General features: G+C 66.7%; 106 protein-coding genes and 1 tRNA gene (2 of these 107 only partly in view). 56 read left to right on the forward strand and 51 right to left on the reverse strand.

The window, feature by feature from the left end; genetic code table 11:
• The 8 genes in view from trpD to ACFQPG_RS01575 are tightly spaced (at most 14 nt apart) and all read left to right on the forward strand, a layout consistent with a single transcriptional unit that may run on beyond the window.
• A protein-coding gene (trpD, locus tag ACFQPG_RS01540) for an anthranilate phosphoribosyltransferase (protein WP_380809699.1) crosses the window boundary here: on the forward strand, nt 1-878 show its 3' portion. It extends 190 nt beyond the left edge of the window; the window shows 878 of its 1068 coding nt (coding positions 191-1068); the start codon falls outside the window, past its left edge; the stop codon is at nt 876-878.
• The gene (gene trpCF / locus ACFQPG_RS01545; protein WP_380809700.1) at nt 871-2217 is read left to right on the forward strand and encodes a bifunctional indole-3-glycerol-phosphate synthase TrpC/phosphoribosylanthranilate isomerase TrpF; all 1347 of its coding nucleotides are present in this window, start codon (nt 871-873) and stop codon (nt 2215-2217) included. The genes trpD and trpCF overlap by 8 nt, the downstream gene beginning before the upstream one ends.
• On the forward strand, nt 2214-3389 hold the full coding sequence (gene trpB, locus ACFQPG_RS01550; RefSeq protein ID WP_380809702.1) for a tryptophan synthase subunit beta: 1176 nt from the start codon (nt 2214-2216) through the stop codon (nt 3387-3389). Before trpCF ends, trpB begins: the two co-directional genes overlap by 4 nt.
• Nucleotides 3386-4183: a tryptophan synthase subunit alpha gene (gene trpA, locus ACFQPG_RS01555; protein ID WP_380809704.1), complete on the forward strand. Its 798-nt coding sequence runs from the start codon at nt 3386-3388 to the stop codon at nt 4181-4183. Before trpB ends, trpA begins: the two co-directional genes overlap by 4 nt.
• A gap of 14 nt (nt 4184-4197) precedes the next feature.
• Entirely contained in the window at nt 4198-5076 is an 879-nt protein-coding gene (locus ACFQPG_RS01560; RefSeq protein WP_380809706.1) for an SDR family NAD(P)-dependent oxidoreductase, read from the forward strand.
• The gene (locus ACFQPG_RS01565; protein ID WP_380809707.1) at nt 5076-6254 is read left to right on the forward strand and encodes a 3-deoxy-7-phosphoheptulonate synthase; all 1179 of its coding nucleotides are present in this window, start codon (nt 5076-5078) and stop codon (nt 6252-6254) included. Before ACFQPG_RS01560 ends, ACFQPG_RS01565 begins: the two co-directional genes overlap by 1 nt.
• Nucleotides 6251-7537, forward strand: coding sequence for a 3-phosphoshikimate 1-carboxyvinyltransferase (gene aroA, locus ACFQPG_RS01570; protein WP_380809709.1), 1287 nt, complete (start codon nt 6251-6253; stop codon nt 7535-7537). The genes ACFQPG_RS01565 and aroA overlap by 4 nt, the downstream gene beginning before the upstream one ends.
• On the forward strand, nt 7534-8445 hold the full coding sequence (locus ACFQPG_RS01575; RefSeq protein ID WP_380809711.1) for a chorismate synthase: 912 nt from the start codon (nt 7534-7536) through the stop codon (nt 8443-8445). The genes aroA and ACFQPG_RS01575 overlap by 4 nt, the downstream gene beginning before the upstream one ends.
• On the opposite strand, the gene paaD is transcribed toward ACFQPG_RS01575, so the two are convergent.
• Genes paaD through hppD form a run of 3 tightly spaced genes read right to left on the reverse strand, consistent with a single transcriptional unit; the run spans nt 8442 to nt 11160 of the window.
• Complete coding sequence (gene paaD, locus ACFQPG_RS01580; RefSeq protein ID WP_380809713.1) at nt 8442-8873, reverse strand: 1,2-phenylacetyl-CoA epoxidase subunit PaaD; 432 nt, start codon at nt 8871-8873, stop codon at nt 8442-8444. The genes ACFQPG_RS01575 and paaD overlap by 4 nt on opposite strands.
• Nucleotides 8873-10075, reverse strand: coding sequence for a 3-oxoadipyl-CoA thiolase (pcaF, locus tag ACFQPG_RS01585; RefSeq protein ID WP_380809715.1), 1203 nt, complete (start codon nt 10073-10075; stop codon nt 8873-8875). The genes paaD and pcaF overlap by 1 nt, the downstream gene beginning before the upstream one ends.
• On the reverse strand, nt 10072-11160 hold the full coding sequence (hppD, locus tag ACFQPG_RS01590; RefSeq protein WP_380809717.1) for a 4-hydroxyphenylpyruvate dioxygenase: 1089 nt from the start codon (nt 11158-11160) through the stop codon (nt 10072-10074). The genes pcaF and hppD overlap by 4 nt, the downstream gene beginning before the upstream one ends.
• 184 nt (nt 11161-11344) lie before the next feature.
• On the opposite strand from hppD, the gene ACFQPG_RS01595 reads away from it, so the two are divergent.
• The gene (locus ACFQPG_RS01595) at nt 11345-11623 is read left to right on the forward strand and encodes a 4a-hydroxytetrahydrobiopterin dehydratase (protein ID WP_380809719.1); all 279 of its coding nucleotides are present in this window, start codon (nt 11345-11347) and stop codon (nt 11621-11623) included.
• Here ACFQPG_RS01595 and ACFQPG_RS01600 read toward each other — a convergent pair.
• The 7 genes from ACFQPG_RS01600 to serS form a co-directional block, all read right to left on the reverse strand.
• Nucleotides 11620-11862 (reverse strand): acyl carrier protein, encoded by a 243-nt coding sequence (locus ACFQPG_RS01600; RefSeq protein WP_380809720.1) that lies wholly within the window; start codon nt 11860-11862, stop codon nt 11620-11622. The genes ACFQPG_RS01595 and ACFQPG_RS01600 overlap by 4 nt on opposite strands.
• Nucleotides 11863-12222: 360 nt before the next feature.
• The gene (locus ACFQPG_RS01605) at nt 12223-13017 is read right to left on the reverse strand and encodes an SIMPL domain-containing protein (RefSeq protein ID WP_380809722.1); all 795 of its coding nucleotides are present in this window, start codon (nt 13015-13017) and stop codon (nt 12223-12225) included.
• A gap of 51 nt (nt 13018-13068) precedes the next feature.
• On the reverse strand, nt 13069-13644 hold the full coding sequence (locus ACFQPG_RS01610; RefSeq protein ID WP_380809724.1) for a dual specificity protein phosphatase family protein: 576 nt from the start codon (nt 13642-13644) through the stop codon (nt 13069-13071).
• Nucleotides 13614-15020 (reverse strand): Coenzyme F420 hydrogenase/dehydrogenase, beta subunit C-terminal domain, encoded by a 1407-nt coding sequence (locus tag ACFQPG_RS01615; RefSeq protein WP_380809726.1) that lies wholly within the window; start codon nt 15018-15020, stop codon nt 13614-13616. Before ACFQPG_RS01615 ends, ACFQPG_RS01610 begins: the two co-directional genes overlap by 31 nt.
• Nucleotides 15004-16071 (reverse strand): polysaccharide pyruvyl transferase family protein, encoded by a 1068-nt coding sequence (locus ACFQPG_RS01620; RefSeq protein ID WP_380809727.1) that lies wholly within the window; start codon nt 16069-16071, stop codon nt 15004-15006. Before ACFQPG_RS01620 ends, ACFQPG_RS01615 begins: the two co-directional genes overlap by 17 nt.
• Before the next feature lie 33 nt (nt 16072-16104).
• The gene (locus ACFQPG_RS01625; RefSeq protein WP_380809728.1) at nt 16105-16821 is read right to left on the reverse strand and encodes an alpha/beta hydrolase; all 717 of its coding nucleotides are present in this window, start codon (nt 16819-16821) and stop codon (nt 16105-16107) included.
• 87 nt (nt 16822-16908) lie between these two features.
• On the reverse strand, nt 16909-18171 hold the full coding sequence (gene serS, locus ACFQPG_RS01630; RefSeq protein WP_380809730.1) for a serine--tRNA ligase: 1263 nt from the start codon (nt 18169-18171) through the stop codon (nt 16909-16911).
• A gap of 87 nt (nt 18172-18258) precedes the next feature.
• Here serS and ACFQPG_RS01635 point away from each other — a divergent pair, with 87 nt between their 5' ends.
• The 3 genes from ACFQPG_RS01635 to crcB are packed head-to-tail and all read left to right on the forward strand — an operon-like array spanning nt 18259 to nt 20439.
• Nucleotides 18259-19101 (forward strand): hypothetical protein, encoded by an 843-nt coding sequence (locus ACFQPG_RS01635; RefSeq protein WP_380809731.1) that lies wholly within the window; start codon nt 18259-18261, stop codon nt 19099-19101.
• Between the two features lie 13 nt (nt 19102-19114).
• Nucleotides 19115-20068 (forward strand): DUF808 domain-containing protein, encoded by a 954-nt coding sequence (locus ACFQPG_RS01640; RefSeq protein ID WP_380809733.1) that lies wholly within the window; start codon nt 19115-19117, stop codon nt 20066-20068.
• Nucleotides 20068-20439: a fluoride efflux transporter CrcB gene (crcB, locus tag ACFQPG_RS01645; protein ID WP_380809734.1), complete on the forward strand. Its 372-nt coding sequence runs from the start codon at nt 20068-20070 to the stop codon at nt 20437-20439. Before ACFQPG_RS01640 ends, crcB begins: the two co-directional genes overlap by 1 nt.
• On the opposite strand, the gene ACFQPG_RS01650 is transcribed toward crcB, so the two are convergent.
• Both ACFQPG_RS01650 and ACFQPG_RS01655 read right to left on the reverse strand, forming a co-directional pair.
• Complete coding sequence (locus ACFQPG_RS01650) at nt 20436-20957, reverse strand: flavin reductase family protein (protein WP_380809736.1); 522 nt, start codon at nt 20955-20957, stop codon at nt 20436-20438. The genes crcB and ACFQPG_RS01650 overlap by 4 nt on opposite strands.
• A gap of 131 nt (nt 20958-21088) precedes the next feature.
• Nucleotides 21089-24253, reverse strand: a complete 3165-nt coding sequence (locus ACFQPG_RS01655) for a TonB-dependent receptor domain-containing protein (RefSeq protein ID WP_380809737.1) — start codon at nt 24251-24253, stop codon at nt 21089-21091.
• A gap of 233 nt (nt 24254-24486) precedes the next feature.
• Here ACFQPG_RS01655 and ACFQPG_RS01660 point away from each other — a divergent pair, with 233 nt between their 5' ends.
• On the forward strand, nt 24487-25011 hold the full coding sequence (locus ACFQPG_RS01660) for a hypothetical protein (RefSeq protein ID WP_380809738.1): 525 nt from the start codon (nt 24487-24489) through the stop codon (nt 25009-25011).
• A 3-nt stretch (nt 25012-25014) separates the two neighbouring features.
• Here the strand turns inward: ACFQPG_RS01660 and ACFQPG_RS01665 are convergent, their stop codons facing one another.
• Both ACFQPG_RS01665 and xseA read right to left on the reverse strand, forming a co-directional pair.
• Complete coding sequence (locus tag ACFQPG_RS01665) at nt 25015-25218, reverse strand: DUF2093 domain-containing protein (RefSeq protein ID WP_380809740.1); 204 nt, start codon at nt 25216-25218, stop codon at nt 25015-25017.
• A gap of 9 nt (nt 25219-25227) precedes the next feature.
• Nucleotides 25228-26607 carry an exodeoxyribonuclease VII large subunit gene (gene xseA / locus ACFQPG_RS01670; RefSeq protein ID WP_380809741.1) on the reverse strand — a complete coding sequence of 460 codons (1380 nt, stop codon included), beginning with the start codon at nt 26605-26607 and terminating at the stop codon, nt 25228-25230.
• Between xseA and purD the strand changes: the two genes are divergently transcribed.
• From purD to ACFQPG_RS01690, 4 genes are all read left to right on the forward strand, one after another.
• Entirely contained in the window at nt 26606-27883 is a 1278-nt protein-coding gene (gene purD / locus ACFQPG_RS01675) for a phosphoribosylamine--glycine ligase (protein WP_380809743.1), read from the forward strand. The two genes, xseA and purD, sit on opposite strands and share 2 nt — an antisense overlap.
• Before the next feature lie 158 nt (nt 27884-28041).
• Complete coding sequence (locus ACFQPG_RS01680) at nt 28042-28359, forward strand: hypothetical protein (RefSeq protein ID WP_380809745.1); 318 nt, start codon at nt 28042-28044, stop codon at nt 28357-28359.
• Nucleotides 28356-28496: a hypothetical protein gene (locus tag ACFQPG_RS01685; protein WP_380809747.1), complete on the forward strand. Its 141-nt coding sequence runs from the start codon at nt 28356-28358 to the stop codon at nt 28494-28496. The genes ACFQPG_RS01680 and ACFQPG_RS01685 overlap by 4 nt, the downstream gene beginning before the upstream one ends.
• Entirely contained in the window at nt 28493-29080 is a 588-nt protein-coding gene (locus tag ACFQPG_RS01690; RefSeq protein ID WP_380809749.1) for a hypothetical protein, read from the forward strand. Before ACFQPG_RS01685 ends, ACFQPG_RS01690 begins: the two co-directional genes overlap by 4 nt.
• Before the next feature lie 81 nt (nt 29081-29161).
• Here the strand turns inward: ACFQPG_RS01690 and ACFQPG_RS01695 are convergent, their stop codons facing one another.
• Nucleotides 29162-30499 carry a hemolysin family protein gene (locus tag ACFQPG_RS01695; RefSeq protein WP_380809751.1) on the reverse strand — a complete coding sequence of 446 codons (1338 nt, stop codon included), beginning with the start codon at nt 30497-30499 and terminating at the stop codon, nt 29162-29164.
• Between the two features lie 126 nt (nt 30500-30625).
• On the opposite strand from ACFQPG_RS01695, the gene ACFQPG_RS01700 reads away from it, so the two are divergent.
• Complete coding sequence (locus tag ACFQPG_RS01700; protein ID WP_380809753.1) at nt 30626-31291, forward strand: OmpA family protein; 666 nt, start codon at nt 30626-30628, stop codon at nt 31289-31291.
• Between the two features lie 115 nt (nt 31292-31406).
• On the opposite strand, the gene ACFQPG_RS01705 is transcribed toward ACFQPG_RS01700, so the two are convergent.
• Entirely contained in the window at nt 31407-31907 is a 501-nt protein-coding gene (locus ACFQPG_RS01705) for a nucleoside deaminase (RefSeq protein ID WP_380809754.1), read from the reverse strand.
• A 38-nt stretch (nt 31908-31945) separates the two neighbouring features.
• Entirely contained in the window at nt 31946-32299 is a 354-nt protein-coding gene (locus ACFQPG_RS01710; RefSeq protein WP_380809756.1) for a hypothetical protein, read from the reverse strand.
• 155 nt (nt 32300-32454) lie between these two features.
• Here ACFQPG_RS01710 and rpmB point away from each other — a divergent pair, with 155 nt between their 5' ends.
• Nucleotides 32455-32739: a 50S ribosomal protein L28 gene (gene rpmB / locus ACFQPG_RS01715; RefSeq protein ID WP_380809757.1), complete on the forward strand. Its 285-nt coding sequence runs from the start codon at nt 32455-32457 to the stop codon at nt 32737-32739.
• Between the two features lie 44 nt (nt 32740-32783).
• On the opposite strand, the gene ACFQPG_RS01720 is transcribed toward rpmB, so the two are convergent.
• A complete protein-coding gene (locus tag ACFQPG_RS01720) occupies nt 32784-33572 on the reverse strand; it encodes an esterase-like activity of phytase family protein (RefSeq protein WP_380809758.1) in 789 nt (262 codons plus the stop codon).
• 319 nt (nt 33573-33891) lie between these two features.
• The gene (gene cobT / locus ACFQPG_RS01725) at nt 33892-35712 is read right to left on the reverse strand and encodes a cobaltochelatase subunit CobT (RefSeq protein WP_380809759.1); all 1821 of its coding nucleotides are present in this window, start codon (nt 35710-35712) and stop codon (nt 33892-33894) included.
• Nucleotides 35713-35913: 201 nt separating this feature from the next.
• On the opposite strand from cobT, the gene ACFQPG_RS01730 reads away from it, so the two are divergent.
• Nucleotides 35914-37605 carry a M10 family metallopeptidase gene (locus tag ACFQPG_RS01730; RefSeq protein ID WP_380809761.1) on the forward strand — a complete coding sequence of 564 codons (1692 nt, stop codon included), beginning with the start codon at nt 35914-35916 and terminating at the stop codon, nt 37603-37605.
• A gap of 62 nt (nt 37606-37667) precedes the next feature.
• On the opposite strand, the gene cobS is transcribed toward ACFQPG_RS01730, so the two are convergent.
• Both cobS and ACFQPG_RS01740 read right to left on the reverse strand, forming a co-directional pair.
• Nucleotides 37668-38672 (reverse strand): cobaltochelatase subunit CobS, encoded by a 1005-nt coding sequence (cobS, locus tag ACFQPG_RS01735; protein WP_380809763.1) that lies wholly within the window; start codon nt 38670-38672, stop codon nt 37668-37670.
• Nucleotides 38673-38703: 31 nt separating this feature from the next.
• On the reverse strand, nt 38704-39381 hold the full coding sequence (locus ACFQPG_RS01740; protein ID WP_380809764.1) for a winged helix-turn-helix transcriptional regulator: 678 nt from the start codon (nt 39379-39381) through the stop codon (nt 38704-38706).
• Between the two features lie 116 nt (nt 39382-39497).
• Here ACFQPG_RS01740 and ACFQPG_RS01745 point away from each other — a divergent pair, with 116 nt between their 5' ends.
• From ACFQPG_RS01745 to ACFQPG_RS01770, 6 genes are read left to right on the forward strand one after another with little or no spacing between them, the layout of a single operon-like run.
• Complete coding sequence (locus ACFQPG_RS01745) at nt 39498-40223, forward strand: DUF1428 domain-containing protein (RefSeq protein WP_380809765.1); 726 nt, start codon at nt 39498-39500, stop codon at nt 40221-40223.
• 5 nt (nt 40224-40228) lie between these two features.
• Complete coding sequence (locus ACFQPG_RS01750; protein WP_380809767.1) at nt 40229-41011, forward strand: VOC family protein; 783 nt, start codon at nt 40229-40231, stop codon at nt 41009-41011.
• 12 nt (nt 41012-41023) lie between these two features.
• Complete coding sequence (locus tag ACFQPG_RS01755; RefSeq protein WP_380809769.1) at nt 41024-41521, forward strand: VOC family protein; 498 nt, start codon at nt 41024-41026, stop codon at nt 41519-41521.
• On the forward strand, nt 41514-42188 hold the full coding sequence (locus tag ACFQPG_RS01760; protein WP_380809771.1) for a dihydrofolate reductase family protein: 675 nt from the start codon (nt 41514-41516) through the stop codon (nt 42186-42188). Before ACFQPG_RS01755 ends, ACFQPG_RS01760 begins: the two co-directional genes overlap by 8 nt.
• Nucleotides 42185-42862: a glutathione S-transferase family protein gene (locus ACFQPG_RS01765; RefSeq protein ID WP_380809773.1), complete on the forward strand. Its 678-nt coding sequence runs from the start codon at nt 42185-42187 to the stop codon at nt 42860-42862. Before ACFQPG_RS01760 ends, ACFQPG_RS01765 begins: the two co-directional genes overlap by 4 nt.
• A gap of 57 nt (nt 42863-42919) precedes the next feature.
• Complete coding sequence (locus ACFQPG_RS01770) at nt 42920-43657, forward strand: SIMPL domain-containing protein (RefSeq protein WP_380809774.1); 738 nt, start codon at nt 42920-42922, stop codon at nt 43655-43657.
• A gap of 15 nt (nt 43658-43672) precedes the next feature.
• Here the strand turns inward: ACFQPG_RS01770 and ACFQPG_RS01775 are convergent, their stop codons facing one another.
• Nucleotides 43673-44251: a DnaJ domain-containing protein gene (locus ACFQPG_RS01775; protein WP_380809775.1), complete on the reverse strand. Its 579-nt coding sequence runs from the start codon at nt 44249-44251 to the stop codon at nt 43673-43675.
• A gap of 38 nt (nt 44252-44289) precedes the next feature.
• On the opposite strand from ACFQPG_RS01775, the gene ACFQPG_RS01780 reads away from it, so the two are divergent.
• The 6 genes from ACFQPG_RS01780 (at nt 44290) to ACFQPG_RS01805 (ending at nt 50234) form a co-directional block, all read left to right on the forward strand.
• Complete coding sequence (locus ACFQPG_RS01780) at nt 44290-44571, forward strand: BolA family protein (protein ID WP_380809777.1); 282 nt, start codon at nt 44290-44292, stop codon at nt 44569-44571.
• Nucleotides 44568-45470, forward strand: a complete 903-nt coding sequence (locus tag ACFQPG_RS01785) for a pirin family protein (protein WP_380809779.1) — start codon at nt 44568-44570, stop codon at nt 45468-45470. The genes ACFQPG_RS01780 and ACFQPG_RS01785 overlap by 4 nt, the downstream gene beginning before the upstream one ends.
• A gap of 84 nt (nt 45471-45554) precedes the next feature.
• A complete protein-coding gene (locus tag ACFQPG_RS01790) occupies nt 45555-46451 on the forward strand; it encodes an alpha/beta fold hydrolase (protein WP_380809780.1) in 897 nt (298 codons plus the stop codon).
• An 11-nt stretch (nt 46452-46462) separates the two neighbouring features.
• Nucleotides 46463-46912, forward strand: coding sequence for a transcription antitermination factor NusB (nusB, locus tag ACFQPG_RS01795; RefSeq protein ID WP_380809782.1), 450 nt, complete (start codon nt 46463-46465; stop codon nt 46910-46912).
• A 75-nt stretch (nt 46913-46987) separates the two neighbouring features.
• Complete coding sequence (gene thiL, locus ACFQPG_RS01800; protein ID WP_380809784.1) at nt 46988-47923, forward strand: thiamine-phosphate kinase; 936 nt, start codon at nt 46988-46990, stop codon at nt 47921-47923.
• Between the two features lie 145 nt (nt 47924-48068).
• Nucleotides 48069-50234 carry a sodium-translocating pyrophosphatase gene (locus ACFQPG_RS01805; protein WP_380809786.1) on the forward strand — a complete coding sequence of 722 codons (2166 nt, stop codon included), beginning with the start codon at nt 48069-48071 and terminating at the stop codon, nt 50232-50234.
• A 116-nt stretch (nt 50235-50350) separates the two neighbouring features.
• Here the strand turns inward: ACFQPG_RS01805 and ACFQPG_RS01810 are convergent, their stop codons facing one another.
• Nucleotides 50351-50803, reverse strand: coding sequence for a hypothetical protein (locus ACFQPG_RS01810; RefSeq protein ID WP_380809788.1), 453 nt, complete (start codon nt 50801-50803; stop codon nt 50351-50353).
• Between the two features lie 212 nt (nt 50804-51015).
• Here ACFQPG_RS01810 and ACFQPG_RS01815 point away from each other — a divergent pair, with 212 nt between their 5' ends.
• Nucleotides 51016-51723, forward strand: a complete 708-nt coding sequence (locus ACFQPG_RS01815) for a LytTR family DNA-binding domain-containing protein (RefSeq protein WP_380809789.1) — start codon at nt 51016-51018, stop codon at nt 51721-51723.
• Nucleotides 51724-51806: 83 nt separating this feature from the next.
• Here ACFQPG_RS01815 and ACFQPG_RS01820 read toward each other — a convergent pair whose 3' ends face one another.
• The 4 genes from ACFQPG_RS01820 to ACFQPG_RS01835 form a co-directional block, all read right to left on the reverse strand.
• Nucleotides 51807-51983: a hypothetical protein gene (locus ACFQPG_RS01820; RefSeq protein WP_380809791.1), complete on the reverse strand. Its 177-nt coding sequence runs from the start codon at nt 51981-51983 to the stop codon at nt 51807-51809.
• A 634-nt stretch (nt 51984-52617) separates the two neighbouring features.
• A complete protein-coding gene (locus ACFQPG_RS01825; RefSeq protein ID WP_380809793.1) occupies nt 52618-55842 on the reverse strand; it encodes a PAS domain S-box protein in 3225 nt (1074 codons plus the stop codon).
• A 318-nt stretch (nt 55843-56160) separates the two neighbouring features.
• A complete protein-coding gene (locus ACFQPG_RS01830) occupies nt 56161-57771 on the reverse strand; it encodes a M28 family peptidase (protein WP_380809795.1) in 1611 nt (536 codons plus the stop codon).
• Between the two features lie 203 nt (nt 57772-57974).
• Complete coding sequence (locus ACFQPG_RS01835) at nt 57975-59537, reverse strand: peptide chain release factor 3 (RefSeq protein WP_380811669.1); 1563 nt, start codon at nt 59535-59537, stop codon at nt 57975-57977.
• A gap of 561 nt (nt 59538-60098) precedes the next feature.
• Between ACFQPG_RS01835 and infA the strand changes: the two genes are divergently transcribed.
• The 6 genes from infA to ACFQPG_RS01865 all read left to right on the forward strand — a co-directional run bounded on the left by infA (nt 60099) and on the right by ACFQPG_RS01865 (nt 62857).
• Nucleotides 60099-60350 (forward strand): translation initiation factor IF-1, encoded by a 252-nt coding sequence (infA, locus tag ACFQPG_RS01840; RefSeq protein WP_029941555.1) that lies wholly within the window; start codon nt 60099-60101, stop codon nt 60348-60350.
• Nucleotides 60351-60359: 9 nt separating this feature from the next.
• Nucleotides 60360-60932 carry a Maf family protein gene (locus ACFQPG_RS01845; protein ID WP_380809796.1) on the forward strand — a complete coding sequence of 191 codons (573 nt, stop codon included), beginning with the start codon at nt 60360-60362 and terminating at the stop codon, nt 60930-60932.
• A complete protein-coding gene (locus tag ACFQPG_RS01850; protein WP_380809798.1) occupies nt 60925-61899 on the forward strand; it encodes a ribonuclease in 975 nt (324 codons plus the stop codon). The genes ACFQPG_RS01845 and ACFQPG_RS01850 overlap by 8 nt, the downstream gene beginning before the upstream one ends.
• The gene (locus ACFQPG_RS01855) at nt 61883-62071 is read left to right on the forward strand and encodes a DNA gyrase inhibitor YacG (protein ID WP_380809800.1); all 189 of its coding nucleotides are present in this window, start codon (nt 61883-61885) and stop codon (nt 62069-62071) included. The genes ACFQPG_RS01850 and ACFQPG_RS01855 overlap by 17 nt, the downstream gene beginning before the upstream one ends.
• 39 nt (nt 62072-62110) lie before the next feature.
• Nucleotides 62111-62186 (forward strand) — tRNA-Phe (locus ACFQPG_RS01860).
• 134 nt (nt 62187-62320) lie between these two features.
• Complete coding sequence (locus ACFQPG_RS01865; protein ID WP_380809802.1) at nt 62321-62857, forward strand: hypothetical protein; 537 nt, start codon at nt 62321-62323, stop codon at nt 62855-62857.
• 22 nt (nt 62858-62879) lie between these two features.
• Here the strand turns inward: ACFQPG_RS01865 and uvsE are convergent, their stop codons facing one another.
• A complete protein-coding gene (uvsE, locus tag ACFQPG_RS01870; RefSeq protein WP_380809804.1) occupies nt 62880-64052 on the reverse strand; it encodes a UV DNA damage repair endonuclease UvsE in 1173 nt (390 codons plus the stop codon).
• A gap of 195 nt (nt 64053-64247) precedes the next feature.
• Here uvsE and ACFQPG_RS01875 point away from each other — a divergent pair, with 195 nt between their 5' ends.
• The 4 genes from ACFQPG_RS01875 to ACFQPG_RS01890 are packed head-to-tail and all read left to right on the forward strand — an operon-like array spanning nt 64248 to nt 68168.
• Nucleotides 64248-64673, forward strand: a complete 426-nt coding sequence (locus ACFQPG_RS01875; protein WP_380809806.1) for an OsmC family protein — start codon at nt 64248-64250, stop codon at nt 64671-64673.
• Nucleotides 64674-64720: 47 nt separating this feature from the next.
• Complete coding sequence (gene nhaA / locus ACFQPG_RS01880) at nt 64721-65908, forward strand: Na+/H+ antiporter NhaA (RefSeq protein ID WP_380809808.1); 1188 nt, start codon at nt 64721-64723, stop codon at nt 65906-65908.
• A complete protein-coding gene (locus ACFQPG_RS01885; protein WP_380809810.1) occupies nt 65905-67197 on the forward strand; it encodes a hypothetical protein in 1293 nt (430 codons plus the stop codon). Before nhaA ends, ACFQPG_RS01885 begins: the two co-directional genes overlap by 4 nt.
• Entirely contained in the window at nt 67197-68168 is a 972-nt protein-coding gene (locus tag ACFQPG_RS01890; protein WP_380809812.1) for a histone deacetylase family protein, read from the forward strand. Before ACFQPG_RS01885 ends, ACFQPG_RS01890 begins: the two co-directional genes overlap by 1 nt.
• An 84-nt stretch (nt 68169-68252) precedes the next feature.
• Here the strand turns inward: ACFQPG_RS01890 and ACFQPG_RS01895 are convergent, their stop codons facing one another.
• The 3 genes from ACFQPG_RS01895 to sucC all read right to left on the reverse strand — a co-directional run bounded on the left by ACFQPG_RS01895 (nt 68253) and on the right by sucC (nt 71411).
• Complete coding sequence (locus tag ACFQPG_RS01895) at nt 68253-69185, reverse strand: electron transfer flavoprotein subunit alpha/FixB family protein (RefSeq protein ID WP_380809814.1); 933 nt, start codon at nt 69183-69185, stop codon at nt 68253-68255.
• A 134-nt stretch (nt 69186-69319) separates the two neighbouring features.
• Complete coding sequence (locus ACFQPG_RS01900; RefSeq protein WP_380809815.1) at nt 69320-70069, reverse strand: electron transfer flavoprotein subunit beta/FixA family protein; 750 nt, start codon at nt 70067-70069, stop codon at nt 69320-69322.
• A 142-nt stretch (nt 70070-70211) separates the two neighbouring features.
• Nucleotides 70212-71411 (reverse strand): ADP-forming succinate--CoA ligase subunit beta, encoded by a 1200-nt coding sequence (gene sucC / locus ACFQPG_RS01905; protein WP_380809817.1) that lies wholly within the window; start codon nt 71409-71411, stop codon nt 70212-70214.
• A 220-nt stretch (nt 71412-71631) separates the two neighbouring features.
• Here sucC and dinB point away from each other — a divergent pair, with 220 nt between their 5' ends.
• The 4 genes from dinB to ACFQPG_RS01925 all read left to right on the forward strand — a co-directional run bounded on the left by dinB (nt 71632) and on the right by ACFQPG_RS01925 (nt 74996).
• A complete protein-coding gene (gene dinB, locus ACFQPG_RS01910) occupies nt 71632-72714 on the forward strand; it encodes a DNA polymerase IV (RefSeq protein WP_380809819.1) in 1083 nt (360 codons plus the stop codon).
• Nucleotides 72715-72874: 160 nt separating this feature from the next.
• The gene (locus ACFQPG_RS01915) at nt 72875-73408 is read left to right on the forward strand and encodes a CarD family transcriptional regulator (protein ID WP_380809821.1); all 534 of its coding nucleotides are present in this window, start codon (nt 72875-72877) and stop codon (nt 73406-73408) included.
• 119 nt (nt 73409-73527) lie between these two features.
• Entirely contained in the window at nt 73528-74262 is a 735-nt protein-coding gene (locus tag ACFQPG_RS01920) for a head GIN domain-containing protein (protein WP_380809823.1), read from the forward strand.
• 35 nt (nt 74263-74297) lie between these two features.
• The gene (locus ACFQPG_RS01925) at nt 74298-74996 is read left to right on the forward strand and encodes a GIN domain-containing protein (protein ID WP_380809825.1); all 699 of its coding nucleotides are present in this window, start codon (nt 74298-74300) and stop codon (nt 74994-74996) included.
• Here ACFQPG_RS01925 and ACFQPG_RS01930 read toward each other — a convergent pair.
• Entirely contained in the window at nt 74993-75397 is a 405-nt protein-coding gene (locus tag ACFQPG_RS01930; RefSeq protein WP_380809827.1) for a DUF1489 family protein, read from the reverse strand. The two genes, ACFQPG_RS01925 and ACFQPG_RS01930, sit on opposite strands and share 4 nt — an antisense overlap.
• Before the next feature lie 58 nt (nt 75398-75455).
• Nucleotides 75456-76901 (reverse strand): magnesium transporter, encoded by a 1446-nt coding sequence (mgtE, locus tag ACFQPG_RS01935; protein WP_380809829.1) that lies wholly within the window; start codon nt 76899-76901, stop codon nt 75456-75458.
• Between the two features lie 219 nt (nt 76902-77120).
• On the opposite strand from mgtE, the gene ACFQPG_RS01940 reads away from it, so the two are divergent.
• From ACFQPG_RS01940 to ACFQPG_RS01950, 3 genes are all read left to right on the forward strand, one after another.
• Nucleotides 77121-77579: a peptidylprolyl isomerase gene (locus tag ACFQPG_RS01940; protein ID WP_380809830.1), complete on the forward strand. Its 459-nt coding sequence runs from the start codon at nt 77121-77123 to the stop codon at nt 77577-77579.
• A 116-nt stretch (nt 77580-77695) separates the two neighbouring features.
• Entirely contained in the window at nt 77696-78460 is a 765-nt protein-coding gene (locus ACFQPG_RS01945; protein WP_380809832.1) for an SDR family NAD(P)-dependent oxidoreductase, read from the forward strand.
• 85 nt (nt 78461-78545) lie between these two features.
• Nucleotides 78546-80855 carry a CDC48 family AAA ATPase gene (locus ACFQPG_RS01950; protein WP_380809834.1) on the forward strand — a complete coding sequence of 770 codons (2310 nt, stop codon included), beginning with the start codon at nt 78546-78548 and terminating at the stop codon, nt 80853-80855.
• A gap of 13 nt (nt 80856-80868) precedes the next feature.
• On the opposite strand, the gene ACFQPG_RS01955 is transcribed toward ACFQPG_RS01950, so the two are convergent.
• On the reverse strand, nt 80869-82167 hold the full coding sequence (locus ACFQPG_RS01955; protein WP_380809836.1) for an MFS transporter: 1299 nt from the start codon (nt 82165-82167) through the stop codon (nt 80869-80871).
• A gap of 113 nt (nt 82168-82280) precedes the next feature.
• On the opposite strand from ACFQPG_RS01955, the gene ACFQPG_RS01960 reads away from it, so the two are divergent.
• Nucleotides 82281-82916 (forward strand): class I SAM-dependent methyltransferase, encoded by a 636-nt coding sequence (locus tag ACFQPG_RS01960; protein WP_380809838.1) that lies wholly within the window; start codon nt 82281-82283, stop codon nt 82914-82916.
• A 3-nt stretch (nt 82917-82919) separates the two neighbouring features.
• Here ACFQPG_RS01960 and ACFQPG_RS01965 read toward each other — a convergent pair whose 3' ends face one another.
• Entirely contained in the window at nt 82920-84218 is a 1299-nt protein-coding gene (locus ACFQPG_RS01965) for a phosphatidylserine/phosphatidylglycerophosphate/cardiolipin synthase family protein (protein ID WP_380809839.1), read from the reverse strand.
• A gap of 35 nt (nt 84219-84253) precedes the next feature.
• Here ACFQPG_RS01965 and rpoZ point away from each other — a divergent pair, with 35 nt between their 5' ends.
• The gene (gene rpoZ, locus ACFQPG_RS01970; protein ID WP_380809841.1) at nt 84254-84595 is read left to right on the forward strand and encodes a DNA-directed RNA polymerase subunit omega; all 342 of its coding nucleotides are present in this window, start codon (nt 84254-84256) and stop codon (nt 84593-84595) included.
• 31 nt (nt 84596-84626) lie between these two features.
• Here the strand turns inward: rpoZ and ACFQPG_RS01975 are convergent, their stop codons facing one another.
• Nucleotides 84627-85157: a winged helix-turn-helix transcriptional regulator gene (locus tag ACFQPG_RS01975; RefSeq protein WP_380809843.1), complete on the reverse strand. Its 531-nt coding sequence runs from the start codon at nt 85155-85157 to the stop codon at nt 84627-84629.
• A gap of 142 nt (nt 85158-85299) precedes the next feature.
• On the opposite strand from ACFQPG_RS01975, the gene ACFQPG_RS01980 reads away from it, so the two are divergent.
• The gene (locus ACFQPG_RS01980; protein ID WP_380809845.1) at nt 85300-87390 is read left to right on the forward strand and encodes a RelA/SpoT family protein; all 2091 of its coding nucleotides are present in this window, start codon (nt 85300-85302) and stop codon (nt 87388-87390) included.
• Nucleotides 87391-87429: 39 nt separating this feature from the next.
• On the opposite strand, the gene ACFQPG_RS01985 is transcribed toward ACFQPG_RS01980, so the two are convergent.
• A complete protein-coding gene (locus ACFQPG_RS01985; protein WP_380809847.1) occupies nt 87430-89703 on the reverse strand; it encodes an NADP-dependent malic enzyme in 2274 nt (757 codons plus the stop codon).
• A 204-nt stretch (nt 89704-89907) separates the two neighbouring features.
• On the opposite strand from ACFQPG_RS01985, the gene mutS reads away from it, so the two are divergent.
• On the forward strand, nt 89908-92508 hold the full coding sequence (mutS, locus tag ACFQPG_RS01990) for a DNA mismatch repair protein MutS (protein ID WP_380809849.1): 2601 nt from the start codon (nt 89908-89910) through the stop codon (nt 92506-92508).
• Here mutS and ACFQPG_RS01995 read toward each other — a convergent pair.
• The gene (locus ACFQPG_RS01995) at nt 92493-93638 is read right to left on the reverse strand and encodes an aspartyl/asparaginyl beta-hydroxylase domain-containing protein (protein ID WP_380809851.1); all 1146 of its coding nucleotides are present in this window, start codon (nt 93636-93638) and stop codon (nt 92493-92495) included. The two genes, mutS and ACFQPG_RS01995, sit on opposite strands and share 16 nt — an antisense overlap.
• Before the next feature lie 74 nt (nt 93639-93712).
• On the opposite strand from ACFQPG_RS01995, the gene ACFQPG_RS02000 reads away from it, so the two are divergent.
• Nucleotides 93713-96442 (forward strand): [protein-PII] uridylyltransferase, encoded by a 2730-nt coding sequence (locus ACFQPG_RS02000; RefSeq protein WP_380809853.1) that lies wholly within the window; start codon nt 93713-93715, stop codon nt 96440-96442.
• Nucleotides 96443-96526: 84 nt separating this feature from the next.
• Here the strand turns inward: ACFQPG_RS02000 and ACFQPG_RS02005 are convergent, their stop codons facing one another.
• The 13 genes from ACFQPG_RS02005 to ACFQPG_RS02065 form a co-directional block, all read right to left on the reverse strand.
• On the reverse strand, nt 96527-99655 hold the full coding sequence (locus ACFQPG_RS02005; protein WP_380809855.1) for a TonB-dependent receptor: 3129 nt from the start codon (nt 99653-99655) through the stop codon (nt 96527-96529).
• Nucleotides 99656-99801: 146 nt separating this feature from the next.
• A complete protein-coding gene (gene infC / locus ACFQPG_RS02010; RefSeq protein WP_380811671.1) occupies nt 99802-100347 on the reverse strand; it encodes a translation initiation factor IF-3 in 546 nt (181 codons plus the stop codon).
• A gap of 173 nt (nt 100348-100520) precedes the next feature.
• On the reverse strand, nt 100521-102545 hold the full coding sequence (gene thrS, locus ACFQPG_RS02015; RefSeq protein ID WP_380809857.1) for a threonine--tRNA ligase: 2025 nt from the start codon (nt 102543-102545) through the stop codon (nt 100521-100523).
• A gap of 47 nt (nt 102546-102592) precedes the next feature.
• Complete coding sequence (locus ACFQPG_RS02020) at nt 102593-102931, reverse strand: hypothetical protein (RefSeq protein ID WP_380809859.1); 339 nt, start codon at nt 102929-102931, stop codon at nt 102593-102595.
• A 35-nt stretch (nt 102932-102966) separates the two neighbouring features.
• A complete protein-coding gene (locus ACFQPG_RS02025; RefSeq protein ID WP_380809860.1) occupies nt 102967-103323 on the reverse strand; it encodes a HesB/IscA family protein in 357 nt (118 codons plus the stop codon).
• Nucleotides 103324-103401: 78 nt separating this feature from the next.
• Nucleotides 103402-103872 carry an SUF system Fe-S cluster assembly protein gene (locus ACFQPG_RS02030; protein ID WP_380811673.1) on the reverse strand — a complete coding sequence of 157 codons (471 nt, stop codon included), beginning with the start codon at nt 103870-103872 and terminating at the stop codon, nt 103402-103404.
• On the reverse strand, nt 103872-105140 hold the full coding sequence (locus ACFQPG_RS02035; protein WP_380809862.1) for a cysteine desulfurase: 1269 nt from the start codon (nt 105138-105140) through the stop codon (nt 103872-103874). Before ACFQPG_RS02035 ends, ACFQPG_RS02030 begins: the two co-directional genes overlap by 1 nt.
• Nucleotides 105137-105985 carry a SufD family Fe-S cluster assembly protein gene (locus tag ACFQPG_RS02040; protein ID WP_380809864.1) on the reverse strand — a complete coding sequence of 283 codons (849 nt, stop codon included), beginning with the start codon at nt 105983-105985 and terminating at the stop codon, nt 105137-105139. The genes ACFQPG_RS02035 and ACFQPG_RS02040 overlap by 4 nt, the downstream gene beginning before the upstream one ends.
• On the reverse strand, nt 105982-106725 hold the full coding sequence (gene sufC, locus ACFQPG_RS02045; protein WP_380809866.1) for a Fe-S cluster assembly ATPase SufC: 744 nt from the start codon (nt 106723-106725) through the stop codon (nt 105982-105984). The genes ACFQPG_RS02040 and sufC overlap by 4 nt, the downstream gene beginning before the upstream one ends.
• 11 nt (nt 106726-106736) lie before the next feature.
• Nucleotides 106737-107087 carry a hypothetical protein gene (locus tag ACFQPG_RS02050; protein WP_380809868.1) on the reverse strand — a complete coding sequence of 117 codons (351 nt, stop codon included), beginning with the start codon at nt 107085-107087 and terminating at the stop codon, nt 106737-106739.
• Nucleotides 107087-108568: a Fe-S cluster assembly protein SufB gene (gene sufB, locus ACFQPG_RS02055; RefSeq protein ID WP_380809870.1), complete on the reverse strand. Its 1482-nt coding sequence runs from the start codon at nt 108566-108568 to the stop codon at nt 107087-107089. Before sufB ends, ACFQPG_RS02050 begins: the two co-directional genes overlap by 1 nt.
• Nucleotides 108565-109125 carry an RrF2 family transcriptional regulator gene (locus tag ACFQPG_RS02060; protein ID WP_380809872.1) on the reverse strand — a complete coding sequence of 187 codons (561 nt, stop codon included), beginning with the start codon at nt 109123-109125 and terminating at the stop codon, nt 108565-108567. Before ACFQPG_RS02060 ends, sufB begins: the two co-directional genes overlap by 4 nt.
• Before the next feature lie 180 nt (nt 109126-109305).
• The gene (locus ACFQPG_RS02065; protein WP_380809874.1) at nt 109306-111189 is read right to left on the reverse strand and encodes a DUF885 domain-containing protein; all 1884 of its coding nucleotides are present in this window, start codon (nt 111187-111189) and stop codon (nt 109306-109308) included.
• Between the two features lie 136 nt (nt 111190-111325).
• On the opposite strand from ACFQPG_RS02065, the gene ACFQPG_RS02070 reads away from it, so the two are divergent.
• Nucleotides 111326-111572: the 5' end (the start) of a quinone-dependent dihydroorotate dehydrogenase gene (locus ACFQPG_RS02070; RefSeq protein WP_380809875.1), read on the forward strand. It continues 788 nt past the right edge of the window; the window shows 247 of its 1035 coding nt (coding positions 1-247); the start codon lies at nt 111326-111328; its stop codon lies off the right edge, out of view.

Genomic DNA, 111572 nt, shown 5'->3' on the forward strand with positions numbered 1-111572 from the left:
GGATGAAGGGCGAAACGGCGGAGGAGATGGTCGGAGCGGCCCGGGCCCTTTCCGCCGCGGCCCTGCCGTTCGACCGCCCCGATTATCTGTTCGCCGATTGTTGCGGGACCGGGGGCGACGGGTCGGGCCTGATCAACGTCTCCACCGCCGCCGCCTTTGTCGCTGCGGCGTGCGGGCTGCCAATCGCCAAGCACGGCAACCGCAGCGTCAGCTCGCGCTGCGGCTCGGCGGATGTGCTGGAAGCGTTGGGCGCGCAGATCGAGGTTTCCCCGGACAAGGCGCGCGCGACCCTGGACCAGACCGGTTTCTGCTTCCTGTTCGCTCCCGCCTACCACCCGGGCATGAAGCATGCCGCTCCCGTGCGGCGACAGCTGCAGGTGCGGACGGTGATGAACTTGCTGGGGCCGTGCATCAATCCGGCGCGACCGCCGGTCCAGCTGCTCGGCGTCGCCGACCCGAAGATGCTCCGGCGGATCGCCCACACGCTCGATGCACTCGGCGTCCGCAACGCGCTCGTAGTGCACGGGTCCGGGCTCGACGAGGTGGCGCTGCACGCGGAAACCCGCGCGATCCGCTTGTGCGACGGGAAGCTCAGCGAGGTCGAGATGGCGCCGGAAGATGCCGGGCTCGAACGGGCTCCGCTGAAGGCGGTGGTCGGCGGCGACCCGACCGAGAATGCCGAGCGGCTGCGCCGCCTGCTGACTGGCGGCGGCACCTCTGCCGAGCAGGACATGGTGGCACTGAATACGGGAGCATTGCTGTTCACCGCCGGCAAGGCGCCCAGCATGCGCGAGGGCGCCGCCGCCGCGCTGGACGCCCTTCGCGGCGGACGCGCGGGAGCGGTTCTCGACGCCTTTGTGGAGGCGACCCGTGGCTGAAGTTCTTGACGAGATCATCGAGCGCAAGCGGGCGGACGTCGCCGAGCGCATGCGCGGGTTCGACGGAAGCGCGGCCGAGCCGACCCGCCGCAGCCTGCGCGACGTGCTCGCCCGCCCCGGCGCTCGCTTCATCATGGAAGTGAAGCGCGCCTCTCCATCCGGCCACCGCAGCGAGCATTCGCCCGAGACGGCGGTGGCGGCCTACGCCCCCGTAACCGATGCGATCAGCGTCCTGACCGATCTGCCGTTTTTCGGTGGTTCGCTGAACGATCTTGCCGCGGTTCGCGCCGGCTTTGACGGACCGATCCTCGCCAAGGATTTCGTGGTCGACCCACGGCAGGTGCGGGAGGCGCGGATCCATGGCGCCGACGCAGTGCTGGCGATGCTGTCCGTGCTGGATGATGCCGGCGCTCGCGCAGTGCTCGCCGAAGCCGAGCGGCTGAGAATGGACACGATCGTGGAGGTGCATGACGACCGCGAACTGGTCCGGGCGCTGGCGCTCGGCGCACGGATCCTCGGCATCAACAATCGCGACCTCAGGACGCTTCGGACCGACCTTGCCGTCACTGAGCGGCTGGCCGCGCGAGTTCCGGAGGATGTCCTCCTCGTCAGCGAGTCGGGAATCGGCAACCGGTCCGACGTCGAGCGTCTGTCGACCGCTGTCGATGCCTTTCTGGTGGGTTCGTCGCTGATGGCTGCGGATGATGTGGCGGAGGCTGCGCGGGCGATGGTGTTCGGCCGGGTCAAGATCTGCGGCCTGACCAGCGCGGACGATGCGTGGATTGCGGGCCTTGCCGGAGCGACCCATGCCGGCGTGGTGTTCGTCCCCGAGACACCGCGCGCGGTCGAGCCCCGGACAGCGGCGGCGTTGATTGACACGGTGCGGCGGGCCGGGATGAAGCCGGTCGGCGTGTTCCGCGACGCCCCTCCTCCCTACGTGATTGCCGCCGCCAACGACCTCGGCCTGGCGGCAGTGCAGCTTCATGGCCGAGAAGACGCGGCGACGATCGCGCGAATCAAGGCGGGCTTCGACGGCGAGGTGTGGACCGCCTGCGCTCCCGACGAGGACCGCGGCGGCGACCGGCCGCTGTTCGACAATGGCGGGGGCGGCACCGGCAGGACGTTCGACTGGGAGCGGATCGGCGAGCATTCCCGCCGCGCGGAGGCCTTTCTTGCCGGCGGCCTGGGCGCGGACAATGCTCGCGCGGCACAGGCAACGGGAGTGTACGGTATCGACGCCGGTTCGCGGCTGGAGCTGGAATCAGGGCGCAAGGACCCGGCCAAGGTCGCGGCGCTGTTCGATGCACTGCGACTGGGCGACCGGAGGCAGGCGGCATGAAGCTGGACGGACGCTTCGGACGGTTCGGGGGATGCTACGTTCCCGAGATCCTGGTGCCGGCGCTTGAGCAGCTGGAGGCGGCGTTCCTGGAGGCAGAGGAGGATCCTTCCTTCGCCTCTGAGCTGGAGCACCTCCTGACCACCTACGCCGGGCGGCCGACCCCGCTGACGCGCTGCCGCAACCTCGGATCGGAACACGCCCGCATCTACCTGAAGCGCGAGGATCTGCTGCACGGCGGAGCGCACAAGACCAACCAGGTGCTGGCACAGGGTCTGCTTGCCAGGCGCATGGGCAAGACCCGGTTGATCGCGGAAACGGGGGCAGGCCAGCACGGCGTTGCCACGGCGCTTGCGGGAGCGCTGTTCGGGCTGAAGACCCAGATCTACATGGGCGCGGAGGACGTCGCCCGGCAGCAGCTCAACGTGTTTCGCATGGAGCTGATGGGCGCGACCGTGATCCCCGTGGAAAGCGGCGGACGGACGCTCAAGGATGCGGTCAACGAAGCCTTGCGCGATTGGACCGCGAGCTTCACCGACACCCATTACCTGCTCGGCACGGCCGCTGGTCCGCACCCCTTCCCCTTGATGGTCCGCCAGTTCCAGCGGGTGATCGGCCGCGAAGCGCGCGCGCAACTGCTCGAAGCGGAGGGACGGCTGCCGGACGCAGTCGTGGCCTGCGTCGGCGGCGGCTCCAACGCGATCGGGATATTCAGTGACTTTGTGGGCGACGCCGGAGTCGAGCTGATCGGGGTCGAAGCCGCCGGCAAGGGCCTCGACGGTCACGAGCATGGCGCGACCATCCTGCGCGGCCGTCCCGGCATTCTGCACGGGGCCGAGACCCTGCTGCTTCACGACGACGACGGGCAGATCAGCGACAGCTGGTCGATCTCCGCGGGGCTCGACTACCCCGGCGTCGGACCCGAGCATGCCCACCTCAAGGACAGCGGGCGCGCGACCTATGTCGGAGTGGAGGATGGCGACGCGCTTGCTGCATTCCAGGCGCTTGCTCGCTCCGAGGGAATCATTCCCGCATTCGAGAGCGCGCACGCCGTCGCGCACGCGGTCACTTTGGCCGAGCAGGCCGAGCGGGACATGGTGATCGTGGTCAATCTCAGCGGGCGGGGCGACAAGGATATGGCGCAGGCGCGGACCTTGCTGGCGGCGGCCGCATGAGTCGCTACGATGCCATGTTCGGGCGCTTGCGTTCGAGTGGGGAGGGCGCGCTTGGGGCGTTCCTGATGCTCGGCGATCCCGACGTTACCACCAGCGCCCATCTGCTCGACGCCGCAGTTGCGGGCGGCGCGGACATGATCGAAGTCGGGATTCCCTACTCCGATCCGGTGGCCGACGGGCCGGTCATCCAGGCGGCGGCCCAGCGTGCGCTCCGCTCCGGCGCGCGGGTTGACGACAGCTTTGCGCTGATCCGCGGCCTGCGGGCGAGACATGCGGACGTACCGATCGGCATCCTCACCTACGCCAACCTCCTGGCCGCGCGTGGGCGGGAGCGCTTCATGCGCGACGCTGCCGAAGCGGGCGCGGACTCGGTCCTTGTGGCCGACGTTCCAAGTCTGGAGGCCGAGCCATACTCGGCAGCGGCGGCGGCGGAAGGCCTCGACCTTGTCATGATCGCCGCCCCGAACACGCCGGAGACGGTCGTGGACAGGATCGCGCGCCTGTCGGGCGGCTACACCTATTGCGTCGCCCGCGCCGGGGTCACCGGGGCCACCGAAACGCTCGCGCTCGACCACGACCGGTTGTTTGCCGCGCTGACGGAAGCGGGGGCACCGCCGCCGGTGGTCGGCTTCGGCATCTCAACGCCATGGCATGTGCGGCAGGCGCTCGCGGCGGGCGCCGCGGGGGTCATCGTCGGGTCGGCGATCGTCCGACTGATCGAGCAGGGTGAGGACGCGGAGCTGGCAATCTCCCGCTTTGTCTCCGAGCTGAAGGCCGCTACTGCCCCGGCCTGAACGAAGAGGTAGGCATGACGATCGATCTTGGCGGACGGACGGCGCTGGTCACCGGCGCAGGCGGCGGCCTCGGGCGCGCCCACGCACTTCTGCTGGCCCGCGCCGGAGCCCGGGTGATCGTCAACGACATTCCGCACAGCGGGGCCAAGGCCGAAAGCGTTGTTGACGAGATCCGCAGCGCCGGCGGTCGGGCAGAGGCGATTGCCGCTTCGGTCACTGATGAAGCTGCGGTGGCCGACATGGTAGGCCAGGCAGGGGCGATCGACATCCTCGTCAACAATGCCGGCATCCTGCGCGACAAGAGCTTCGCCAAGATGAGCATCGAGGAGTTCCGGCAGGTAGTCGACGTCCACCTGATGGGGAGCGTGATCTGCACCAAGGCGGTGTGGGACGGAATGCGCGAGCGCAACCATGGCCGTATCGTCATGACCACCTCATCGAGTGGGCTGTACGGCAACTTCGGTCAATCCAATTACGGCGCGGCAAAGATGGCGCTGGTCGGCCTGATGCAGACGCTCAGCCTGGAAGGCGCCAAGTACAACATCCGCGTCAACGCCCTCGCCCCAACCGCGGCCACCGGCATGACCGAGGGACTGATGCCGCCGACGATGCTGGACCTGTTCCGGTCGGAGCTGGTCAGCCCCGCGCTGCTCGCGCTCGTGGCGGAGGAGGCGCCCAGCCGGACCATTCTGTGCGCCGGAGCCGGCGGCGTGGAGCAGGCGCAGGTGACCCTCACCCGCGGCCTCAGCATCGCCGGACTGGATGGGTTGGAGGCCGCGCAGCTGATCCTTGATCGCCTAGGCGAGATTGGCGATCCGGCGACCGCAACGATCCCGCAGGCCGGCCTCGAGCAGGCCCAGCTTGAAGTCGCCAAGGCCAGCGCCACTCGCTGATGGACGCGGGGCGCGCCTGGCATCCCGGGAGCTGGCGCGGTTGCACTGCCGCCCAGCTGCCCCTCTATGCGGACGCGGCGGCGCTTGCGGAGGTCGAACGGACGTTGAGCCAAGCGGCCGCAGTTGCCGCCATCGATCAGAGCGAAGCGTTGAAATCGCTGCTGGCCGAGGCGGCGGCCGGACGCGCGCTGTTGCTGCAGGGGGGCGACTGCGCCGAAACGCTGGAGCCACCATCCCCCGCCCGGGTGCATGCTCTGGCCGAGCTGTTTGGGGCCATCGCAAGGCAGTTGGGGCGAGGCTTCGACCTGCCGCTCGTGCAGGTTGCCCGCATCGCCGGCCAGTTCGCCAAGCCGCGCAGCATGGCGACCGAACGCCAGGGCGACCGAAGCTTGCCGGCATGGCGCGGCGACAGCATCAACGCGCAACGGTTCGAGGGCACGGCGCGGGTGCCCGATCCCCGTCGCATGCTGCTCGCTCACGCCCACGCGCTGGCGACCCGCGCCCTGCTGCCGGATTGTCTGTTCACCAGCCATGAGGCCCTGCTCCTGCCTTACGAGGAGCCGTTGATTCGGCGCGACCCGACCACCGGACGGCATTGGTCCGTGTCCGGGCACATGCTGTGGGTCGGCGATCGCACCCGGCAGGTCGATGGGGCTCATGTCGAGTTCTTGAGCGGCATCGCAAACCCGGTCGGGATGAAGTGCGGGCCAGAACTCAGCGCCGAGGACTTGCTCACCTTGTGCGACCGGCTCGATCCCGCACGCGAACCAGGCCGGCTGACGCTGATCGTTCGGCTCGGCGCGGAGCGGATCGGCGACCTGCTGCCGGGCTGGCTGCGCGCTGTCGGGCGGGCGGGCCGCGCGCCGCTGTGGATCAGCGATCCGATGCACGGCAACACCGAGCGCGAGGCGGGTCGGAAGATCCGGCGGCTGGAACGCATTGCCGCCGAAGCGGAAGCGTTCTTCGCCATCGCCCGCAGCGAAGGGGCTTGGCCGGGCGGTCTCCATATCGAGATGGTGCCGGAACCTGTCACCGAGTGCCTCGGCGGACGAGGTCCCGCGACCATCGCCGAGATGGACGCGAACTTCCGCAGTGCCTGCGACCCGCGGCTCAATCCCGATCAGGCGTTGCAGCTGGCGGAAGTGGTCGCGCGCATCGGCCGGAAGGCGGCGGCGTGAATCTGAAGGCTTTGCCTCGCGGTCCGCTTTCGGGCCGGTTCCCGGTGCCTGGTGACAAGTCGCTGTCGCACCGGGCGCTGATCCTGGCAGCGTTGGCTGACGGCGAGAGCGTCATCTCCGGACTGCTGGAATCGGACGACGTGCTTCGGACCGCCGAGGCATTACGCGCATTCGGAGTGCGCGTGGAGCGTTTCGGACCGCAGCGCTGGCGAGTGATGGGCCGGAAATGGCGGTCCCCGGACGGGGCTATCGACTGCGGCAACAGCGGAACCGCCGCGCGGCTGCTGATCGGCGCGGCGGCGGGACAGGGCGTGAGCGCGACTTTCACCGGGGACGCATCGCTGAGCCGCCGTCCGATGGGCCGGGTCACGGCTCCGCTGGAGGCGATGGGAGCAAGCTTTGAAGGCGGTCCAATGCTTCCGATGACCCTACACGGGGCGCCGCTCCGAGGGATCCACCACGTCAATACGCCCGCGTCGGCGCAAGTGAAATCGGCCCTCCTGCTCGCCGGGCTCGGCACCGACCAGCCGGTCGACATTGCCGAGCCGCTGCCGAGCCGCGATCATAGCGAGATCATGCTTCGGACCTTCGGCGTCGATGTTGAACAGGACGGACGCGTGGTCCGCCTGGGGTCGCAACGGCGGCTGACCGGAGGGCTGGTGAGCATCCCGGGCGACCCCTCCTCCGCCGCGTTCGCATGGGGCGCCGCGGCGATCGTTCCGGACTCCGAAGTGAGGACGGACGGTGTGCTGCTGAACCCGTTGCGAGCAGGTTTCATCATGGCGCTGCAGCGGTTGGGCGGCGACCTTCGGCTCGACAATGTCCGGGGCTCCGGTGGCGAGACCATCGGCGACGTGCGGATCCGCCACTCTCGCCTGTTCGGCGCGGAGTTCACGGCCGTGGAAATCCCCTCGATGATCGACGAAATTCCGATCCTCGCGGCGGTTGCGGCATTCGCTCGCGGTGAGACGCGGATCGAAGGATTGGACGAGCTGCGCCACAAGGAAAGCGATCGGCTGTCGGGCATGGCGGAGGGCCTGTGCGCCTGCGGAGTGGATGCGAGCGCCGACGGCGACGCGCTGGTGATCCGCGGCGGCGCGGTTCGCGGTGGGGGCTTGGTCAGCACCCATGGCGACCATCGGGTGGCGATGGCGCATCTGGTGTTGGGCCTTGGCGCCGAGCAGCCGGTCGTAGTCGACCAGGCGGAGATGATCGCCACCAGCTTCCCGGCCTTCCGCGACGCCATGCGAACCATCGGCGGGACAATCGAGGAGACGGCGTGAGCGTCAATAGCTTCGGGCACCTGCTGCGGGTCACCACCTGGGGCGAAAGCCATGGGCCGGCGATCGGTTGCGTGGTGGACGGCTGCCCACCCGGGCTGGAACTGGACGAAGCGTGGGTGCAGCAATGGCTGGACCAGCGGCGGCCGGGAACCGGGCCGAACGTCTCGCCGCGGCAGGAACCGGATCGGGTGCGGATCCTGTCGGGCACGTTCGAAAGTCGGACGACGGGCACGCCGATCAGCCTCATCATCGATAATGTCGATGCGCGGTCCAGGGATTATGCCGGCCTTCCGCACCGGCCCGGTCACGCCGACTTCGCCTACGAGGCCAAGTACGGCATTCGCGATCCGCGCGGTGGTGGACGAGCGTCGGCGCGGGAAACAGCGTGCCGGGTAGCGGCCGCCGCGGTCGCGCGGCGGATCATTCCGGAGGTCACCGTAACCGCGCGAGTGGCCGAGATCGGCGGCGAGACGGATCACCGACGGTGGGACGAAATGCTCGCGGCGGCAAAGGCCGGCAGCGACAGCCTGGGCGCGGTGATCGAATGCGTTGCCACCGGCGTGCCGGCGGGCTGGGGTGCGCCGGTCTATGCCAAGCTGGACGCGGAGCTGGCCGGAGCGTGCATGGGCATCAATGCGGTAAAGGGCGTGGAGATCGGCGAAGGCTTCGCCGCCGGCCGGGCGCGGGGCCGGGAAAGCCTTGAGGCGATGACGGCGAGCGGAATCGACGGCGGCATTTCGACGGGCAGGTCGATCGTCGTGCGTGCCGCGTTCAAGCCGACCTCGAGCATCGGCATCGGTGGGCGGCACGACCCATGCGTCGGCATTCGCGGGGCGCCGGTGGTCGAAGCGATGGTCGCGCTGGTGCTGGCAGACCACAAGCTGCTGCACCGCGCCCAGTGCGGCTAATGACACTTGAAGCGGTCGAACGGCTCCAGGCAGGATTTGCAGCGATACTGGCTCTTGCAAGGCGTCGAGCCGAAACGGCTAACCTCCTCGACCTCTGTCGAGCCGCACTGTGGACAGGCCACCTCGCCTGACGGCGACGGCGGGGCGATGCCGTAACGGCGGAGTTTCTCGCGGCCCTCCGGCGTGATCCAGTCGGTGGTCCACGGCGGCGCGATCACTGTCTCGATCCCCATTGAGCGGTAGCCGGCCGCGTCCAGTGCGGCGCGGATGGCCTGCTCGATCGCGAGCGTCGCCGGGCAGCCGGAGTAGGTCGGGGTGATGATCACTCGCCCATCTTCGACCGCGCGGACGATGCCGAGTTCGACCACCGACACGGCGGGGATCTCCGGGTCAGGCACCTGGGCCAGCACCTCCCAGATCGGTTGCATCACACCCGCTCGATCACCATGGCGATACCCTGGCCGACACCGATGCACATCGTCGCCAGACCGTAGCGGCCGCCGTTGCGCTGCAGCTCTTCCGTCGCGGTCAGCGCCAAGCGGGCACCGGACATGCCGAGCGGATGGCCAAGCGCGATCGCGCCGCCATTGGGGTTCACTCGTGCATCGTCGTCGGGGACGCCCAGCTGACGCAGCACCGCTAGCCCCTGAGCGGCAAAAGCTTCGTTGAGTTCGATCACGTCAAGCTGGTCGAGCGACAGGCCTAGGCGCTTGAGCAGCTTCTGGGTCGCGGGTGCGGGTCCGATACCCATGATGCGCGGGGGCACGCCTGCGATCGCTGCGCCGAGGATGCGGGCACGGGGCCTCAAGCCATTGCGGCTGGCTGCGTCTTCCGAGGCGATGATCAATGCGGCCGCGCCATCGTTGACACCTGAGGCGTTGCCGGCGGTGACCGTGCCGTCCCTACGGGCGATCGGCTTCAGGCCGGCGAGCTTGTCCAGGCTGGTCAGGCGCGGGTGTTCGTCGCGCGCGATAACGGTGGGCTCACCCTTGCGGCTGGGAATGGTGACGGCGACGATCTCCGCATCGAAGCGGCCATTCGCCTGCGCCGCCGCCGTCTTCTGCTGGCTGCGGAGCGCAAAGGCGTCCTGGTCCTCGCGGGTGATCTGGAACTCCTCCGCCACATTTTCGGCCGTGCTGGGCATGGTGTCGTCGCCGTAGGCGTCCTTCATCTTGGGATTGACGAAGCGCCAGCCGATGGTGGTGTCGTAGATCTCGGCCGTGCGGTCGAACGCCGACGTAGCCTTGGGCATCACGAACGGAGCGCGGCTCATGCTTTCGCTGCCGCCGGCGATGATGAGGTCGCTCTCCCCGCCGCGGATGGCGCGAGCCGCCATGGCCACCGCGTCGAGGCCGGACCCGCACAGGCGATTTAGGGTGACCCCGCCGCTGCTGTCGGGCAGGCCGGCGAGCAGGCCCGCCATTCGCGCGAGGTTGCGATTGTCCTCCCCCGCCTGGTTGGCGCAGCCGAGGATCACGTCGTCGAGCTCGGCCCAGTCGACGTTGTGGTTGCGCTCGATCAGGGCCCGGATCGGAATTGCGGCAAGGTCGTCGGCGCGCACCGAGGACAAGGCTCCACCATAGCGGCCGACGGGAGTGCGGATGGCGTCGCAGATGTAGGCTTCGGTCATTCCGCCGAAATCACACCACGCCGGATCTGATCCAGTTCGATGCTCTCGAACAGCGCCTTGAAATTGCCCTCACCGAAGCCCTCATTCCCCTTGCGCTGGATGATTTCGTAGAAGATCGGGCCGATCACGTTCTGGGTGAAGATCTGCAGCAGCAGGCCCTGCCCTTCCGTTGGCGCTCCATCGACCAGTATGCGGCGCTTCTTGAGTTCGTCGAGCGGCTCGCCATGGTCCTTCACCCGCTCGTCGAGCAGGTCGTAATACGTGTCCGGCGTGTCCTGGAAGGGGATGCCGCGCTCCGACAGGATATCGACCGAGGCGTAGATGTTATCCGAGCCCAGCGCGATGTGCTGGATCCCCTCACCCTTATATTCGCGGAGGAACTCCTCGATTTGGCTCTTGTCGTCCTGGCTCTCGTTGAGCGGGATGCGGATCTTGCCGCAAGGGCTGGTCATCGCCTTGGAGAACAGTCCAGTGACCTTGCCCTCGATGTCGAAGTAGCGGATCTCGCGGAAGTTGAAGAGCCGCTCGTAGAAGTCCGCCCAGAAGCTCATCCGGCCGCGCTGGACGTTGTGGGTCAGGTGATCGAGGTAGGTAAGATGCGCATTGGCATCCCGCTCCTTGGCCTGCCAGCCATCCTCGAACTGCCAGTCGCCGTTCTTGTACGCCGACCCGTCCGTGCCATAACGATCTACCAGGTACAGCCGCGAGCCGCCGATGCCCTCGATCGCCGGAAATCCCAGGCCACCGCCGCTGGCGTCCGTCGCGCCAAGCTCCAGAGCCCGCGCGTGGGCCTTGGGGGCATCCTTGACCCGAAAGGCCATGGACGCGGCCGAGGGACCATGGGCGGCCGCGAACTCGGCAGCCGGGCCACTGGTTTCGGCATTGATCAGGAAGTTGATGTCGCCCTGCCGGTGCAAGGTGATGTTGAGGCGATTGTGCCGGGCGACCGCTGGGAAGCCGAGCTTGGCGAAGAGCGACCGTAGCAGTTCCGGATCGGGGGCGGCATATTCGACGAATTCGAAGCCGTCTGTCCCCATCGGGTTCTCGAGGCCGAGCGGCGACAGGTCAGCGGTGGCGGTGGCCATGGTTCAAACTCCTTCTCTCCCCTCCCCACTGCTCCCTTGACCCGACCGATTCAAGGGCGCGGAGTTTTGGAAGTTTAGCCCTCAACGTGCGCATTCGCCCACCCGCGTGCGTGGGCGACGCGCTGCTCCCGCCGGGCACGTTGTGCTAAACGCGCGAGAGACTTGTGGGACAGGAAGAACGATCATGGAGACGCCGGAAGGCTGGACCCGTAGCGACGATGCGCTGACCCGCACCTACCGTTTCCGCGACTTCGCCGAAGCGTTCGGGTTCCTGACGCGGGTCGCGCTGCACGCAGAGAAAGTGGATCACCACCCGGAGTTCTTCTCGTGCTGGAACCGGGTCGATTTCCGCCTCACCAGCCACGACGCCGGCGGGGTAACGGAGCGGGACGTGGCACTGGCGGCGGCGATCGACCGGTTGGCCGCGCAGATGCCGCCGCCAGCATCACGCAAGGCTGGTTAGGGGAGGATCAGCCCCTGGCGGACCAGCTGGACGCATTTGGCGATCGTTCGGTCCCGCTGGAGCGAATCGTCGCTCACTTGCACCCCGAACTCCTCTTCCAGGCGCATCGCGATCCTCATCAGGTCGAGGTCGTCGAAGCCGTGGTCGGCGCTCAGGTCGTCGGTGAAGCGAAGTGCGCTGCGATCGAACCCGAACTCTGCAGCGACCACGTCATGAACTCGGCTCGCGACCTCAGGCATTGCGCCAGCCCTCCTGAAGTTGCCGCAGCACTCCGCTCACTTCAGGTCGCGGAGTGTAAGGCCCGGACGCGACGCGCTTACGCTTACCACCATGGCCCAGATAGATCTGGACCGCCTTCAGAGCTTCAGTCACCTTGGCTAACCTCTCAGCTGACCATGAGAATGGGGGTGCTCGAGCAAAGCCGATTATAGCGGAATCGGCGCTAAATTTCTGCTCAAAGCGACCTAGTCCACCAACAGTTCACCGCAAGCTGGCGGCCGGAGCGAGGGCGTGAGGGAGCGGCCTTGCACCCGTGGCGCAGGAGATTGCCGCTCCCTCGACGCTCCGCCTGCTCTTCCTCGTCCCGACCGCGGCAGCCGTCAGCGGGTCAATTCGAACTGCATGGAAACGCTGGTGCCGAGGGTCAGCTCGCCTGGGGCCACCGGCGTAGGAGGCGGCGGAGGCGGCGGCGCGCCGTAGCCGCCCATGCGGCTGCCGGTGACGACGATCTCCTGGACCGGATAAACGCCGCCGCCTTCGCTGATCGACAGAATGCGGGCGACGCGCATGCCGGCGGCGCGGGCATAAAGCTCCGCGCGTTGGCGCCCGGTAGCCACCGCCTCCACCCGCGCCTCGTCGAGCGCGGCCTTGCTGTCGTCCAGGGTGAAGGAGGGTCCGTCGACCTGATTGGCGCCGCTTTCGATCAGCGTATCGATGATCCTGCCCATCTCCCCCAGGCGCCGGACATGGACCTGGACGTTGTTGCGCGCTTCATAGCCGATAATTCGTGGCGGATCGGGCTGGGCCGGCGGAACATACGGCTGGCGGAGCTCGCGCGCGCGGATCTGCGCCTCGCGCTCCGGATCGCTGTAGCGTGGCTGAAGGCTGATCGCGGCAGTCTGGATGTCGCGATCGGCGACGCCGGAGCGGCGCAGCCCGGCGATGACCGCCTCCATCCGGCGGCTGTTGCCAGCGATCGCCTCTGCCGCCGTGCGGCCTTGGGTGACCACGCCAGCGTTGAAGATTGCCAGGTCCGGGGTGCGCCGGCTGCGGCCCTCGGCCGAAATGCTCAGGAGCGCGCTGTTCGGGCCGAGCGGCGAGATTGCGGTGGCCGGGGTTTGAGCAATGGCGGCACCGCCGCCGAGCAGCAACGCGAACGCAACGAGACTCTTCATGATCACCTCCGGCTGGAGCCGGCAGTGTAACGTCCGCCCGGATGGTGCGGTTCAGCCGCCCGTCGAAAGGTGGCGATAGGCGATGCAGCCGAACTGATGGTAGCTCGGCACCGGGTGGCCGTGGCGGCGGAGCCAGCCTGCCCAGCCGCGATATTGCGACTCGCTGGGCGAGACGGCAAGGCGGCGGTCCTTGGCCTGGGCCAGCGCGTCGAGTGGCGTCATGCCGCCGTCGACCATGACGCAGAGCGCAAGCAAGGGTGAGCGGCCGATGCCGTGCTGGCAGTGGATCAGCACGCGCCGCCCGGCGTCCAGGTGCCTGCGCGCGAAGCCGACCCCGTGGTCAAGCCGGTCGAGCGTCGCCGGGTGGAGGTCCGGCGTCGGCAGGTGGAGAAAGGCAATCCCGACCTGCGCCAGCGCCTGGTGCTCGTCACGATCTTCCTCGCGCAGGTCGACGACCGCGCCGATGCCATGCTCCGCCGCAAGCGCCGGAGCGTAATGCATCGGAAAGCAGCCGCTGACTGCCAGCCCGTCCGCCAGCCAGTCGATGTCAGGCTCCCATCCCTCCGTCAGGATGGAGGCGGCGACTGGGGAAAGGGTCAGGGAAACCTCCGTTCGAGAGCGTCGCACAGCTTGCCGACGCGGCCGTGCGACCAGGCCAGGCCCTGGTAGGTGCGAAGCGAGAGCCGGGCCCAGCCGGTATAGAGACCGGGCTTGTCCATGGCCCGCGCGACCGCAAAGATTCGGTGGCTCCAGCGGGCGATCCACGCGCGCATCCGGTAGACCAGCCGGCGCCGCAGCGGCATCCCGGCGGCGGAGGGAGGCACCCGCTTGACTGCGCGCAACCCGCGCTTGGGCCAGGTCAGCCGGTACGCAAGGCCTTCGCGGCGGTGACGGAAGCCGGCTGCCTGGGTCTGGATGATGAAGTCGGCGCCGACCGGCTCAAGCTGCAAGCGGCCGTCCGTTCGCGCTTCCTCGATCAAGCGGTGGAGCTCGGGCGAGCGGACGATCGCGACGTTGGTGCCGCGGCCATCGGAGCTGTACGGCTCAACCCACGCATCGCCGAACGCGATGTCGGCGGTTTCGGCGACCACGTCGTCGCACCAGTTGCAGGCCGAGTTCTGGAAGAAACCGGCGCCCCAGTCCCCATCCGCCAGATGCCACCAGTCCTCGGACGCGGTGCTGCCGTCGTCGAGGGTGAGGTGGGCCCGGTACCAATTGGCGGGACGGCTCGCGTCCTTGATGCGGTAGTCGACCGCGCGGACGCGGCGCATCTCCTGGTCCAGTTGGGCGGCAAAGCTGTCGACTAGCCGGGCGCTCTTCATGTGACCGCAGAACAGGCCAAGCGTGTGGGTGATGCGCTCGCGCAGGACCGGGTCGGCGCGGCGGAGCAGGTGGACGGCCTTGATAAAGCAGGGGACGCCGACGACCGCATAGCGCCCCGGTGAGGCGCGGATCTCGGCCAGCACGGATGACAGCTCGATCGGATAATAGCGCGACTTGGCGCCGGCGTTCAGCGTGCCGAGGTCGCGCGAGATGCCGTAGCGGAAAAAGGCGCCGTCGGGCCGCGGATGGGCGGGCGACACGTGAGCGACACCGTCCACCGCCCCGCTACGCAGCAGCTCGGCGGCGACCCAGCTGACCAGCCCGCCCGAACTTCCGTTCATGCGGAAGCCCTCCTCCGCGACGTGGCCGACATAAGCGGCCTCGAAGCTGCCGATCTTGCCGTCGTGGTGAGCAGGGGCCGGGAAGCGCTGGTGAGCGATGTCGTCCTCGTTGGGCGCGGACGGCGAAAAGGGGCAGGCGCGGGCAAAGGCTGCGCTCTTGCCTTCGTACCAGCCGGTCGGGCCGTGCGGCTTGAGCTCGCCGAAGCGATCCCATTCCATCCGCGCGTCCGGCTCCCCGGCAACGCAGCCGCCGCAGCCGATGCACAGCCCCGAGCGCACGACTTCGGCCGGGCTGATGCTCTCGCCCGCCGTGTCGCGCGGGTCAGCAAAGTGCCGCATCGAGGAAGCTCTGGCTGCGCTGGCGATAGTCGCGGATGCGGTCGTGGACAGCCTGCTCGAGGGGGGTGTCGAGCAAGGCGTCAAAGGTATGCTGCGGCGTGTCGGACCCAACGATGCGGTGCGGCAGGGCGAGCTTGGCGGCGAGGTCGCGGACCTTGTTGAAGCGGTAGTCGCTCGGAGCGGTGGCGAGCGGCTTGCCGTTCAGCAGTGCGAACACGCAGCCATGGAAGAAGTTGGTCACCACGGCGCTGGCGCTCGCCATCAGGCCGGCGAACTCCTCCGGCCCGGCCTCGATGCGTTGCTCGTCGGCCCAGCCGGTGGCGTAGCCAACGCTGACCAGCCGGATTCCGCGCGCTTCGCTCCAGCGGCGGGTAGCGGCGCCGAGCCAGTCCGGAAAGCCGTGGCCATAGATCAATGCGTAGGGCCGCTCGGCCGGCACGGGCGCGGCGGTGATCGCGTCGGGAAATTGCAGGCAGGGGTCGAGCACCAGCGTCGGCTCGGTGCCCAAGCCGTCGCTCACCAGGCGGCGGCTGTTGTCGTCGCGTACCGAAATAGCGGCAAAGCGCTCGAGCCGGCTGGCCCAGTCGGAGCCCAGCCCCTGCTCCGCGTCATAATTGCCGAAGCTGGCGGCATAGGACACCAGCCGATCGGTCCGCAGCCCCTCGCCGAAGAAGATGGGGGCATTGCCGTACCAGGGGTGACGGTGGTTCCAGACTTCATCGCTGCCGATCACCACCGCGTCGAACGCGCCGGCATCCTGCGGCTGGTGAAGCGAGAAGCGGCGGGAAGTCGGGAGGCGCTCGAACGCATCGAAGAACTTGCGCGCCTTGGCCTTGTAGCGGGGAAGATCGCGTCGCGGCGTCCGTTCCGGCAGCGTTGGCTGGAGCGAACAGCGCAGCTCCGCCTCCCCCACCCGCGGGCAGTCATGCTCCAGCAGCACCGCCTGGTGACCACGGGAGCGCAGGCCTTCGACCAGACACCGGGCCTGCCAATAGCTGCCGTAGTTGATGCACTTGTGGAAGGTGAGAACCCCGATCTGCCGCGCCGCCATGCGATGCACAACCGGTCGGCGGGGTGCCGGTTCCTAGGGGACCGCGATGCCCCGGCTGGAAAGGAATGCGCGCGTTTCCGCGACCACCCGCCGGGTGCCGGATCGACCGACCGCAAAGCCCATATGGCTGCACCCGATCTCGACAGCGCAATCGCTCTCTTCCGGCAGCCCGTACGCCGCGCGGGGGGCGACAATCCCGTCGCGCCGCGACCACAAGGCGAGGGTCGGAACGGGCGGCTTGGCGTGGCTGCGCTCGATCGGCGGGCGGTCGACCGGATGGCCGGCGACCCACTCGTACAGGCGCCAGACATTGTTCCAGCGCGGATCACCGGAAAAGGGCGAGCCGAGGCTCACCACCGCCGACACCTCGTCCGGGCATTCACGCGCAAGCTCCCGCGCAAAGACGCCACCGAGGCTCCAGCCGACGAGCAGAACCGGCTGTCCCTCGCCGATCGAGCGGAGCCGCGCCAGCAGCACTTGCAGGATGTCGGGGCGAGCGCCCTTGTTGAGGCCCATGTTCCAGCCGTGGGTGCGCCACCCGCCCTCCGCAAAGGCGCGGCGAAGTTCCATGCTGGTCCGGTCGGTGGCGACGAAGCCGGGGATGACCAGGCAGCGGGGGCCGTCATCCGGTCCGCGGGGCCCGAGATGGCCGAACCCCCGCCAGACGCGCGGGGCGAGAGCGCCGAGTTCATGGAGCTTGGCGAGCTGCGAAGGCGGGCGTTCGTCGGGGTCCGCGGGGGTCACACTCACTCCGTAGTCCTGAGCCTGTCAGACGGCCGTCCATCTTAATGGATGCAATGGCAGTGCTTCAACAAGCTCAGTGCAGCGGTCCTGCCTCTAGAGGAACTCGCCCCCGCCCATGAATGGCCGAAGCGCCCCCGGCAGCCGTACCCGGCCGTCCTCGGTCTGATGGTTCTCCAGCAGCGGGACCAGGATACGCGGCGAGGCAAGCGCGGTGTTGTTGAGGGTGTGGGCGAAGCGGACCTTGCCGTCCCGATCGCGGTAGCGAAGGTTGGCGCGGCGAGCCTGCCAGTCGTGCAGCGTCGAGCAGCTGTGCGTCTCCCGATACTTGCCGAGCGACGGCACCCAGCTTTCGATATCGTTCATGCGATATTTGCCGAGGCCCATGTCGCCGGTCGAGGTTTCGATCACCTGGTAGGGGATCTTTAGGTCGCGCAGCAGCTCTTCGGCTAGACCGAGCAGCCTTGCATGCCATTCGGCCGAGATGGAATCGTCGGCTTCGCAGATGACATATTGTTCGACCTTGAGGAACTGGTGGACACGGAGCAGGCCGCGGACGTCGCGCCCGGCGCTGCCGGCCTCCCGCCGGAAGCAGGGCGAAGTGCCCGCATAGAGGATCGGTCCGGCGGACAGGTCGAGGATCTCGCCCGAATGAAGCGAGGTCAGCGCGACCTCCGCGGTCCCGGCCAGCCACAGGTCGTCGTTGGGAAGCTGGTAGGTTTCCTCACGGTGACCCGGGAATTGACCCTGGCGAACGAACGCATCCTCGCGGACGATGGCCGGCACGGTGATCGGGGTGAAGCCGGCGGCCGCGATCTTCTGCAGCGCCCAATTCATCAGCACGCCTTCAAGGATCGCGAGGCGACCTTTGAGGCAATAGGTGCGGCTGCCCGACACCTGCACGATTCGGGTAAGGTCTGCCCAGTCGTTCTTCTCGATCAGCGCGACATGGTCGAGCGGTTCGAAGGCGAACTCAGGCAGGGCGCCCTCGATGCGGACGACCGTGTTGAAGCTCTCGTCAGGGCCGACCGGAGCGCCTTCCCAAGGGATGTTGGGCAGGCGGAGCATCAGCTCGCGCAGCCCGGTTTCCTTCAGCGCAAGCTCTGCGTCCAGCTCTGATGCGCGAGCCCCAGCTTCCTTGGCGCGACGGCCGAGCTCCGCCTTTTCCGCGGGCGCGGCGGTCTTGAACGTTGCAGAGATGGCATTGCGCTCGGCCCGGAGCCCGTCGGTTTCCGTCTTCAGCGCGCGGATCTCGCCGTCCAGCCGCAGCAGAGCGTCCAGGTCGAGCGAGACCCCCTTTTCGGCAATGGCGCGTTCAACGACCGCGCGGTTTTCACGAATGGTTTGAATCGGAAGCATGGCCTTGCCGATGCGGCAACGCCAAGTCAGTGGCAAGAGGGCGGCGAGCAGGTTACAGCCCGTCAGCTTCGCGATCCTGGAGGTTTCATGCTGACGGCCGTGGTTTCATTGCTCCTGTTGACTGCCGCTCCGGCCTCGACCCCGCTGAAAGCATCAACTCCGCATCGTGCCGACACACCTACGACCATCGAGCTGCCGGCCACCGCCGGACGCAAGCTGTCAGTGACGGTGTTTCCCGCGGCCAAGAGCAAAGGTGTCATCATCTTCGGCCATGCGATGGGCGCGGAGCCCAGCACCTACCAAGCACTGATCAAACGCTGGCAGCAGGCGGGCTTTACTATCGTCGCCCCCTTATCCGTCGACAGCAAGGCGCATCCGTCCCGCAGCAAGTTCGATCTCAAGGCGGGCTTCGGCGCCAGGGCCGAGGACCTGGCCATTACCCGCGGCTTCGTTGCCGACCGTTTCCCGGGCCAAGACGTAGTGCTCGCCGGGCATAGCTATGGATCGTTGTTTGCGTTGATAGGCGCTGGCGCAAGCACTCCGGCCGGAACGCTGAGCGGACCACCGATCGTCGGGGTGCTGCTCTTCTCCTCCCCGGGCGCCATCCCCGGCATCGTGTCCCCTGGAGCCTTTTCCCAGTTGCGCGCACCGTTGCTGATGATCACGGGTGACAAGGACATCGTTGCTCCCTTCGCGCCGGATCCCAAAGTGCATCGGCTGGCGTTCGAGGAAGCGCCGGTCGGCCGGAACATGATGGTGACGGTGATCGGCGGCGACCATTTCCTCGCTGCCAAGCCTTCCGCATCGGCCTTTGAGGCGGTAGCCGCGATCAGCATCGACTTTGCTCGTTCGGTAACTGGAGACGGTGCGGCGGCAAAGCGGCTTGGTACCATTCGCGCGGGCAAACTCTTCAGCATCGAACGCCGCTAAGGATCACAAAAACATGCCGTCCGGTCTTATCGCCCTGCTCGATGACGTCGCTACCCTTACCAAGCTCGCCGCAGCATCGATCGACGACATTGGTTTGGCCGTTGGCAAGGCCGGGACCAAGGCAGCGGGCGTCGTGATCGACGATACCGCCGTGACGCCGCGCTATGTCACCGGGCTGTCGCCTGAGCGGGAGCTGCCGATCATCGGCAAGATCGCGCTGGGGTCCTTGAAGAACAAGCTGCTGATCCTGTTGCCGGTTGCAATGCTGCTTGCAGCGTTCGCCGAGTGGCTGATCACGCCGCTACTGATGATCGGCGGCGCTTACCTGGCGTTCGAAGCGACGGAGAAGATCTGGGAGAAGCTGTCCGGGGATCATCACGCGGAGGCTGAACTGCTGGCGGCCGATACGCCGCAGGAGCTGGAGGAACGGCAGGTCGCGGGAGCGATCCGGACCGACTTCATCCTGTCGGCCGAGATCATGGCCATTGCCCTCAACGAACTCGACGGCATGGGCCTGTGGATGCAAGGCGCCGCGCTGGCGGCGGTGGCGATAGCAATCACCGTCGCGGTCTATGGCGTCGTCGGGCTGATCGTGAAGCTGGACGATATCGGGCTGCACATGGCCGCTCGCAGCAACAGCGCCTCGCAGGCATTCGGCCGGCTGCTGGTCACTGGAGTGCCCAAGCTGCTCACCGCGCTGGCGGTGATCGGCACTGCGGCGATGCTGTGGGTCGGGGGACAGATCCTGCTGCACGGCATGGAGGAGCTCGGCGCCGACACGGTGGCGCACCTCGTCCATGACACGGCGCATCACCTGGCCGAGGGGCTGGGGTTCATGGTGGGCGCATGGGAATGGCTGTTCAATGCCATCGGCGGGGCGATTGCGGGGATCATCGTCGGCGGGATCATCGTCGCCGCGTTGCACCTGATGAAGCGCAAGCCTGCCGAAGAAGCGACCGCCCATTGATGCATTATCTGCTGGTGTTCGTCGGCGGCGGCCTTGGCGCGGCGCTGCGGCACGGGGTCAACCGATTGTGCATGTGGTTGGGGACCGGCTTTCCCGCCGGAACGCTGACGGTCAACGTGCTCGGATCGCTGCTGATGGGGCTGCTGATCAGCCTGCTGGCGGAAGGACCGCCGGCGTCGCAAGGATTGAGGCTGTTCCTCGCGACAGGCTTGCTGGGCGGTTTTACGACCTTTTCGGCCTTCAGTCTGGATGCCCTGACCTTGTGGGAGCGCGGGCAGCCGGCGCTTGCAGCGCTCTACGTTGCGGGGTCGGTGCTGCTGTCCCTGGCGGCCATCGCGGCGGGCTTCTGGAGCGCGCGGCTGCTGCCTTAGTCGAAGTGCAGCCGGCGATAACGGCCGCGGAAGTACAGCAAGGGATCGAGGACGGGGTCGAAGCTCGCGCGGAGCACCTGGCCGATCACGATATGGTGATCGCCGCCATTGTGGACGGCATGGGTGGCGCATTCGAACACGCCGAGCGATTCGCGCAGCACCGGCGGCCCGAACTCGCCCGGACTCCACGGGGTGCTCCCGAAACGATCCTGGTCCTTGGTGGCAAAGCGGCTCGAGGCGGGCTGCTGCCCGGTCTGGAGCACGTTCACGGCGAAATGACCTGCGGCAGTCAGCGCCCGAGCGCTGGCGGCGCGCTTGTCGACGCAGACTAGGAGCAGAGGGGGATCGAGCGACACGCTGGTGAAGCTGTTGGCGGTGAGGCCGACCGGCTCGTCGTTCTGATCGAGGCAGGTGACGATCGTCACGCCCGTCGCAAAGCAGCCGAGCGCCGCGCGCAGGGTGCGGGGGTCGGAACCGGTGCGATATTCGCCAGGATGGTGGGCGGCGGGCTCGGCCATGCCGATCGTATAGCGGTGCAATGAGGCGCGGGACAGGGCAGCCGCGCCGCCAGCCCCCAGTTGCGGGACAAACAGAAAAGGGCGGGCATTGCTGCCCGCCCTTCCCTGTCCCGTTGCCGGAGACGTGAAGCTTAGAACTTCACGCGGACGCCGGCGGCGAAGCGGCGGCCCAGCGCGTCGTAGGTCGACGGGAAGACATTGCCGCTGTTGAAGGTCGTCGAGCCGATCGAGTTCCCAACCACCTTCGGCTTGTTGTTCAACAGGTTCTGGATGTTGAACGTGAAGGTGATGTTGTCGGTCGCGTTGAAGCGGGTCGCGAAATCGAAATAGTGCTCCGCCCCGATCTTGCGGAACTCCGGCTCGACGATGCAGGCATCCGGATCGGCGCCCAGCGGATCTTCGCAACCGGCGTCTTCAGCGAAGGCCAGATCGTCCTGGAACTGACGCGGCTCAAACTTCACGGCATCGATCCAGCGCCACAGCAGCGACAGGTCGACCTTGCCGAAGGTCAGAGTGGTCCGCTGCGAGAACTGGAACTCCGGCTGGATGGAGCCGGTGAACGAGCAGTTCACGCTGTAGTAGCCGGCGCACTCACGGAAGAAGCTGTCCTCCGACTCAACGTTGGCATTGTACTCCGAGTTGCGGGTCCAGTTGCCGACGAACGACAGAGCCAGGTCTGCGAAGCCGAGGTCGCGGCGGTAGTTGGCAATCAGGTCGACACCGTCCGTGAACAGCTCACCCAAGTTGGTGGTTGCGAGGAACAGGCCCGGAGTCGTGGCCGGATCGCCGTCGAGACCGCCGGTGAACGGGTTACGCCCTATGCTGGTGCAGGCCGGGTTTGCAGCGCTGGCCGCGGTGATATTGCCGAAGCAGGCATTGATCACGTCACCCGGAAGCGCTGAACCGATCACGTCCTTGATGCGGATGTTGTAGTAATCGACCGACATCGAGAAGCGCGGCAGGAAGTCCGGCTGAAGCACCACACCCACGGTGTAGGTGTTGGCCTTTTCCGGCTGCAGTTCGAGGTTGCCGCCGAACACGGCATTGGCCTGGCCTGCCGTCGGGTTCGTAATCGAACCGATGGTGCCCACCGGAGCACCCTGTGCCAGGCAGATCGCACGGAGGTCCGCATTGGTGGTCGGAGCTGCACCGGCGCACGGATCGATGCCGAGGTTGGTCAGACCGGTAGTCTGTGGTGTGAACAGTTCACCGATGTTGGGTGCACGGACGGCGCGGCTGTAGTTACCGCGGAACTTGACGCCCGCACCCGGTTCCCAGCTGCCGCCAGCCTTGTACGTCCAGGTGTTGTATCCGCCGGCGCCAAGGATGTGGTAGTCCGAGTAACGCGCACCGGCTTCAAGGGTCAGGCTCTCGAAGAACGGACGATCCTCGATCAGCGGCGCGATCAGCTCGGCATAACCCTCGTAGACCTTGTACCCGGCCGGGTCGTTGACGCCGATATCCGGCGAAGCACCGCCGGCACCGCCGAGTTCACCCGGGGTCTTGGCCAGCGTATCGGACTCCGCGCGAGCGGTGTAGCGGCGATATTCGGCGCCGAGAGCGAAGCCGATTGGCTGAGTCGCCCACGGCAGTGCAAAACCGAAATCGCCGGAGACAATGCCGCGGCCCTGAGCCAAGGTCGTGTTGGTGATGCTGAAGCTGTTCTCCGAAAGGAAGTCAGCGGCAGCCGGAGTGATCGAGCCTTCCGGACCAAAAACGTTGACCGCAACGCACCCGTTCGATGGATCCTGACAGACCGGGTTGGCAAGCGTCCCGTTGACCAACACGCCCTGACGGAACCGCGACTGCAGGGTGTAGCCCTGAATGGTCTGGGTGTTCTTCGATTCGCCGTAGGCGCCCGAGACATCCCAGTCGATGGTGCTGGTGATCGGACCGCGAGCGCCGACACGCGCGTCGAAGATCTGCGTTTCATAGGCCGAGATGCGCGGACCCACTTCCACGGTACGACGGCTCAGGGTCGCTGTCACCGTGCGATAGTTCGGATCGGTTGGGCCGGTCGCCAGCGCCGCTGCAGCACACTGCGCCGGAGTGAAGCGCGGAGTATACACCGCTGCTGCCGGGTTGATGTCGAACGCGCAGAATTGTTGACGAAGCGCGGCCGGCAAGAACGGGTTATTCAAGTTGATCGTCACGGCGCCACCGAACGAGCCGGACGGAGCGATGATGGTGTCAACCGTATTCTTGGAGAACAGACCGCGGCCGTAAACCTCAACCGCGTCCGATACCTCGTAGTTCGCCTGACCGAAGATGTTGTACCGGTTAAACGGCGTCTGGAAGATGTTGTACGGGTTGAAGTTGAAAGTCGCGAAAGTCGGGACCGCGCGGCCAGTCACCGGATCAATCTGGCGGACGCCGCCGTTCGCAACCGCCGGGTTGGTGCTCGGCAGGCCGGTCGCCGGATCGATCGGACGAGTGCCCGAGAAGCGCGACGGCACCGAGGTGCCCGAACCGCCTTGGCCGCCCGAGTAGGAGTCGACCTGGAAGAAGGAGAAGTCGCGGTCGCCCTGATACACCGGATCCGAGTTCTGGTAGCCAACGCTGACCACCGCATTGCCACGGCCGTCGTCGAAGTTCGCACCGAGCGTCAGGTCGGCGCGGACATAGTTGCCGTCACCTTTCTGGGTGATCTGGTCCGACACCGAAAGCTCGACGCCGGCGAAGTTCTTCTTGGTGATGAAGTTCACCACGCCGGTGATGGCGTCGGCGCCGTAGGTGGTCACGGCGGCGCCGGTCAGGGCGTCGACGCGCTCAACCAGGGCGAGCGGAATATTGTTGAGGTCGACCCGGCCGGCGAGGCCCGACGGAGCGATCCGATTGCCGTCCAGAAGGACGATGTTGCGGATCGAACCGAGACCACGAAGGTCGACGTACGACGCGCCGCCGTTGCCGTTGTTGACGGCGGAACCGATGCTGGAAACCACGCCCGGGATTTCGCGAAGAACTTCCTCGGCGACGTTGGACTGCTTCAGCTCAATGGTGTCGGCGGTGGTCACGTTGACCGGAGTCGACTGCTCGAGGTTCGGGTTGCGGATCAGCGTGCCGGTGACGACGATCTCTTCCGGCTGGTCACCAGCGGGGACGGTCTGGTCAGCAGCTTCCTGCGGAGCAACGCCCGGCGCCGGAATCTGATTGTCCGCAGGCTGCGGAGCGGCAGGCGTGCCCTGCTCGTTCTGGCCCGGCTGGACAGTGTCCTGCGCAGCGGCGGGAGCAGCGAACGCCATCCCGGTGAACACGGTCGTGGCGAGAAGCGCACCCCTGAAATACGTCTTCGACATTTTCTTCCCCTTCCCTTGGTACGCCCAGGCGCACCCCGAAATCATTGCACACCATCCACATCCGGAAGGCGGCTCAGGGCGGGTTCCTACGAGCAGAGAGCAGCGCGAAACAATCAGGCCGGCGTCGGGAGCAGCCGTTTGTGACGATCCTGTTGCGCCTGGAACACAGTTGCATATTGCCGTGGCGCTGGCACTCTACGCGCGCCAGACGCCACCCGGGGATGATTAAACACATGTTTCGCGCCACTTCCGCCCTGCTGCTAAGCGTGGCGCTGCTGTCCGCTCCCGCCCTCGCCAAGGATCGCGTGCCGAGCGCGCCGTCGCCGCTGGTCGGTTCGCTCGCCGCCTGCCGGGGCCTCGGCGACTCCGCCCAGCGGCTCGCCTGCTTCGACAAGGCCGCGGCGAACCTGGTCGCCGCGACTCAGAGCGGTGAGGTGTCGGTGGTGGACAGGGGCCAGGTCCGCCAGGTGCGGCGGTCGCTGTTCGGCTTCGGCTCGCTGAAGGTGCCGTTCCTCAACGACGATGACGGCGAGTCGGACGAGATCAAGACCACCGTCCGCTCGGCGCGCTCGATCGGCGGCGGCAAGTTCCGGATCGTGCTGGCCGACGGCAATGCCGTCTGGGAGACCACCGAAAGCTACGTCAACTTCGACGATCCGGAGCCCGGCCAGGAGATCGTGATCAAGCGCGGACCGCTGGGCAGCTACCTGCTTCGGATCGACGGGCAGCGCGGTTTGAAGGGCCGCCGGGTCGGCTGAAGATCAGCGTGGCGCTGCTTCGGCCTTGAGGCTGGCGGCGGCATCGACATACGCTTCCTGGCGGGCGACGCTCCAATAGCGCAGCATGTCGAGTGGGATCGGAACGCCCGTCACCGCACAGCGGACATGGTCGCCATCGGCCAGCAAGCGGAACGTGCCGGCCAGATAATGCACCTTGGCTTCGCGGCGATGGCCGGTCATCAGCATGGTCTTGGATCAATCCTCCGCATCGAACAGCCCCCGCTGCGGAGCAACATAGGGGCGCGGACGCTTGCGCTCAACTGGGGGCGGGGCAGTGCCGGCTACGGTAGCATCGACCCGCCCGTCCGCGAAGTGGAGCGCGAGTTCCCGAACGGCGCGAGCGTCGGCGGCATGGGTCAGCGTGCGGCCTGACCGGTCGGTGACCTTGACGTAGCCGCGGCTGAGCGGCCGTTCGGGATGGACCAGCTGCGCCATCTTCCACACCGCGGCGAGCTTGTCTGACAGGCGCGCGATCCGCTGGTCGAGCAATTCCTTGCGGAGGCGCGGGACGACCGCATTCATGTCGGCGCGGGCGTGGCTGGCCCGGGCGGCAAGGGCGCGCGGCAGGCGCTCGCCGATCTCGTCGAAGCGCTGGCGGGGCATGGCGAGCAGGGTCGCCGGTTCGGGAAAGCGACAGGTGGTCAGCGCCAGCCGCTCGCGCGCGAGATCAGCGCGACGAGCGAGACAGCGGCTCTTGCGAGCCATCAGCTCGTCGAGCTGGGCGACGAGCTCCGCCCGGACCGGCACGGCGAGCTCGGCGGCAGCCGTAGGGGTCGGTGCGCGGAGATCGGCGGCATGGTCGATGAGGGTGGTGTCGGTCTCATGCCCAACGGCGCTGATCAGCGGGATCGGGCTTTCGGCTGCGGCACGGACAACCTCCTCTTCGTTGAACGCCCACAGATCTTCGATCGAACCGCCGCCGCGAGCGACGATCAGCAGGTCCGGGCGGGGCCTGGCTTCGGGAAAGCCCCGGATGGCGGCGGCGATGCGCGCCGCGGCGCCCTCGCCCTGCACCGGCACGGGCCAGACGATGACGTGCGTCGGGCAGCGGTCCTCCAGCCGGTGCAGGATGTCACGGATCACCGCGCCAGTCGGGGACGTGACCACGCCGATGACTTTCGGCAGGAACGGCAGCCGGCGCTTGCGGGCGGCATCGAACAGGCCCTCGGCAGCGAGCGTCCGGCGGCGCTTGTCGAGCAGCGCCATCAGCGCGCCCTCGCCCGCCAGCTCCATGCGGTCGACCACGATCTGATATTTGGACCGGCCGGGGTAAGTGGTGAGCTTGCCCGTGGCGATGACTTCGGGCCCGTCTTCCGGTCGAAACGCAAGCGCCGAAGCACCGCTGCGCCAGATTACCGCGTCCAGGCAGGCCGCGTCATCCTTGAGCGTGAAGTAGCAATGGCCGGACGCGTGGCGCTTGAATCCGGAAATCTCGCCGCGGACACGGACCCGACCGAACCCCTGCTCGACCGCGCGCTTGACCGATCCTGCCAGTTCGCTGACCGTCATTGGCGGCGAATTGTCGCCTGCCGGGGTCTGGGCTAGGAGACCCGCGCTATCGTTGGGAACTGACATGAACATCCTGCTGCTTGGGTCGGGCGGGCGCGAAGATGCGCTCGCGTGGCGGTTGAGGCAATCGCCAAGCTGCGACCTGCTGCTGGCAGCGCCGGGCAATCCGGGCATCGGGCGATGGGCCGAGTGCGTGGCAATCGATCCGTGCAACGGCGAGCGGGTGGTCGAGCTGGCCCACGCCCGCGGGATCGACCTGGTCGTGGTCGGGCCCGAAGCGCCGCTGGTCGCCGGAGTGGCCGACGCGTGCCGCGCAGCCGGAGTCGCGGTGCTCGGGCCGAGCGCGGCCGCGGCGCAGCTGGAGGGGTCCAAGGGCTTCACCAAGGATCTGTGCGCCGCCAACGCCATTCCGACTGCGGACTACGTCCGGGTCGAGACGGAGGCGGAGGCCCGCGCGGCGCTGCATCGGTTCCCCGTGCCGGTGGTGATCAAGGCGGACGGACTGGCGGCAGGCAAGGGCGTCACTGTCGCGATGAACCACCGCGAGGCCGAGGAAGCGATTGCTGCGGCGGGCGACGGGCCGATGGTCATCGAAGAGTTTCTGGAGGGCGAGGAGGCGAGCCTGTTCGCGCTGGTCGACGGTGAAGTGGCGGTGCCGCTGGCGTCGGCGCAGGACCACAAGCGCGTCGGCGAGGGCGACACCGGACCCAACACGGGAGGCATGGGTGCCTACAGCCCGGCGCCGGTGCTGACCCCGGAGCTCGAAGCGCGGGCGATGCGCGAGATCGTCGAGCCGACGGCGCGGGCGCTGGCCGAGGCGGGAACGCCGTTCAGCGGGGTGCTCTATGCGGGGCTGATGCTGACGGCGGATGGGCCCAAGCTGATCGAGTATAACGTCCGCTTCGGCGATCCCGAGTGCGAGGCGATCATGCCGCGGATCGAAGGCGATTTTGCCGAGCTGCTGCAGGCAGTCGCGACGGGGCGGCTCGGCGAGATGCCCGCGCCGGCGCTGTCGGACGAGTGCACCATGACTGTGGTCATCGCCGCAGAGGGTTATCCCGGCACTCCGCGCAAGGGCGGGCTGATCGAGGGGATCGAAGCGGCCGAACGCGAGCATGGAGTGACCGTCTTCCAGGCCGGAACAGCGCGGCATGGGTCGGGCGCACTGCTCAGCGCGGGAGGCCGGGTGCTCGCGGTGACCGCGCGCGCGGGAACGTTCGCCCTCGCCCGGGCCCGGGCCTATCGCGGAGTCGACGCGATCGACTTTGCCGAAGGCTTCCACCGCCGGGATATCGGCTGGCGGGAGCTGGCAAGGCAGGAGCAAATTGGTAACGCCTCGTAGCTATGGTGCGTCACTGACGGTACTATGAATTGGATCACGGTCCCTATTTCCGGAGGGCGCATATTCGGCGGTGTTGTGAACGCCCGCGACTCTTGGCGGCAAGAGTTCGGCAAGCTAGTCAGCCTCGCGGCATTGGGCCGCACCCAGTCCGGAGGACAATGACCCGCAATCAAGGCCTGCTGATCGGAGCCGGCGCGACGCTTGGCGTTGCCGCGCTGTTCCATGGGCCGCTCGGCGCCGCAGCAACACTGGAGTCCCGGATCGAACGGGCCGCCCGGGTCGAGCTGGATCGCAACGAAATGGTGCAGATACAAGCGCAGCTGGCGGACCGGCCGCTGTCGCGCACGCTGATCCTGTCCGGGCCCGCAGACGATTTTCAACGCAGCGAGCTGGTGCGGGTAATGGGCGAGATCCCGGGAGTCGCGGCAGTCGAATGGGACCCGCGCTCGCTTCCTCAAGAAAGCCGGCCGCGATGATCCCGCTTTTCGCCGAAGCGGCGCTGCTCGGGCTGGGGGGCTATGCGGCGGGTTTGTTGCTCGCTTATCTTGCCGAACTCCACCGCCGCAGCCAGGCGCGGTCGTGGACCGGAACCGTTCGAGAGGATGAGGAATGAGCGAATTGTGGGCGAACTATTGGCCGGTTATCCTGATCGCCCTGGTGATCGGGCTGATTGTCGGCTTCCTGATCTTCCGGCCCAAGCAGCGCGTGACGCTGAGCCGGGAGGAAGCGCCGGTCCGCCCGCACATGGCGGCCTCCGCAGTGCCCGCCGCCGTCGCGCCGCCAGCTCCCCAGCCTCCCGCTCCCCAGCCACCCGCCCGTCGGGCGCCCTCTCCTCATGACAGTGACGGCGGCGGAGAAGGCGAAGGCATCGCCGACGAAGCCGCGGCCGCGGTCAGCGACATCGCTGGCGAGATCATCGGCGCTCCGGTCCATTCCCACCTGCCGGGCTCGCAAGGCGTGCCCGACAACCTGCAGCGGATGAAGGGTGTCGGACCCAAGCTCGCTGCCCTGCTCAACAGTCGCGGACTGGTGCGCTACGAGCAGATCGCGGCGCTCTCGCCCGAGGACGTCGAGCGGATCGACGCCGACCTTGGCGCCTTTCGCGGGCGGCTGGTGCGCGACCGCATCGTCGAGCAGGCGGGGTATCTGTCGCGCGGTGACATGGGCGGCTACGAGGCGCAGTTCGGGAAGCTTTGAAGGCGGCCCCTCGGGACGAGCCTTCTTCTCCGCAGCCACTCATTCTCCCGCTGAGCGAAGTCGAAGCGACGTCTCCAAGGATCAGGCGGCCTCTTCCTCCTCGACCTTCTTCTTCCGCTTGGCGCGGCTCGCCAGCAGCTTGTCGATCTTGCGGCCGTCCATGTCGACCACCTCGAACCTCCAGCCGTCGTGGGCAAAGCTTTCGCCAGTTTCCGGAATGCGCTTCAGCACCGACAGGGCAAAGCCGGCCACCGTCGAATAGTCGCGCTCGGACGGCATGTTGACGCCGAGCCGGTCGGCAAGGAGGTCGGCATTGGCGGCACCGCTGACCAGCCAGGTGCCGTCTTCGCGCTCGACCAACGGTGGGTCGTCGTCCTCGCTGTCGCTGGCAAAGGCGCCGGCCAGCGCTGCGAGTATGCTGCCGGGAGTGACGATTCCGTCAAGATGGCCATATTCGTCGTGAACCAGCGCCAGCGGCACCTCCGACCGGCGCAGCACCGCCAGCGCGTCCATCGCATCCATCATGTCGGGGATGACCGGCGCCGCCTTGGCCAGCGCGCGAAGATTAAGCGCCTGCCCATCGAGGGCGGCGTTGAGGAGATCGCGGGTCTGCACCACCCCGACGATATTCTCGATCGTCTTTTCCGCCACCGGCAGGCGGCTGTGCGGGGACTCGGTGAGGGCTGCCCGCAGCTCCTCGGGCGAGCAGTCGATGTCGATCCAGTCGACGTCGGTCCGCGGCGTCATGACTTCGCGGACCGGGCGGTCGGCCAGCCGGACGATCCCGGAGATGATCGCCCGCTCGCTTTCCTCCAGCACGCCGGCGGTCTGCGCCTCGGCGACGACGAGGTGGAGCTCCTCGGCGGTGACGTGGTTCTCGCCCTCGCGCTTCATCCCGAGCACCCGGAAGATGAGCGCGCTGGTGCGGTCAAGCAGCCAGACGAGCGGCGCGGTGAGCTTCGAAAGCCACAGCATCGGCCGGGCCATGATCACCGCGATCGGCTCCGGGCTGCGCAGCGCGAACTGCTTGGGAACCAGTTCGCCGACCACCAGGCTGGCATAGGTGGTGGCGGCGATCACCAGGCCGAAACCGAGTGTCTGGGCGGTTTCGGGGGACAGGCCAAGCAGCGCAAGTCGCTGCGCGACCGGCAGGCCGAGGCTGGCCCCCGAATAGGCGCCGGCGAGGATACCGATCAGGGTGATCCCGATCTGCACGGTCGACAGGAAGCGGCCCGGGTCGGCGGCGAGCGCAAGCGCGGTGCCGGCCCCGCGGCTGCCCGCCTTCGCCTGACCTTTCAGCCGTGCCTCACGCGCGGAAACGATCGCCATCTCGCTCATCGACAGAACGCCGTTGAGGACGATCAGCGCGAGGATCAGGACCAGGTCAAACCAGGGAAACGGGAGCAATGGGTCGCTCATCGGGCAGTCAGGTCCTAGCTTCTATCGGGAGAAACGCCAAGCGGGGCGTTCGGTTCGGACACGGAACCACCGGTGACGGCAGCCGGTTTCGTCCGCCAAGCAATCAAATGATGGAGTACTTGACGAATGCGTACCACTCGTAGCCTTGCGGCAGCCGCCCTTGCCGCCACGCTGCTGACCACCGCGGCCTGCACCACCAATCCCGAAACCGGCAACCGGCGGATCGACCGGACGGTCGCGGGCGCGGTGCTGGGCGGGCTCGGCGGCTATTTGCTCGGCGACCTGGTCGGCGGTCGCGGTGACCGGACGGAGAAGATCCTTGGCGCCGGCATCGGCGCGATCGCCGGCGGCGCCGTCGGCAACTACATGGACCGCCAGGAGGCGGAGCTTCGGCGCCAGACCGCCGGCACCGGCGTCGACGTGATCCGCCAGGGCGACGACCTTGTGCTGCGCATGCCGAGCGGGATCACCTTCGATGTCGATCGCAGCGACATCAAGCCGCAGTTCCAGTCGACCCTCGACGAGGTCGCGCAAACGCTGGGCCAGTACAACCAGACCTATATCGACGTGCTCGGCCACACCGACTCTACCGGCAGCGATGCGTACAACCAGGCGCTGTCGGAACGACGCGCGCAGGCGGTCGCCGGCTACCTCTCCTCGCGCGGCGTGGCCCCTGCCCGAATGGCGGCGCGCGGCTTTGGCGAGACCCAGCCGATCGCGGACAATGCGACCGAGTATGGCCGGGCACAGAACCGCCGGGTCGAAATCAAGGTGGTGCCGTTTCGCGGCTAGGGTGAAGCGGACGCTTGCTCGTCCTGAGCGCAGCGGAGCGAAGTCGAAGGGAGTTGTGGGCCAAAGCCCGGATCGGCGCCCTTCGACAACCGTTCCTTGGGACGAGCGAGATCCTCTAGCGCCTGTCCCTGAAGAATCCGCGCAATTGCTCCGCCGCCTCGTCCTCACCGATTCCGCCGAGTAGGTCGGGGCGGTGGTGGCAGGTCGGCTGGGCGAAAATACGCGCGCCGTGAACCACGCCGCCACCTTTTGGATCCTCGGCCGCGAAGCGGAGTGCGTCGATCCGGGCCAACGCGATTGCCCCGGCGCACATGGCGCAGGGCTCCAGCGTCACCCACAAGGTGCAGCCGTCGAGTCGGGGTGAGCCGAGCGCCTCCCCGGCCCGGCGGATTGCGACCATTTCGGCGTGGGCGGTCGGGTCGAGCGAGCCACGCATCGCGTTGCGGGCCTCGGCCACGATGCGCGAGTCGCGGGTGATCACCGCCCCAACCGGCACTTCGCCCACGGCCGCGGCCTCCGCGGCAAGGTCAAGGGCGCGGCGCATCGGCGGCGGCAGCGGAAAGCCCTGACCCAAGCCTTGCCGGTCCCGAGCATCGTCCAGGGGTCGAACGGCCATGCCGCCGCGCTAGCCGATCACCCGCGTCTTGTCAGTTGCTACTGCTGGGTGGCGTCGGTGGTCGGGACGTTGCCCCCTTGGGCCGACGGCGGCGCAGGCTGTTGTCTCGGCTGCGGCTGCGGTGCGGCCCCGGGCGCCGGCCGGCGGGTCTCGGCCGGGCGCACCTCGATGCTCGGCAGCTTGACCGCGCGCTCTGTCGTTCCGATCGCCACCTGGCCAGTATCGACGTCGAACTTGGGTGCCTGGCCGCCCTGCGCCGCGACGCCTTCGCGGCTGGCCCGGATGTCGGGCGCTTCGGCGGAGCGGGTCTGGTTGATGTCGAGGAACCCCGTCGCAACCGCGGCGATAACGCCCACCACAACCAGAATCAGAATGAGCAGGACGCCCCGCATGGCTTTCTCCAATCAGTGTCGTTACGGCCCTCCAACGCTTGCTGCCGCCTGCGGTTGCCTGCGCCGCGAAGGTTGACGCACCTGGGGTGAGCGGTTATCGGGCGGCGCTTTCGTAGCGCCTTTGCGGCGCTCGCTTCATATCGGGATTTGAAACCATGTCGCGCGTTTGCGAGCTGACCGGCAAGGGCCGGCAGGTGGGCAACAATGTTTCCCACGCCAACAACAAGACCAAGCGGACCTTCCTGCCGAACCTGCAGAATGTCACGCTGATCAGCGATTCGCTTGGCCAGAGCGTCAAGCTGCGCGTGTCGACCCATGGCCTGCGCTCGGTCGAGCATGTCGGCGGTCTCGACAACTGGTTGACCAAGACCAGCGAAGACAAGCTGAGCCTCAAGGCCCGCAAGCTGAAGCGCGAATTGGCGAAGAAAGCCGCGGCTTAGGCAGGACTGCCGCGGGCAGTCCTCGCTGCGGGTGGCGCGGCAGCTCAATTGCCCGGCAGGTCCAGAGCGATCAGCAGCGTGTCCCGCACGCGGCTGAGATCATTGTCCGTTATCATCCATAACCGCACGCCGCCCCCTGGCCGCGGTTGGGCGGCGAGCCCTTCCACATTGTCGAATGGGCCGAGCGGAAGGGCCGCGACCGGCCGCAGACGGTAACCGGGGCTCGAGCGCTCGAGCCGCGCAATCCGGTTGCGGATGCCCGTGATCCCGAAGCGTCTTACCGTGACCAGCACCGTGCCGTCCGGTAGCCGGGTGGCATCGGCCGGCGCGCCCCCGGCATCGCGTAGCGGCAGGCGCTGAACCCGGCCGGAACGCACCCGGACCACCTCGCGTCCGGATTCCGAAAGCAGGAGCAGTCCGTCACCATCCGCAACCATCGCCTCCGCCCCGGCATTCACCGGCCAGCGAAGCCGGGACAGGTCGGTCCGCCCCCTGGCATGGCGGACGGCCGGATCGAACAGCCACAGCGAGTGGCGATGTTCGAAGCCGACCCACCAGCCCGAACCAGTGGCGGAGAGCGACTCGGAGTCGCGAAACTTCTTGAAGGTGGGCCGGCCTGGACCTGCCGGAAGGTCGCGGACGAGGGCCCGTGTCGGCTCCGCCGCGGGATATGGCAGATCGATGAGCACCCCCGAATCGGTCAGAGCACGCAATCCGTCAGGCCGGATCGCCAGCGCCGACACGCCGCCTAGCCGCGCCGTTTCGCCTCTCACGCGCCACAGGCCAGCCAGCGGAGGACGGGCGGCGAGCGGTTCGAAGCTGATGGAGATCATGTTCGGAGGAGCGGGAATCCGGTCCGGACCCTCAAACCGTGCGTCTCTTGCAACAAGCAGGAAAAATGGCAGGGCGAACAACAGGAAGCGGCTCGCAAAGATGAATTTCCGCTGTAGAGCTGGTTCAGCCGGGATGAACCGCGAGTCGGTGATAAGCCGTTCAGCGGACGGGGTTTTTCCTCCTGTCAATTCCGCGGCGTCACCGGTTTCGGTGGGTGTATGAGTTCCCTCGCGTCGCGTAACGAGGGGGGTTCGGCGCGGGTTGCGTATTGCGCCGAACCCATCCTCCCGATCGGCCGTCCCGGAGACGTTCGAGCCGTCAATCTCCATCGAACAGACCGGCGAGTTGCTCGATCAGCGCTCCGCCCAGCTGCTCCGCATCCATGATCGTCACCGCCCGTCGGTAGTAGCGGGTCACGTCATGGCCGATGCCGATCGCCGCCAGCTCCACCGGCGAGCGCGTCTCGATCCACCCAATCACCTGCCGCAAATGCTTCTCCAGATAGGAGCCGCCGTTGGCGCTGGCGGTGGAATCGTCGACCGGCGCGCCGTCGCTGATAACCATCAGCAGGCGCCGCTCCTCGGGCCGGGCGATCAGCCGGCTGTGCGCCCACAGCAGCGCTTCGCCGTCGATATTCTCCTTGAGCAAGCCTTCGCGCATCATCAGCCCGAGGTTGCGGCGGGCATGGCGATAAGGCTCGTCCGCCCGCTTGTAGAGGATGTGGCGAAGGTCGTTGAGGCGTCCAGGGTTCGGCGGCCGACCTTCGGATAGCCATGCCTCGCGGCTCTGCCCGCCCTTCCATGCGCGGGTTGTGAAGCCGAGGATTTCGGTCGCGACGCCGCAGCGCTCCAGCGTCCGGGCAAGGATGTCGGCGCAGATCGCGGCGATCGAGATCGGGCGGCCGCGCATCGAGCCGCTATTGTCGATCAGCAGGCTGACGACGGTGTCCTTGAACTCGGTCTCGCGCTCGACCTTGTAGCTGAGCGAGTGGCCGGGCGAGACGATTACCCGCGCCAGCCGGGCGGCGTCGAGCAGCCCTTCCTCCTGGTCGAAGTCCCAGCTGCGCGCCTGTTGCGCCATCAGCCGGCGCTGCAACCGGTTAGCGAGGCGGGTGACGACGCCGCCGAGCTGGCCGAGCTGCTGGTCGAGGTAGGCGCGCAGGCGGGTCAGTTCCTCTTCGTCGCACAGGTCGTGGGCCTCGACCTCCTCGTCGAAGCGCACGGTAAAGGCGCGATAATCGGCCGAGAGGTCGGGCTCCGTGGGACGGCGGTTGGGGCGCGAACTGGCGGATTCATTGCCCTCCTCGCCCGGCGCGGCATCCTCGTCGGGCGAGTCCTGCTCCTCGAACTCCTGCTGCTCCTGTTGCTCGCCGTCCTGTTGTTCGGCGCGCATCTCCATCTCGCCGGTAGAGGCGCCGGAGTCGCTCTGGTCCTCCTCCGTCTCCTCGTCGCCCTGGTCCTCACCCTGCTCCTCTTCGCCGCCGTCGTCCGGCTCCTCGTCGGCCGGCTCCTCGGCGTCCGCGAGGTCGAGATCCTCAAGCAGCCGGCGGGCGAGGGTCGCAAAGGCGCCCTGATCGTCGAGGGCCAGCGCGAGCGCATCGAGGTCGTTGCCGGCCTTTTGCTCGATCCAGTCACGAACAAGGTCGAGGCCGTCGTTCGCGGCGGCCGGAGGCACTTCGCCGGTCAAGCGCTCGCGCGCCATCAGCCCGAGCGCGGTGGCGAGCGGCACTTCGTCCATGGTCCGTGCGCGGGTGATGGCGTCGCCGCGGACCCGCGCTTCGGCCAGTTCGGCAAGATTGGCCCGAACCCCGCCCATGCTGCGGGAGCCGAGCGCCTCGACGCGGGCACCCTCCAGCGCATCGAACACCGCGCGGGCCTCCGGTTCGGACGGCGAGCGGAGCAGATGCGCGCCGGCGTCGTGGAAGCGCAGCCGCAGCGCCAGCGCATCCGCGGCGCCGCGCGCCTCCGCCACCAGCTTGGGTGCGAGCCCCGGCCCAGGCGAGGCGACCCGCGCTGTCTTGCCGCCGCTGACGCCGCCTTCGGACGAGAAGGCAACTTCCACGCCGGAGTCGCGGGCAATCGCGCGGGCGGCGCCGGCAAGCACGCGGCGGAATTCATCAAGGGGCGTCCGGTCGGCCATCGGCCCGCTCTACGATGCGGCCTTCCCGAGGCAAAGTCCCAGTTCGGAACAGCTTTGCGGCGTTCCGCAGAAAACGCTTACGAAAGAGTTAATTGCGGTTGACTCTGATCCATTTGCTTCGCAGTTTGCCGAGCCCTTTGTTCAATGCGTGTCCGATTTCTCGACATCATCGATTCACTGGCTGCGGGAGGATGTTTCCACATGGCTCGACTTACACCGACGCAGGAAGTCTTTTCGGAAGATTATGCTCGTATCGGCGGCGAGATCGCGGACGCTCGCAACTTCAGCGCGACCGTCGCATCGCCGCTCGACTCGACCGGACTCCCCGACCTCGCCGAAGCTGGCGAGACCATCCGCGGCAAGCCGGTCTTCGGACTCCCTGGCGATTGGGACAAGACCCGGGCCGGGGACAACAATGTCCGCTCGCAACTGGACTCGGGCCTCAGCCACGATGTCTCGGACGGGGTGATCACCTACGCCTTCTTCGACCTCAAGCATTCGGTCGGGCTGAACAACAACCCGTCGTTCGGCGAGGGCAAGGGGTACACTCCGTTTACCGCCGCGCAAAAGGCCGCGGCGGTCATCGCGATCGGCAATTGGGACGAACTGATTGCTCCCGAATTCGTGCAGGCGGCGGACAAGCCCGGCGCCAGCGGGTGGGCCCAGCAGACCGCCGACATCCTGCTTGCGAATACCTCGACAGGGCCCGCGCAGGCATGGGCCTATTATCCAGGTTATGGGCGGCAATATGAGCGCGTCGCCGGCGACGTGTGGGTCGCCGACCCGCGCTTCAACACGAGCAACGCGCAGCTCGACCCGGGCTTCTACGGCCTGCAGACTCTCAACCACGAGCTCGGCCATGCGATCGGGCTGAGCCATCCGGGCGAGTATAACTTCGGCGACGACAATGACGGCGACGGCCAGCCGGACCCGATCACGTTCGAAGGGGACGCCTTCTACTTCCAGGACAATCACCAATATTCGATCATGTCCTACTTCGACTCGTACGAGGCGGGGAACAACCAGGTCGACTGGAACCTGATGCGCTTCGTCTACCCATCGACGCCGATGGTCCATGACGTTGCGATAGCGCAGGCCAAGTATGGCGCCGAAATGTCGACCCGCACAGGCGACACGACCTACGGCTTCAACGCCACGGCCGACGTCACGAACGCTGCGATGCGCTTCACCAGTGGCGAGATGCTGACCATCTTCACGATCTGGGACGCGGCCGGCAACGACACGCTCAACCTGTCGGGCTATTTCACCGACTCAGTGATCGACTTGCGCGAAGGCGCCTACAGCAGCGCCGGCGGGTTCGGCGCCTATGACGCAGCTCGCGCAGACGTTGATCCGTCGACCCTGTCGAAGGCCGACTATCTCGCGTTCGTCAACGCCAACAACGCCAAGTTGAGCCTCGCCAGCAGGACGGCCGCGTACGATCTCTACTTCGGTGGGCGCGAGGGGGCCAATGAAGGGATCGCCTGGTCCGATATCATGGGCCGCGACTGGGTGATGGAGAACAACATCGGCATCGCCTACGGCGCGGTGATCGAGAATGCGGTCGGCGGCGAAGGCGACGACCGGATCAACGGCAACCAGGCGAACAACAGCTTCACCGGCAACGGGGGCGCGGACACGTTCGTGATCGCAAACTACACCGGCACCACGGCGGCGGGGAAGAAGATCACCGACACGTCGATTGACCGCATCCTCGACTTCGATCGGGACGAAGGCGACAAAGTCGATCTGTCCGAGCTTGGGGTGGACTTCAGCGACCTGTCGTTCAACGATGCGACGGACACGGTCACCGTCAATGCCGACAATGGTGTGCTCCAGTTCGTGCTGGTCGGCGCGTCCTCGATCCAGCAGTCGGACTTCTTCTTCGGCTGATCGACGATACGAGAAAAGAAGGAGGCGCTCTGGGTAACCGGGGCGCCTTTTTCGTGTCCGCGTCAGGCCCGGGCGGCGACGCTTTCGGGCAGATCAGCGCCGAACACCCGCTGATAATATTCGGCGATCAGAGACCGTTCGGATTCGTCGCACTTGTTGAGGAACGACACGCGGAAAGCGAAGCCGACGTCGCCGAAGATCAGCGCATTCTGCGCCCAGCTGATCACCGTGCGCGGGCTCATCACGGTCGAGATGTCGCCGTTGATGAAGCCCTGCCGCGACAGTTCGGCGACCTTGATCATCTTGTCGACCTGCTCCTTGCCGCCGGGAGTGTCATACTCGCCCGACTTGGCGAGCACGATCTGCGCCTCCACCGCGGCGGGCAGATAGTTGAGCGTGGTGACGATGTTCCAGCGGTCCATCTGCCCCTGGTTGATCGCCTGGGTGCCATGGTAGAGACCGGTGGTGTCGCCCAGGCCAATGGTGTTGGTGGTGGCGAATAGGCGGAAGAAGGGGCTGGGGCGGATCACCCGGTTCTGGTCCAGCAGGGTCAGCTTCCCTTCCACCTCCAGCACGCGCTGGATGACGAACATCACGTCGGGGCGGCCGGCGTCATACTCGTCGAACACCAGCGCCACCGGATGCTGCAGCGCCCACGGCAGCAGGCCCTCGCGGAATTCGGTGACCTGCTGGCCGTCACGGAGCACGATCGCGTCGCGGCCGATCAGGTCGATGCGGCTGATGTGCGCGTCGAGATTGATTCGGATGCACGGCCATTTCAGCCGCGCCGCCACCTGTTCGATATGGGTCGACTTGCCGGTGCCGTGATAGCCCTGCACCATCACCCGCCGGTTGCGCGCGAAGCCGGCGCAGATCGCCAGCGTGGTGTCCGGATCGAACACATAGGCGGGGTCGAGATCGGGAACACGCTCGTCGGCCTCGCTGAAGGCCGGCACTTCCATGTCGCTGTCGACCCCGAACAGGTCGCGGACCTTCACCACCTTGTCCGGCGTCGTCATCAGCGTTTCGCCGGAGGGAAGCTGGGATTCGTTTGCAATGTCGGCCATTTGCCGCCCTTAGCTGCGCGCCGCCCCAGTCTCAACCAGCGGACGTCTCGCCTGGCGGAACGTCGGCTTTGGGCGGCAGGGTGAAGAGCGACAGGAAACGCTTGGCAAGCCGTCGGTCTCCCTCGATCTTTAATAGGTCGAGCGGGGCGCCGCCGTACACCACGCCGGCGATGTCGGTCGGCGGGGCGATGATCATGGCCTCGCCTTCGCCGGGCTCGCCGCGGCGGACGTGGATCTTCCCGCCCTCGACCTCGGCCAGGTAGGTGACCTCGCCGAAGCGGAAGGCGACCGCTGCCGCGAGACCCCTTGCCCGCTCCGGGTTCAGCATGGCGGTGAAGGACAGCATGATCGACACGCCGGAGAGCGGGAGGGTCGGGTCGTGCGCCGGCGAGCGCGCCGCCCATCTGCCCAATTCGCGGATCAGGGTTGCCGTTTCGAGTCCCCACTCGGTTGCCTCATAGACCTGCACCGACGCGGGCGGCGGAAGCCGGCGGCGGCGTACCAGCCCACGCACCTCCAGCTCCGACAGGCGCTGCGTCAGCACGTTGGCGCTGACTCCCGGAAGGTCGGCGCGCAGCTCCGAAAAGCGGCGCGGACCAAGCAGCAGCTCGCGCAGCACCAGCAGCGCCCAGCGCTCGCCGATCAGTTCCAGCGCATGCGCCGTCCCGCAGGCATCGTCATAGCCGCGGCGTGCGTCATTCCGTCGCACCTTGGTTACTTTATCTAACTGCACGGTTGCAATGTATGACTTTCGGCGTCATGGTTCAAGCCGTCGAGTCGCCGCGCTCGACCATGCCTGAAATCGCGCGGCCCGGGAGATCGACGATGACCTACATCGAAGGATTTGTGTGCGCCGTCCCGACCGCCAGGAAGGACGCCTACATCGACCATGCGACCGGCTTCGCGCCCATCATCCGGCAATTCGGCGCCTCGCGAATGGTGGAAAGCTGGGGCGACGATATCCCCGAGGGTAAGGTCACGGATTTCCGGAAAGCGGTGCAGGCCAGGGAGGACGAGACGGTGGTCTTTTCGTGGTTCGAATATCCGGACCGCGCCGCTCGCGATGCCGCGAACCAGAAGATGATGAGCGACCCGCGGATGGAGGAGATGACCTCCGAGATGCCGTTCGATGGCAAGCGGATGATCATGGGCGGGTTTGACGCCATCGTGGACGAACACGCTTCCGGCCCCGCCGGCTACACGGACGGCTTTTTGGTCCCGGTGCCGCAGGACAAAAGGGACGCCTACCGCGCCATGGCGCAGACGATGGCAGACAAGTTCAAGCAGTGGGGCGCGGTGCGGGTGATCGAAGCGTGGGGCGACGACGTGCCCGACGGCAAGGTCACCGACTACAAGCGCGCGGTGCAGGCCCAGGATGGCGAGGGGATCGTCTTCTCCTACGTCCAGTGGCCCGACAGGGAGACCCGCGACGCCGGCTGGGACAAGATGATGAACGACCCCGAGTTGCAGCCGCAGGGCGAGATGCCGTTCGACGGCAAGCGCATGTTCTGGGGCGGGTTCCGGCCGATCCTCGACACCGCAGCGGAGTAAGCGCCATGGCGAACCCGGCAGGCAGCTTCATCTGGTACGAGCTGATCACCCCCGACGTGGACGGCGCCAAGCGCTTCTACGATGCGGTGGTTGGCTGGAATGTCGCCGATCGGTCGGACTTCCCTAACGGCTACCGAATGATCGGGCGCAGCGACGGCACGAGCGCGGGTGGCATCCTGCCGCTCTCCGCCGAGATGCAGGAGCATGGCGCGCGGCCGGGGTGGCTCGGCTACGTCAGCGTCGACGACGTGGACGCTGCCGTCGACCGGATGAAAGCCGATGGCGGCACGGCGCTGATGCCGCCGTTCGACATTCCCGGCGTTGGACGGGTAGCCCTGGTTGCCGACCCGGACGGCGCGCCCTTTTACCTGATGCGGCCGAGCGGGTCCGACACCGACAGCGACGTCTTCTCGGCCGACCAACCGCAGCACGTCCGTTGGAACGAGTTGTGGAGCGGCGACCCGGCCGAAGCGATCGCCTTCTACTCCCGCCACTTCGGCTGGCGTCAGGAGGGCGACATGGACATGGGAGAGCTGGGCAAATACCAGTTCCTCTACCACGGCGACACGATGATTGGAGCCGTCATGCCGCGGATGCCCGACGTGCCGAAAGCGATGTGGAATTTCTACATCGGCGTCGACGACATCGACCGCGCGGTAGAAGCCGTCCGCTCCGGCGGCGGGCAGGTCTTCCAGGAGCCTGTGGAGATTCCCGGCGGCGAATATTCGATCAACGTTTCCGATCCCCAAGGCGCGATGATCGGCTTCGTCGGTCCTCGCCACCCGTAAGGAGAGACAGAGATGTCCGACAAGCTGATCCCCTGCTTGTGGTTCGACCGCGGCGAAGCGCGCAGGGCGGCGGAATTCTATGCCGCGACCTTTCCCGACAGCCATGTCGGACCGCGGCATGCCGCTCCCTCGGACTTTCCCGGCGGGCAGGCCGGCGACGAGCTGACCGTCGAGTTCACCCTGCTTGGACGGCCGTTCATGGGCTTGAACGGCGGACCCGAGATCAAGCCGAGCATGGCGTTCAGCCTGACGGTCGTCACGGAAACCCAGGAGGAGACCGACCGCTACTGGAACGCCATTGTCGACAACGGCGGGCAGGAAAGCCAGTGCGGCTGGTGCAGCGACCGCTGGGGCTATTCCTGGCAGATCGTCCCGCGGGTGCTGCACGACGGCTGGACCCATCCCGATCCGGCCGTCGCCAAACGGGTGTTCGAAGCGATGATGACCATGGTCAAGATCGACCATTGCGCGATCGAGCGGGCAATCGCGGGGGAGCCGGCGAATGCGTAGGATCCATGGCGCATGCTTCGTGTCACTGGACGGCGTCATGCAGGCCCCGGGTGGACCGGAGGAAGACTGGACCGGATCCTTTCCCTACGGCGGGTGGCTCGCTCCGCTGTTCGACCAGGCTACCGGAGAGGCCGTCGACAAGGTCTTTGCCGAACCCTTCGACCTTCTCCTAGGGCGCCGGACCTATGACATCTTCAGTGCCTTCTGGCCCTATGCCGAGGGCGATCACAAGCCAATGGGAGAGCTGTTCGATCGCATAGGCAAATATGTCGTCACCCACGATGACGCGCCGCTCGACTGGCAGAACAGCCATCGTGTCGGCTCGATCGAGGCGCTTGCCGACATCAGGGGCGGCGATGGACCGGACCTCGTCATCCAGGGCAGCAGCACGCTTTATCCGCAGCTGCTCGCGGCGGGCCTGCTGGACCGGCTGACGGTGATGACCTTCCCGGTCGTGCTTGGGACCGGCAAGCGGCTGTTCGGTGACGGCACGCCGGCAAGGATGATGACCATGGTCGACCACCAGGTCTCCCCGGCAGGCGCCGTGATCGCCGTCTACGAACCGGCCGGGCCAGTGCAGACCGGCAGCTTCGCCGCACCGGAGCCGAGCGAGCGTGAGCTGGAGCGACTCCGCAAGCTGGAGCGGGAAGAAGGGTCCCCGGCATGACGCTGGAGCTCCATGGTCACCTCTTCTCCTCCTACACCTGGAAGGCGCTGATTGCGCTCTACGCGAACGACACCGGCTTCGAGTTCAAGCAGATGGCGACCGATCGCCCATTGAACGAGCAGTTCGCCGGCAGGGTGCATCCGGGCGGTCACATCCCTGTCCTGGTCGACGGAGATGCAGTGGTCGTCGAGGCAACCAGCATCGTCGAGCACCTGGCAGTGCATCATCCAGGGCCCGCGGCCCTGATACCGGCGGATCCGGCACAAGCCGTCGTGGCACGCATGATGGATCGCGTCTTCGACAATTACGTGATGGGAAACATGCAGCGCGTGGTTTCCGCCTTCTTCATCAGCCGCGACAAGCCGGAACTGGGCCTGCGCGACAAGCCCGACGAAGCAGAGATTGCGGCGGGCAAGTCCAGACTTCGGCAGGCCTACGCGTGGCTTGAAGGGTGGCTGTCCGGCCACGCGCTTCCACCGCACGTGTCGCTGGTTACCTGTGCCGCGGCGCCATCCTTGTTCTACGCCGACTGGGTCGAGCCCATTCCTGCCGATTGCCCGCGCGTGTCGAGCTTGCGGGCCGAGTTGCTGGCGCTAGCCCCGGTCCGCCGGTGCGTCGAGGACGCTCGCCCCTACCGCGAATACTTCCCGTTCGGCGCACCCGACCGCGACTGAGCGGCTTGACGGCCGTATGTGACACTATAACATGCCTGCTGTCACAAGGAGCTGTCCATGCGCATCCTGCCCCTGCTGCTCGCCGTCCCGCTGCTCGCCTCTTGCCAGGCGACCAACCCCGATCCGCGTGGGGTGGAAAAGGGCGAGACCCTTCTGACCATCGCAGCGACCGGCCGGGCCGAAGCCCGTCCGGATGAGGCGCGGCTGCGGATGGGGGTGGTCAGCGTCGGCCCGAGCGCCAGCGAAGCGAGCCGGCTCAATCGCGAGAAGATGGCCAAGGTGACGGCTGCGCTGACCCGGCTCGGGGTGAAGCCGGACGACCTCCAGACGCAGCAATTGACCCTCGAGCGGATCGAATATGGCCGGGAGCGCGGCCAATACCGGGCGTCCAACGTGCTGGAGGCCCGGTTGACGGCGATGAACCGCGTCGGGGAGGCGGTGACTGCGGTGACCGAGGCCGGCGCCAACCTGCTCGGCGGGCCCGACCTGCGCGTGTCCGATCGCGAGGCGGCTAACCGGTCGGCCTATGCCAATGCCTTCAAGGCGGCCCGTTCCCGCGCCGAAGCCTATGGCGAGGCTGCCGGGCTGAAAATTGTCCGGGTGGTCAACATCGTCGACGGCGGCGAATATGGCGGGCCGGTGCCGCCCCCCTACCTCCGCACCCAGGGCATGGACGCGAACGCGGTGGCCCAGGTGTCCGCACCGCCGCCGACCGAGCAGGGCGCGCCGTTCAATCCCGGGCTCAACCGCACCGAAGTCCGGGTCCGGGTCGACTTCGCGCTCGAGCCTGCGTGATCGGCCGCCAAGCGACTAGGCGAACGCCGGTGCCTTCTTGAGCACTTGCCACGCCTCGATCACCTGGTTGAGCTTGGTTTCGTGCCGTCGGTCGCCGCCGTTGCGGTCGGGGTGGTAGCGGCGGACCAGGTCGGAGTAGCGCTTGCGAACGGCATGCAGGTCGCTCTCCTGCCCCAGTCCGAGCGTCTCCAGCGCATGCTGCTCCTGCCCGGAAAAGCGGGAGGAGCGCTGGCCGCCGCCCTCCCGCCGGGTGCCGAACCGGCCCGCGATGGCGTCGAGCGGATCGCGAAAGTCGCTCCAGGGGGGCGCCGGGTCGCCTCCGGCCGCGGCGAATGCACGGGTGGCTCGGTCCCAGCCTGCCAGCGGAGACTGCGCCGCCTCGATCTCCTCGGCGCTCATTCCCTGAAAGAAATTGTAGCCGGCGTTGTGTTCGCGCACGTGGTCGAGACACAGCCAGCGCCAGTCGCCCGGACCGTCGAAGCTGCTGGGACTGAGCGGCGCTTTATACTCTCCCGCCTCACCGCAGCCTGGGACCGCGCAAGTTGCGGCCGCCCCTTCTACCCGTCCGTGCCATTTCTGCTGTCGTGACGCCATGCTTCCTCTGACCGTGCCAGCCGTCCTATATAGGAGCCATGAATGCCCCTTCCACCGGACCGGTCGCAGCGGAGATGGCCCTGCGGCTACAAGTGCTCAGCCCAAGCCGGTTCGAGCTGATCGACGACAGCGAGAAGCATCGCGGCCATGGCGGCTACAATCCCGCCGGGGAATCCCACTTCACCTTGCGGATCGAGAGCGCCGCCTTTGACGGCAAGTCGCGGGTTGAGCGGCAGCGGATGATCTACAAGGCGCTCGGCGAGCTGATGGACGAGCGAGTCCATGCGCTGGCGATCCAGGCGAAGGCACCCGGCGAATGAACAACGACAGTTCCATCCTGATGAGCCTGGCCCCGGTCAGCCACGACCTCGGTGGGTTCAAGGTCCACCGCACCCTGCCGCACACGCTGCGAACGATGGTCGGGCCGTTCATCTTCTTCGACCAGATGGGGCCGGCGCGGCTCACCGCCGGCGAGGGGATCGACGTCCGCCCCCACCCGCACATCAACCTGGCAACCGTCACCTATCTATTCGAAGGAGCTATCGATCACCGGGACAGCCTGGGTACGTTCCAACGGATCGAGCCGGGCGCGGTCAACCTGATGACCGCCGGTCGCGGGATCAGCCATTCGGAACGCTCCCCGGCGGACGAGCGCAGCGGCGGCGCGGTGCTGGACGGCATCCAGACCTGGACCGCGCTTCCCCGCTCAAGCGAGGAGCAGGAGCCGGCGTTCGAGCACATCGCCGCTGACCGGCTGCCCGTTGTCGAGGGCGACGGCATTCGCCTGAACCTGATCATGGGCGAGGCCTTTGGCGCGCGGTCGCCCGTGACGCAGCACTCTCCGACCCTCTACGCCGCCATCGACCTGGCGCCCGGCGCCGCCATCGAGATCGAGCGGGAGGCGGACGAGCGCGCGGTGTACCTGCTTGAGGGCGCGGCGACGATCGACGGCATCCCGCTTGAGCCGCAAAACCTCGTGCTGCTCGCGCCGGGGCACCGCCCGGTGCTGCGCTCGGCCCTCGGTGCGCGGTTGATGCTGTGCGGCGGCGCGCCGATGGATGGCGAGCGGCATGTGTGGTGGAACTTCGTCTCCTCCAGCCGCGATCGCATCAACGAAGCCAAGCGCGCCTGGAAAGCCGGCGAGTTCGCGCTTCCGCCCGACGATCATGACGAGTGGATCCCGATCCCCGACGTGCCGAAGACGGTCAGCTATCCCTAACCGCTCCCCTTTGCGGAGCAGGTGAGTTACCCCTCCGTCATGCTCCCGCATGACATCTCCCCCCGGGGGGAGTAGCTGATCGGGATGCGCTTCGAGAAGCTTTCCCTCTCCACCGGCGTCACGCTGAACGTCGCGCTGGCCGGGCCTGCCGACGCGCCGCCCGTCATCCTGCTGCACGGCTTTCCCGAATCCCACCGTACCTGGCGCGGCGTGGCGCCCCTGCTCGAGGATCGCTTCCGCCTGATCATGCCGGATCAGCGCGGGTTTGGCGCGTCGGACATGCCGCAGGAGGTGGACGCCTACCGCACGGACACGCTGATCACGGACCTGTTCGCGCTGGCGGATGCGCTCGGCGTCGAGCGGTTCGCCCTGGTCGGCCATGACTGGGGCGGCGCGGTTGCATGGGCGGCGGTGATCAAGGGCAATCCGCGGATCGAGCGGCTCGCCATCGTCAACTCGCCCCACCCGGTGATCTTCCAGAAAAGCCTGATCGAGGATGCCGAGCAGCGCGCCGCGTCCCAGTACATCACCGCGTTCCGGGCGCCAGGGTTCGAGAAAGCGGTGGAGGCGATGGGCTGGGACAAGTTCTTCACGAAGAGCTTCTCCGGCCATGTCGACCTTGGCCTGATCCCTGACGCGGAGCGTGCCCAGTACATCGCCGAGTGGAGCCAGCCCGGCGCGCTGACCGCCATGCTCAACTGGTACCGCGCCTCGCACATGGTCGTCCCGCCGCCATCGGTGACCCTGCCGATTCCCGATTGGGTACTCGGCGCTTTCCCGACGATCCTCATCCCGACCCTGGTCGCCTGGGGGATGCGGGACAAGGCCCTGCTTCCGGTCCAGCTCGACGGGCTCGACCGGCTGGTTGCCGAACTGCGGATTGAACAAATCCCGGACGCGGGTCACTTCGTCCCGTGGGAGAAGCCGGACGCGGTGGCCGCGGCGCTCGGGTCTTTCCTTGCCGGCGAAGGCGCGGCATAGCGGGCGGCCTCATGACCAGTTCGACCCGCTCCCGCTCGCGCTCCGCCGCGAGGCTCGCTGCCGTTCAGGCGCTTTATCAGATCGAGATGGAGCCGCTGCCGCTGCCGCAGCTGCTGCACCAGTTCCACGAGCATCGGCTCGGCGAGACGATCGACGAAGCCACCCTGGTCGACGCCGAGGCGCAATTCTTCGACGACCTGGTGTCCGGCGTCCAGGCGAGGCGGCAGGAAATCGACGTGCTGATCACGGCCGCCCTTGCCGAAGGATGGAAGCTGGAGCGGCTCGACCGGCCCATGCGCGCCATCCTCCGCGCCGGGGTGTACGAGCTGCTCGCCCGCAAGGACGTGCCGGTGGGCACGGTGATCAGCGAATATCTCGACGTCGCCCATGCCTTTTACGACAAGAAGGAAGCGGCATTCGTGAACGGCCTGCTGGACGCGATCGCCAAGGATGCCCGCTGATCGTCATTGCGAGGAGCGCAGCGACGCGGCAATCCAGTACGTTCCAAGATACTGGATTGCTTCGCTCCGCTCGCAATGACCACTGAGACCGCCATCATCGAACGCCTTCGCGCGGTTGCGACGGACCCGGCGGCGCGCGGGTTGCGGGACGATGTGGCGGTGCTCGGCGACCTGGTGCTGACCCACGACAGCATTGCGGAGGGCGTGCATTACTTCCCCGCCGATCCGCCGGCGTCCGTCGGCTGGAAACTGGTGGCGGTGAACCTGTCCGACCTTGCCGCCAAGGGCGCAGAGCCCGTCGCGGCACTGCTGTCGCTGACGCTGACCGGTGACGAAGCCTGGGAGACCGCCTTCCTCACCGGGGTCGAGGCCGCGTGCGAAAGCTACGGCCTGCCGCTGGTCGGCGGCGACACCATCGCCCTCTCGCCGGGCGCGCCGCGAGTGCTTGGGCTGACCGCCATTGGGCGCGGTGGAGGCTCCATCCCGGCCCGCGGCGGCGGGCGGCCGGGGGATCGGCTATGGCTGGTCGGAACGGTGGGCGACAGCGCCGGCGGTCTCGCGCAACTGACGCAGGACACGCATGCGACCGGGCCCCTGGTCGACATCTACCGCCGCCCGGTGCCGCTGCTTGCGCCGGGCCGGGCACTGGCGCCGCATGCAACGGCAATGATGGACGTGTCCGACGGGCTGCTCATCGACCTCCAGCGGCTGTGCGAGGCGAGCGGCTGCGGGGCCGAGGTCCGGCTGGACGCCCTCCCGCTGTCCCGCGCCTTCATTGCCGAACGGGGACAGGACCGCCGCGCCCGGCTGTTCGCCGCAACCGGCGGCGACGACTACGCCCTGCTCGCCGGCCTGCCGGCGGAGTGCGACCCCTTAAGCCTTTCTTTACCTGAAGGGACCACGGTCACGCGGATCGGAACCCTGGTTGCCGGCGGCGGACTTGCGCTGGCCGATGCCGAGGGTCCGGTGCCGCTTCCGGAGGTGCTTGGCCATGAACATCGCTCATCCTGACCTGCGGCAATGGTGCATCGCTTGCCTGGGACTCGTGTCCGGCATGTCGGTTGCGTTGCTGCTAGCCTAGACAGCCTCCGTTCATCCCCTTACGCCTGCCGCGTTTTCTGTTTCGAAGACGCGTGAACAGGGGGATGTTCAGCTCATGACTTTGGTTCTCATTGCGATCGCCTGCGGGGTGATCGCGGTTGTCTACGGGATTGTGACCAGCGGCCAGGTGCTGCGGTCGCCGGCCGGCAATCAGCGCATGGTCGATATCGCCGGCGCCATCCAGGAAGGCGCGCAGGCCTATCTTGGTCGCCAATACACCACCATCGGCATCGTCGGCGTGGTCGTCGCCGTGCTGGTCGGCCTGTTCCTGGGGGTGATCCCGGCGATCGGCTTCGTGGTCGGCGCGCTGCTGTCCGGCGCGGCCGGCTACATCGGCATGAACATCTCGGTTCGTGCCAACGTCCGCACCGCCGAGGCCGCGCGCACGTCGCTGCAGGGCGGCCTCACCACCGCCTTCCGCTCCGGCGCGATCACCGGGATGCTGGTGGCCGGCCTCGCCCTGCTCGCCATCTCCGGCTTCTTCTATGTGCTGGTCGGAGTGATGGGCAACGAGCCCAATGAGCGGATCGTCATCGACGCGCTGGTCGCGCTGGCGTTCGGCGCATCGCTGATCTCCATTTTCGCCCGTCTCGGCGGCGGCATCTTCACCAAGGCCGCGGACGTCGGCGCCGACCTGGTCGGCAAGGTCGAGGCGGGAATTCCCGAGGACGACCCCCGCAACCCGGCGGTGATCGCGGACAACGTCGGCGACAATGTCGGCGATTGCGCCGGCATGGCGGCCGACCTGTTCGAGACCTATGTCGTGACGGTCGGAGCGACCATGGTCCTGACCGCGCTTCTGGTCAGCGGCACAACGGCTGAACTCACCGCCCTGATGGGTCTTCCGCTGCTGGTTGGCGGCGTGTGCATCATCACTTCGATCATCGGCACCTACATGGTCCGGCTCGGCAAGGGCCAATCGATCATGGGCGCGCTCTACAAGGGCTTCTGGACGACAGCGGCCCTGTCCGTCCCGGCGCTGTTCCTCGCCACCTGGTTCACGCTGGGCGATCTCAACACCGTCATCGGCGGACCCGAGGCGGCCGGCACCGACATTGCCGGCGCGACGGCTGAACAGACCGGCGGCTTCACCGGCTGGGACCTGTTCTTCTGCATGCTCATCGGCCTGGCGGTCACCGGTCTGCTGGTGTGGATCACCGAATATTACACCGGCACCAACTACCGCCCGGTCCGCTCAATCGCCAAGGCGTCGGAGACGGGTCATGGCACCAACGTCATCCAGGGCTTGGCGATCAGCCTGGAATCCACCGCGATGCCGACGATCGTGATCTGCGTCGCAATCATCTCCTCCTACCTGCTGGCCGGCCTGATCGGCATTGCCTTTGCGGCGACTGCGATGCTGGCGCTGGCCGGCATGGTGGTGGCGCTCGATGCTTATGGTCCGGTCACCGACAATGCCGGCGGCATTGCCGAAATGGCCGGCATGGAGGACGAGGTACGCCGCCGTACCGACGCGCTGGACGCGGTCGGCAACACCACCAAGGCGGTCACCAAGGGCTATGCGATCGGTTCCGCGGCCCTCGCCGCGCTCGTGCTGTTCGGCGCCTACACCACCGACCTCCAGGAGTTTTCGAGCGAGCTCGGCATTGCGCCCGGCTCGGTCGATTTCTCGCTGAGCAACCCATACGTGGTCGTCGGGCTGCTGCTCGGCGCGCTGCTGCCCTATCTGTTCGGGGCCATGGGCATGACCGCCGTTGGCCGCGCAGCGGGCGATGTGGTGCTGGACGTGCGTGAGCAGTTCCGCAGCAATCCGGGCATCATGGACGGCACCTCGCGGCCGAACTACGCCCGCACCGTCGATCTGGTGACCAAGGCCGCGATCAAGGAGATGATCGTCCCGTCCCTGCTGCCGGTGCTGGCACCGATTGTGGTCTACTTCTCGATCTCGGCGGTCGCCGGGCGCGAGCAGGGCTTTGCGGCGCTGGGTGCGCTGCTGCTCGGCGTGATCGTGTCGGGCCTGTTCGTCGCCATCTCGATGACGTCGGGCGGCGGTGCGTGGGACAACGCCAAGAAGTATATCGAGGACGGTAATTACGGCGGCAAGGGCAGCGAGGCCCACAAGGCCGCGGTGACCGGCGACACAGTCGGCGATCCCTACAAGGACACCGCCGGTCCGGCCGTCAACCCGATGATCAAGATCACCAACATCGTCGCCCTGCTGCTGCTCGCGGCGCTGGCGGGAGGCGGCGTGGCGGGCTGATTGCCTCGAGCACGAACTTGGAAAAGGACCCCGTCCGGCACGATGCCGCGGCGGGGTCTCTTTTTCCGACGGTTAAGCGTCGTGCCTGAACCGGGGCCGCCCACCCATTCGATACATCAACGCGCCCGCTGAGCTTGAGGCTGCGACTGGTAAGTCGTCGGTCGCTTCTGCGCCACCATCGGGAAGGTCTCGCCCCCGTGATAGGTCACGGTTCCGCACATGAAGTCGCCTCTGGCCGAGAGCCTGCCGTCGAACCGGACATCGCCTTCGGTCGACGCGACGATCATGTGGATGTTGTCTCCAGTCATCATTAGCTTGCGCAAGACAACGGGCGCGGTTCTCGCCGGGGCGAGCGACCCGCCATAGTCCGCACCGACGAAGCCGATCGACATCAGGCCGAAGCTGGGGGTGCCGCGGGGAACCATCAGAAAGTCCCAGTGCCCATGAAGGTTCGGAGCCTCGCCGTTGGCCCTGACGGGGCCCGGGTCACAGGTCACAGCGACCGAGGTTGGGGGCTTAGCAGCGAGAGCGGCAGGGGCAGCGAAGGCGGCGATCAGGGCAACCGTCATCGAGCACTTCATTTTCATTCTCCATGTGGGAGGAGCGGTGGGCGCTGATTGCGCCGGCGCAGTGCTCATCCATCTGCCCCGCCACCTCGACAACCGGGAATTTCGCAAATAGCCTTTGGCGCTTCGGAGATGCCGCGCAGATGCCGTTCACGACGCGCCAACGACTAGGCTGGCCCTTGGCGAGGCGCGCCGGTCCTGCGCTCGCTCTTGGAGTGCTGCTCGGGTTCGCAGGGCCGTTCGGAGGAGATCCACCCCTAAGCGCGCCGGTCCGTTACGCATTCTGGATGGGAATGGTGCTCGCGGGTTATGCCGCTGCGCTCGCGGCGGAAAAGCTCGTCCCTAGAACATCTGGTCTTCGCCCCGGGTTGCGCCTGGGTGCGGTGGTGATCGGCTCCGCATTGCCGCTCACCTTTGTCGCGGCTTGGGCCATCTCGCTGGTCCGGCCTGGTCACGCACTCGGTCCACTGCGGCTCTTGGCCTTGTTCGGCCCCGTGGTTGTCGTCCAGCTCGCGATAGTCTTCACTCTGCTGCGCTCGCCGCGTGCTCCGCTCCTGCCGCCGTCGCCGGAAGGCAGGACGAGATCCGGCGCGTCCACGCAGGCTCTGCTTTGGCGCTTGCCGAACCGGTTGGGCAAACAGATCATCGCGCTGGAGGCCGAGGATCACTATCTTCGGGTCCACACGACCTTGGGTTCGGATCTTGTCTTGATGCGCCTGTCGGATGCCATCGCCGCGATTGGACCCGATGTGGGTTTCCAGGCGCACAGGAGCTGGTGGGTGGCTCACGAAGCGGTGGCCGAATGCCTCAGGTCCCAGCAGCGAACTTACCTCAAGTTGACCAATGGGCAGCTGGTACCGGTAGGTCGCACCTACTCAGCTGCTGTGCGCTCGAGAACCGCCCATCATACGGTTGGAGCCTAGCCTCCGCCGTCACCTTCGCCCCACCTCGTCCGGTGCTCGCATTTGCGCAGAGAAGAGGTCACCGGTCCTCGCCGCCTGCCCGATCAAACTACGCCGAGGTAATTGGATTGGATCAGGAAGGCAGTCACGGCGAAGCTGGCGAACGCTAGCGCCAATGGCCGTTCGGCCAGCCGGTCTGCCAGCGCTGTCAGGGTCAGGCGTTCGGATCGAACGGGACGCTGTGTCGACTTGCGGTCCTTACAGCCGAGGTCTCCGTTCATGCGAACACCGAACGCGTGAAGAACAACTGATGGATGGTCACCAGCGTAGCGAAAGTCGCAAAGGTCGTCAGTGCCATGACGGCGTAAATGCGCGCTGTCAGTCCCGTGGCGCTTGGCGACGGTGGAGCTGAGCGGTCTGCTTCCGTGCCCGCGCGAGCGGCGTCAGCGGACTTAGGCACGGACGACACTCGACAGCTGGCTCGGCGCGGCCTGCGCAGGTCCTACGGCGGCACCGACGGTCACACTGCTCATTACGAGCGCGGCGCAAAAAGCGACAATGGTTGGGCTTGCCAGCGCGTGAAACATGGTCTGAGATCCTCTTGTGAAAACTGCACCGTGCAGTTCCTCCGGGATCTATCCACGAAACGTGCCAAACCCGGAAAAGCGCCAATTGTGGTCGCAACATCGGGCGTTAACGGGGCGTCGAATGGCTACCACGACCAAGGTTCGGCGTAACTTCCTAAGCACCGTTCGTGCGTGCGGAGCCGACACGTCGAGCGTCTGCGCAGGGTGGGAAGCGGAACGGCTGCCTTCGGGTGAGCGCAGGTAGATAGCCGACGCTCGTTCATGCGGAGCGGATGCGGGCTACAGCGGCTGTTCGCGTCCAAGGTGAACGATCAGCCTCTTTCCTCGCTCATCTAAATGGCTTCCGCACTTCCGCCAAACTCGCCGCCAGCTCGTCCTTGCGAAAAGGCTTGGTAAGGCGTGGCAGATCGGGGGCGATGCCTTCGCTCTCGGCGTATCCGGAGACGATCAGCACAGGGAGGTCAGGACGGAGGGCGCGAGCCTCGCGAGCGAGGTCCGTGCCATTCATCCCGGGCATCAAATGGTCAGTCACGAGCAGGTCAAACGATCCACTGCTGCGCTTGAACAGGCGTAACGCCTCCTCTGCAGACGAGGCCTCCACGACCCGATATCCAACATCAGCGAGCATGTCGGCAGTGCTGAGGCGGACCAGATCCTCGTCGTCCACCAGCAGGGCAGTGCCTCGTCCAGCCTCCACTCCACCTTCGGCAGGCGATGGGGGCGCCACCGCATCCAACTCGGCCCCGGCGGTACTTATCGGTAGCCAGAGCTCAACATTGGTGCCGACGCCGAGGCGACTTCTGATGGTCAGCGCGCCGCCGAGCTGAGAGGAGAGGCCGTGGACCATTGACAGGCCCAGACCGGTACCTTTGCCGACCCCCTTCGTAGAGAAGAAAGGCTCGATCGCACGGGCAAGCGTCGCCTCGTCCATCCCGGTGCCCGTATCGGCAACCGAGAGGCGGATGTAGCGGCCAGCAGGTAGCGCTGAGGGATGATCCTCTCCGACCCGCTCGGCATTGGCCGAGATGCGCAGCGTGCCGCCCGTTGGCATCGCGTCGCGTGCGTTCACCGAAAGGTTCAGGAGCGCCATTTCAAGCTGGTTAGGATCGGCCATGGCGAGCGGGAGGTCTTCGGCGGTCTCGACTGCCACCCGAATTTGAGGCCCCGTCGTGCTCGTCACGAGTTCGCCCATCCCTGCGACGAGCTTTGCGATATCGACCGGCACTGCCTGAAGCGGCTGACGACGGGCGAAGGCGAGCAGGCGCTGCACCAATGTCCTTGCCCGCTCGGCCGACTGCATCGCGCCGGCGATCAGCCTCTGCTCGCGCTCTCCGCCGAGCTTCTTGTGCTGGAGGAGATCAAGGCTCCCGACGATTGGAGTAAGCAAGTTGTTGAAGTCGTGAGCGACGCCGCCGGTGAGCTGGCCCATCGCTTCCATCTTATGGCTCTGGCGCAGCGCCTCCTCCGCCATCACCTGGCGGGTGACATTGCGGCTCGAGCCAATCAGCCGAACGACATGCCCACCTGCGTCGCGCATCGGTACGAGCGAGGTATCCCAGTGCTGCGGATCGCCACTGAAATCAAAAACTTCGCGATACATGTGAACGACGCCAGTCTCGACGACGTGACGGTAGGTTTTTAGCACCTGCTGCGCGAGTTCGGCGGGCAGAAGCTCCGCGACCCGTTTGCCGCGGATCTCGTCCGACCGGAAGCCAAGAGCAGCTTCGTGAGCCGGATTGACCTGCTCGACGCGAAAATCACCTTGTGGATCTACCTCGACCACGAACAGTGCTTCAGGGCTGTTCTCGAAGTAGGCGCGATATAAGGCGTCGGCATCGCGCCTTGCCGCCTCGGCCTCGGCAAGGCGCTGCTGCTCGCGCACTCGGTCAGTGACGTCGTAGACAAACTGATAGGCGCCCATCTGCGTGCCTGCCGCATCGCGCAGCACATGGTACTTCATCTCGTAGCTACGACGCTCCCGGCTTGGCTCTCCGAATTCGCCGACCGCCGTGAATGCTTCACCGGCAAGCGCCCTCGACCACACGGCTTGGACGGCGGCTTGGTGCTCAGGTAAATGGGCCAGCGCATCGAGCATCGATTCACCAACCTTGGGCCGGACGCCGTAGATGCGCTCAAATTCCTGGGCGGCGGCAGGGTTGATCGCGAGCCACCGGAAATTGGCGTCGGCGACCTGCACGAAGGCGTCCGTGGTTTCGACCAGGTCGGCGAGGACCTTTCGCTCAGCTAGTGCCTCGGCAATCCGCTGCTCAAGCGTCCCGTTGAGCTCTCGCAGGCGCTGCTCGGCAACACGGCGGTCATGGATGTCGGTCGAAGCGCCGTACCAACGAACAATTCTGCCGCTGTCGGGGTCGCGGTAAGGCTCGCCCCGAACTAGGAACCAGCGATATTCACCGTCCGCCGAGCGGATCCGGTGCTCAAGCTCGTAGGTCGTGCCAGTTCGCCGTGCCTCGTCGAAGACCTTCATGGTCCGAGCCGTATCATCAGGATGCACGTAGCGCTCCGCGACGTCACGGGCGGTGATGGGCTCAACTGGCGCGCCGGTATATTCATACCAATGGCGATTGAAGAACTCGTTGCCCCCCTCGGCGTCAGTGATCCAGATGATCTGCGGCGCGGCATCCGCCATTAGGCGGAACTTCTCCTCGCTTTCACGTAGTGCCGCCTCGGCGTTGCGCCGTTCGTCGATATCGATGACCGAGCCGACATAGCCGAGGAACTCGCCGGATGGGCCGAAGCGCGGCGCAGCGGCGTCAATCGCCCAGCGATAGCTGCCGTCAGCGCGGCGCAGGCGATATTCGACCCGGAAAGGACTCTGTGTGGCATTCGCCTCGAGGAAGACGCGCTCGGCCATTTCCCTGTCGGCGGGGTGGGTCGCCTCGAGCCAACCGAAGCCCTCGGCCTCCTCGGCCGTCTGACCGGTGAACTCGTACCAACCTCGGTTCAGATAGGTGCAATAGCCGCTCTCGTCGGTGACCCACATCATCACAGGCGCATGGTCGGCCATGTTGCGGAAGCGTGTTTCGCTCTCGCGCACCGCCCGCTCGGCGAGCACCTGACCGGTCGTTTCCGTGCACGCGCAGAACATGCCGGCCACATTGCCGGTCTCGTCACGGACCGGCGAGTAGGAGAAGGTGAACCAGGTCTGCTCGTCATAGCCGTGCCGGTTCATAAGCAGCGGCAGGTTTTCACGAAAGCTCGCTTCGCCGGCGAGCGCGGCGTCAACCAGTGGCGAGATGTCGGGCCAGATCTCAGCCCAAATGTCGTGGAACGGCCTTCCGAGTGCCTGCGGATGCTTGTCGCCGAGGATCTCGGAATAGGAATCGTTATAAAGGAAGCCGAGCTCTGACCCCCAAGCGACGAACATCGGGAATCCCGAGTTCAGCATGAGGCTGACCACCGATTGAAGCGACTTCGGCCAAGACTCGGGCGGTCCAAGCGGAGAGTTCGACCAATCGTGGGCCCGCATCATCGCGCCAGTCATGCCGCCGTCGATGAGGAAAGTGGAGTTCGCTGCGTGGGAGAGCTTCGCCAATTTCGATTCTTTCCGTCACGCAACAGCACCCGCACGATGCGATCGAGGCGTAGCGCATCGGCGAGCAGCCGTCATGGGGGAGGGATTCTCATGCAAGGAATTTTTCCCCGGACGTCGGCGGCATGGTCGGGCTTGGCGGAATCCACTTCAAACCTGCCGCCCAGAGACCCGACCTTCCTTATGGCATCTGCTCATGTCCAGGCCTGACCTTGTGAACATTCCCCCGCACGCAGGGAGCGCCGCTCCACGGTTCGCAAAGTAAGCAGGGGCTGTTGTCAGCTTCGGCCAATGCAAAGCCATAAGCTGAGAGCCGGTACCCTAGCGCCGCTCACCCTCGCTTGACTGGCGAGCCGCCGCATAAGCACTGCCCGGAAGCCAGGAGGGCCAGTTGACCCCGTCGGCCACCATCCGTCCGACCCGGTAGGCGGCGAGCGCCTCCTGGGCGGTTCCCGCGAAGGTCCAGCTGTCGCTGAACTCGTCGCACGGTTGGTGGTAGCAACGCACATTATAAGCACCGACAATCTGCTGCCCGGCCTTCGTCCCTCCAACCTTGAGGTCCCGGCCTGCCCGAAACGCAAGCGCGGGCACGCCGCGTTGGGCAAAGGGGAAGTGGTCAGACCGGAAATACCAGCCGGCCTCGGGGCTGGGCTCGGGATCGACCCGGAGACCTTGCTCGCGTGCCGCCTTGACGAGCAGGCTCTCGAGGTCGGTCTGCCCGGGCCCGATGAGCTCGAGGTTGCGGGCAGCTGGCAGCACCACATGCGGGTCGAGGTTGATGACCGCCGCAGTGCGCGTCAGGGGATAGAGCGGGTGCTGAGCGTAATATTCTGCTCCGAGCAGCCCCTTCTCCTCGGCCGTCCAGGCGGCGAATACGACCGAGCGGGCCGGCCGCTTGCCGGCTGAGAAGGCTCGCGCCACCTCCAGCAGTTCGGCTGTGCCGGTCGCATTATCGACCGCCCCGTTGCGGATCGCGTCGCCACTCCGGTCGGGGCCGTTGTGCCCGTTGGCGTCCCAATGCGCGCCGTAGAGGAGGAACTCGTTTGGCCTTTCCGCTCCCCGCAGGATGCCGACAACGTTGTGGCTGACGACCTCCTTGGCGCTGTTGGTAGCGGAAACGCTGACCGTCCCGTCTAGCGGAAAGGCCCTAAACGCCGCCGAGCGCGCCCGCTGCTTCAATGCCGGAAGCGTTAAGCCCATTCGCGCAAGGATCGGCAAGATCGCGGGCCCGCGTACGATCCCGCTGAACTGAAGTGGGTTGGGCTTGAGCGGCGCATAAGAAAAGCTCGGCACGCGGATGCTGTTGCCCGCTTGGGAATAGGGCCAACTGTAAGCCGCGGTCTCATGGATGAAGAGCACGCCAGCCGCGCCTGCCTTGGCCGCCGCCGCTGCCTTGGTGCCGCCGCGCCCACCGAACACCAGGGCGCGCCCGCCAAACCCTAGGTCCTTGCCGCCCTCCAGGTCGGGGTCCCCAGCAAGCATGATGACCACCTTGCCCTTGACCTCCACTCCCTGGAATGCGTCCCAACCACGTGCCGGATCGGGTGCCCCCCAACCCGCAAAAACGAGGGGGACGTTGGAGAGGCTCGTCACACCCGCATTCGTCGGATTGATGTCGAGATCGGGTCCATCGCGAAGCACCGTGGCCCGTCCACGAGCGCGGATGGTCGCCGTCGCGCCTGGAGCCGTGTCGAGCCGCACCAACGGAACCTTCTGAAACCAGCCGCCGTCCTCACCACCAGGTGCCAAGCCTGCCGCTGCCATTTGCTTGGCAAGGTATTCGATTGTGGCCACTTCCCCTTTCTCGCCCGGTCCTCGTCCGGCGAAGGCATCAGAGGACAGGGTGCGCACATCAGCCTTGATCCGCGCGGGAATGATCGGGCCAGCAGCGGCGAGGGTCAGGGCAGCCAGGGCCAACAGGACAATGCGCATGTCCGCACGATGACGGCTCGGACGTGCCCTGCCAAGCTCTTGATGGCAGACCACAAGAACGGTGCCGAGCAATAGTATCGGATTCACTGACGAACCGCTCGGTGGCGCCAGACGGCTCCTCAGCAATCTTGCATTGGCGTCTGCTCAGCCGGCTCGATCACCCTCGAGCGGACGGTCCGCTCCCGGCGAACTCTTGCCCGCAGTTAGCACCGCTCGCGAACGGCGCTGAAGTTGATCCCTGGCCAGTCCTGCTGGAAGCGCCCGAACTCCCAGGAGTTGCGCATCAGCAGTACGGGTTCGTTGTCCTGGTCGTCCGCCATGGTCGAGCGAAGCGTCTCCATCAGCTTCTTGAGCAGCGCGGGATCATCCGAACGAACCCAGCGCGCCACTTCGTAGGGCGAGGGCTCAAAGTCGAGCGAGACCCCATATTCCTGATCCAGACGGGTCTGCAGGACATCAAGTTGCAGTTCGCCGATTACCCCGATGATCCATTGAGAGCCAATCACCGGCTTGAACAGGCGGATCACGCCTTCCTCGGCGAGATCAGACAGTCCCCGCCGCATTTGCTTGACCTTCATCGGATCGCCAAGCCGCACTCGCCTCAGGATCTCCGGCGCGAAGTCCGGTAGCCCGGTGAACGTCACGTCGCCTCGCTCGGTCAGCGTATCGCCGACCCGCAGGGTGCCGTGGTTCGGGATGCCGACAATGTCGCCGGCAACGGCTCCATGTGCAAGTTCGCGGTCGCGAGCGAAGAAGGTGATCGGGTTGTGCAGGGCCATGGGCTTGCCATTCCGGCTGTTCAGCACTTTCATGCCCCGCTGGAGCTTTCCGGAGCAGATCCTGACGAATGCGACCCGGTCGCGGTGATTAGGATCCATGTTCGCCTGTACCTTGAACACAAAGCCGGTGAGCCGCGGCTCATCGGGTGTCACTGGAGCGGGTCTGGCCGGCTGCGCCTGCGGCGGCGGTCCATCATTGGCAAGAATATCCAGGAGCTGCTCGACCCCGAAGCTTTTGAGTGCGCTGCCGAAGATGACGGGCGTGAGATCGCCCTGCCGGAAGGCATGGAGATCGAAGGCGGGATAGGATGCAAAGGCCAGCCCGCCCTCTTCGCGCAGGCTCTCGGCGGCAGCTGCCGGGATGGCCTCGGCAATGGCCGGATCATCGGTGCCGTTGGTCTCGATCCATCGTCCGGGAACGACACCGTCGCTGCGGTCAGCGACCAGAAGTTGACGCCGTCTGAGATCGTACAGGCCGTGGAAGAGCCCGCCGATCCCGGTCGGCCAGTTCTGTGGGCTGACATCCAGCTGGAGAACCTCGGCAATCTCGTCGAGGAGCGCGAACGGACTGAGCCCCTCCCGATCCACCTTGTTGATGAAAGTGACGATCGGGACGTTGCGCAGTCGGCAGACCTCGAACAGCTTGCGCGTCTGCGGCTCGATGCCCTTGGCGGCGTCGATGACCATGATCGCACAATCGACTGCGGTCAGGGTCCGGTAAGTGTCTTCGGAGAAGTCCTGGTGCCCCGGTGTGTCCAGGAGATTGAAGAGGATGTTCGATCGCTGGAAAGTCATGACAGAGCTGGTGACCGAGATGCCGCGCTGCTGCTCGATCTTCATCCAGTCGGACCTCGCGCGGCGGCGATCCCCACGCGCCTTCACTTCTCCAGCTTCGTGGACCGCACCGGCGGCCTGCAGGAGGCTCTCGGTCAGCGTCGTCTTGCCGGCGTCAGGGTGCGAGATGATGGCGAACGTCCGGCGCTCCAGATCGCTGAAGGGCGGGGGATCGAAAGTGGACTGGTCCGTGCTCGCGGGAACGCATTCGCTGCGCGTTGCTTCTTCGAAATTCAAGTTGGGCTCCTGCCCGGCCATGGTCTGGCCGCGTGATTCTTCTGCGCTCGCTTACGGCAAGGACGCGCTTGTGCGAAGCGCAGGAGTCGCGTGCCAACTGAGAGCTGGAGCTGGGGAACGTCCCGGGCGCGGAGGAGGTTGGCCGCGGGAGCCGGCGTAGCGGGCTGGCCCAACCGCACGGGTGAGAAGAAAGGCCCGCCCCGGAACCCGTGTCCGCCAGAACCGCCGGGTTGCGCGGCGGCCCACCGCAACTGCTGCTCAAGCCGCGCTTGAACAATAGGACTTCACCTGCTTGCGTGCCATGCGGCTCGACCGCTTGGCTCTTTCTCAACACTGGTCCTCACCACCGCGGAAGCAGCTCGTCACCGTGAACATTGTGAACATTCGCCGCTCAGCCGGCTCCCTGCCCTGCTTCCCTTTTCGCCCTGCTCCGGCTAAGCCGCGCCCGATTTTGTCTCTTCAACACCAAGGAATTGCATGGCCAAGGAAGAACTTCTCGAGATGCGCGGGCGGGTGGTCGAGCTGCTGCCCAACGCCATGTTCCGCGTCGAGCTCGAGAACGGCCATGAGATTCTCGGCCACACCGCCGGCAAGATGCGCAAGAACCGCATCCGCGTGCTGACCGGGGACGAGGTGCTGGTCGAACTGACGCCCTACGACCTCACCAAGGGCCGGATCACCTACCGCTTCATGCCCGGCCGCGGAGGCCCTCCCGGCTATAACGGCTAGGCCCCTGCCGTGCGGCTGATCCTCGCCTCGGCGAGTCCGCGGCGGCTGGACCTGCTTGCCCGCATCGGCGTCGTTCCCGATGCCGTGCTCCCCGCCGACATCGACGAGAGCGTGCCCGCCGACGAGCTGCCGCGGGTCCATGCGCTACGGCTGGCGCAGGAGAAAGCGGCGGCGGTCGCGGCTGAGCAGTCGGACGCACTGGTCCTCGCCGCCGACACGGTTGTCGCGGTTGGCCGTCGAATCCTCCCCAAGGTGGAGGATGAAGCCACCTTGCGTTCCTGCATGAAGCTGCTGTCCGGCCGCCGCCACCGGGTGATGACGGGAGTCGCACTGGCTGCGCCCGGCGTTCCGGTGCGAAGCCGGCTGGTCGAAACCGCCATCGTGATGAAGCGGCTCTCCGCCGAAGAGATCGCCTATTATGCGAGCCACGGCGAATGGCGCGGCAAGGCCGGCGGCTATGCGCTCCAGGGCTATGGCGAGGTCTATGTCCGCCACATCGCCGGGAGTTACTCCAACGTCGTCGGCCTGCCACTCGCCGAGACCCGGGTGATGCTCAAGGCCGCGGGCTATCCGCTTGCCTGAATGGTGGGTCGAGCGCGGGATCGGCGAGACCCGCGCGGCGCTGGTTGAAGGCGGCCGGATCGTCGAAAGCCTGGTCGAGCTCGACGGCGGTTTCCGCGCCGGGGAGCGGGTCGCCGCCCGCCTGGGCAGCATCGGGCAGAACGGGCGCAATGCGATCGCTCGAACGACGGAGGGCCGCGAAATCCTGCTGCCAAGCCGTCCGACCGGAGTGTCCGAGGGGTCGGCGCTGACGGTGGAGATCACGCGTGAGGCGATCCCCGGGCACGAGCCGTGGAAGCGCCCGATCGGACGGACGGTGGATGGATCGGCCTCGTCCGTCCCGCCGCTTGAAGCGCGCCTTGGCGGTAGGCTGCTCCCCTTCCCGCCCTCGCCTGGCGATCCGCTGGGCGAGGCGGGCTGGTCCGATCTGCTGGCCGAGGCCGCAAGCGGGCTGGTCGACTTTGCCGGCGGGCGGTTGCGCCTGTTCCTCACCCCGGCGATGACGCTGATCGATGTCGATGGCGTCCTCCCGCCGGACGAGCTGGCGAGCGCGGGAGCCGCAGCAGCGGGCCAGGCGATCCGCCGCCTCGGCATTGCCGGGTCGATCGGCATCGATCTTCCCACCACGCGCGGCAAAGCGGCGCGAGCGGCGGCAGCTGAGGAGTTGGACCGGGCGCTTAGGGGAACCCAGTTCGAACGGACGGGCGTGAACGGCTTCGGCTTCGTTCATCTGATCCGCCCGCGCCGCCGTCCTTCGCTGCTGGAGCTATATGGCGAGCCGGTTGCGGCCGAGGCGCGGGCATTGCTGCGCCGGGCCGGGACAGCCGGCTTCGGTCCCGCCCGGCTGGCAGCGCACCCGCGGGTCGTCGCCCTCCTCGGGGAGAACCTTGGCTGGCTGGAGCAGCTTGCCGTGCAGCGCGGCGGAGCCGTCACCTTGCGCCCGGACGAAATGCTCGCCATCTCCGCAGGGCATGTCGAACCCGCCTGATCCCAAGACCAAGCCGTGCCCGCTGTGCAATCGGCCCGCTGCCCCCGACACTGCCCCGTTCTGCAGCCGTGGATGCAAGGATCGCGACCTGCTGCAATGGCTTGGCGACGGCTACCGCATCCCCGGTCCGCCAGCGGACGTCGGGCTGGACAGCGATGAGGGCGCTCGTTAGGGGAGCCTTCCCGACGCGGACCGGAGCCGCGCAGCGAGGGCCCAGGTAGCTCAGTTGGTAGAGCATGCGACTGAAAATCGCAGTGTCGGCGGTTCGATCCCGTCCCTGGGCACCATGCCTTGGCCTTCCCGGCTGTCCCTAGAATTCGACAAACGGCCGATTTCCGCGATGGGCTACACCCCTTTGCGCTGAACACGACCGCTATCGGTGCTATGTTATAGCCGTAACGACTCGCCGGGGGAGGCGGTTATGCGGTCTGGGGAACACCATGAATGCCGGCTGCTCGACGAGCTGAAGGAGTTCGCGAGCTTCACCACCGCGGAGCAACGCTACATCCGGTGCTCGCTGGAGGTTTCCACCGCACGCGCCGATGCCACCGAGCATTGGGCACGCGGTCCTGGAGAGGCGGCGGAGATCGGACGGCAGGCCAAGGTCTATGCCGACATCGAGCGCATCCGGTCACTCATCCCGGTTGGGCTTGACGAAGAGGATGCTTCCGCACTGCTCGGTCCGCTGATCGTCATGTCCGCCTTCGATCTGGAGCGGGGCAAGTTCAGCAGCTTTGCCGCTTATCGCTTCCTGTACGAGCGGCTGATCGGCCCGGCGGTGCGCCCGTGGCTGGTTAGCGCCTTTGCGGCGGCGGCGGCGTTGCCGTCGATCCATCCGGAGCTTCGGGCCGAGCTGTTCGCCTCGCTGCGGTGCGAGCACCTCGCAGCTGCCGGCTGGTCGGCACGCGAGCCGATCTTCTTTCCCGAATGGATTGAAAAGGTGCCGGTCGCGTCCTGAGGCTAGTGTAGCCCGAACAGGCTCAAGCTGCGGCGGCCTCCGGCTCGCCCGTCAGCCCGCCTTCATCGACATCCGCTTCCGTCTCGCTGGCGACGCCTTGTTCCAGCGCCTGTTCGTCGGCCGCCAGTTCCGCCGCATCTTCGGGAAGGATACCGAACCGGCCCGCCACGTCCGGCGCGAAGCGGAGCAGGTCGGGGCGCAGCTTGATGATCGACACGTCCTTGGACTTGCCCTCCATCATCACGTCGAACTCCAATCCTTCCGCCATGCGCATGAAGGTCGCGAACTCGAACGGATTGGTGAAGTCGCTGTGGCCCGTCCAGATCGGCGGCAGCAACACCGTCACCCGCGCCGTCGCCTTGACCGGAGCCTTGGTCAGCGCCGTGGACTTGCTCGCCCTGCCCGCTCTCGCCGCCGCGCGCTGCTTGGGCGTGATCTGGCGCTTGACCTCGCGCATCTCGGTCCTCGGCGAGGAGAAATGGATCTTCGGCCTCGCGCTGTGGCCCCAGGTGGCCAGGAATTTTTCAAGCGTGTCGCGCATGTCCAGCCGCTCGGGATTGAGGCACCAGAAGTGCTGGTAATCGAACACGCAGCGCACTCCGCAACGCTCCTGGATCCACAGGACGTCGGCGGCGGAGAAGCGGATGTCGTCATTCTCCAGCACCAGTCGGCGCTTCACATGCTCCGGACACTGATCGTAGCCTTCGATCCAGCGCGCACGGCTTTCCTCCCGGTTCCCATAGACCCCGCCGACATGCGTCACGAGCACCGCCTCGGGACCGCAACCCATGCGGTCGAGCATCTCGGCCTGGCTCGACAGGTCCCAGATCGACTTCTTCGTGAGCTCCGGATCCGGGCTGTTGAGCAATACGTATTGGGAGGGATGGAAGCTCAGGCGGATACCGAGTTCGCGCGCCTTGCGGCCGAACGCCGCCAGCTCAACATCGCTTTCCCCGACCATGGCGTGGAACTGCGGCATGTCCGGGTGAGTGGCATAGGGAGCCAGGTCCGAGCTCAGCCGGTACATGCGAATGTCGACCGTGTTCAGATAGTCCAGGATCTCCGACACATATTCCAGGCTGGTCTTGAGGTGCGGGTCCTTCTGCCAGCGGCGGGTGTCGTTGGACTTGAGATCCGGGCGCCCCATCACCTTGACCGGAAAGCCGAGGCGGAGGGGCGTATCGGGAGCGCTCATGCGATCTGTTCCTCCGGGAAGCCGAGGGCGACAACGAACCGGTTCCACTGCTCGTGGCCGCCGTCCCGCTCCGGCGCGGCTTTCGGGACTGCATGCATCGCCATGGAGCCTCCAACGGGCAACTCGGCGCTTCGCTCCGCAACCTTTGGTTGACGACGCCGTTCGCCTGAAGCCACCCATCTGGAGGAATGAACAATGATCACCCGCTCGGCGCGCGCGCGTTATGAAGGCATGGGCAAGACCGGCAAGGGCTGGGTTTCCACCCAGTCGGGCGTGCTTCAGGATCAGCGCTACGGCTTCAACACCCGGTTCGAGAACGAGCCCGGCACCAATCCGGAGGAACTGATCGCCGCGGCGCATGCGGGCTGCTTCACCATGGCGCTCAGCTTCCGCCTGGCTGGCGCCGGGGTCGAGAACGGGACGCTTGAGACGGAGGCGCGGGTCAAGCTCGAGCAGGACGGAGCGGGGTTCAAGGTGACCCGGTCGGACCTTCGCCTGACCGCCTCGGTGCCCGGCGTGGACGAGGGCAAGCTGCGGCAGCTGGCGGAAGAGGCCAAGGCCAATTGCCCGATTTCCAAGCTGCTCAATGCCGAGATGACGCTGGAAGTGGAGGTCCGCTGACGCTTTCGGTTGCGTGAGTTGAAGGTGCTGGCCATGGCTCCTGGTCGATGAGCCAGGCCGACACCGAACGCGACGAGAAGATTGCCGGCCTGGCGCTGATGGCGGCGGCGGCGGCGGCGCTGCTGGTCGCCAACTCGCCGCTGGCAGCCTCGTACCAGGGCCTGCTTCACCTCAAGCTGGGCCCGCTCGATGTCCACCACTGGATCGCCGACGGGCTGATGGCGCTGTTCTTCCTGTTGGTCGGGCTGGAGGTGAAGCGCGAATGGTTCGCCGGACGTCTGGTCACGCCCGCGCAGCGGCGGCTGCCGATCCTCGCCGCCGCGGCCGGGATGGCGGTTCCCGCGCTCATCTACCTGTTGGTAGCCGGTGGCGAGCCTGGCCTCAGTCGTGGCTGGGCCGTCCCGGCGGCAACCGATATCGCCTTTGCATTGGGGGTGTTGGCGCTGCTCGGCAGCCGAGCCCCCGCCTCGCTGAAGCTGCTGCTAGTCACCATTGCGATCATCGACGACATTGGCGCGGTGGTGGTGATCGCACTGTTCTATACCGCCGACCTCCATCCCGGCCCGTTGGCCGCCGCGGCCGCGATCCTGGCCCTCATGGGCGCAATGAACCTATTCGGGGTGCGCCGCCTGTGGCCCTACCTGTTCGGCTTCGCAGCCCTGTGGGTCGCGGTGCACGAATCCGGCATCCACGCGACCATCGCTGGCGTTCTCGCCGCCTTGACCGTACCGCTCGGCAAAGGCGAGGCGCGCTCCCCGCTGAAGGTGCTTGAGCATCGATTGCACAAGCCGGTGATGCTCGGCGTCGTCCCGCTGTTCGGCTTCGCCAGCGCCGGGGTCGCGTTCAGCGGTTTGGACGCAATCCTCAGCCCCCTGCCACTCGGGATCGCGCTTGGCCTGTTCCTGGGTAAGCAGATTGGCGTCGTCGGCGCGGTCCATCTGGCCCACCGCAGCGGCCTTGCCCCCAAGCCGGACAGCGTCACCTGGCGGCAGGTGCACGGCGCGGCGCTGCTGTGCGGGATCGGCTTCACCATGAGCCTGTTCATCGGCGCGCTCGCCTTCGGCGATCCGGCGCTGGTTGACCAGGCCAAGATCGGGACCCTGTTGGGTTCGCTTGCGTCGGGGATCGCGGGCTTCCTTGTCCTTCGCACCGCGCCTCCGCTACCAAGCAGCGAGGCCGATCGCAGCGAGGCGCTGAAGATCTTCGGCGAGGACCAGGGAAGGACCACTGCTTGACCCGTTTCCACCGCTGGATCTCGGCGATCCTCCTTCCCCTGACGCTTGCGGCCTGTGCCACCGCCGCTGCTCCGCGCGACAGCCTCGATGCGATCGCTCGCGATTATGTCCGGCTGCAGCTCGCGATCGGGGAGAAGGAAGAAGGCTATATCGATGCTTACTATGGCCCGGACGAGCTGAAATCCGAGGGCAAGGCGCTTGGCGCCGCCTCCTCGCTCCCGCAGTTGGCTTCGAAGGTCGACGCCCTTCAGGCCCGCCTCGCCGCGGCAGCTGCTGCCGAACCGCGCCGCACCGCCTTCCTGCAGGCGCAGCTGACCGCCGCCAGGACCCGCCTGCGGATGCTAGGCGGCGAAAAGCTGAGCTTCGAGGAGGAGGCGGTCGGGCTGTTTGCGGTGCGGCCGGAGCTGAAGCCGCTCACCGCCTATGACCCGGTGCTCGCGCGGATCGACAATCTTGTCCCCGGCCAAGGGCCGCTGTGGCAGCGGGTAGATGCGTTCCAGGACCGCTTCACCATCCCCAAGGAGCGGCTGAAGCCGGCATTCGACGCCGCAATCGCGGAGTGCCGCACACGAACGATGCGTCACATGACCCTGCCGCCGACCGAGACATTCGCAATGGCCTTTGTCACCGGCAAGAGCTGGTCCGGCTACAATTATTATCAGGGCGACTTCGCCAGCAAGATCGAGATCAACACCGACCTGCCGATCCGCATCAGCCGCGCCGTCGACCTCGGCTGCCATGAAGGCTACCCCGGCCACCACGTGCTGAACGTGCTCCTGGAGCAGAGGCTGGTGCGCGGGCGCGGGTGGATCGAGCATAGCGTCCAGCCGCTGTTCTCGCCGCAATCGATCATTTCCGAAGGCTCGGCCAATTACGGCATCGACCTGGCGTTCCCGGGGCCTGAGAAGCTCGCCTACGAAGTGCGGGCGCTCTACCCTCTCGCCGGATTGCCGGTGGCGGACGCGGCGCGGTACGACGCGCTGTTGACCGCGCTGCGCGACCTCGGCGGAGCTCGTTTCACCATCGCCCGCGAGTTCCTGGAAGGCCGGGTACCGGAGGCTGAAGCCGTAGCGCTCACCCAGAAGTACCAGCTGGTGAGCGAGGCGCGAGCCAGGCAGTCAATTGCTTTCACCAAGCAATATCGCACCTACGTCATCAACTATGGCCTGGGCCGCGACATGGTGCAGGCGGATGTCGACAGTCACGGCCCGGACCAGGCGGCCAAGTGGCGGCGGATGGAGCAGATATTGTCGGAGCCGACCCTTCCGTCGGACCTGCGGGCGCGCTGATGCGCTGTTTCTGGGACGAGCAGCAGCGGCTGCACGCCCCGGCCACGGAATTCTTCAATGGCGCGCTCCACCCGGCTGCGGAGCATCCCGGCCGCGTCGACTCGATCCTGTCGCCGATCGGTCCGACCGAAACGCCGCAAGATCATGGCCTCGAGCCGATCCTTGCCGCCCACGATCCCGCCTACGTCGAGTTTTTGCGCACCGCCCACGCCGAGTGGCTGGCGGCAGGACGGGCCGGCGACGCCCTGCCCTATGCCTTTCCGGTTCAGCGCCGGAAAATGGCGCTCGATCGGATTGACGCGCGGCTCGGGCGCTACAGTTACGATACTTGCACGCCGATCGGCCCGGGCACGTGGGAAGCCGGCTATTGGGCCGCGCAGACGGGCTTGTCCGCGCTGGCCGCGGTCCAAGCGGGCGCGAACGCCTTTGCCCTGACCCGCCCGCCGGGCCATCACGCCGGACCCGATTACATGGGCGGCTATTCCTACCTGAACACAGCCGCGGTCTGCGCACTTTCGGCGGGACAGCGCGCCGCGATCCTCGATGTGGATTACCACCACGGCAACGGCACCCAGGACATTCTGGCCGAGCGCCAGGGCATTCACTTCGCTTCGATCCACGCCGATCCGCGGCACGACTATCCATTCTTCTGGGGTCATGCCGATGAAAGCGGCGGCAACCTCCTCAACCTGCCCCTTCCGCGCGGAACCGATTGGCGCAGCTATGAGCCCGCCTTGGTCCGATCGCTGGAGTGGCTAAGCGAGGGATCGCCAGAGCTGCTGATCGTCAGCTTCGGCGCGGATACCTACGCAGGAGACCCGATCAGCCACTTTGCGCTGGAGACTGGCGATTACACGCGCATGGCAAGGCACATCGCGGAGCTCGGCTTGCCGACGCTGATCGTCATGGAAGGCGGCTATGCAATCGAGGCGCTCGGCGCCAACGTTGCGAACTTCCTCAGCGGCTTCTGATCAGTTCGACCTGCGCCGCTCGCCGGGGTTGCACAGCCAAGCCAACACTTCGCCCGGTTCGAACAGCCGGAGCAGACCGACGAACTACAACTTCTCCGTCAATTCCGGCACTATCTTGAACAGGTCGCCGACCAGGCCGACGTCGGCGACCTGGAAGATTGGCGCTTCCTCGTCCTTGTTGATCGCGACGATGACCTTGCTGTCCTTCATGCCGGCGAGGTGCTGGATGGCGCCGGAGATGCCGATGGCGATGTACAGCTCGGGAGCGACGATTTTGCCGGTCTGGCCGACCTGATAGTCATTGGGCGCATAGCCCGCATCGACCGCAGCGCGGCTCGCGCCGACCGCCGCGCCGAGCTTGTCGGCGAGCGGGTCGATCAACTGGTGGAAAGTCTCGTTCGAGCCCAGCGCGCGCCCCCCGGAGACGATGATCTTGGCGCTGGTCAGTTCGGGCCGCTCGCTTTCGCTGGCTTCCATGGAGACGAAGGACGAGCGGTCGTTGGATTCACCCGCCTCGACCTGCTCGATCGAAGCCGAGCCGCCGCCGCGCTGCGCCTTTTCGAAAGCGGTGCCGCGGACGGTGATGACCTTCTTGGCATCCTTCGAGCGAACGGTGGCGATCGCATTGCCGGCGTAGATCGGCCGCTGGAACGTCTCCGGTCCCTCGACCGCAACGATGTCGCTGATCTGCATGACGTCCAGCATCGCGGCCACTCGCGGCGCGATGTTGCGGCCGGTGGTGGTCGAGCTGGCGAGCAGGATGTCATAGCTCTCCATCAGCCGTGCGAGCAATGGGGCGACCGACTCTGCCAGCTCATGGTCGAGCGCGGCGTCCCCGGCGATCAGCACCTTAGAGACGCCGGCAATGGTCTTCGCGTCTTCCGCGACGGATGGCGCACCGGAATCGGTAAGCAGCAGATTGACCTCGCCGCCGAGCTTCGCTGCCGCGCCGAGGGTGGCGAGGGTCGAGTCCTTGACCTTGCCGTTGTTATGTTCACCCAGAACCAGGATCTTCATCTTCGGTCCTCTTCAAAACCCGTGTGGGCTGAGCTTGTCGGATCGAAGAGACCCGAAGGGGCAAGCCCTGCCCTGCTCCTTGTGACTGAGCCGAAGAAGGACAGCCCTTCGACCGGCTCAGGGCAACAGTTAAGTCAGGCCACGACCCCCAGCGACTTCAGCTTGGCGACCAGTTCGTCAACCGACCCGACCTTGGCGCCAGCCTGGCGCTTGGACGGTTCAACGACCTTGAGCGTTTCGAGCCGCGGTGCGGTGTCCACCCCATAGTCGGAAGGCGTCTTGGTCGCGAGCGGCTTCGACTTGGCCTTCATGATGTTGGGCAGCGAGGCGTAGCGCGGCTCGTTCAGGCGGAGGTCGGTGGTGACGATCGCCGGGAGCTTCAGCGCCACCGTCTCGAGGCCGCCGTCGACTTCACGAGTGACATTGGCGGTGTCGCCGTTGACCTCGATCTTCGAGGCGAAGGTGCCCTGGCCCCAGCCGAGCAGCGCGCCGAGCATCTGCCCGACCTGGCTGCTGTCATCGTCGATCGCCTGCTTGCCGAGCAGGAACAGGCCGGGCTGCTCCTCTTGGGCAATCCTGGCGAGGATCTTGGCGACGGCCAGCGGCTCGACCTCGTCGTCGGTCTGGATCAGGATCGCGCGGTCGGCACCCATCGCCAGCGAGGTGCGCAGCGTTTCCTGCGCCTTGGCCGGGCCGATCGAGACGGCCACGATCTCCGTCGCCGCGCCCTTTTCCTTGAGGCGGATGGCTTCCTCGACGGCGATCTCGTCGAAGGGGTTCATGCTCATCTTGACATTGGCGAGATCGACGCCGGAGCCGTCCATCTTCACCCGCGGCTTGACGTTGTAATCGATCACTCGCTTGACCGCGACCAGGACCTTCATCTGCTGCTCTCTTCCTTCAAAGCGCTTCGAGACGGGCCTTCGACTTCGCTCAGTTTCTCCTCAGCGTAAGCGGATCCAGTAAACCCGCTCATGCTGAGGAGCCGGTGAGCTTGTCGAACCGGCGCGTCGAAGCACGTGAACCTCAAGCCGCCTTCTTCACCTCGGCGACGATCTTCTGCGCGGCATCTCCAAGATCGTTCGCCGCAACGATTGGCAGGCCGGAATTGGCCAGTATCTCCTTGCCCTGCTCGACGTTGGTCCCCTCCAGGCGAACCACCAGCGGCACGTCCAGATGCACTTCCTTCGCCGCGGCCACGATGCCTTCCGCGATCGTGTCGCAGCGCATGATCCCGCCGAAGATGTTGACCAGGATGCCCTTCACCGCCGGGTCGGACAGGATGAGCTTGAACGCGGCGGTGACCTTTTCCTTGTTGGCGCCGCCGCCGACGTCGAGGAAATTGGCCGGTTCGGCGCCGTTCAGCTTGATGATGTCCATCGTCGCCATGGCGAGGCCAGCGCCATTGACCATGCAGCCGATGTCGCCGTCGAGCTTGATGTAGGCGAGGTCGTGCTTGGACGCCTCGATCTCGTGCGCGTCCTCCTCGGTGAGGTCGCGCAGCTCGGCGAGGTCCTTGTGGCGGAACATGGCGTTGCCGTCGAAGCCGACCTTGGCGTCGAGGACCATCAGCTTGCCGTCGTCAGTGACCGCCAGCGGGTTGATCTCGATCTGCTCGGCGTCGGTGCCGAGGAAAGCGTCGTACAGCTTGGCGAGCACCTTTTGCGCCTGCTTGGCCAGATCGCCGGTCAGGCCGAGCGCCGCAGCGACCGCGCGCCCGTGGTGCGGCATCAGCCCGGTTGCGGGATCGATGGTGATCGTCTCGATCTTCTCCGGAGTGTCATGGGCCACCGTCTCGATGTCCATGCCACCTTCGGTGGAGGCGACCACCGCGATCCGGCCGGTGTCGCGGTCGACCAGCAGGGCGAGGTAATATTCCTTGGCGATGTCGACGCCGTCGGTGATGTAGAGGCGCTGCACTTCCTTGCCCTCGGCGCCGGTCTGGATGGTGACCAGCGTCTTGCCGAGCATCTCCTCGGCATGGGCACGGACTTCCTCCACCGACCTGGCGAGGCGCACGCCCCCCTTGGCGTCAGGGCCGAGTTCCTTGAACTTGCCCTTGCCGCGGCCGCCGGCGTGGATCTGGGCCTTGACCACCCACAATGGGCCCGGGAGCTGCTCGGCCGCCTTGACTGCCTCGTCCACCGTCATCGCGGCATGGCCAGCAGGCACCGGCACGCCGAACTTCGCAAGCAATTCCTTGGCCTGATATTCGTGGATGTTCATTCGTGATTCCCGCGAGCTGTTTGGGGCGCCTAAAGCAGAAACTCGCAACCGGTGCAAAGTGGTGCGGCACGCCCGGAACCGAAGATGGCCACAGGCCAATGTTCACAATGTTCACACTAACGGGGCGTTCCCGGCCCTTGCACCCCACTGCCAGATCAACCGACGCGCCTCTTGATCCGGTGTAGACTCGCCGCCGCCCTGTAGGACACAGAAAGTCACCGTGCCCGACTCCTCGCTGCCTGTTCGCAAGATCATCCACATCGACATGGATGCGTTTTTCGCCAGCGTCGAGCAGCGCGACAATCCCGAGCTGCGTGGGCGGCCGGTGGCGGTCGGCGGCGGACACCGCGGGGTCGTTGCGGCAGCCAGCTATGAGGCGCGGAAGTTCGGTGTTCGTTCGGCGTTGCCCTCGGTCACCGCAAAGCGGCGCTGCCCGGACCTGGTGTTCGTCAAGCCGCGGTTCGACGCCTACAAGCAGGTCAGCCAGCAGATCCGCGCGATCTTCGCAGAATTCACCGAGCTGATCGAGCCACTGTCGCTGGACGAGGCCTATCTGGACGTGACGGTCGACCGGCATCGGCTGGGATCGGCACGGGCAATCGGCGAGGAGATCCGGCGCCGGATCCGGTCCGAGACGCAGCTGACCGCATCGGCGGGGGTGAGCTACTGCAAGTTCGTCGCCAAGCTCGCGTCGGACCAGAACAAGCCGGACGGGCTGTGTGTCATTACCCCGGCGCAGGCCTCGGCCTTCATCGCCTCCCTGCCGGTCGCCCGCTTCCACGGCATTGGCCCGAAAACCGCCGAACGGCTGAACCAGCTGGGCATCCACACCGGCGCCGACCTGCAAGGCTTGTCCCGAGAGGAACTGGAGGGACGCTTCGGAAGCTCCGGCGAGTGGTATTGGCGAATTTGCCGGGGGATCGACGATCGGCCGGTCCGCGCCCATCGCACGGCCAAGTCGATCAGCGCGGAACGCACCTTCGATGAGGACCTGAGCGATCCCCACGCGCTGCTGACGGAGCTCGAACGGGTCGCGGGGCTGGCCTGGGCTCGGATCGAGCGCAGCAGCGCGACCGGCCGCACGGTAACGCTCAAGGTGAAATATGCCGACTTCCAGCTTTGTACCCGCTCCAGGAGCTTTGCCGAACCGATCGCGGACGCCCGTTCGTTCACGGCCGCGGGGCGCGAGCTGCTGACTGCGCTGCTTCCAACCGCCAAGGGTATCCGTTTGTTAGGGCTTGGTATTCACAACTTGATCGAGGTTGATAATCAGGCACCGAGGCAGCTGGCGCTGGCTATCTGATTGCGGTTGTGTTACATGCTGCACCGGAACTGCCGCCTTCTGCGGCCGTTGTATCGCAAGCAGTATTCTCGAACGAGGAAGAGCCAGAGGACCGCGGGTCTACTTGGGGGGCGCGGCGGATTCCGAGGGCTAAGACTCATACGCATAGGAAGGTGAACGGATGGCAGCGAAAGCCTTGAGCTTCGACGTTGGCGATTATGTTGTTTACCCCAAGCATGGCGTTGGCCGGGTTGTTGAACTGCAAAGCACCGAAATCGCTGGTGCCAGCCTCGACCTGTACGTCCTCCGCTTCGAAAAGGAGAAAATGACCCTCCGCGTGCCGGTCCTGAAGGCCGACTCGGTGGGGATGCGGAAGCTGTCGTCCGACAAGACGATGAAGGATGCGCTCGAGACCCTGAAGGGCAAGCCCAAGGTGAAGCGCACCATGTGGTCGCGCCGCGCGCAGGAATATGAAGCGAAGATCAACTCGGGCGACCTGACGTCGATCGCCGAGGTGACGCGCGACCTGTTCCGTGCCGACGATCAGCCCGAGCAGAGCTATTCGGAGCGGCAGATCTTCGAAGCCGCCTCGTCGCGCCTGGCGCGTGAGCTGGCGGCAATGGAGCAGGTCGACGAGCCGACCGCGCTGCAGAAGATCCTGGAAATCCTCAACAAGGCCGCGGCGATTCACAACAAGGCCAAGGAAGACGCCTGAGCGTCGCTCCCGTCGAGCCTGAGATCGGGGCGCTTCCGCAAGGAGGCGCCCTTTTCTTTTGCTTGCCCGCCTCGGTGCGCTGCTGTATTACGTAAGCAACACGCCGAGAGGAGAGTCATATGCGAGGCTTTTGGATTGGGACCACGGTGGCCCTGGCGCTTGCCGCCTGCGGCCAGGGCAAGGCCGAGGAGGCCGCCGAACCAGGCCCGGCGATCCAACGCAGCTTTCCGGTCGGCAGCTTCAGCAAGATCGAGGTCGCCGGCCCGTTCCATGTCGAGGTCACGACCGGCGGGCAGCCCGCCGTATCAGCCCGGGGTCCGTCGGAAGCCCTCGACAAAATGGTTGTCGAAGTCGTGGACGGAACCCTCAAGATTCACCCGCAAAGAAAGAAGGGGATGTTCCGCGGCTGGAACTGGGGCGACCACAAGGACACCGTGCAGGTCGCGGTCGCGGGCCCGATGCTGAGCCGCGCGACGATCGCAGGCTCGGGAGATATGGTCGTCAACCGGATTGCCGGTGAGCGATTTCAAGGCACCGTGGCTGGCTCCGGCAATCTCAACCTGCCCAATGTGGCGGTGCAGCAGCTTGGCCTCGAAATCGCGGGTTCGGGGAACGTGACAGCGCGGGGCCGGGCCGAACGCGTCGCGTACGAGATCGCCGGTTCGGGCGAAATCCGCGCAGGCGAGGTCCTGGCGGAGGAAGCGGCCGCCGAGATCGCCGGCTCCGGCAACATCGCCGCGCAGGCCACCCGCACCGCGAAAGTCGACATTGCCGGGTCCGGCAATGTACAAGTTTCCGGCGGCGCCAAGTGCAGCGTGTCCAAGGCAGGCTCCGGCAACGTGACCTGCTCTTGACCCGGCGTTAACCATCGGCGCGCAAGGGTGGCGGGATGATCAGGTCCGCTTTCCTCGCGCTTTCCGCTGGTATCGCCGCGGGCACTCCAGCGCTCGCCGCCGAGCGCAACTTCTCCGTCACAACGTTTGACCGAGTTCGGGTCGAGGGACCCTTTGCCGTGTCCCTTTCGACCGGTCGCGCGGTGTCGGCCAAGGCGAGCGGCTCGCCGCAGGCGCTCGACGGAGTCGCGGTCGAAGTGCAAGGGCGGACGCTGATCGTTCGCCCCAACCGTTCGTCATGGGGCGGCTATCCGGGCAAGCCGGCCGGTCCGGTCCGCATCGCTTTGTCGACCCACGATTTGGCCGCGGCGATCGTCAACGGCGCGGGCAGCCTGACCATCGACCGGGTCAAGGGTCTCGCGTTCGAGTCCATGGTCCAGGGTTCGGGATCGGTGGCGATCGGCGATGTCGCGGTCGACCGGCTGAGCGCGGGCCTGGACGGCTCGGGATCGATGCAAGCCGCGGGCAAGGCACTCAAGGTCACCGCGATGGTTCGCGGCAGCAGCAGCTTCGACGGGTCCGGGCTGTCAGCCAAGGACGCCACGGTGGGCGCCGAGGGCCCCGCGACCGTGCAGCTGACCGTCACCAATACGGCCCAGGTCACCGCCGCCGGCTTGGCGACCGTCACCCTTGCCGGGCGTCCGGCCTGCACCGCGAAGGCAAGCGGCTCCGCGTCCGTGTCCGGCTGCCGTTAAAGCAGCGCGAGGGACGTCAGCTTGCCGTACAGGCGTGGCGGCAGCAGGCCGATGCCGGTCTCGTCACTGTCGCCTGGTTTCGGCGCGTCGTCCGCTTCGAGATAGCGCCACCCCTGATGCGCGCGCTTGGCGCGAGGGGCGATCGCCTGCAGGCTTGCTGAGCAGACGATATCCAGCCGCCCGTCGGTCCGGTCTTCGAAGCGCAGGATTGTCTGGCAAGCGATGATCCGGTGCTTGACGATCCAGTAGAGGGAGCCGCCGATGAGCTCCTCCATCCGTTTCGGCCGCATCCGAGTGACCACCCTAACCTCTCCGTTCTCGGACCGGCCAGCGATGCGCTTGTCGAGCGCCTCGGAAGTTCGGCAACCGACCGCGACTTTTGTGAGGTGCAGGTGAGACACCCGGCCGAGATAGCCCCGGGCTCAGCGGAATCAACGGGTTGCCGCCATCACGGCGTACTCAGCCGGTCACTCCTGCCGCGGTCGCCAGACCCAGGAAGATCAGAAAGCCCATCGAATCCGTGACCATCGTCACGAACACGCTGCTCGCCACCGCCGGGTCGGCGCGGAGCCGCTCCAGGGTGAGCGGCACAAGCACTCCGACCAGGCCGGCGATGATGATGTTGAACAAGGTCGCCGCCGCGATTACCGCGCCGAGGCTGTTGTTGGACAGCACCACCGCGACCCCGACGCCGACCAGCACCGCCACCGTGAAGCCGTTGAGCAAGGCGACCCGGAACTCGCGTCCGACCGCCCGCCAGCGGTTGGAGCCGGTCAACTGGTTCGTCGCCAGCGCGCGCACGGTGACCGCCAGCGTCTGGGTGCCGGCATTGCCGCCAACCCCGGCGACGATCGGCATCAGCACCGCGAGGATGGCGAACCGTTCGATGCTGCTCTCGAACTGGCGGATGACGGTCGCGGCGACCAGCGCGGTCAGCAGGTTGGCGATCAGCCAGCGGACGCGCGCCTTGTAGCTGTCGCGCACCGGTTCGTTGATGTCGCCCTCGCCCGCGCCGGACAGCAGCAGGACGTCCTCACTGGCTTCTTCCTGGATGATGTGGACCACGTCGTCCACCGTGATCATGCCGACCAGCCGGCCGCTGCCGTCGACCACAGCGGCGGACACCAGCGCATATTTCTGGAAGCGCAGCGCGACGTCCTCCTGGTCCATATCGACCGGGATCAGCGTCTGCTCCTCGACCATGATCTCGCCGACCCTGGCCGAGCGCTGGGAGCGAAGGACAGAGGACAATTTGCAGGTGCCGACCGGATGGTGGTCGGGCGAAACCACGAACACCTCCCAGAAGTCGTTGGCGAGTTCGGCGTCCGAGCGGAGGTAGTCGATCACCTGGCCGACGGTCCAATGCTCTGGCACCGCGATCAGGTCGCGCTGCATCAACCGGCCGGCGGATTCCTCGGGATAGGTGAGCGCTTCTTCGATCGCCGCGCGATCGTCGGGCTCCATCGCCCGGAGCACGGCACGCTGCTCATGCTCCTCCAGGTCCTCGATCAGCGCGACCGCGTCATCGGTGTCGAGCTGGCCGGCGAGGTCGGCGACCTGCTGCGGCTCCATCTCGTCGATCAGCGCCTCGCGGACGTGCTCGTTCATTTCCGCCAGCACATCGGCGTCCACCAGGTCGGACAAGGCCGCGACCAGGCCTTCACGCTCGTCGGAACGGGCGAGCTCGATCAGGTCGGCGACGTCGGCGGGATGGAGCGGCTCGACCAGCCGGTGCGCGGTGTCGACATCGCCAGCCTCGACGGCGTCGAGCACTTCGGCCACGAACGCCGGCCGGAGCCGGTCCTCGGCGTCCATGACGCTCTTGTCGGGATCGGATGGTGGCGGAGCGGCGAGCGCAGCCTCTGGCACAGGCGCGGCGGTGGCGATCTTCTCGCTTTCGCTCATGCCCATAATCCCCTTGCCGACCCCGTGGCGCCCCTGTGTCATGGAGGGGCCCGTTTGTCACCTTCCGCTCGCAGGGCGAGGCCGAAGCGGCGTCTCCAAGGATTGCAGTGCTTCGAGACGGGCCTTCGCCAAACGCAGTCCCTCCTCAGCATGAGCGGCGAGTTGCGTGTTGGCCCGGAACGCCTACATGGCCGCCAACCCAAACAAGGAGACCACCCCATGGCCGACGCGCCGCAGACGCTGACCCTTACCCTGTCCACCGGCGGTGACGTCGTGATCCGGCTTCGTCCCGACCTCGCGCCTGGCCATGTCGAGCGGATCGCTTCGCTTGCGAACAATGGCTTCTACGACGGCGTGGTGTTCCACCGCGTGATCCCCGGCTTCATGGCGCAGGGCGGCGACCCCACCGGCACCGGCATGGGCGGGTCACAGCAGCCCGACCTCAAGGCCGAGTTCAACGCCGAGCCGCACGTTCGCGGCACCTGCTCGATGGCTCGGGCCGGCAATCCGAACAGCGCCAACAGCCAGTTCTTCATCTGCTTCGACGACGCCCGCTTCCTCGACAAGCAATATACCGTCTGGGGCCAGGTCGAGAGCGGCATGGAGCATGTCGACGCGCTGCCCAAGGGCGAGCCGCCGCGTGAACCGGGCAAGATCGTGAAGGCGACTGTAGCCTGAAACTGCACCAGCCCGCTGGTCCCGAGGGAAGTCGAGGGGCGCTTGCTCGCGACCTCAACGCCGCTCGACTACGCTGCGCTGCGCTCGGGACGAGCGAGTGTCGAAGGAGTAGGTGAGTGACCCGACCCGTTGCCCTCGTCACCGGCGCCTCGGCCGGCCTCGGAGTCGATTTTGCGCGGCAGCTGAGTGCCGACGGCGCCCGGCTGGTGCTGGTCGCCCGGCGCAAGGACCGGCTGGATGCCCTTGCGGCGGAGCTTGGCGGCGCGCGTGCGGTGGAGCTGGACCTGTCGGTTCCGGAGGCCGCGCGGCGGCTGATGGCCGATCTCCAGGCGCACGGCGAGCATGTCGACCTGCTGGTCAACAATGCCGGCTTCGGCCTTGCTGGGCAATTTGCGGACCAGGAGCCGGCGCGGCTGCGGCAGATGATCGATCTCAATTGCGGGGTGCTGACGGACCTGGCCCGCGCGGTCGTTCCCGGGATGATCGAACGGCGGCGGGGCGGGATCCTCAACGTCGCCTCGACCGCGGCCTTCCAGCCGGGCCCCGGAATGGCCGCCTACTTCGCCACCAAGTCCTATGTGCTGAGTCTGTCGGAAGCCCTGCATGAAGAGTTGAAGCCGCACGGCGTTCGCGTCACTTGCCTGTGCCCTGGGCCGACGCGGACCGAATTCGGCGAGGTCGCCGGCTGGGGCGGGCGGTTCAACAAAGCGATGGAGCGGATCGCGATGGACTCGGCACCGGTCGTCGCGGCCGGGCTGAACGGGCTTCAGAAAAACCAGGCGATCGTGGTGACCGGCGGGCTGAACAAGGCCGGCGCCGTGGCCACGCGCTTCCTGCCGCGGGCGCTGGTGCGCAGGATCGCCGGCTCGCTCAAGATGTAGCGCCCCTTTTTTCGTTTCGCTGCTGTCCCACATTGAACCCGAAGCGCCGCGCCGGGTTGGGAAGCGGGAGGGAAGAGGAAATCGAATGGCCGACGTCGACACTGCCGTGACTGATACGCGGCGGCTGCAAGTTGCGAACCTGCCGCCGGCGGACAGCGGCCGGGGCATTGCCCGGATTCCGCGCAAGGTGATGGAAGCGCTGGCCCTCGCGGACGGCGACGTGGTCGAGATCGCCGGCAAGCGCAGCACTCCCGCGCGCGCGCTTCGCCCCTACGGCGACGACGAGGGATTGGACATCATCCGCCTCGACGGGCTGCAGCGGGCCAATGCCGGGGTGGGCTCAGGCGACTTCGTCGATATCCGCAAGGCCGCCTCCAAGCTGGCGAGCAGGGTCGTGTTCGCGCCGGCGCAGAACAACGTTCGGCTACAGGGCTCGGCCGACGCACTGAAGCGGAGCTTCGCCGGGCGCCCGCTGACCGCTGGCGATACGGTCGCCACGGCGGGACACCAGCGGGTCAACGCCGACATGCCCGAACATGTCCGCCAGATCCTCAACGCGCCGGCCTTTGCCTTGCAGGAGGTCCGGCTGGCCGTGGTGTCGACGACACCAAAGGGCATCGTCCACATCGATGCGACCACCCAGGTCGAGCTGCTGCCGGAGTTCACCGAGCAGCATGGGGAGCGACGAGCGGACGTCACCTACGACGACCTCGGCGGCATGCGCGACACGATTGATGCGCTGCGCGAGATGGTCGAGCTTCCGCTGCGCCACCCGGAACTGTTCCAGCGGCTCGGCGTCGACCCGCCCAAGGGCGTGCTGCTCCACGGTCCGCCCGGCACCGGCAAGACCCGGCTGGCGCGCGCGGTGGCCAACGAGAGCGACGCGCAATTCTTCCATATCGCGGGCCCCGAGATCATGGGCTCCGCCTATGGCGAGTCCGAGAAGAAGCTGCGCGACCTGTTCGCGGAAGCCTCGGCAGCAAGTCCGTCTATAATCTTCATCGACGAGATCGATTCCATCGCGCCGAAACGCGGCCAGGTCAGCGGCGAAGCGGAGAAGCGGCTGGTCGCGCAGCTGCTCACGCTGATGGACGGGCTGGAGCCGCGCCAGAACCTGGTGGTGATCGCGGCCACCAATCGTCCGGAGGCGATCGACGAGGCGCTGCGCCGGCCCGGCCGGTTCGACCGCGAGATCGTCGTCGGCGTGCCCGACGAGAACGGCCGCCGCGAGATCCTCGGCATCCATACCCGGGGCATGCCGCTGGACGGCGGGATGGACCTGGATGCCCTCGCCCGCCGCACCTACGGCTTCGTCGGTGCCGACCTCGCCGCGCTGACCCGCGAGGCCGCGCTGGAGACGGTCCGGCGGATCATGCCGGAGTTAAACCTGGAGGACGGGACCATTCCCAACGAGGTGCTCGACAAATTGTCGGTCCTCGCTTCGGACTTCGACAATGCGCTGAAACGCGTCCAGCCGTCGGCCATGCGCGAGGTCATGGTGCAGGTCCCCAACATCGGCTGGGACGATGTCGGCGGCCTCGACCAGGCTGCGACGAAGCTGCGCGAGGGCGTGGAGCTGCCGCTCAAGCACCCGGAGGCGTTCAAGCGGCTCGGCATCCGCCCGGCCAAGGGTTTCCTGCTCTATGGTCCGCCGGGCACTGGCAAGACCCTGCTCGCCAAGGCCACGGCGCGCGAGAGCCAGGCCAACTTCATCGCCACCAAATCATCCGACCTGCTGAGTAAATGGTATGGCGAAAGCGAGCAGCAGATCGCCCGCCTGTTCGCCCGTGCCCGGCAGGTCGCGCCGACCGTCATCTTCATCGACGAATTGGACAGCCTGGTCCCGGCGCGCGGCGGCGGGATGGGCGAACCGCAGGTCACCGAACGCGTGGTCAATACCATCCTGGCCGAGATGGACGGACTGGAGGAGCTGCAGGGCCTGGTGATGATCGGCGCCACCAACCGCCCGAACCTGATCGACCCGGCGCTGCTTCGCCCCGGCCGGTTCGATGAACTGGTTTATGTCGGGCCGCCCGATACGGCCGGCCGCCGCCGAATCCTCGCGATTCACACGGAGGGCATGCCGCTCGCCCCCGATGTCGATCTGGAAGCGCTGGCGCAGCGCACCGACCGGTTCACCGGCGCCGATCTCGAGGATCTGACCCGGCGTGCCGGCCTCACCGCACTGCGTCGCGGGCTTGACTCCGCTTTGGTGACGATGGCCGATTTCGACGCCGCGCTGACTGAAACGCGCGCGTCCGTCACGCCGGAGATGCTGGAGGAATATGCTCGCATCCAGGACACGCTGAAGAGCAATGCGGTCCGCCCCGATGGCGGGATCGGCTTTGTCACTCCCGGCATGCTGCGGTCGCGCTCGTCCGCCAAGCAGGCCTAGGGGCTGCTTTCCGCTAAGCGCGCAGCCGGGAGCGGCCCCACAGGAACAGAGCGGCGAGGATCACCGCGCCAACCGCGAACGGCAGGTGGCGATCGGCGGCGTAAAGCGCCATCCCGATCGCCGGCGCAGCGATGAAGCTGATCCCGTTGGCCGACGTGATCACTCCGGCCACTGCGCCCTGCTCGGCTAGCGGCACTGCCAGGCTGGCACCCGCAGTAAAGCCCGGACGAGTCAGGCCGAAGCCGGTCGAGGCGATGCCGAAACCGAGCACAAGGTCGTAAAGGTCGGTCGCGAACATGGTGACGAGCAACCCGGCGGCCGCGATCGGCGCCCCCCACAGGATCAGCGATCGCGGGGACAGCGCCAGGCGGGGGATGAGCCCCCACTGGGCTGCGAGCGTCGCTCCCGCGCCCGCCATCATGACGATGGCGATCGGCCCTTCGGCTCCGTTCGGCTGGAGGTTCAGCCGGTCGATGACGAAGAAGCCGATGCAGGTGAGGATCGCAGCCTGGGCGTGGCCGGCCGCCACTCCCGCGGCAATCCACGGGCGCACGCGCGGGTCGCGCCAGCTGAGGCGCTTCATCCGTTTGGGCGCGGTGGCCGCGGTCACGCTCGCGCCGGTGATCATCGAGGCGAGGCTGGGATAGCTCATCGCGGCGCCTCGGCCGTCACGGGGACCGGAGGCATCATTGGGAAGCCACAGCAGGATGGCCGTGAACACGCCGATGGCGATGAGCGCGAAGGCGAACAGGGGACCGGGCAGCCCAATGAACGGAAGCACGAACAAGGGCGCAAGCGCCGGACCGACGATCGTGCCCAGCCCGAACGAGGAGGACAGCGCCGACAGCGCGCTCGTCCGGGCCGAGCGCCGGGTGCGGCTGGCGAGATAGGCCTGCGTCGCGCTGGGCGTCGCGCAGCCCAGGCCGCCGTAGATGGCGCGGAACACCCCGAACAGCACGAACGTCAGCACGCCCCCGATCCAGCCGTTGAGGCCGGCGGCTAGGGCCAGACCGCACAGCGCCATCGAGACGATGAACCCGGCAAGACCGAGCAGGGTCAGCGCCTTGCGTCCATGATGGTCGCTCTTCTCGGCCCAGAACGGCGCCAGCCACACCCACAGGACAGCCGACCAGGTATAGGCAATGGCGACCCAGAAGTCGGCGATCCCGATCTCCCGGCCAATCGCCGGCATGACAGACTGCAGCGCGGTGTTCCCCGCCGCCGCGACCAGCATGGCGGAAAACAGCAGCAGAAACTGCGTGTTGGTCAGCGCACTGCCGCCGACCTTCTGCCGAACCCGTCCGTTTCGCATGACCCGGCTGTAACGGCGACTGGCCGTGCGGCAAAGCCCGCCAGCGGAACTTGCCAAGGCGACAAGCATTTGCCAACGACTGCCGCCATTCCTTCCGCTTGACCGGAGCCTTCATGCAAGTTTCGTCCGCCCGCGCGCTCAAGGGCCCCCGCCGTTTTGCCCGCACCGCGCGGAACACCAGCAATCCGCGGCTGCAATTCCTTCGCGGCTTCCTGAAGAACCCGGTGATGGTTGGCTCGGTGATCCCTTCCTCGTCCAAGCTCATCAACAAGATGCTTGCGCCTGTCGATTGGGAGAACACGAAGCTGTTCGTTGAATATGGGCCGGGTGTCGGGACGTTCACCCGTCCGATCCTGGAGCGAATGAAGCCCGACGCGGTGCTCCTGACCATCGACACGAATGCGGAGTTCACCGACTATCTGCGCCAGGACATCGACGATCCGCGGCTGATGCCGGTCACCGGATCCGCGGCCGACGTGGAGAAGATCCTTGCCGACCGCGGCTTCGAGCATGCGGATTACGTTCTGTCGGGCCTGCCCTTCTCGACCCTTCCGCCAGGTGTCGGCGACGCGATCGGGGCTGCGACGGCGCGGGTGATCCGCCCGGGCGGAGCGTTCCTGGTTTATCAGTTCAGCCCCAAGGTCCGCGACTTCATCGCTCCGGTGTTCGAACGGATCGAACGTGGATTCGAATGGGTCAACGTTCCCCCGGCGACGCTGTTCTGGGCTTACCGCGAGCCGCGCGACTGAGGCTTACTTCTCAGCGCCGAAGTTCAGCCGGCGAGTGACCGTATAGTCCATGCTGGTCACCAGAAAGTGCGACAGGGTCCACTTCAGCCGGCGCAGGACATTGGCCCGCCGCTTGTGCAGTTCGGGCGTGATCCGCAAGCTGCCTTGCAGTTCGCCTTCGAAGTAGCGGCGCATCCGCGCGGCAAAGGCCGCATCCTCGATCCGCAGCATGTTCTCGAGGTTGAGGTACAGGCTGCGGAAGTCGAAATTGGACGAGCCGATGTGCACCACGTCATCGACGATGACGAGCTTGGTGTGCAGCTTCTCCGCCTGATACTCGTACATCTCGACACCGTTGCGAAGCAGCCTGGCGTAGGTGTGTCGGGCCGCCGCGATGGTGGCATTGTTGTCGGATCGTGCCGCCGTGATGATCCGCACCCGCCCGCGCCGCCCGAGGCGGGCAAGCCTGCGGAGCATGGCAAAGGGCGGGGAAAAATAGGCCGCGATCATGTCCACCTGCTCCCCGCAGATGATCTCCTTGGCGAGTTTCGACGGCCACGGATTGCGCACACGCATCGGCCCGGCATAGCGCCACTGCAGCGCACCGCGATGCTGGCTATGGCGGTGGATGATCCGGCGCAGGTCGCGAATCCGCGCGCCCTTGGTCGTGGTCCACCCGAAAATGGCATCATAGTAACGCGTGAGCGGCTTCACCGCCGCCCCTTCCAGCCGAAGCCACAGGTCCCGCCAGCGGCTATCGCTGTGGGCGCTGAAGTAATCGTCCGCGATGTTGGCTCCACCGACGATCGCCACACGGTCGTCGGCAATCGCCATCTTCTGGTGGTTGCGCAGCAGGTAGCGGCGGCCGTAGCTCGGGTGAAACAGGCAGAAGGCTCCGCCCGCATTCGTCAGGGGCGCGAAGAAGTTGGCGATGCCGTTGGAGCAGCCGAACCCGTCGATCACCAGCTTCACATCGACCCCGCGCCCCACCGCGCGAACCAGGGCGTCGCGAACGGCTTCGCCCGAGGCGTCGCCCGCGAACATGTAGAACAGCAGGCGGACGCTGCTGCGGGCAGCATCGATCAGCGCAAGCAGCGCCTTCAGCCGCTCCGGCCCATCGTCCAGGATCAGCAGGCGCGTCCCCGCGATCTCCGCGGCGATCGGCTGCGAGCGGGTTGAAGCCAGGGCATCGACACGGGCGGCCATACCGGTCTCTTGCCCCCCGACCCGCATCGGCGCAAGCGCGGGCGGGTGCGACCAGGCAGAGGGGAAGCGGCTGATTTCCTTGACGGCGGCGCCCTCCCGCATTAGGTGCGCGATCATCCAATAGCTTCACTTTTCAAGAAGGCAGGCCGCTGATGGCGCGCGTCACCGTCGAAGATTGCGTCGACAAGATCCCCAACCGCTTCGACCTGGTGCTTCTGGCCGCCCAGCGGGCGCGGCAGATCTCGGGCGGCGCCGACCTGACCCTCGATCGCGATCGGGACAAGAATCCGGTCGTTGCCCTGCGCGAGATTGCCGAAGAGACGGTGCGGCCGACTCACTTGCAGGAAGCGATTGTGTCCAGCCTGCAACGGGTTCAGATCGACGAAGAGGATGAGACGGACGAGCTGGCGAGCCTCAGCGAGTCCGCCGAGGCGCTGCGCCTGACCGCGGCCGCTCCGCCCCGCCCGACTCCAAGCGGCAACGACTACGAGTGATCGATTCGTCTCCCGGCCCGCCGGGAGACCTTTAGCTGTTTGCCGCCTTGGGCGTGTGCGGGAGGGCCTGCGCGCTCGGCTGGAGCGGGCGCCGGTAGCGGGTGCCGGACGCGTCGATCCACATCAGGTCGTGCAGCTCGAGCTCGCGCCCGTCATGCGCCTGGATGCAGATGCGCCGGATGGGCTTGCCGTCGCGCATGTCCGCGGCGACGAACTCGTTCGAGCCGTGGCCCCATTCCAGCCCCCATTGGCGGAGCGCCAGCACCACCGGCAGGAGCCCCTTGCCCTTTTCGGTCAGGGAATAAACGACCTTGCGCCGGTCCCTTGGGTCGGCGGCCCGCTCAAGGACACCGCCGGCGACCATCTTGGAAAGCCGGTCGGACAGGATGTTGCGGGCAATGCCGAGGCAGGCCTGGAACTCCTCGAAGTGCTGCAATCCGTTAAGTGCCCCGCGCACGATGAGGAAAGCCCATTTCTCACCAACAAGGTCGATCGCGCTCGGCAGCGGGCACTTGAGCGCCGCCGCCTTGTACGCGTCGATATGGTCGATATCGCGACCCAAAGGGCCCCCTTTCCGTTCGGCACCCCGATTGAACCATAAATCCGCTGTCCTGAACAGCAATTAGCGGCCCCAGGAATGACCGGGACGTCGCCACGGCACTTCGCACTTGCAACATGCGGGGCGCGCGGCCCACATAGATGCGGTGCTTCGTCAATATGAGCTTGTTGAGCGAGTCCGCTCCTACGACCCCGATGCCGATGAGGGGCTGATCAACCGCGCCTACGTGTTTTCGCTCAAGGCTCATGGTTCGCAGATCCGGGCGAGCGGCGATCCTTATTTCAGCCATCCGATCGAAGTCGCGGGGATCCTCACCGACCTGAAACTCGACGACGAGACCATCGTCACCGGCATTCTCCACGACACGATCGAGGATACGGTCGCCACTCCCGACGAGATCGAGCGCTTGTTCGGGACGAATGTCGCCAGGCTCGTGGACGGCGTTACCAAGCTGTCGAAGATCGAAGCCCAGTCCGAGAACGAAAGGGCCGCCGAGAACCTCCGCAAGTTCCTGCTGGCATTGTCGGACGACATCCGCGTGCTGCTGGTGAAGCTGGCCGACCGGCTCCACAACATGCGAACGCTGCACCACATCGAGAGCGAGGACAAACGGCGCCGGATCGCCCGCGAGACGATGGATATCTATGCCCCGCTCGCCGAGCGGATCGGCATGTATGAGATCATGAACGAGATGCAGACGCTGGCCTTCCGGCAGCTGGAGCCGGATGCCTTCGCCTCGATTACCCGGCGGCTTCAGCAGCTCCATGCCGAGGGCGGGGACATTGTCAGCCGCATCGGCCTCGGCCTCCAGCTGCACCTCGCCGACAACGGCCTGGAGGCGGAGGTCACCGGGCGGGAGAAGCATCCGTACAGCATCTGGAAGAAGATGGCCGAGCGGCACATCAGCTTTGAGCAATTGTCCGACGTGATGGCGTTCCGGGTGATCGTCGACGATGTCGCCGAATGCTACAAGGCTCTTGGCCTGATCCACAGCCGCTGGCCGATGGTGCCGGGCCGGTTCAAGGATTACGTCTCGACGCCCAAGCGCAACGGCTACCGCTCGCTGCACACGTCCGTGATCCATGATTCCAAGATGCGAATCGAGATCCAGATTCGCGACCGCCGGATGCATGACCAGGCGGAGCGCGGCCTCGCCGCCCACTGGGCCTACAAGGAAGGCAAGCCCGCGGCCGACATCCGGGTGCCCTGGATCGACGACCTGGTCGAAATCCTCGACCATGCCGCAAGCCCTGAGGAACTGCTCGAGCATACCCGGATGGCGATGTACCAGGATCGGATCTTCGCCTTCACTCCCAAGGGCGAGCTGATCCAGTTGCCCAAGGGCGCGACGCCGATCGACTTCGCCTACGCCGTGCACACCGACCTTGGAGACAAGACGGTCGGGGCCAAGGTCAACGGCCGGGTGGTTCCCCTGCGCACGCTGCTGGAAAACGGCGATCAGGTGGAGATCCTGGCCAGCGAAGCGCAGCATCCGCAGCCGTCATGGCTGCGCTTCGTCGCGACCGGCAAGGCGCGCTCGGCGGTGCGGCGCTTCGTCCGCCACAAGGAACGGGACGAAACGGTCGAGCTGGGACACAAGATCTACGACGAGATAGTTGCGCGGCTGCCGATGCCGCTCCCGGCAGAGGCGCTGCCGCGGGCACGCAAGAAACTGAAGATGGAGGATGACGACGCCTTGATGATCGCCATCGCCCGCAAGCGGATCGGCGACGAGGCGCTGATGGAAGCGCTGATGCCCGGCTCGACCGGCGGCGATGTCGCGCCGCGGCCGGTCGCGCAGCGTCAGGCGATCTCCATCAAGGGCCTGACCGCGGGAGTCGCCTACCATCTGGCGCAATGCTGCCACCCGATCCCCGGCGACCGGATCGTCGGCCTGCGCCGCGAGGACGAGGAGATCGAAGTCCACGCGATCGGCTGCGAGAGGCTTGCGACCGGCGTCGACGCCGACTGGCTGGACCTCGCCTGGGGCGATGGTTCGGACGGTGCGACCGCCCGGCTGTGCGTGATCCTGCGCGATGTCGCGGGGGCGCTGGGAGCGATGGCGGGAGTGTTCGGGGCCAAGGGCGCGAACATCGTCAACCTCAACCTGGTCCACCGCGACGGCAGCTTCCATACCTTCCACGTCGACGTGGAAGTGCATGACCTGGCGCACCTTCACGCCATCATCGCCGCGCTCCGAGCGGCCGATCAGGTGTCGAGCGCGGAACGTATCTAGCTAAGCGTCATTCCCGCGCAGGCGGCGAATGACGAGATTTTACCTCCGCCGTGCCCGGTCCGCGCCTCCGGCCCCGAGCACCGCCAGAGTCACCAGGTCCGTGGCGGTGGCGGTCATCGGCGCGATCTGCACCGGCAAGGACATGCCGAGCAGGAACGGCCCCAGCACGCTTTCGCCACCCACCGCGCGGAGCAGCTTGGCCGACAGGCTGGCAGATTGCAGGCCGGGCATGATCAGGATGTTGGCCGGGCCGGACAGCCGGCTGAACGGATAGTGCCGGCGCTGCATGTCGTGGTTCAGCGCGACATCCGGCGACATCTCGCCTTCATATTCGAAGTCGGTTTCCTGGCCGTCGAGCAAAGTCACCGCATCGCGCAGATTATCGACGTAAGCGCCGGGCGGGTTGCCGAACGTCGTGTAGCTGGTGAAGGCAACCCGCGGCTCCTGTCCCATACGGCGGGAGAAGCTGGCGGAGCGAATCGCGATGGCGGCGAGTTCCTCGGCCGTGGGCCGCTCCGTCACCGCCGTGTCGGCGATCAGGATGGTCTTGTTGTGACCGACCACGATGTTGATCCCGAACGGTGGTGCGCCCTCTTCGGTATCGATCACCAACTGCACCTGCTTCAGCGACTGGCTGAACGGGCGGGTGGTGCCGGTGATCATCGCATCGGCTTCGCCCAGCGCCAGCATGGCGGCGGCGAAATAGTTGCGGTCCTGGTTGACCATCCGCTCGACCTCGCGGCGGAGCATCCCCTTACGCTGCAGCCGGGCGTAGAGATGGTCCACCGCCCGTCCGACCAGCGGCGAGTTGCGGCTGTTCAGCACCTCGTAGCCGGAGGGATCGTCGACCCCCAATTCCCTGAGGTGATCGTACACCTCGTCGCGGCCGACCAGCACCGGCGTGCCCAGCCCGCCCTCCTTGAAGGCGATGGCAGCGCGCAGCACGTTGCGCTCCTCGCCTTCCGCGAACAGCACCCGCTTGGGATTGGCGCGTGCGGCCTCGTAGGCAAGGGTCAGGACCGACACTGCCGGGTTGAGCCGAGCACGCAGGGTCTGGCGGTAGGCGGCCATGTTCTCGATCGGCTTCTGTGCGACTCCGCTGCGCATCGCCGCTTCGGCGACAGCGGCCGGCACCACTTCCATCAGCCGGGGATCGAACGGCGCCGGGATGATGTAATCGGCGCCGAACTTGTGGCTGGTCCCGCCATAGGCTGCGGCCACCTCCTCCGGCACTGCCTCGCGGGCCAGGTCCGCCAGCGCCCGGGCGGCGGCGATCTTCATCTCGTCGTTGATCGCCCGCGCCCGCACGTCCAACGCCCCGCGGAAGATGAAGGGAAAGCCGAGCACATTGTTGACCTGGTTCGGATAATCGGAACGGCCGGTCGCCACGATCGCATCCGGGCGCGCCGCCTTGGCCTCCGGCGGAGTGATCTCCGGGTCGGGGTTGGCCATGGCGAAGATGATCGGACGCGGCGCCATTTCCAGCACCCAGTCCGCTTTCAGCGCACCGGCGGCCGACAGGCCGAGGAACACGTCAGCGCCCTGCAGCGCGTCCTGGAGCGTGCGTGCATCGGTTTCCACCGCATGCGCCGACTTCCATTGGTCAAGGTTTGTGCGGCCGGTGTGGATCACGCCGGAACGGTCGCACATCAGCACGTTGTCGCCGCGAACGCCCATCGCCTTGATCAGCTCGGTGCAGGCGATTGCCGCCGCCCCGGCGCCGTTCACCACCACCTTGATGTCGCCCAGTTCCCGACCGGTCAGCAGGCACGCGTTGATCAGCCCGGCGGCGGTGATGATCGCGGTGCCGTGCTGGTCGTCATGGAACACCGGGATGTTCATCTTCTCACGCAGCGCCTGCTCGATCACGAAACAGTCGGGCGCGGCGATGTCCTCGAGGTTGATCCCGCCAAAGCTCGGCTCCAGCAGCGAGACGGCGTCGATGAACCGCTGCGGATCCTCGGTGTCGAGCTCCAGGTCGATCGAATCGACGTCGGCGAAGCGCTTGAACAGCACCGCCTTGCCTTCCATCACCGGCTTGGAGGCGAGCGCGCCGAGGTTGCCCAACCCGAGGATCGCAGTGCCGTTGGAGATCACCGCGACCAGGTTGCCCTTGGCGGTGAAGTCGTAGGCGCAGCCCGGATTCTCCGCGATCGCCCGCACCGGGACCGCTACGCCGGGCGAATATGCCAGGCTCAGGTCGCGCTGGGTCGCCATCGGCTTGGAAGCGATGATCTCGATCTTGCCGGGCCGACCGCGCGAGTGGAAGTGGAGCGCCTCGGCTTCGCTGAACTTGACGTTGCTTTCGGACATGGGGGAGCGGTTACCACCCTCATTGGCTCGCAGCCACCCCACTTGTCCGTTCGTCACGAGCCCTTCGCCTGCCTGCCTGCGGCAGCCGCTCAGGATGAACGCGTCGGGGCCCTTCGGCTGAGCTCAGGACAGGCGTGTCTCGACTTCCCTCGACACCAAACGGAAGTGGTGTTGTGTTCACCCCAAACCCGCTAACCCGCTCCCATGGCCCGCGCCGACGCCCCCACCCCCATGATGGAGCAGTATCATCGCCTCAAGGCCGAGGCGGTTGATGCGTTGCTGTTCTACCGGATGGGCGACTTCTTCGAATTGTTCTTCGACGACGCCAAGGCTGCCGCCGCCTGCCTCGACATCGCGCTGACCAAGCGTGGCGAGAGCGGCGGCGAGCCGGTGCCGATGTGCGGCGTACCGGTCCATGCCGCGGAGAACTACCTCGCGCGGCTGATCAGGGCCGGGCACCGCGTCGCCATCGCGGAGCAGACCGAGAGCCCCGCGGAAGCCCGCAAGGCACGCGGCTCCAAGGCGCTGGTTGAGCGCGCAATCGTCCGGCTGGTGACGCCCGGCACCCTGACCGAGGACACGCTGCTGGACAGCGGGGCGGCAAACTGGCTGGCCGCGGTGGCGCGGGCGGGCGACGAATGGGCCATCGCAGCCGCCGACATCTCGACCGGTCGCTTCGAGCTGGTCGCCTGCGGTCCCGGCGACCTGCAGGCGGAGCTGGCTCGCCTGTCCCCGGCCGAGACGATTGCCGACGGCAAGCTGCCCGGAATCCACTCGACGGCCGGCAAGGGCGGCTTCGACAGCACCGCGGGCGAGCGCGCGCTCAAGGCTCGGTTCGGGGTGCAGACGCTTGACGGCTTCGGTGAGATCGGCCGTGCCGAGCTGGCCGCGGCAGGCGGGCTGCTAACCTATCTCGAGGCGACCCAGAAACAGGCGACCGCGTTCCTTGCGGCTCCCCGCCGGATCGCGCGGCTGCAGCATATGGCGATCGACGCCGCGACCCGGACCAGCCTGGAGATCTGCCGGGCGGCCGATGGTCGGGTCGCCGGGTCGCTGCTGGCGGAGGTCGACCGCTGTGTCACCGCCGCTGGACGCCGGATGCTGGGGGCGGACCTGGCCGCACCGCTGGTCGAGCGGCGGGCGATCGAGGCACGGCTCACCGCCGCCGCCTGGCTGCAGGAGGACGCGCTGCGGCGCGGCCGCGTCCGCGAGGCGCTCCGGGCCATGCCGGACATCGGCCGGGCATTGGGGCGGCTGGTCGCGACCCGCGGCGGCCCGCGCGATCTTGCGCTGTTGCGCGACGGTCTGAGCGCGGCGGCCGAACTGCGCGCGATGCTGGAGGGGGAGCCCGACCTCCCGCAGCTGCTGACTGGCCTCCTGCCGGCACTCACCGGGCATCATGCACTGGTCGAGCGGCTCGCCGCGGCGCTGGTTTCCTCACCGCCGCTGGACGCTGCCAAGGGCGGGTATATCGCCGACGGCTACGACGGGCAGCTCGACGCCCTCCGGCTGGCCTCCTCCGACGGTCGGCGCGCCATTGCCGCGCTCGAGGCACGCTACCGCGACCTGACCGGGATCTCGTCGCTCAAGATCCGGCACAATGCGGTGCTCGGCTATCATGTCGAAGTCAGCGCCCGCCACGCCGACGCGCTGCTGGCGGCGGACAGCGGCTTCACTCACCGCCAGACGCTGGCCGGTGCCGTCCGCTTCAACTCGCCCGACCTTCACGCCGAAGCGAGCAAGGTCGTGGAAGCCGGTGCCCACGCGCTGGCCGCCGAGGCTGCGCACCTCGAGGAATTGACGGCTCTCGCGGTGGCATCCGCGCCACGGATCGCCGAGACCGCCGACGCGATCGCCCGGATCGACGTCGCCGCGAGCCACGCCGAGCGCGCGGCCGAGGGTGGCTGGTGCCGCCCGGAGCTTGCCGACCAGTCGTGCCTGGAGATCGAGGGCGGCCGTCACCCGGTGGTCGAGTCGGCGCTGAAAGGCTCGGGCGAGCGGTTCATTGCCAACGATTGCGCGCTCGGCCCCGTCGACCGCCTATGGCTGATCACCGGGCCCAACATGGGTGGCAAGTCGACCTTCCTCCGCCAGGTGGCGCTGATCGCCCTCCTCGCCCAGGCCGGCTCGTTCGTTCCCGCCAGCCGGGCGCGGGTCGGCATCGTCGACCGCCTGTTCAGCCGGGTTGGCGCGTCGGACAATCTCGCGCGGGGCCGTTCGACCTTCATGGTCGAGATGGTCGAGACCGCCGCGATCCTCGCGCAGGCCACCCGCGACAGCCTCGTCATCCTCGACGAGATCGGCCGCGGCACCTCGACTTACGACGGCCTGGCAATCGCCTGGGCCGTGGTCGAGGCGATGCACGACCAGGTCGGCGCCCGCACCCTGTTCGCGACCCACTATCACGAGCTCACCAGGCTGGCCGACCGGCTCGACGCATTGTCGCTTCATCATGTCCGCGCCCGCGAATGGAAGGGCGACCTCGTCCTGCTGCACGAGTTAGCGGACGGCCCCGCGGACCGCAGCTACGGCATCGCCGTTGCCCGGCTGGCGGGCCTGCCGCCGGCGGTGGTCGCGCGCGCCAAGGCGGTGCTCGCCAAGCTTGAAGCCGGCCGCGATGCTACGGGCGGGATCGCCGCGGGGTTGGACGACTTGCCCCTGTTCGCGGCGCTGGCGGCGGAGCCCGACCTGCCGGCCGACCCGCTGAGCGATGCCCTCGCCGGCATCGACCCCGACGCGCTCACCCCGCGCGAGGCATTGGACGCATTGTATCGGCTGAAGGCGTTGGCTCAGCCCTCGCCGTAGCTGCCGATCGACTGGAACATGGCCGTGAGAGCCGCGCGTTCGGCGTGGTCGAGTTCAGGGCGCCATATTTCGAACAGCAGGACGACTCGCGTGGAATCGCTGTCGTTCCAGGCTTCATGCTGGATGCTGTCGTCGAAGATCATCATCTTGCCCGCTTCGACCATGCGCTCCTCATTGCCGACACGCAGGCGGCAGTCCGGCGGCACGATCAGCGGCAGGTGGCAGATCAGGCGGGTGTTGAGCATTCCCCAGTGCGGCGGAATGTGGGTCCTGGCGCGGAGCATCGAGAAGATCGCCATCGGCGCGCGGCCGATGATCCGAGGCAGCGGCACCTGGTCCAGCGCGGCCATAGTCACCGGGCAGCGGCGCGCATTCTGCTCGACCGGCTCGCCGTTGCGCCACAGGTCAAACGCGCTCCACCGGGAATCGTCCAGCAGCGCATGCTCGCGGTTAGCTCGCGCCGGGTCTCGCTGGACATAGGGGTGGAACCCCGCCTCGTCGCGCAGCAACCCTTCCAGTTCCGCGCGGATCGCGGCGGTTTGGGCTTCCAGCCCGGCGACCCAGCCGAATACCGCCGGATCGAAGAAGCATGTCTGCGGCAGGCCCGGATAGAAGAAGCTGGTCGGCTGCTGGATCTGGATCGGCTTGCGCCCAGCAGCGATATCGAGCGCTTCCTGGAAGCGCTGCGGACGGCCTGCCCGGTCGATCCCGGCGTCTGCCAGCGCCTGCTCGAGATGATCCTCGAAGCGATCCTGCACCGCTGCCACCTTCTCGGCAGCGCGCTGCACAGACGCGCGAAGCGCCGGCGGCAGCTCGGCCGGCGCAACCTGAAGCGCAAGGGTGAAGAAGCTCGCCGCCCCGCGCTCGTCGCCGCGGGACAGCACCCGCTCACCCTTCGCCAGCAGCGCGATCAGATTGCGGGGTTCGACGTTGAGCGCGCCGTCCAGCGCCCTCTCTTCCGCCTGTGGATCGCCGAGGTGGGCGCAACATTGTGCGAGCATCAACCAGCTGTGCGCATTGCCGCCGGCCGCCGTCACCTGTTCGAACGCGGCGCGCGCGCTGCGATGATCGCCGGATCGAAGCGCGGCTGCCCCGCTGGCGGCAAGCTGCTGCAGGTCGGGACTGCTCATGTGCGCAAGGCATATCGCAGTTTCGCCGTTCCGCAATGCTGCCCCCGGCGCGGCTTTGAGGCATACACGGCACCATGGCCAAGCGTTTCGACCTCATCGCGGACCGCCGCGCGATCATCGACCGGCGCTTGCTGTCAGATCGGATCGAAGCATTGTGCGGGCCGGACGTCCGCACTCGGGCCAGCGCCCTGCTTAGCGAGGCGCTGGCAGCCGGACGAGCGGAGATCGCGAAGCGGATCGCGGCCCAGCCGTCCAGCGGGAGGACCCACGCCGCCGCGACTGCCTGGCTGACGGACCAGATCGTCCGGGTCGCGCACGAGATCGCGACCACCTGTATCTACCCCAATGCCAACCCGACCGCGGCCGAGCGGATGAGCGTTGTCGCGCTGGGCGGCTACGGGCGCGGCGAGATGGCGCCGTTCAGCGACGTCGACCTGATGTTCCTGACGCCCGCTCCCCGGGCGCCCTGGTGCGAGCAGGTGATCGAAGCAATTCTCTACCTGCTGTGGGACCTCCAGCTGAAGGTCGGCCAGGCGATCCGCACCCTGCCCGAGCTGCTGGTGCTTGCCCGTGACGACATGACGGTTCGCACCAGCCTTCTGGAAGCCCGGTTCGTGTGGGGCGACCAGCCGCTGTTCGCCGAAGCCATGGCGCGGTTTCGGTCCGAGGTGGTTGCCGGGACCGCAGCCGACTTCGTCGCGGCCAAGCTGACCGAGCGCGACGAGCGCCACCAACGGATGGGCGACAGCCGCTATGTGGTCGAGCCCAACATCAAGAACGGAAAAGGAGGCTTGCGCGATCTCCACACGCTCTACTGGATCGGCAAGTATGTCCACGGGGTGAGCTCGCCGGCGGAGGTTGTCCGCGCCGGCCTGCTGTCCGCCCAGGAGTATCGCCGGTTCGACCGCGCCGAGCGCTTCCTGTGGTCGGTGCGGTGCCATCTCCACCTCGCCACCGGCCGGGCCGAGGAACGGCTGAGCTTCGACCATCAGCGGACCATCGCCGAGACGATGCGCTATGCCGACCGGCCCGGCAAATCCGCGGTCGAGCGGTTCATGCAATTCTATTTCCTGCAGGCGAAGACAGTCGGTGACCTCACTGGCCTGTTCCTGGCGCAGCTGGACGAGCAGCTTGCGGCCGAAGGTCGGCGGTTCACCATGCCGGCGTTCCTCCGCCGCCCCAGGCGCTTGAACGGCTTCATGCTGGACCGGGGACGGCTGTCGCTCCCGCGGGAGGACTTTCTGGCGGAAGATCCGGCGCGGCTGATCGAGCTGTTCGCCCTGGCGGCGCGCGAAGGGTTGGAGGTGCATCCCACGGCTATGAGGGCCGCCACTCGCGAAGTGCGGCTCGTGAATCAGGTCCGCGATGATCCGCACGCCAACGCCCTGTTCCTTGAAGTGCTGACCAGCACGCGCCCGGACTTGGCACTTCGCTGGATGAACGAGGCAGGTGTGTTCGGCCGCTTCGTTCCCGATTTTGGCCGGGTGGTCGCTCAGATGCAGTTCGACATGTACCACCATTATACGGTGGACGAGCACACCATCCGCGCGGTTGGCCTGCTGGCGGCGATCGAGCGCGGCGAGCTGGCCGACGACCATCCCCTGGCAACGGCCTTGTTCAAGCAGATCGGGTCGCGGCGCGCCTTGTACGTCGCCGTGCTGCTGCATGACATCGCCAAGGGCCGTGGCGGCGACCATAGCGAACTCGGGGCGCAGATCGCGCTGGAACTTGGCCCGCGGTTCGGGCTGGAGCCGGGCGAGACGGACATGGTGGCGTGGCTCGTCCGTTACCATCTGCTGCTGTCGGCAACGGCGTTCAAGCGTGATCTGGCCGACCCCAAGACCATCGACGACTTCGTTGCGGTGGTTCAAAGCCCCGAACGGCTGCGGCTGCTGCTGATCCTGACCGTGGTCGACATCCGCGCCGTCGGTCCGGGGGTCTGGACCGACTGGAAGCGACGGCTGATCCGCACCTTGTTCGACCTGGCCGAGGAGAAACTGCGGCTCGGCCACAAGCAACGGGGCCGCACCGAACAGGTGGCGGAGCGGCAGCGGCAGCTGGGCGACGCTCTCGGCTGGCCCGCGGCGGCGCTTCGCGCCCATGCACGGCGGCTGCCGGACAGCTATTGGGTGGCCGAAAGCCCCGAGTCGATCCTGGCCAATGCCCGCCAGATCGCGTCCGCCGAAGCGCGGATCGGAGGGTTGGCGGCAAACGTCACGGCGGAGGGCCAGGAGGAAGGGGCAACCCGGGTCACCGTGTTCGCCCAGGATCGCCCGGGATTGTTCTACCGCATCTGTGCCGGTTTGGCCGCGGCCGGAGCGAACATCGTCAGCGCGCGCGTGCACACCACCCGCGACGGGCTCGCCCTCGACAACCTGCTGGTCCAGGATCGCCGCGGCAGGCCCTATGGCGACCGACGGCAGCGTAACCGGCTGGTCCGCTCGGTGGAAGCGGCGCTGGCCGGGCAGGACCTGCCGGCGCTGCCGTCTGTGCCGAGGTCGAGCGCCTTTGCCATCGCCCCGGCGGTGACAGTCGCCGAGCGGGCGTCAAAGCGGACCACCGTGGTCGAGGTCATTGCCTCGGACCGGCCGGGCCTGCTGGCCGATCTGGCCCGAGCCATCCACCGGGAAAATCTGGTGCTCCATTCCGCACATATCGCCACCTATGGCGACCGCGCGGTGGACGTCTTCTACCTGACGGGCGCCGACCGGCAGAGGCTGCCTGCGGAGCGCATTGCAAGCATCCGATCAGCCTTGCTCGCGGCGGCGGCAGAGCGCTCGGGCGAACTGGCGAGCGCCGGATGAGCCTGGCCGGTTAGCCGCTATTCACCCTGACCAAAAAAAGCCCCGCCATCCTCTGGCGGGGCCTTTTTCCTCAATGACCGAAGCTTAGCCGCGGACCGGTTCCGGCGCCGGCGGCGGAGGGGGTGGCGGCGGCAGCGGGCAGCTGTCCGTCGCCAGGATCACCGAACCGTCGGCGCAAGTCTGGGTCGGCGCTGGCGGCGGTGGCGGCGGCGGCGGGAGCGGCGCCGGCGGAGCGACTTCCGCCGGACGGCCTTCCGGCGCGAACTTCATCCGCAGGGTCAAGCCATAGGTCCGCGGCTCGGCGAGGAAGGCGCCGAACAGCTGGGTCGACCGGTTCAGGTTTGGCGCATTGTTCGAGCAGAAGCCGTTGAGCGCTCCGCGGGTCGTGCAGCTGCCCTGCAGGAAGGCGTCGAACGCGACTTGCTTGTAGTTGGTATCGAGCAGGTTCTGCCCCCATAGCTCCACAGCCCACAAGTCCTTGGGACCGCGCAGACCGACGCGGCCGTTGAACACGGTGTAGCCGTTGTCGATCTTCTCGATGTCAAGATCGGAGCCGGTGTTGAACTCCGACTGATGGCGCATGTCGATGTAGAACAGGCCGCGCAGCCCGCTCCCACCGATCGGCGGAGTCCAGCCGAGCGAAGCCGTGCCGACGAACGCGGAGGAGTTCGACACCCGGCGCCCAGGCAGCTGGAACAGGGCAGGCGAAAGCGCCCGGCCGCCTGCGCCGACCAGGTTCTTGCGGTACTTGGTGTCGCCCAGCGTGCCACCCAGATTGAAGGTGACGTTCGCCAGCGGCCGGGTGAACACCTCGACCTCGATGCCACGGCTCTTCACGCCGGCGCGGGTGTCGCCGGTGCACTCGCCGGTCGGAACGACCTGGGAGTTATCGGTATCGGCACCGTTCAGGTCGTCTTCGCAGGAATTGATGTTTTCGACGAAGAAGTTGAGCCCGTTGAACGTGTTGAGCTGGAAGTCCTTGAACAGCTGCCGGTATACGGCAACGTTCACGTCGAACCCGCGACCGTTGTACTTGGCGCCGATCTCCATTGCGTCGTTGATCTCGGGCCGGAACTCGAGATCCTGGAGCGAAGCGGCGGTGGTCACGGCGCCCGGGACCGGAACGCCCGAGCTATTCAACGCGATCGTCCGGGTCAGGCCCGAGCGGTCGAGGTTGTAGCCGCCGGCCTTGTAGCCGCGCGAGTAGCTGGCATAGGTCAGTAGCTCGTCCGTCGGCTTCCAGCTGAGTACCGCCGTGCCCGACAGCTTGTTCTCCGTGCGCGAATCCTTCTCGGAGAAGGTGCCGCCAGGAAGCGTCGGGATGATGCACGGCAACTGCTGCAGCGAGGCCAGGGGGCCGCCGGAGAAGAAGCTGCACAGGCTTGGCCCGCCCGTGTCGTTCAGATCGACGTCGAGCGTTTTCTTCTCTCGCGTATAGCGGGCGCCAACCGTCAGCTTGAGCGCATCGGTGATCGAGAAGATGTTGTGCGTGAACAGCGCCAGATTGTTGCTGGTCTGGTCGAACATGTCGTTGGTACCCGCAAAGCCGCGAGCGCCGCCGCCGAACGCCAGCGCGACATTGCCGAAGCCATTGTTGCCGAACGCCGCGCTGCCGAAGTTCGCCGGCGGCGAAAGCACGACCGGCCCGCCCGGAGTCGGGAAGGTCAGCAGCGGGCTGTTGAGGCGCGCAAAGGCGCTGATCACGCCGATATTGCCGGCCGCCAACCGCGCTGCGGTGAGGTTGCCGGCCGCAACCGCCGCATTGAATTGCCCGAGCAGCGCGGCTTGTACGCCGGCTGCGACCAGCGGCTGGAAGCATGTCGGGCTAACGCCGGGGGACAGCAGCGCCGCCTGACCCGTGGCGCCAACGAAGTTGTTGGCGACCAGGCAGTTGGCATAGCGCGGATAATCCGCGCCAAAGGCGATGTTGTCGAGAACCCGCAGCTTCTCGTTGGCGTAATAGCCGCCGACCAGCCAGTCGAGCCGGTCGTTAAAGGTGGTGCCCTGAAGGCGCAGTTCCTGGCTGAAGGTCTTGAAGCGGTTGAAGGCGCCGCCGTCATCGTCGCGGAAGACGATGTCGAGGTTGTTGAAGTCGGCGTCCTGGCCGCGCACGTACTTGTTGTAGCGGTAGGCGGTGATGGAGGTGAGCTCCATGCCACCAAAGTCGTAGACCAGCTCGCCCGACAGGCCGCCGTCCTTGACGTCGGACCGGAAACTGCGACCCGGCGTGATCGAGACTTCCCGATCGAACGTATCGTCGTTAATCCTTGCCCCGAGCCCTTCGAGGATGCGGCGCACGCTGGACGGACTTTCGACCGCCTCGCCGTTGACGGCGTTCACGTCGAAGGTCCGCAGGTACGGGGCGGCGCAGCACTCCTCATCGCGCTTGGCGTAATCGGCGATCAGCCGGACCGACACGTCGTCGTTCGGCTGGAACAGCAACTGGCCGCGCAGCAGGTAACGATCACGATCGTTGACGTCGCGACCGGAAATCACGTCCTCAAGGAAGCCGTCGCGCTTCAGGTAAACGGCGTCGACGCGGGTCGCGAGCGTGCTGCTGATCGGCCCGGTCGCGCCAAGCTCGACCCGGCGCAGGTCGTAGTTGCCGATCGTCAGTTCGCCGTTGAACGCGGTCTGGAACCGCGGCTTGGCGGTGATGATGGAGATCAGGCCAGCCGAAGTGTTGCGGCCGAACAGGGTGCCCTGCGGTCCGCGCAGGACCTCGATCCGATCGATCTGCCCAAGTTCGGTCAGACCGGTGCCGGTGCGCGAGCGGTAGACGCCGTCGATGAAGGTTCCGACCGAGCTCTCGAGGCCCGGGTTGTCGCCCACCGTGCCGATGCCGCGGATCCGGGCAACGCCGGCGCCGGCCTCCGACGACGTGGAGGAGACGAGCAGGGTCGGCGACACCTGGTTCAGCTGCCGGATGTCGACGATACCCGAATTCTCGATCGTCTCGGCGGTGACCGCGCTGACCGCCAGCGGAACGTCGCTCAGCGCCTCGTTGCGGCGAGTTGCGGTCACGACGATTTCGCCAGCCTCGCCGGTGTCGACCGGCTGCTGCTCGACCGCCTGGCTGTCGACCGCGGCGCCTTCAGTGGCGCCCGGGGTCGGCTGGGCGGTGCCCTGATCCGTGTCGGTGGTTTGCTGCGCCACCGCCGGCGCCGAGATTGCGAACAGGCCTGCCGAAAGCAGCCAGACGGACTTGCGCATGTTTCCCCTCCAGAACGTGTCTTGGGGGAAAGGCTAGTGCAGCCTCATCTTAGTGGGAAGCGAGCCGCCACTGACAGACCTGTTAATCCAGCAGACATGTGGCTCAATAGCAACATGCTGCAATGCAGCACCAGTGCTGCGCCCGCTCACTTGGGGGCGAGCACCATCAGCATCTGCCGGCCTTCCATACGCGGGTGCGCCTCGATCTTAGCGATGTCGCTGACCTGTTCCGACGCCCGCTGAAGAACCGCCATCCCGAGCTGCCCATGCGCCATTTCACGCCCCCGGAAGCGCATGGTGAGCTTCACCTTGTCACCTTCGCCCAGGAACTCGACCACCTTCTTCATCTTGGTGTCATAGTCATGGTCGTCGATGTTGGGACGCATCTTGATCTCCTTGATCTCCTGCGTCTTCTGCTTCTTGCGCTGCTCGTTGGCCTTTTTCTGCGCTTCATACTTGAAGCGGCCAATGTCTAGGAACTTCGCGACGGGGGGATCGGCATTGGGGCTGATCTCAACGAGATCGAGTCCGACGCTGACCGCCTGCTCATAAGCTTCGCGCGTATACATCACGCCCAGGTTCTCGCCGTTCTCATCGATCACCCGGACCTTCTGGGACTGGATGAACTCGTTGTAGCGAGGGCCGGTAAACTGCGGCGGCGCCTGCGGGCGGCGCGGATAGGGCGGTGGAATGAAGCGATCTCCTGAAGTGATTGGTTCTGACGCCGCGAACTAAGGCTTCGGGCCGGCGAATGGAAGGGGCCGCGAGGCCCCGGCTCCGTCTTTTTCGCCGGTCTGTGGCGGAGTGGCGTCACTCCGCGCCGGGGCACCCGCCCCGAGTCAGGTCCACCCTGCGCTGCTCCAGCTCAGCCCTGCCCAGGGGCAAGATCGGGCGGAACGGCTTCTGCCGCAAAGGCCGCGAGGGCCTCGTCGAGGGCCATCAGCTTCTGATGCTGGTCGCTGCCAAGCCGGCGCACCGCGACAGTGCCCTCTTCGGCTTCACGCTTGCCGACGACCAGCAGCAGCGGGACCTTTGCCAGGCTGTGCTCGCGCACCTTGTAGTTGATCTTCTCGTTGCGAAGGTCGGTATCGACCCGAAGTCCGGCAGCCCGTAGCCGCTCGGCGACCTGCTGCGCATAGCCGTCGGCGTCCGACACGATGGTGGCCACCACCGCCTGCACCGGCGCAAGCCACAGCGGGAACTTGCCGGCGTGGTGCTCGATGAGGATGCCGATGAACCGTTCGAACGTGCCGAGGATGGCGCGGTGCAGCATGACGGGGCGGTGCTTCTCGCCATCCTCGCCGATGTAGTTGGCATCCAGCCGTTCGGGCAGCACCCGGTCGGATTGGATTGTGCCGACCTGCCAGGTGCGGCCGATCGCGTCGGTGAGGTGGAATTCCAGCTTGGGCGCATAGAACGCCCCCTCGCCCGGAAGCTCTTCCCAACCGAATTCAGGGGTAGCGCGGCCTGACGCCTCCACTGCTTCGCGGAGCTCCGCCTCGGCCTTGTCCCAGTCGTCGTCGCTGCCGAAGCGCTTGTCCGGGCGCAGCGCCAGCTTGATCGCGTATTTGTCGAAGCCGAGGTCATGGTAGACGCTGTCGAGCAGGTCGCAAAAGGCCTTCACCTCCTCGACCAGCTGATCCTCGCGGACGAAGATGTGGGCGTCGTCCTGGGTGAACTGGCGCACCCGCATGATGCCATGCAACGCGCCGTGCGGCTCGTTGCGGTGGCAGCAGCCGAATTCGGCCATTCGGATCGGCAGCGACTTGTAGCTGGTAATGCCCTGCTTGAAGATCAGCACGTGCGCCGGACAGTTCATCGGCTTCAGCGCCATCAGGTCGGCATCGCCGCTAAGCACCGGAGCATCGTCCTCGCCGGACGGAATCTCGTCCGGCACGACAAACATGTTCTCGCGATACTTGCCCCAGTGGCCTGAGCGTTCCCACTGTCGCGCATCCATCAGCTGCGGGGTCTTCACCTCGTGATAGCCGGCCGCATCAAGGCGGCGACGCATGTAGGCCTCCAATTGCCGCCACAGCAGAAAGCCCTTGGGATGCCAGAAGACGCTGCCATGCGCCTCGGCCTGGAGATGGAACAGGTCCATCTCCTGGCCGATCTTGCGATGGTCTCGCTTGGCGGCTTCCTCCAGCCGGACGAGATGCTCCGCCAGCTGCTTCTTGTTGAGCCAGGCGGTGCCATAGATGCGGCTCAGCATCGGGTTCTTCGGATCGCCGCGCCAGTAAGCGCCCGACACGCGGGTCAGCTTGAACGCCTGCGGGTCCAGCTTGCCGGTGGACTCGAGATGCGGCCCCCGGCACAGGTCCATCCAGGCCTGATCACCCCGGCCTGAGCGATACATGGTGATCGGCTCGCCGTCGGGCAGTTCCATCACCCATTCGGCCTTGAAGCTTTCCCCGGTGCGCTGGAAGAAATCACGCACGTCTTCGCGCCGCCAGACCTCGCGCACGAGCGGCTCGTCCCGTGCGATGACCCGACGCATCTCCTCCTCGATGGCCGGCAGGTCCTCGTCGGTGAACGGTCCGCGCTCCGCGGTCGGCGCGAAGTCATAGTAGAAGCCATCATCCGTCGCCGGGCCGAAGGTGATCTGCGTGCCGGGATAGAGGTTCTGCACCGCTTCGGCGAGGACGTGGGCAAAGTCGTGACGGACCAGCTCGAGGGCGTCCCTTTCGTCGCGCGAGGTAACCAGCGCGACGCTTGAGTCACCCTCGAACGGGCGGTTGATGTCGCGAAGTTCCCCGTCGACCCGCGCCGCGAGCGCAGCCTTGGCAAGGCCCGGTCCGATGGCCGCTGCGACGTCGGCTGGTGTCGAACCCTCGGGCATCTCCCGAACGGAGCCATCCGGGAGGGATATCTTGAACATCTTGGACATGCCCCGCCCCTTAGCGGCTGGGGCTCCGGATTTGCACCCCCAAAGGCTTAGCGGCGCTGCTCCCGCAGTGCGGCAGCCGGAGAACGACCACCGACATTGTAGCTGACGACCAGCGGCACCTCGCATCCGCCGATCCGGCGGTAGACGGCCGCGTAATGGTCTGCACCCGGCATCTCACCCAGGGTACGCGGCTGCAGCCTGCCGCCTTCGCGCCGCGCTAGGGTGGCCGCCGTCTCGGGGCAGTCGGCGCGCTGAGGTCCGCCGGGAGTGATGGCGGGCATGGCCCGGGCGGGTTCAGCGCGCTGAGGCGGAGGCGCGCTTGGTGCGGGAGTGCTTGGCGCGGCGCCCGACAGGAGAATCAGGACCGGCAGGACCAGAAGACGCATGGCTCACCTCCTGCTGTCTTATACCAGACCGGACTTCAGACCGTGAAACTTTCCCCGCACCCGCATGCGCCCTTGGCATTGGGATTGTCGAACACGAAGCCGGCGGTGAAATCGTCCTCGCGCCAGTCCATCACCGAGCCGATCAGGTAGAGGATCGAGGCGCCATCGACGTAGAAAGTGCCGCCCGGCGTGACGATCTTCTCGTCGAAGCGGTCCTCTTCGGTGACATAGTCGACCGAGTAGGCGAGGCCGGAGCAGCCGCGACGAGGGGTGGAAAGCTTGACCCCGATCGCGCCTTCGGGAGCGCGGCTCATCAAGTCGGCGATGCGCTGCTCGGCCGCGGCGGTGAGGGAGATGGCCGCGGGCCGGGCGCGGGTTTTGGTGCTGGTCATATGGAATACCGAATTGCCGCTCGTCCCGAGCGGATCGCAACGTGCGAAGTCGAGCGGAATTGTTGTTGCGAGATCATCTCAAAGCATCCCCAGTTCAAGCCGGGCCTCGTCGCTCATCTTGCTCGGATCCCACGGCGGATCCCAGACCAGCTTGACCTCCGCATCGCGGACGCCCGGAACCGACAGCACCCGCAACTCGACCTCACCCGGCATCGATTCCGCCACCGGGCAGTGCGGCGTCGTCAGGGTCATGGTGACCACAGCATCGCCATCCTCGTCGACTGCCACGTCGTAGATCAGGCCGAGCTCGTAGATGTCGACCGGGATCTCCGGGTCATAGATCGTCTTCAGCGCCTCGACGATGGCGGCCTGAACGTCACCGCCCGGGCCGTGGGCAGGCACCTCGTTCGGCTGCTCGGCGAGGAAGCCGGCGAGATAGTCGCGCTTGCGCTCGAAGGTCTCGGACGGCGTTTCCGGCTCGACCCGGGCACGCGGCGGCGGGGCAATCTCCGTCACTTCCTCGACCTCGATCTTCTTTTCCTCACCCATCATCCGAATATCCGTTGAACGCGCTTCAAACCGTCGACCAGCGCCGCGATGTCGTCGCTGCCCGAATGCACCGCGAAGCTGGCGCGGCAGGTGGCGGGGACGCCAAGCACCTCCATCAGCGGCTGGGCGCAGTGATGCCCGGCGCGGATCGCCACTCCGGCATCGTCCAGGATGGTGCCAACATCGTGCGGATGCACCCCCTCGAGCGCGAAGCTGACGATTCCGGCGCTCTCCTCGGGCCCGAACAGGCGGACCGAGTTGAACCCGCGCAGCGCCTCACGGCATTGGCGAACCAGCTCCAGCTCGTGGGCGTGGATAGCAGCGCGGCCGAGGCCTTCGACCCAGTCGAGCGCGGCATGGAGTCCGATTGCTCCCACGATGTGCGGTGTGCCCGCTTCGAACCGCGCCGGCGCATCGAGGTAGGTGGAGCGCGCGAACGTCACCGCATCGATCATCGCCCCCCCGCCATGCCACGGCGGCATGGACTGGAGCAAATCAGTGCGGCCCCACAGCGCCCCGATCCCCGTCGGACCGTAAAGCTTGTGGCCGGAAAAGGCGTAGAAGTCGCACCCGCTCTCCGCGACATCGACAGCAATCCGCGGCGCCGCTTGGCAGCCGTCGAGCAGCAGCAGGGCGCCCTTGCTGTGGGCGATCTCCGCAGCGCGCCGAGCGTCGAGGATCGAGCCGAGTACGTTGGAGATGTGCGCCAGGGCGATGACGCGATGCTGATCGCTGACCAAGCGCTCGGCAGCGTCAAGGTCGATGCAACCGTCGGCGGTCAGGGGAACGACGTCGATCTCGTACCCAGCGAGCTGCCACGGGACGATGTTGCTGTGGTGCTCCAATGCGGAGAGGAGGACGCGGTTGCGGCCCTCCTTCGGAAGCTGGCGGGCGACCAGGTTGATCGCCTCGGTTGCGCCGCGGGTGAAGACCACTTGGTTCGCCGCCGCCCCGATGTAGCGGGCGATGGCAGAGCGGGCCTCCTCATAGGCCAGTGTCATGTCGCTAGAGCGCTGGTACACGCCCCGGTGCACGGTGGCATAGTCGCGCGCGTAGGCGAGGTCGATCGCGTCGATCACCGCCTGCGGCTTCTGTGCGGTGGCGGCCGAGTCGAGGTAGTGCCAGTTGGCGAGCGCCGGGAATTGGTCGCGGACGCTCAGCTCACCCCCTTCTGGAGAGGTGGCGCGAAGCGAGGGAAGGGTGAGTGACCCCTCTGTCGAGCTGGGCTCGACATCTCCCCCGAGGGGGAGAAGCTGGCTCTCGCTCACTTCGTCACCTCACGCAGCGCAGCCCGGGTTGCCTCTACCAGCGCCTCACGCTGCGCCTTATCGGGCACGTCGTCCCAGAGCTGCAGCACGAAACCCTCCAGCAGCAGCGCCTTGGCGCTCGCCGGATCGAGCCCGCGGCTCATGGCGTAGAACAGCTGGTTGGGGTCAAGCTCGCCAACCGACGCGCCATGCGCGCATTTCACGTCGTCTGCGTAGATTTCGAGTTCCGGCTTGCAGTTCGCCATCGCGCCGCGATCGAGCAGCATGGCCTTGACCGACTGCTCGCCGTCCACCTTCTGCGCGTGGCGGGCAACCGCGACCTTGCCGAGGTAGCTGCCAGTCGCCTTGCCGGCGAGAACGGAGCGCACATACTGGCGCGACGTGCCGTTCGGCTCGACGTGACGAACTACGGTGACGATCTCTTGCGTCGCCTTGCCGCCACCGATGTTGGCGCCGTCGAAGGTGAAGTTGGCGCCTTCGCGGACTTCGACATCCATCTCGTAGCGGCCGTATTCCGACGCGGTGTTCAGCGCGAAGATCGACAGCTCCGCGCCGGGCTCGACAATGATCTCGGCGCGGCGGACCTGAATCGGCTCGCTGGTCGGCAACAGCGAATGCCAGTGCTTCTCTCCGGCCGGGACAACAATCTGCCGCGGCGCTTCGAGGGCATCCCAGACGCTCTTAAGTGCGTCCAGATCGGCGTAGCGCCAGGCCTCATCCTTGCGCGATGGAAACAGCTCCTCCCCCTTGGGAAAGCTAGCGCGAAGCGCCGGAGGGGTGAGTGACCCCTCTGTCGAGCTTCGGCCGACATCTCGCCCAAGCGGGAGAAGCTCGGTGGTGCTCACGCCGCCACCTCCGCATAGCCCTCGCGCTCGAGCTCGTGGGCGAGCTCCGGCCCGCCGCTGCGAACGATCCGCCCTTCCGCGAGCACATGGACTCGGTCGGGCTGCACCACGTCGAGCAGGCGCTGGTAGTGGGTGATCAGCAGCACGCCCTTGTCGGGTGCGCGCATGATGCGGTTGATGCCGGCTCCGACGATCCGCAGCGCGTCGATGTCGAGGCCGCTGTCGGTTTCGTCCAGGACGGCGAAGCGCGGGCGCATGATGCCCATCTGGACCATCTCGGCGCGCTTCTTCTCGCCGCCGGAGAATCCGACGTTGACCGGGCGCTTGAGCATTTCGATGTCCATCCCGAGCTCGGTCGCTTCGACGCGGGCGAGGCGGATGAATTCGGCGCCCGAGAGTTCCGCGTCACCGCGGGCGCGGCGCTGGGCGTTGAGACTCTCGCGGATGAACTGCATTCCGGAGACGCCGGGGATCTCGACTGGATACTGGAAGCCGAGGAACAGGCCCGCGGCGGCGCGTTCGTGGGGTTCCTGCGCGAGCAGGTCTTCGCCCATGAAGGTCACGGAGCCTTCGGTCACCTCATAGCCGGGCCGCCCGCCGAGTACGTAGGCGAGGGTCGACTTGCCCGCCCCGTTCGGCCCCATGATAGCATGCACCTCGCCCGCTGGAACGGTGAGGCTGAGGCCGTTCAGGATCGGCTTGTCCGCGACGGTCGCGTGGAGGTTGGTGATTTGAAGCATATTTGTCCTGATTAGTTCGCGGGCTTAGCTGCCCGGTCGGCGCGTATCCGCTGAAGCAGCTTGTCAAAATTCGGCTTAGCCTGCGCTTCAAGCATAGCGTTCAGCTCTGTCGCCTGAGCGGGCGTGTAATCGCGAGCAATCGCCGCGCCGAGCTGATCCTTCAGCTCTTTGCAGCCGGCGGTTGCATCGGCGAAGATGGATTGGTCGGTCGCTGCAGTATTCGTCAGACGAACCGCATAGGTCGTCATACAACGATCATGCGCTTGGGCGAGCATCATTGCACTCGGCTGAGCAGTCTGTGCAGAAATCGGCTGAGCCGCCACTACTGCACCCGGAACGGCAATCGACCAACCAATACGCATTACCCAACACTCCCCTCTAAACTAATCCCCAGCAGCTTCTGCGCCTCTACCGCGAACTCCATCGGCAGCTGCTTCAGCACCTCGCGGGCGAAGCCGTTGACGATCAGCGCCACCGCCGCCTCCTGGTCCAGCCCACGGCTCATGGCGTAGAACAGCTGGTCCTCGCTGATCTTGGACGTGGTCGCCTCATGCTCGATGGTCGCGGTTGGGTTCTTGACCTCGATGTAGGGGACGGTGTGCGCGCCGCATTGGTCGCCGAGCAGCAGGCTGTCGCACTGGGTGAAGTTGCGGACGTTCTCCGCGCCCGGCAGCACGCGCACCAGCCCACGGTAGGTGTTGTCGCTGCGGCCGGCGCTGATGCCCTTGGACACGATCGTCGAGCGGGTGTTGGCGCCGATGTGCACCATTTTGGTGCCGGTGTCGGCTTGCTGCCGGTTGTTGGTCAGCGCGACCGAGTAGAACTCGCCGACGCTGCCCTCGCCCTTGAGGATGCAGCTGGGGTATTTCCAGGTGATCGCGCTGCCGGTCTCGACCTGGGTCCAGCTGACCTTGGCCCGCGCGCCCGAGCACAGCGCCCGCTTGGTGACGAAGTTGAAGATGCCGCCACGGCCTTCCGCATCGCCCGGATACCAGTTCTGGACGGTGCTGTACTTCACCTCCGCATCCTCGTGCGCGAAGATCTCGACCACCGCGGCGTGGAGCTGGTTCTCGTCGCGCATCGGCGCGGTGCAGCCTTCGAGGTAGCTGACGTAGCTGCCCTTGTCGGCCACGATCAGCGTGCGCTCGAACTGGCCGGTATTCTCAGCATTGATGCGGAAATAGGTCGACAGCTCCATTGGGCATCGGACGCCCTCGGGGATGTAGACGAAGGTGCCGTCGGAGAAGACCGCGCTGTTCAAGCAAGCGAAGTAATTGTCGCGCTGCGGAACGACGCTGCCGAGATATTTGCGGACGAGGTCCGGAAATTCCTTCACCGCTTCGCTGATCGAGCGGAAGATGACCCCGGCCTTGTCCAATTCCTCGCGGAAGGTGGTGGCGACGGAGACGCTGTCGAACACCGCGTCGACCGCGACCTTGCGCGCGCCCTCAACTCCGGCGAGCACCTTCTGCTCCTCGATCGGGATGCCGAGCTTTTCGTAGGTGCGGCGGATCTCCGGGTCGAGTTCGTCCAGGCTCGCGAGCGTCGGGCGCTTCTTCGGCTCCGCGTAATAATAGGAGTCCTGGTAATCGATCGGGGGGATGTCGAGCTTGGCCCAGTCGACCTCCTCCATCTCCAGCCAGGCGCGATAGCCCTTCAGCCGCCAATCGAGCAGCCATTCCGGCTCGCCCTTCTTGGCGCTGATGAAGCGAACCGTGTCCTCTGTCAGGCCCTTGGGCGCAAAGTCGGACTCGATGTCACTGGTGAAGCCCCATTCGTAGGTCGCGAGCTTGTCCGCCGCCTCGTGCGCTTCGCGGTTCTTGAGGGTGGTCTGTTCGTTCACTTGGCGAAACTCGGAATGGAGGAAATCCGCTCATGCTGAGGAGCCTCTGAGCCTGTCGAAGTAGCGTCTCGAAGCACCGGTTGCGCATGCCCTTCGAGACGGGCCTTCAATGCGCTTCGCTTCCTCAGTCCCTCCTCAGGGTGAGCGGCAGTGGGATAGGCGAGGCTCTCCAGCGTCACCGCCGCAAGCGCACCGCGCACTGCATTGCTGACCACGCTCATGTGCGGCTTGACCCGGCACATGGCGTCGAGCGCGCAGTCGCTCGCCTCGTCCGAACCGCTGCATTGGGTCATGGCGATCGGGCCCTCGACCGCTTCGACCATGTCCGCGAGGGTGATGTCAGCAGGAAAGCGGGCGAGGACAAAGCCGCCACCCGCTCCGCGCACGCTGACCAGGAGGCCGGAAGCTGCAAGCTTGCCCATCAATTTCTGCGCCGTGGGCAACGGCACGCCCGTGTCCTCCGCCAGCACCGACGCACTCAGCCGAGCCCCCGCGGGAGCACGGGCGGCAGCGGTCATGATCACGACCGCATAGTCGGCAAGGTGGGTCAGGCGCATCTATTCGGAGCTTTCCAGTCCGATTTGTGCGCTCGGTCGCGGAAAATCAAGTCAGGGGAAGTGCGTAGGGCTCGATGTGCTCCCGCGCAGGCGGGAGCCCAGTCCGGCGCAGAGCGCCGCTTGCTGCCGCAAGAGTCATTGGCTTGGGGCTGGGCTCCCTCCCCCGCGGGAGCCCAGCGCCTACCCCTTCGTCCGCGTGATCCATTCGTCGACGCGCTTTTCGAGCATGTCGAGCGGCATGGAACCGGCCAGCAGGATCGTGTCGTGGAACTGGCGATCGTCGTAGCGTTCGCCAAGCTGCTGCTTCGCCCGGGCGCGCAGCCCCTCGATCTTGAGCTTGCCGATCATGTAAGCGGTCGCCTGGCCCGGGTAGACGACATAGCGCTCGATCGCCTTGACGATCCCGCCCTTGGCATCGGCGCTATTGTCCTCGACGTACTTGATCGCCTGTTCGCGGGTCCAGCGCTTGTGGTGGATGCCTGAGTCGACCACCAGCCGGATGGCGCGGTGGAGTTCCAACTGCAGCCGGCCGAAATCGCGGTACGGGTCCTGGTAGAGGCCCATCTCCTTGCACAATTTCTCCGCATACAGCCCCCAGCCCTCATCGGTGGCGTTGTAGCCGCTGAACTGGCGGAACGGCGGGACCGAGCCCTTGGGCAGTTCTGACAGCACCGCGCCCTGCAGGTGGTGTCCGGGGATTCCCTCGTGACAGTACAGCGCCTCGACCTCGGTCGAAGGCATGTCGTTCATGTCGTAGAGGTTGACGTAATAGATGCCGGGCCGAGAGCCGTCGGGCGGCGGGTCGTTGTAAAAGGCCTTGCCGGCGCTCTTCTCGCGGAATGGCTCCACCGGCTTGATCTGCAACTCGGTCTTCGGGAGTCGGCCGAAGAAGCGCGGCAGCACGGCCTGGACCTGAGTCTGAGCCTTGAGGCTTTCGTCCAGATACATCTGCTTACCCGCGGCATTGTTGGGGTAATAGAATTGCCTGGACGTTCGCATGTGCTCGAAGAAGTCGCGCAGCGAGCCCTTGAAGCCGACCTTGTCCTTGATCGCGGTCATCTCACCATGGATGCGGGCAACCTGTGCGAGGCCGAGATCGTGGATTTGGTCGGGGGTGAGATCGGTGGTGGTGTAATAGCGGGTCCGCGCCTGATATTCGGCGGCACCGTTGGGGAAGCGCCAGATACCGTCGTCGTGGCCGGCCTTGACCTGCTGCGCCTGCATCAGGGCGATGACCCGCTGGTAGGCCGGCTTCAGATCGCGAACCATCGCCGTGCGCCCAGCGTCGAGCAGCCGCTTCTTGGTCGCGGCGTCGGCGTGGAGCTTGGCGACCTTGCCCTTGAAGTCGGCCCACAGGTCATTGTCCTTGGCCGCGTCGAACGGCGCGCCCCTAATGAGATTTCGGCTGTCGTCGATGATGTAGGGGAACACCCAGCGCGGCGGCAGCACGCCCAGCGCCTCACGGGCCCGCGCCTCGGCGATCGATTGATCGAGGTAGCGGGCGACCGCGCTAATCCGCGAGACATAGGCTTCCGCCTCGGCGACGTTCGCAACCTTGTGAATGTTGATCAGGAACGCCGGGCCATCCGCCTGGGCGCCATTCATCTGGTCGAACACGTAGCCGCTCTTGCGATACGGCCACAGAGAGTCAGAACGGGCGATGCGGTACAGGAACAGGTCGTAGCTGAGCTGGTCCTCCGGGCTCAGCGACGCGCGCGGGAAGCGGCTCTTCAGGTCGGCGGCGTAACGCTGGTCGAGCGCGCGATTCTCCTCCGCCGCGGCGTCGGTGAACTCGTCCCACTTGCCATAGTCGCCATCCTTGATCCCGCGATAGGCCTTGGACAGGGGCGACAGCGCCAGTTCGGCCTTGTCATACTCCTCGAAGAAGGCGGCGAGCTCCGGGTTGGCGGCCGGGATCGGTGCGACCGCCGACTGCGCCGCCTCTGTCGGAGCGGCGGGAGTGCCTTCTGTTGCCGGCGGCGGCGCCAGCAGCGGGTCGGTGTTGGCGGTGGAGGCGCACGCCGCAAGCAGGGCGGCGGAGGCGAGGAGAAGAATACGCTTCAACGTTCGGCCTTTCGCTGGCGCGGCCAGCTGGATTGCTTCGCCGCGCTCGCAATGACGAGTGAGTCGTCATCGCGGGGAGTGGCGTGCGAAGCAATCCACCTTTCGACAAAATGCTTGCGCTGCCATAACCCGGGCGATGAGCCTGTACCCGCTGCTTCGCCCATTGATCTTCCGGCTCGATGCGGAGCGAGCGCATGGCCTCACCATCGCCGCCTTGAAGGCGAACCCCCGCCGAGCCGGCGCTGGCCTCCCAAGTGCGCTGGCCAGCACGATCGCGGGGCTCCGCTTCCCCAACCCCGTCGGACTCGCCGCCGGGTTCGACAAGGACGCCGAGGTACCGGAGGCGTTGCTGCGGCTCGGTTTCGGCTTCGTCGAGGTAGGGA

This window comes from Sphingomonas sp. GCM10030256, assembly GCF_042666415.1.
GTDB lineage: Bacteria > Pseudomonadota > Alphaproteobacteria > Sphingomonadales > Sphingomonadaceae > Sphingomicrobium.

Excerpts from the sequence above, each read along its gene's own strand:
- trpA (WP_380809704.1), top strand. The coding sequence starts at position 3,386 with ATGAGTCGCTACGATGCCATGTTCGGGCGCTTGCGTTCGAGTGGGGAG.
- ACFQPG_RS01595 (WP_380809719.1), top strand. The coding sequence starts at position 11,345 with ATGGAGACGCCGGAAGGCTGGACCCGTAGCGACGATGCGCTGACCCGC.
- ACFQPG_RS01895 (WP_380809814.1), bottom strand. The coding sequence starts at position 69,185 with ATGAAGATCCTGGTTCTGGGTGAACATAACAACGGCAAGGTCAAGGAC.
- thrS (WP_380809857.1), bottom strand. The coding sequence starts at position 102,545 with ATGTCCAAGATGTTCAAGATATCCCTCCCGGATGGCTCCGTTCGGGAG.
- ACFQPG_RS01955 (WP_380809836.1), bottom strand. The coding sequence starts at position 82,167 with ATGCGAAACGGACGGGTTCGGCAGAAGGTCGGCGGCAGTGCGCTGACC.
- cobS (WP_380809763.1), bottom strand. The coding sequence starts at position 38,672 with ATGGCCGACATTGCAAACGAATCCCAGCTTCCCTCCGGCGAAACGCTG.
- ACFQPG_RS01805 (WP_380809786.1), top strand. The coding sequence starts at position 48,069 with ATGACTTTGGTTCTCATTGCGATCGCCTGCGGGGTGATCGCGGTTGTC.
- ACFQPG_RS01615 (WP_380809726.1), bottom strand. The coding sequence starts at position 15,020 with ATGCGGCACTTTGCTGACCCGCGCGACACGGCGGGCGAGAGCATCAGC.
- ACFQPG_RS01960 (WP_380809838.1), top strand. The coding sequence starts at position 82,281 with ATGCAAGTTTCGTCCGCCCGCGCGCTCAAGGGCCCCCGCCGTTTTGCC.
- ACFQPG_RS01915 (WP_380809821.1), top strand. The coding sequence starts at position 72,875 with ATGGCAGCGAAAGCCTTGAGCTTCGACGTTGGCGATTATGTTGTTTAC.
- sucC (WP_380809817.1), bottom strand. The coding sequence starts at position 71,411 with ATGAACATCCACGAATATCAGGCCAAGGAATTGCTTGCGAAGTTCGGC.
- ACFQPG_RS01565 (WP_380809707.1), top strand. The coding sequence starts at position 5,076 with ATGGACGCGGGGCGCGCCTGGCATCCCGGGAGCTGGCGCGGTTGCACT.
- ACFQPG_RS01605 (WP_380809722.1), bottom strand. The coding sequence starts at position 13,017 with ATGAAGAGTCTCGTTGCGTTCGCGTTGCTGCTCGGCGGCGGTGCCGCC.
- ACFQPG_RS01650 (WP_380809736.1), bottom strand. The coding sequence starts at position 20,957 with ATGGCCGAGCCCGCCGCCCACCATCCTGGCGAATATCGCACCGGTTCC.
- ACFQPG_RS01700 (WP_380809753.1), top strand. The coding sequence starts at position 30,626 with ATGCGTACCACTCGTAGCCTTGCGGCAGCCGCCCTTGCCGCCACGCTG.
- ACFQPG_RS01940 (WP_380809830.1), top strand. The coding sequence starts at position 77,121 with ATGGCCGACGCGCCGCAGACGCTGACCCTTACCCTGTCCACCGGCGGT.
- ACFQPG_RS02050 (WP_380809868.1), bottom strand. The coding sequence starts at position 107,087 with ATGCGTATTGGTTGGTCGATTGCCGTTCCGGGTGCAGTAGTGGCGGCT.
- hppD (WP_380809717.1), bottom strand. The coding sequence starts at position 11,160 with ATGGCCACCGCCACCGCTGACCTGTCGCCGCTCGGCCTCGAGAACCCG.
- ACFQPG_RS01985 (WP_380809847.1), bottom strand. The coding sequence starts at position 89,703 with ATGTCCGAAAGCAACGTCAAGTTCAGCGAAGCCGAGGCGCTCCACTTC.
- purD (WP_380809743.1), top strand. The coding sequence starts at position 26,606 with ATGAACATCCTGCTGCTTGGGTCGGGCGGGCGCGAAGATGCGCTCGCG.
- ACFQPG_RS01760 (WP_380809771.1), top strand. The coding sequence starts at position 41,514 with ATGCGTAGGATCCATGGCGCATGCTTCGTGTCACTGGACGGCGTCATG.
- ACFQPG_RS01695 (WP_380809751.1), bottom strand. The coding sequence starts at position 30,499 with ATGAGCGACCCATTGCTCCCGTTTCCCTGGTTTGACCTGGTCCTGATC.
- thiL (WP_380809784.1), top strand. The coding sequence starts at position 46,988 with ATGACCACTGAGACCGCCATCATCGAACGCCTTCGCGCGGTTGCGACG.
- paaD (WP_380809713.1), bottom strand. The coding sequence starts at position 8,873 with ATGCAACCGATCTGGGAGGTGCTGGCCCAGGTGCCTGACCCGGAGATC.
- ACFQPG_RS01705 (WP_380809754.1), bottom strand. The coding sequence starts at position 31,907 with ATGGCCGTTCGACCCCTGGACGATGCTCGGGACCGGCAAGGCTTGGGT.
- ACFQPG_RS01655 (WP_380809737.1), bottom strand. The coding sequence starts at position 24,253 with ATGTCGAAGACGTATTTCAGGGGTGCGCTTCTCGCCACGACCGTGTTC.
- ACFQPG_RS01745 (WP_380809765.1), top strand. The coding sequence starts at position 39,498 with ATGACCTACATCGAAGGATTTGTGTGCGCCGTCCCGACCGCCAGGAAG.
- ACFQPG_RS01765 (WP_380809773.1), top strand. The coding sequence starts at position 42,185 with ATGACGCTGGAGCTCCATGGTCACCTCTTCTCCTCCTACACCTGGAAG.
- ACFQPG_RS01865 (WP_380809802.1), top strand. The coding sequence starts at position 62,321 with ATGCGGTCTGGGGAACACCATGAATGCCGGCTGCTCGACGAGCTGAAG.
- sufC (WP_380809866.1), bottom strand. The coding sequence starts at position 106,725 with ATGCTTCAAATCACCAACCTCCACGCGACCGTCGCGGACAAGCCGATC.
- mgtE (WP_380809829.1), bottom strand. The coding sequence starts at position 76,901 with ATGAGCGAAAGCGAGAAGATCGCCACCGCCGCGCCTGTGCCAGAGGCT.
- ACFQPG_RS01730 (WP_380809761.1), top strand. The coding sequence starts at position 35,914 with ATGGCTCGACTTACACCGACGCAGGAAGTCTTTTCGGAAGATTATGCT.
- ACFQPG_RS01640 (WP_380809733.1), top strand. The coding sequence starts at position 19,115 with ATGCCGTCCGGTCTTATCGCCCTGCTCGATGACGTCGCTACCCTTACC.
- ACFQPG_RS01620 (WP_380809727.1), bottom strand. The coding sequence starts at position 16,071 with ATGGCGGCGCGGCAGATCGGGGTTCTCACCTTCCACAAGTGCATCAAC.
- ACFQPG_RS01790 (WP_380809780.1), top strand. The coding sequence starts at position 45,555 with ATGCGCTTCGAGAAGCTTTCCCTCTCCACCGGCGTCACGCTGAACGTC.
- ACFQPG_RS01925 (WP_380809825.1), top strand. The coding sequence starts at position 74,298 with ATGATCAGGTCCGCTTTCCTCGCGCTTTCCGCTGGTATCGCCGCGGGC.
- pcaF (WP_380809715.1), bottom strand. The coding sequence starts at position 10,075 with ATGACCGAAGCCTACATCTGCGACGCCATCCGCACTCCCGTCGGCCGC.
- ACFQPG_RS02005 (WP_380809855.1), bottom strand. The coding sequence starts at position 99,655 with ATGCGCAAGTCCGTCTGGCTGCTTTCGGCAGGCCTGTTCGCAATCTCG.
- ACFQPG_RS01635 (WP_380809731.1), top strand. The coding sequence starts at position 18,259 with ATGCTGACGGCCGTGGTTTCATTGCTCCTGTTGACTGCCGCTCCGGCC.
- crcB (WP_380809734.1), top strand. The coding sequence starts at position 20,068 with ATGCATTATCTGCTGGTGTTCGTCGGCGGCGGCCTTGGCGCGGCGCTG.
- ACFQPG_RS01950 (WP_380809834.1), top strand. The coding sequence starts at position 78,546 with ATGGCCGACGTCGACACTGCCGTGACTGATACGCGGCGGCTGCAAGTT.
- ACFQPG_RS01965 (WP_380809839.1), bottom strand. The coding sequence starts at position 84,218 with ATGATCGCGCACCTAATGCGGGAGGGCGCCGCCGTCAAGGAAATCAGC.
- ACFQPG_RS02000 (WP_380809853.1), top strand. The coding sequence starts at position 93,713 with ATGGCCAAGCGTTTCGACCTCATCGCGGACCGCCGCGCGATCATCGAC.
- nhaA (WP_380809808.1), top strand. The coding sequence starts at position 64,721 with ATGAGCCAGGCCGACACCGAACGCGACGAGAAGATTGCCGGCCTGGCG.
- xseA (WP_380809741.1), bottom strand. The coding sequence starts at position 26,607 with ATGTCAGTTCCCAACGATAGCGCGGGTCTCCTAGCCCAGACCCCGGCA.
- ACFQPG_RS01660 (WP_380809738.1), top strand. The coding sequence starts at position 24,487 with ATGTTTCGCGCCACTTCCGCCCTGCTGCTAAGCGTGGCGCTGCTGTCC.
- ACFQPG_RS01830 (WP_380809795.1), bottom strand. The coding sequence starts at position 57,771 with ATGCGCATTGTCCTGTTGGCCCTGGCTGCCCTGACCCTCGCCGCTGCT.
- rpmB (WP_380809757.1), top strand. The coding sequence starts at position 32,455 with ATGTCGCGCGTTTGCGAGCTGACCGGCAAGGGCCGGCAGGTGGGCAAC.
- nusB (WP_380809782.1), top strand. The coding sequence starts at position 46,463 with ATGACCAGTTCGACCCGCTCCCGCTCGCGCTCCGCCGCGAGGCTCGCT.
- ACFQPG_RS01890 (WP_380809812.1), top strand. The coding sequence starts at position 67,197 with ATGCGCTGTTTCTGGGACGAGCAGCAGCGGCTGCACGCCCCGGCCACG.
- ACFQPG_RS01690 (WP_380809749.1), top strand. The coding sequence starts at position 28,493 with ATGAGCGAATTGTGGGCGAACTATTGGCCGGTTATCCTGATCGCCCTG.
- serS (WP_380809730.1), bottom strand. The coding sequence starts at position 18,171 with ATGCTTCCGATTCAAACCATTCGTGAAAACCGCGCGGTCGTTGAACGC.
- ACFQPG_RS01710 (WP_380809756.1), bottom strand. The coding sequence starts at position 32,299 with ATGCGGGGCGTCCTGCTCATTCTGATTCTGGTTGTGGTGGGCGTTATC.
- ACFQPG_RS01680 (WP_380809745.1), top strand. The coding sequence starts at position 28,042 with ATGACCCGCAATCAAGGCCTGCTGATCGGAGCCGGCGCGACGCTTGGC.
- ACFQPG_RS01665 (WP_380809740.1), bottom strand. The coding sequence starts at position 25,218 with ATGCTGATGACCGGCCATCGCCGCGAAGCCAAGGTGCATTATCTGGCC.
- cobT (WP_380809759.1), bottom strand. The coding sequence starts at position 35,712 with ATGGCCGACCGGACGCCCCTTGATGAATTCCGCCGCGTGCTTGCCGGC.
- ACFQPG_RS02060 (WP_380809872.1), bottom strand. The coding sequence starts at position 109,125 with ATGCGCCTGACCCACCTTGCCGACTATGCGGTCGTGATCATGACCGCT.
- ACFQPG_RS01750 (WP_380809767.1), top strand. The coding sequence starts at position 40,229 with ATGGCGAACCCGGCAGGCAGCTTCATCTGGTACGAGCTGATCACCCCC.
- mutS (WP_380809849.1), top strand. The coding sequence starts at position 89,908 with ATGGCCCGCGCCGACGCCCCCACCCCCATGATGGAGCAGTATCATCGC.
- ACFQPG_RS02020 (WP_380809859.1), bottom strand. The coding sequence starts at position 102,931 with ATGCGTCTTCTGGTCCTGCCGGTCCTGATTCTCCTGTCGGGCGCCGCG.
- ACFQPG_RS01875 (WP_380809806.1), top strand. The coding sequence starts at position 64,248 with ATGATCACCCGCTCGGCGCGCGCGCGTTATGAAGGCATGGGCAAGACC.
- ACFQPG_RS01775 (WP_380809775.1), bottom strand. The coding sequence starts at position 44,251 with ATGGCGTCACGACAGCAGAAATGGCACGGACGGGTAGAAGGGGCGGCC.
- infA (WP_029941555.1), top strand. The coding sequence starts at position 60,099 with ATGGCCAAGGAAGAACTTCTCGAGATGCGCGGGCGGGTGGTCGAGCTG.
- rpoZ (WP_380809841.1), top strand. The coding sequence starts at position 84,254 with ATGGCGCGCGTCACCGTCGAAGATTGCGTCGACAAGATCCCCAACCGC.
- ACFQPG_RS01920 (WP_380809823.1), top strand. The coding sequence starts at position 73,528 with ATGCGAGGCTTTTGGATTGGGACCACGGTGGCCCTGGCGCTTGCCGCC.
- trpB (WP_380809702.1), top strand. The coding sequence starts at position 2,214 with ATGAAGCTGGACGGACGCTTCGGACGGTTCGGGGGATGCTACGTTCCC.
- ACFQPG_RS02025 (WP_380809860.1), bottom strand. The coding sequence starts at position 103,323 with ATGACCAGCACCAAAACCCGCGCCCGGCCCGCGGCCATCTCCCTCACC.
- ACFQPG_RS01995 (WP_380809851.1), bottom strand. The coding sequence starts at position 93,638 with ATGAGCAGTCCCGACCTGCAGCAGCTTGCCGCCAGCGGGGCAGCCGCG.
- ACFQPG_RS01780 (WP_380809777.1), top strand. The coding sequence starts at position 44,290 with ATGAATGCCCCTTCCACCGGACCGGTCGCAGCGGAGATGGCCCTGCGG.
- ACFQPG_RS01720 (WP_380809758.1), bottom strand. The coding sequence starts at position 33,572 with ATGATCTCCATCAGCTTCGAACCGCTCGCCGCCCGTCCTCCGCTGGCT.
- ACFQPG_RS02030 (WP_380811673.1), bottom strand. The coding sequence starts at position 103,872 with ATGGGTGAGGAAAAGAAGATCGAGGTCGAGGAAGTGACGGAGATTGCC.
- ACFQPG_RS01820 (WP_380809791.1), bottom strand. The coding sequence starts at position 51,983 with ATGAACGGAGACCTCGGCTGTAAGGACCGCAAGTCGACACAGCGTCCC.
- ACFQPG_RS01755 (WP_380809769.1), top strand. The coding sequence starts at position 41,024 with ATGTCCGACAAGCTGATCCCCTGCTTGTGGTTCGACCGCGGCGAAGCG.
- ACFQPG_RS01810 (WP_380809788.1), bottom strand. The coding sequence starts at position 50,803 with ATGACGGTTGCCCTGATCGCCGCCTTCGCTGCCCCTGCCGCTCTCGCT.
- uvsE (WP_380809804.1), bottom strand. The coding sequence starts at position 64,052 with ATGAGCGCTCCCGATACGCCCCTCCGCCTCGGCTTTCCGGTCAAGGTG.
- ACFQPG_RS01770 (WP_380809774.1), top strand. The coding sequence starts at position 42,920 with ATGCGCATCCTGCCCCTGCTGCTCGCCGTCCCGCTGCTCGCCTCTTGC.
- ACFQPG_RS01600 (WP_380809720.1), bottom strand. The coding sequence starts at position 11,862 with ATGCCTGAGGTCGCGAGCCGAGTTCATGACGTGGTCGCTGCAGAGTTC.
- ACFQPG_RS01855 (WP_380809800.1), top strand. The coding sequence starts at position 61,883 with ATGTCGAACCCGCCTGATCCCAAGACCAAGCCGTGCCCGCTGTGCAAT.
- ACFQPG_RS01560 (WP_380809706.1), top strand. The coding sequence starts at position 4,198 with ATGACGATCGATCTTGGCGGACGGACGGCGCTGGTCACCGGCGCAGGC.
- ACFQPG_RS01685 (WP_380809747.1), top strand. The coding sequence starts at position 28,356 with ATGATCCCGCTTTTCGCCGAAGCGGCGCTGCTCGGGCTGGGGGGCTAT.
- ACFQPG_RS01900 (WP_380809815.1), bottom strand. The coding sequence starts at position 70,069 with ATGAAGGTCCTGGTCGCGGTCAAGCGAGTGATCGATTACAACGTCAAG.
- ACFQPG_RS01785 (WP_380809779.1), top strand. The coding sequence starts at position 44,568 with ATGAACAACGACAGTTCCATCCTGATGAGCCTGGCCCCGGTCAGCCAC.